The organism is Nostoc sp. (assembly GCF_036917235.1).
Lineage (GTDB): Bacteria > Cyanobacteriota > Cyanobacteriia > Cyanobacteriales > Nostocaceae > Nostoc.
This window is the reverse complement of the sequence record NZ_JBALDU010000099.1, coordinates 172,509-282,053: the sequence shown is the minus strand read 5'-3', so window position 1 is coordinate 282,053 and position 109,545 is coordinate 172,509. Positions and strand designations below refer to the sequence as shown.

80 protein-coding genes, 2 pseudogenes and 1 CRISPR repeat array (1 of these 83 cut by a window edge) are annotated in these 109,545 nt (G+C 42.1%); of the genes and pseudogenes, 40 read left to right on the top strand and 42 right to left on the bottom strand.

What is annotated here, in order from left to right; translation table 11 throughout:
* The first annotated feature begins 1,349 nt into the window (after positions 1-1,349).
* Positions 1,350-3,854, top strand: a complete 2,505-nt coding sequence (gene hetF / locus V7K44_RS28995; RefSeq protein WP_334936852.1) for a cell division protein HetF — start codon at positions 1,350-1,352, stop codon at positions 3,852-3,854.
* 70 nt (positions 3,855-3,924) lie between these two features.
* On the opposite strand, the gene V7K44_RS28990 is transcribed toward hetF, so the two are convergent.
* From V7K44_RS28990 to V7K44_RS28970, 5 genes and pseudogenes are all read right to left on the bottom strand, one after another.
* Positions 3,925-4,491 (bottom strand): antibiotic biosynthesis monooxygenase, encoded by a 567-nt coding sequence (locus V7K44_RS28990; RefSeq protein WP_334936850.1) that lies wholly within the window; start codon positions 4,489-4,491, stop codon positions 3,925-3,927.
* A gap of 289 nt (positions 4,492-4,780) precedes the next feature.
* Positions 4,781-5,698 (bottom strand): SMP-30/gluconolactonase/LRE family protein, encoded by a 918-nt coding sequence (locus V7K44_RS28985; RefSeq protein ID WP_334936848.1) that lies wholly within the window; start codon positions 5,696-5,698, stop codon positions 4,781-4,783.
* A 6-nt stretch (positions 5,699-5,704) separates the two neighbouring features.
* Positions 5,705-6,451: pseudogene (locus V7K44_RS28980) on the bottom strand (SDR family oxidoreductase).
* 174 nt (positions 6,452-6,625) lie between these two features.
* A CRISPR array of direct repeats spans positions 6,626-8,019; the repeat unit is 37 nt; unit sequence GTTTCAATCCCTAATAGGGATTTTGATGAATTGCAAT.
* A 399-nt stretch (positions 8,020-8,418) separates the two neighbouring features.
* Positions 8,419-8,715 carry a hypothetical protein gene (locus tag V7K44_RS28975; RefSeq protein ID WP_334936846.1) on the bottom strand — a complete coding sequence of 99 codons (297 nt, stop codon included), beginning with the start codon at positions 8,713-8,715 and terminating at the stop codon, positions 8,419-8,421.
* Between the two features lie 368 nt (positions 8,716-9,083).
* Complete coding sequence (locus V7K44_RS28970; protein ID WP_334936870.1) at positions 9,084-9,920, bottom strand: prephenate/arogenate dehydrogenase; 837 nt, start codon at positions 9,918-9,920, stop codon at positions 9,084-9,086.
* A gap of 70 nt (positions 9,921-9,990) precedes the next feature.
* Here V7K44_RS28970 and V7K44_RS28965 point away from each other — a divergent pair, with 70 nt between their 5' ends.
* From V7K44_RS28965 to V7K44_RS28955, 3 genes are all read left to right on the top strand, one after another.
* A complete protein-coding gene (locus V7K44_RS28965) occupies positions 9,991-11,562 on the top strand; it encodes a pentapeptide repeat-containing protein (RefSeq protein WP_334936868.1) in 1,572 nt (523 codons plus the stop codon).
* Positions 11,563-11,630: 68 nt separating this feature from the next.
* Positions 11,631-12,224 (top strand): DUF1517 domain-containing protein, encoded by a 594-nt coding sequence (locus V7K44_RS28960; RefSeq protein WP_334936845.1) that lies wholly within the window; start codon positions 11,631-11,633, stop codon positions 12,222-12,224.
* Between the two features lie 69 nt (positions 12,225-12,293).
* Complete coding sequence (locus V7K44_RS28955) at positions 12,294-13,178, top strand: hypothetical protein (protein WP_334936843.1); 885 nt, start codon at positions 12,294-12,296, stop codon at positions 13,176-13,178.
* Between the two features lie 129 nt (positions 13,179-13,307).
* On the opposite strand, the gene V7K44_RS28950 is transcribed toward V7K44_RS28955, so the two are convergent.
* The 3 genes from V7K44_RS28950 to V7K44_RS28940 all read right to left on the bottom strand — a co-directional run bounded on the left by V7K44_RS28950 (position 13,308) and on the right by V7K44_RS28940 (position 15,010).
* Positions 13,308-13,544: a hypothetical protein gene (locus V7K44_RS28950; RefSeq protein WP_334936841.1), complete on the bottom strand. Its 237-nt coding sequence runs from the start codon at positions 13,542-13,544 to the stop codon at positions 13,308-13,310.
* Positions 13,545-13,690: 146 nt separating this feature from the next.
* Positions 13,691-14,047 (bottom strand): hypothetical protein, encoded by a 357-nt coding sequence (locus tag V7K44_RS28945; protein WP_334936839.1) that lies wholly within the window; start codon positions 14,045-14,047, stop codon positions 13,691-13,693.
* Positions 14,048-14,236: 189 nt separating this feature from the next.
* Positions 14,237-15,010 carry a hypothetical protein gene (locus V7K44_RS28940; protein ID WP_334936837.1) on the bottom strand — a complete coding sequence of 258 codons (774 nt, stop codon included), beginning with the start codon at positions 15,008-15,010 and terminating at the stop codon, positions 14,237-14,239.
* Positions 15,011-15,174: 164 nt separating this feature from the next.
* On the opposite strand from V7K44_RS28940, the gene V7K44_RS28935 reads away from it, so the two are divergent.
* Positions 15,175-15,864 carry a hypothetical protein gene (locus V7K44_RS28935; protein ID WP_334936835.1) on the top strand — a complete coding sequence of 230 codons (690 nt, stop codon included), beginning with the start codon at positions 15,175-15,177 and terminating at the stop codon, positions 15,862-15,864.
* A gap of 10 nt (positions 15,865-15,874) precedes the next feature.
* Here the strand turns inward: V7K44_RS28935 and V7K44_RS28930 are convergent, their stop codons facing one another.
* On the bottom strand, positions 15,875-16,282 hold the full coding sequence (locus V7K44_RS28930; protein ID WP_334936866.1) for a hypothetical protein: 408 nt from the start codon (positions 16,280-16,282) through the stop codon (positions 15,875-15,877).
* A gap of 67 nt (positions 16,283-16,349) precedes the next feature.
* Between V7K44_RS28930 and V7K44_RS28925 the strand changes: the two genes are divergently transcribed.
* Complete coding sequence (locus V7K44_RS28925) at positions 16,350-17,015, top strand: class I SAM-dependent methyltransferase (RefSeq protein ID WP_334936833.1); 666 nt, start codon at positions 16,350-16,352, stop codon at positions 17,013-17,015.
* 59 nt (positions 17,016-17,074) lie between these two features.
* Here the strand turns inward: V7K44_RS28925 and V7K44_RS28920 are convergent, their stop codons facing one another.
* The 6 genes from V7K44_RS28920 to V7K44_RS28895 form a co-directional block, all read right to left on the bottom strand.
* Entirely contained in the window at positions 17,075-18,763 is a 1,689-nt protein-coding gene (locus V7K44_RS28920) for a fasciclin domain-containing protein (protein ID WP_334936831.1), read from the bottom strand.
* A gap of 741 nt (positions 18,764-19,504) precedes the next feature.
* Positions 19,505-19,750: a GNAT family N-acetyltransferase gene (locus tag V7K44_RS28915; RefSeq protein WP_334936829.1), complete on the bottom strand. Its 246-nt coding sequence runs from the start codon at positions 19,748-19,750 to the stop codon at positions 19,505-19,507.
* Between the two features lie 19 nt (positions 19,751-19,769).
* Positions 19,770-20,036, bottom strand: a complete 267-nt coding sequence (locus tag V7K44_RS28910; RefSeq protein WP_334936827.1) for a hypothetical protein — start codon at positions 20,034-20,036, stop codon at positions 19,770-19,772.
* 497 nt (positions 20,037-20,533) lie between these two features.
* Positions 20,534-24,391 (bottom strand): CHAT domain-containing protein, encoded by a 3,858-nt coding sequence (locus V7K44_RS28905; RefSeq protein ID WP_334936825.1) that lies wholly within the window; start codon positions 24,389-24,391, stop codon positions 20,534-20,536.
* A 197-nt stretch (positions 24,392-24,588) separates the two neighbouring features.
* On the bottom strand, positions 24,589-25,275 hold the full coding sequence (locus V7K44_RS28900; protein WP_334936823.1) for a hypothetical protein: 687 nt from the start codon (positions 25,273-25,275) through the stop codon (positions 24,589-24,591).
* Positions 25,196-25,366, bottom strand: coding sequence for a hypothetical protein (locus V7K44_RS28895; protein ID WP_334936821.1), 171 nt, complete (start codon positions 25,364-25,366; stop codon positions 25,196-25,198). Before V7K44_RS28895 ends, V7K44_RS28900 begins: the two co-directional genes overlap by 80 nt.
* A gap of 298 nt (positions 25,367-25,664) precedes the next feature.
* Between V7K44_RS28895 and V7K44_RS28890 the strand changes: the two genes are divergently transcribed.
* Complete coding sequence (locus V7K44_RS28890; protein WP_334936819.1) at positions 25,665-27,827, top strand: DNA polymerase III subunit gamma/tau; 2,163 nt, start codon at positions 25,665-25,667, stop codon at positions 27,825-27,827.
* A gap of 65 nt (positions 27,828-27,892) precedes the next feature.
* On the opposite strand, the gene V7K44_RS28885 is transcribed toward V7K44_RS28890, so the two are convergent.
* Positions 27,893-29,299: a glycosyltransferase gene (locus V7K44_RS28885; protein WP_334936817.1), complete on the bottom strand. Its 1,407-nt coding sequence runs from the start codon at positions 29,297-29,299 to the stop codon at positions 27,893-27,895.
* A 184-nt stretch (positions 29,300-29,483) separates the two neighbouring features.
* The gene (locus V7K44_RS28880; protein ID WP_334936815.1) at positions 29,484-29,666 is read right to left on the bottom strand and encodes a hypothetical protein; all 183 of its coding nucleotides are present in this window, start codon (positions 29,664-29,666) and stop codon (positions 29,484-29,486) included.
* A 263-nt stretch (positions 29,667-29,929) separates the two neighbouring features.
* Here V7K44_RS28880 and ebsA point away from each other — a divergent pair, with 263 nt between their 5' ends.
* A complete protein-coding gene (gene ebsA, locus V7K44_RS28875) occupies positions 29,930-30,304 on the top strand; it encodes a type IV pilus biogenesis protein EbsA (RefSeq protein ID WP_289797664.1) in 375 nt (124 codons plus the stop codon).
* A 167-nt stretch (positions 30,305-30,471) separates the two neighbouring features.
* On the opposite strand, the gene V7K44_RS28870 is transcribed toward ebsA, so the two are convergent.
* Together V7K44_RS28870 and V7K44_RS28865 are read right to left on the bottom strand one after the other, a co-directional pair.
* Positions 30,472-31,275, bottom strand: coding sequence for a PEP-CTERM sorting domain-containing protein (locus tag V7K44_RS28870; RefSeq protein ID WP_334936813.1), 804 nt, complete (start codon positions 31,273-31,275; stop codon positions 30,472-30,474).
* 510 nt (positions 31,276-31,785) lie between these two features.
* Positions 31,786-33,201, bottom strand: coding sequence for an AAA-like domain-containing protein (locus V7K44_RS28865; RefSeq protein WP_334936811.1), 1,416 nt, complete (start codon positions 33,199-33,201; stop codon positions 31,786-31,788).
* 488 nt (positions 33,202-33,689) lie between these two features.
* Between V7K44_RS28865 and V7K44_RS28860 the strand changes: the two genes are divergently transcribed.
* Together V7K44_RS28860 and V7K44_RS28855 are read left to right on the top strand one after the other, a co-directional pair.
* Positions 33,690-35,240 (top strand): PAS domain-containing protein, encoded by a 1,551-nt coding sequence (locus V7K44_RS28860; RefSeq protein WP_334936809.1) that lies wholly within the window; start codon positions 33,690-33,692, stop codon positions 35,238-35,240.
* A gap of 59 nt (positions 35,241-35,299) precedes the next feature.
* Positions 35,300-35,521, top strand: coding sequence for a hypothetical protein (locus V7K44_RS28855; protein WP_334936807.1), 222 nt, complete (start codon positions 35,300-35,302; stop codon positions 35,519-35,521).
* Here the strand turns inward: V7K44_RS28855 and V7K44_RS28850 are convergent.
* The gene (locus V7K44_RS28850) at positions 35,518-36,261 is read right to left on the bottom strand and encodes an SIMPL domain-containing protein (RefSeq protein ID WP_334936805.1); all 744 of its coding nucleotides are present in this window, start codon (positions 36,259-36,261) and stop codon (positions 35,518-35,520) included. The genes V7K44_RS28855 and V7K44_RS28850 overlap by 4 nt on opposite strands.
* A gap of 128 nt (positions 36,262-36,389) precedes the next feature.
* Between V7K44_RS28850 and V7K44_RS28845 the strand changes: the two genes are divergently transcribed.
* The 8 genes from V7K44_RS28845 (at position 36,390) to V7K44_RS28810 (ending at position 45,688) form a co-directional block, all read left to right on the top strand.
* Complete coding sequence (locus tag V7K44_RS28845) at positions 36,390-36,986, top strand: cytochrome b/b6 domain-containing protein (RefSeq protein ID WP_334936803.1); 597 nt, start codon at positions 36,390-36,392, stop codon at positions 36,984-36,986.
* A gap of 30 nt (positions 36,987-37,016) precedes the next feature.
* Positions 37,017-38,450: a bifunctional orotidine-5'-phosphate decarboxylase/orotate phosphoribosyltransferase gene (locus V7K44_RS28840; RefSeq protein WP_334936801.1), complete on the top strand. Its 1,434-nt coding sequence runs from the start codon at positions 37,017-37,019 to the stop codon at positions 38,448-38,450.
* A 159-nt stretch (positions 38,451-38,609) separates the two neighbouring features.
* Positions 38,610-39,710, top strand: coding sequence for an AI-2E family transporter (locus tag V7K44_RS28835; RefSeq protein WP_334936799.1), 1,101 nt, complete (start codon positions 38,610-38,612; stop codon positions 39,708-39,710).
* 118 nt (positions 39,711-39,828) lie between these two features.
* Positions 39,829-40,545 (top strand): serine/threonine protein kinase, encoded by a 717-nt coding sequence (locus V7K44_RS28830; protein WP_334936797.1) that lies wholly within the window; start codon positions 39,829-39,831, stop codon positions 40,543-40,545.
* A 51-nt stretch (positions 40,546-40,596) separates the two neighbouring features.
* A complete protein-coding gene (locus V7K44_RS28825) occupies positions 40,597-40,770 on the top strand; it encodes a hypothetical protein (RefSeq protein ID WP_334936795.1) in 174 nt (57 codons plus the stop codon).
* Positions 40,771-40,856: 86 nt separating this feature from the next.
* Positions 40,857-41,675: a DUF4351 domain-containing protein gene (locus tag V7K44_RS28820; RefSeq protein ID WP_334936793.1), complete on the top strand. Its 819-nt coding sequence runs from the start codon at positions 40,857-40,859 to the stop codon at positions 41,673-41,675.
* Between the two features lie 175 nt (positions 41,676-41,850).
* Positions 41,851-43,761, top strand: coding sequence for a GTPase family protein (locus V7K44_RS28815; RefSeq protein ID WP_334936791.1), 1,911 nt, complete (start codon positions 41,851-41,853; stop codon positions 43,759-43,761).
* A 247-nt stretch (positions 43,762-44,008) separates the two neighbouring features.
* Positions 44,009-45,688, top strand: coding sequence for a hybrid sensor histidine kinase/response regulator (locus V7K44_RS28810; RefSeq protein ID WP_334936789.1), 1,680 nt, complete (start codon positions 44,009-44,011; stop codon positions 45,686-45,688).
* 223 nt (positions 45,689-45,911) lie between these two features.
* On the opposite strand, the gene V7K44_RS28805 is transcribed toward V7K44_RS28810, so the two are convergent.
* The gene (locus V7K44_RS28805) at positions 45,912-46,370 is read right to left on the bottom strand and encodes a DUF29 domain-containing protein (RefSeq protein WP_334936787.1); all 459 of its coding nucleotides are present in this window, start codon (positions 46,368-46,370) and stop codon (positions 45,912-45,914) included.
* A 151-nt stretch (positions 46,371-46,521) separates the two neighbouring features.
* Positions 46,522-47,631, bottom strand: a complete 1,110-nt coding sequence (locus V7K44_RS28800; RefSeq protein ID WP_334936785.1) for an S-(hydroxymethyl)glutathione dehydrogenase/class III alcohol dehydrogenase — start codon at positions 47,629-47,631, stop codon at positions 46,522-46,524.
* Positions 47,632-47,980: 349 nt separating this feature from the next.
* On the opposite strand from V7K44_RS28800, the gene V7K44_RS28795 reads away from it, so the two are divergent.
* Together V7K44_RS28795 and rimM are read left to right on the top strand one after the other, a co-directional pair.
* On the top strand, positions 47,981-49,264 hold the full coding sequence (locus V7K44_RS28795; protein WP_334936783.1) for a valine--pyruvate transaminase: 1,284 nt from the start codon (positions 47,981-47,983) through the stop codon (positions 49,262-49,264).
* A 14-nt stretch (positions 49,265-49,278) separates the two neighbouring features.
* Complete coding sequence (rimM, locus tag V7K44_RS28790; protein ID WP_334936781.1) at positions 49,279-49,962, top strand: ribosome maturation factor RimM; 684 nt, start codon at positions 49,279-49,281, stop codon at positions 49,960-49,962.
* 460 nt (positions 49,963-50,422) lie between these two features.
* Here the strand turns inward: rimM and V7K44_RS28785 are convergent, their stop codons facing one another.
* Entirely contained in the window at positions 50,423-51,475 is a 1,053-nt protein-coding gene (locus V7K44_RS28785; RefSeq protein ID WP_334936779.1) for an STAND family AAA ATPase, read from the bottom strand.
* A 419-nt stretch (positions 51,476-51,894) separates the two neighbouring features.
* On the opposite strand from V7K44_RS28785, the gene V7K44_RS28780 reads away from it, so the two are divergent.
* The 5 genes from V7K44_RS28780 to V7K44_RS28760 all read left to right on the top strand — a co-directional run bounded on the left by V7K44_RS28780 (position 51,895) and on the right by V7K44_RS28760 (position 59,199).
* On the top strand, positions 51,895-54,276 hold the full coding sequence (locus tag V7K44_RS28780) for a phosphoketolase family protein (protein WP_334936777.1): 2,382 nt from the start codon (positions 51,895-51,897) through the stop codon (positions 54,274-54,276).
* Positions 54,258-54,410 (top strand): hypothetical protein, encoded by a 153-nt coding sequence (locus V7K44_RS28775; protein ID WP_334936775.1) that lies wholly within the window; start codon positions 54,258-54,260, stop codon positions 54,408-54,410. The genes V7K44_RS28780 and V7K44_RS28775 overlap by 19 nt, the downstream gene beginning before the upstream one ends.
* A gap of 137 nt (positions 54,411-54,547) precedes the next feature.
* Positions 54,548-56,143, top strand: coding sequence for a DUF1565 domain-containing protein (locus V7K44_RS28770; protein ID WP_334936773.1), 1,596 nt, complete (start codon positions 54,548-54,550; stop codon positions 56,141-56,143).
* Positions 56,144-56,532: 389 nt separating this feature from the next.
* Positions 56,533-58,644 carry a bifunctional arginine dihydrolase/ornithine cyclodeaminase gene (gene argZ / locus V7K44_RS28765; protein ID WP_334936771.1) on the top strand — a complete coding sequence of 704 codons (2,112 nt, stop codon included), beginning with the start codon at positions 56,533-56,535 and terminating at the stop codon, positions 58,642-58,644.
* Positions 58,645-58,677: 33 nt separating this feature from the next.
* Entirely contained in the window at positions 58,678-59,199 is a 522-nt protein-coding gene (locus V7K44_RS28760) for a DUF2085 domain-containing protein (RefSeq protein WP_334936769.1), read from the top strand.
* A 285-nt stretch (positions 59,200-59,484) separates the two neighbouring features.
* Here the strand turns inward: V7K44_RS28760 and cysC are convergent, their stop codons facing one another.
* The 4 genes from cysC to V7K44_RS28740 form a co-directional block, all read right to left on the bottom strand.
* Positions 59,485-60,024 (bottom strand): adenylyl-sulfate kinase, encoded by a 540-nt coding sequence (cysC, locus tag V7K44_RS28755; protein WP_334936767.1) that lies wholly within the window; start codon positions 60,022-60,024, stop codon positions 59,485-59,487.
* A 116-nt stretch (positions 60,025-60,140) separates the two neighbouring features.
* The gene (locus tag V7K44_RS28750; RefSeq protein WP_334936765.1) at positions 60,141-60,509 is read right to left on the bottom strand and encodes a hypothetical protein; all 369 of its coding nucleotides are present in this window, start codon (positions 60,507-60,509) and stop codon (positions 60,141-60,143) included.
* 305 nt (positions 60,510-60,814) lie between these two features.
* Positions 60,815-62,764: a calcium-binding protein gene (locus V7K44_RS28745; RefSeq protein ID WP_334936763.1), complete on the bottom strand. Its 1,950-nt coding sequence runs from the start codon at positions 62,762-62,764 to the stop codon at positions 60,815-60,817.
* Positions 62,765-63,099: 335 nt separating this feature from the next.
* Entirely contained in the window at positions 63,100-63,942 is an 843-nt protein-coding gene (locus tag V7K44_RS28740) for a sulfotransferase family protein (RefSeq protein ID WP_334936761.1), read from the bottom strand.
* Between the two features lie 358 nt (positions 63,943-64,300).
* Here V7K44_RS28740 and V7K44_RS28735 point away from each other — a divergent pair, with 358 nt between their 5' ends.
* Entirely contained in the window at positions 64,301-64,462 is a 162-nt protein-coding gene (locus V7K44_RS28735) for a hypothetical protein (protein ID WP_334936759.1), read from the top strand.
* Between the two features lie 10 nt (positions 64,463-64,472).
* Here V7K44_RS28735 and V7K44_RS28730 read toward each other — a convergent pair whose 3' ends face one another.
* From V7K44_RS28730 to V7K44_RS28715, 4 genes are all read right to left on the bottom strand, one after another.
* A complete protein-coding gene (locus V7K44_RS28730) occupies positions 64,473-66,398 on the bottom strand; it encodes an Ig-like domain-containing protein (protein ID WP_334936757.1) in 1,926 nt (641 codons plus the stop codon).
* Between the two features lie 133 nt (positions 66,399-66,531).
* The gene (locus tag V7K44_RS28725; RefSeq protein WP_334936755.1) at positions 66,532-68,382 is read right to left on the bottom strand and encodes an Ig-like domain-containing protein; all 1,851 of its coding nucleotides are present in this window, start codon (positions 68,380-68,382) and stop codon (positions 66,532-66,534) included.
* 389 nt (positions 68,383-68,771) lie between these two features.
* Positions 68,772-69,611 carry a sulfotransferase gene (locus tag V7K44_RS28720; RefSeq protein ID WP_334936753.1) on the bottom strand — a complete coding sequence of 280 codons (840 nt, stop codon included), beginning with the start codon at positions 69,609-69,611 and terminating at the stop codon, positions 68,772-68,774.
* Positions 69,612-70,038: 427 nt separating this feature from the next.
* The gene (locus V7K44_RS28715) at positions 70,039-70,578 is read right to left on the bottom strand and encodes a hypothetical protein (RefSeq protein WP_334936751.1); all 540 of its coding nucleotides are present in this window, start codon (positions 70,576-70,578) and stop codon (positions 70,039-70,041) included.
* Between the two features lie 591 nt (positions 70,579-71,169).
* On the opposite strand from V7K44_RS28715, the gene V7K44_RS28710 reads away from it, so the two are divergent.
* Together V7K44_RS28710 and V7K44_RS28705 are read left to right on the top strand one after the other, a co-directional pair.
* Entirely contained in the window at positions 71,170-72,552 is a 1,383-nt protein-coding gene (locus V7K44_RS28710; protein WP_334936749.1) for a sensor histidine kinase, read from the top strand.
* Between the two features lie 319 nt (positions 72,553-72,871).
* Positions 72,872-73,519: a response regulator transcription factor gene (locus tag V7K44_RS28705; protein WP_334936748.1), complete on the top strand. Its 648-nt coding sequence runs from the start codon at positions 72,872-72,874 to the stop codon at positions 73,517-73,519.
* A gap of 407 nt (positions 73,520-73,926) precedes the next feature.
* Here the strand turns inward: V7K44_RS28705 and V7K44_RS28700 are convergent, their stop codons facing one another.
* The 7 genes from V7K44_RS28700 to V7K44_RS28670 all read right to left on the bottom strand — a co-directional run bounded on the left by V7K44_RS28700 (position 73,927) and on the right by V7K44_RS28670 (position 82,381).
* Positions 73,927-75,204: a glycosyltransferase gene (locus tag V7K44_RS28700; RefSeq protein WP_334936746.1), complete on the bottom strand. Its 1,278-nt coding sequence runs from the start codon at positions 75,202-75,204 to the stop codon at positions 73,927-73,929.
* Positions 75,205-75,587: 383 nt separating this feature from the next.
* On the bottom strand, positions 75,588-76,874 hold the full coding sequence (locus V7K44_RS28695) for a glycosyltransferase (protein ID WP_334936864.1): 1,287 nt from the start codon (positions 76,872-76,874) through the stop codon (positions 75,588-75,590).
* 139 nt (positions 76,875-77,013) lie between these two features.
* Positions 77,014-77,481, bottom strand: coding sequence for a DUF2141 domain-containing protein (locus tag V7K44_RS28690; protein ID WP_334936744.1), 468 nt, complete (start codon positions 77,479-77,481; stop codon positions 77,014-77,016).
* A gap of 10 nt (positions 77,482-77,491) precedes the next feature.
* Positions 77,492-78,499, bottom strand: a complete 1,008-nt coding sequence (locus tag V7K44_RS28685) for a glycosyltransferase family 2 protein (RefSeq protein WP_334936742.1) — start codon at positions 78,497-78,499, stop codon at positions 77,492-77,494.
* 245 nt (positions 78,500-78,744) lie between these two features.
* Positions 78,745-79,749 (bottom strand): NAD-dependent epimerase/dehydratase family protein, encoded by a 1,005-nt coding sequence (locus V7K44_RS28680; RefSeq protein WP_334936740.1) that lies wholly within the window; start codon positions 79,747-79,749, stop codon positions 78,745-78,747.
* A gap of 157 nt (positions 79,750-79,906) precedes the next feature.
* Complete coding sequence (devC, locus tag V7K44_RS28675) at positions 79,907-81,085, bottom strand: ABC transporter permease DevC (RefSeq protein ID WP_334936862.1); 1,179 nt, start codon at positions 81,083-81,085, stop codon at positions 79,907-79,909.
* 87 nt (positions 81,086-81,172) lie between these two features.
* Positions 81,173-82,381 (bottom strand): ABC exporter membrane fusion protein, encoded by a 1,209-nt coding sequence (locus tag V7K44_RS28670; protein ID WP_334936738.1) that lies wholly within the window; start codon positions 82,379-82,381, stop codon positions 81,173-81,175.
* A gap of 1,364 nt (positions 82,382-83,745) precedes the next feature.
* Between V7K44_RS28670 and V7K44_RS28665 the strand changes: the two are divergent.
* The 7 genes and pseudogenes from V7K44_RS28665 to V7K44_RS28635 all read left to right on the top strand — a co-directional run bounded on the left by V7K44_RS28665 (position 83,746) and on the right by V7K44_RS28635 (position 101,276).
* Positions 83,746-84,023, top strand: a pseudogene (locus V7K44_RS28665) (hypothetical protein).
* A 224-nt stretch (positions 84,024-84,247) separates the two neighbouring features.
* Positions 84,248-89,647 carry a beta-ketoacyl synthase N-terminal-like domain-containing protein gene (locus V7K44_RS28660; protein ID WP_334936736.1) on the top strand — a complete coding sequence of 1,800 codons (5,400 nt, stop codon included), beginning with the start codon at positions 84,248-84,250 and terminating at the stop codon, positions 89,645-89,647.
* Between the two features lie 207 nt (positions 89,648-89,854).
* Positions 89,855-91,573, top strand: a complete 1,719-nt coding sequence (locus V7K44_RS28655) for an SDR family NAD(P)-dependent oxidoreductase (RefSeq protein ID WP_334936734.1) — start codon at positions 89,855-89,857, stop codon at positions 91,571-91,573.
* Between the two features lie 188 nt (positions 91,574-91,761).
* Positions 91,762-96,519 carry a PfaB family protein gene (locus V7K44_RS28650; RefSeq protein ID WP_334936732.1) on the top strand — a complete coding sequence of 1,586 codons (4,758 nt, stop codon included), beginning with the start codon at positions 91,762-91,764 and terminating at the stop codon, positions 96,517-96,519.
* A 201-nt stretch (positions 96,520-96,720) separates the two neighbouring features.
* The gene (locus tag V7K44_RS28645) at positions 96,721-98,397 is read left to right on the top strand and encodes a PfaD family polyunsaturated fatty acid/polyketide biosynthesis protein (protein WP_334936730.1); all 1,677 of its coding nucleotides are present in this window, start codon (positions 96,721-96,723) and stop codon (positions 98,395-98,397) included.
* 2 nt (positions 98,398-98,399) lie between these two features.
* Positions 98,400-99,914 carry a thioester reductase domain-containing protein gene (locus V7K44_RS28640; RefSeq protein ID WP_334936728.1) on the top strand — a complete coding sequence of 505 codons (1,515 nt, stop codon included), beginning with the start codon at positions 98,400-98,402 and terminating at the stop codon, positions 99,912-99,914.
* Between the two features lie 558 nt (positions 99,915-100,472).
* Positions 100,473-101,276: an SDR family NAD(P)-dependent oxidoreductase gene (locus V7K44_RS28635; protein WP_334936726.1), complete on the top strand. Its 804-nt coding sequence runs from the start codon at positions 100,473-100,475 to the stop codon at positions 101,274-101,276.
* An 83-nt stretch (positions 101,277-101,359) separates the two neighbouring features.
* On the opposite strand, the gene hetI is transcribed toward V7K44_RS28635, so the two are convergent.
* A complete protein-coding gene (gene hetI / locus V7K44_RS28630) occupies positions 101,360-102,079 on the bottom strand; it encodes a 4'-phosphopantetheinyl transferase HetI (protein WP_334936724.1) in 720 nt (239 codons plus the stop codon).
* Between the two features lie 493 nt (positions 102,080-102,572).
* Here hetI and V7K44_RS28625 point away from each other — a divergent pair, with 493 nt between their 5' ends.
* Positions 102,573-102,740: a hypothetical protein gene (locus V7K44_RS28625; RefSeq protein ID WP_334936722.1), complete on the top strand. Its 168-nt coding sequence runs from the start codon at positions 102,573-102,575 to the stop codon at positions 102,738-102,740.
* Between the two features lie 94 nt (positions 102,741-102,834).
* Here V7K44_RS28625 and V7K44_RS28620 read toward each other — a convergent pair whose 3' ends face one another.
* Positions 102,835-103,899 (bottom strand): YheT family hydrolase, encoded by a 1,065-nt coding sequence (locus V7K44_RS28620; RefSeq protein WP_334936720.1) that lies wholly within the window; start codon positions 103,897-103,899, stop codon positions 102,835-102,837.
* Between the two features lie 157 nt (positions 103,900-104,056).
* On the opposite strand from V7K44_RS28620, the gene V7K44_RS28615 reads away from it, so the two are divergent.
* On the top strand, positions 104,057-104,800 hold the full coding sequence (locus V7K44_RS28615) for a response regulator transcription factor (protein ID WP_334936718.1): 744 nt from the start codon (positions 104,057-104,059) through the stop codon (positions 104,798-104,800).
* Between the two features lie 359 nt (positions 104,801-105,159).
* Here V7K44_RS28615 and V7K44_RS28610 read toward each other — a convergent pair whose 3' ends face one another.
* The gene (locus V7K44_RS28610; RefSeq protein ID WP_334936716.1) at positions 105,160-106,002 is read right to left on the bottom strand and encodes a methyltransferase domain-containing protein; all 843 of its coding nucleotides are present in this window, start codon (positions 106,000-106,002) and stop codon (positions 105,160-105,162) included.
* Between the two features lie 222 nt (positions 106,003-106,224).
* On the opposite strand from V7K44_RS28610, the gene V7K44_RS28605 reads away from it, so the two are divergent.
* From V7K44_RS28605 to V7K44_RS28595, 3 genes are all read left to right on the top strand, one after another.
* Entirely contained in the window at positions 106,225-106,380 is a 156-nt protein-coding gene (locus V7K44_RS28605; RefSeq protein WP_334936714.1) for a hypothetical protein, read from the top strand.
* A gap of 63 nt (positions 106,381-106,443) precedes the next feature.
* Positions 106,444-107,781 carry a TrkH family potassium uptake protein gene (locus V7K44_RS28600; RefSeq protein WP_334936713.1) on the top strand — a complete coding sequence of 446 codons (1,338 nt, stop codon included), beginning with the start codon at positions 106,444-106,446 and terminating at the stop codon, positions 107,779-107,781.
* 149 nt (positions 107,782-107,930) lie between these two features.
* Positions 107,931-108,626 (top strand): potassium channel family protein, encoded by a 696-nt coding sequence (locus V7K44_RS28595; protein ID WP_292726573.1) that lies wholly within the window; start codon positions 107,931-107,933, stop codon positions 108,624-108,626.
* 208 nt (positions 108,627-108,834) lie between these two features.
* On the opposite strand, the gene V7K44_RS28590 is transcribed toward V7K44_RS28595, so the two are convergent.
* A protein-coding gene (locus V7K44_RS28590) for a tetratricopeptide repeat protein (RefSeq protein ID WP_334936711.1) crosses the window boundary here: on the bottom strand, positions 108,835-109,545 show its 3' portion. Its footprint extends 390 nt past the window's final position; 711 of the gene's 1,101 nt are visible here — the last part of the coding sequence; its start codon lies beyond the right edge, outside the window — the gene reads right to left on this strand; it ends in the stop codon at positions 108,835-108,837.

Genomic DNA, 109,545 nt, shown 5'->3' with positions numbered 1-109,545 from the left:
TCAGTTATTTTTTCAATAAAAAAACCCCCAGTGGGTGTTAGCCTACTAGGGGAGTGAGTTATCAGGGTGCATCTACCAATAATCTTTTCTAGGGGCAGCCAGCATCTTCCGGGAAAAATGAATTAAATGAGAGGCGATGTCTACGATGGGCTGTAAAGCTCGTAGTCTTATAGAGAAGCAAGCTACCTATAACGTCTCTGAGAGGAAAAGACTCGCTAACATTTCTCTAGCAGAGGCATTTGCGATCGCTATCGGTGACGCAACTAGTAGAAAAAATTCCCAGTGGGTGTTAACCTATCAGGGGAGTGAGTTATCAAGGTCAGTTATTTTTTCAATAAAAAAACCCCCAGTGGGTGTTAGCCTACTAGGGGAGTGAGTTATCAGGGTGCATCTACCAATAATCTTTTCTAGGGGTAGTCAGCATCTTCCGGGAAAAATGAATTAAATGAGAGGCGATGTCTACGATGGTCTGTAAAGCTCGTAGTCTTATGGAGAAGCAAGCTACCTATAGCGTCTCTGAGAGGAAAAGACTCGCTAACATTTCTTAACTAGACGTATTTGCGATCGCTATCGGTGACGTAACTAGAAAAAACCCCCAGTGGGTATTAACCAACCAGGGGAGTGAGTTATCAGGGTGCATCTACCAATAATCTTTTCTAAAATAAATGGGTCGCTACCGGATAAATTAGCAGAGGTTGAAGTTGTTACTGTTTGTCGATGAAAGAAAAACCTCAGAGGGGTTAGTTATCAGGATAGACCTACCAATTAAACGATCGGTGCGCTGCTTTACAAAATGGGTGTGTCAGGGTTAATCAATAGGACTCAATTTTCATAAAAAAACCCCAAGTGGGCGTTAGCCAACGAGGGGAGCTAGTTATCAGGGTGCATCTACCACTTAAATGTTCTAGGTTTAACCACCATGCTCCGGATAAATTTATGAGAAAATTGATTGTTATCGTGTGTCAAAAAAACCAAAGTGGATATTAACTCAATTAGGAGAGTTAAAGATCGAGGGACATCCATCTATTAATCAAGTATTCTAGGATTAAGCACTATTTTCTGGTAGAGAATATCTGCGTCAGAAGTTGCTGTTGTTTGCCAAAAATAAAAAAAACCCCCAGTGGGTGTTAGCCAACTAGGGGAGTTGAAGATCAAGGTGCATCTACCAATTAAGTGTTCTAGACCCAAGTAATCCGATCCGGATAAAGTTGTAAAGGCAGGAAAAACCAAAACAGCGCGGAATCAGAAACATTCAGGGGCAAGATGCATCTAAATTATCAGAGAGAGCGAAAAATCGACTTGAAACTTTCGCGTTTCAAACCAGATTCAGGAGGCGGACAGGAGAAGTTGTGACCCAGGAATTCCATATTTCCGTAACCCCAGTAGGGCAAAATGACTACTTGGTGCGGACGGAACAAGTCGCGCCTGGGGTACCATTGGCAGAAGAATTGGTGACTTGGCCTATAGCTGATTGGTTGATGGCTGCTGGGCATTTGATGAATGACCCGTTGAATTCGGTGTTGCAAGGAGATCCATTTACCTCTGGCGGGCATGAAAGCGATATCGCCAGAAACTCTGTGAATTTGGTGGCGTTGGGTCAACAATTTTATAACGCCCTATTTCAAGGCACTCTCAGAGATAGTTGGATTACTGCCCAAGGTATTGCCCAGAACCATCAACAAGTGCTGCGCTTACGCTTGGGGCTAAAAGACACTAGATTAGCTCGTTTGCCTTGGGAAGTGATGCACGCAGGCGATCGCCCTCTGGCTACTGGGCCTTATGTGGCTTTTTCTCGCTTCCAAAGTGGAATTTTGGGGGCTTCTCCTTTGCGGTCGCAAAATATGCCCACACCACAAGAACAAGGTGGTGTCAGAGTCTTGATGGTAATTGCTTCTCCCTCAGATCAAGTCCGTCTTGACTTACAGAAACAAGAAGCAATTAAACTGCAAGCAGAACTTCACCGTCAAACGTCACGACTTGGTGAAGGCCGCAATCGTTTCCCCGAAATTGAACTCACTGTATTAGATCAACCAGGACGGGAAGAACTGACGCAAGCTCTAGAACAAGGCAGATACCATGTTCTCCATTACTCTGGTCATAGTAACTTAGGCGCAAATGGCGGAGAAATTTATCTTGTTAGTCGCAGAACTGGCTTGACGGAAATCTTGACTGGGGACGATTTGGCAGGTCTGCTCGTCAACAATAATATCCAAATGGCAGTGTTTAATTCCTGCTTGGGCGCATACACAGCAGCGTCCAATCCCTCTGGAGATACTGGCGAACGAAACTTAGCGGAAAGTCTGGTGAAGCGCGGAATTAGAAGCGTTTTGGCGATGTCAGAACGGATTCCTGATGAAGTGGCGTTGACACTCACACAATTGTTTTACCGCAATTTAAGTCAGGGATATCCAGTAGATTTGTGTGTAAGTCGGGTGCGCCAAGGATTAATTTCCGCTTATGGTTCTCACCAGATGTACTGGGCATTACCGATTTTATATCTTCAGCCAGAATTTGACGGTTTTCTGAGTCAGGAAACTGAGGTATCTGCAAGTAGGGAGTCGCTGAATCAGTATAGTTCGCCTTTAGGGGCAACTTCCACGATGTACCCCGGTATACCTGATGATACCGAGATGCCTTTAGGAATGGAAGACATGATTCCTAGTGGTTTGACGCGGGACTCTTCTGGGTTGGACTGGCTGGGTGAAGATACTTGGGGCGATCTAGTTGATGAAATTGAGTATGATGACCCAAGCTATGAAGAAGATTCTGCGATAGTTTCGGATTTGTTTCGTCAGCTAGATAACCAAAAACCTGCAACTGAACCGGATCGACAAATTCACGAAAATAGTCTTCACCAAAGCCAGATTTCAGAGGAAATGACTTCCTCAGAAGAGTCAGCAGATTTGTGGGGAGAAGTTCCACCACCGCCACCTGCAACTCCTGGAAACCTTGAAGAAAATAGGCAAAATTCTAATTTTTCGCTATCGCAACCACCCCCGCCAAGAAATCGTACCCGTCGCCGCAAGCTGTGGCCGATTGTCGGCGTTGTGGGGATCAGTGCGATCGCCGCTGCGATCGGTTTAAATTGGTGGTGGCAGAATCGCCCCCAAGCACTGCCTAAAATACCAGAAATTCCTACCCAATCTCTACCTGATTCTCGACCGATTCAAAAGCAGCCGAATATCGATTTAGGAATAGAAACGACTGGAATTGTCACCGCTACTGCTACGGAAAAATTGAGCCAGGGTGACTTGCAAGGTGGGTTATTGGCTGTAGAAGAACTACTGAATCGGGGCGCACTGGCTGCGGCTGAAACTTCCTTAAAACTAATTCCTAGTAAACAAGCTGACGATCCCTCTGTGAATTTTTACAAGGGACGATTGGCGTGGCAGTCTATCCAAACTGGAGACAATAACTATAGCGTCGATGATGCCCGTCGTTATTGGGAAACTGCTGCCAAAGCTAAACCCGAATCGCTCTTGTATAATAACGCTTTGGGATTTGCCTACTACACAGAAGGCAATCTGAATCGCGCCAATGATTCTTGGTTCAAGGCTTTGAATTTAGCTCTCAAAGAACAAAACACAAATTCAACATCCAGAAATACAGCAGTTCCTCAAGATGCTTTAACTTCTTATGCTGGTTTAGCTCTTGGATTGTATAAATCTGCACTTAGTCAATCTAGTGGTAAGCAGACGCAATATTTGAATGAAGCGATCAAGTTGCGGCAAACGGTTCTCAAGTCCGATCGAGAAAATTTCCAGGTAGATAAATTAACTAAAAATTGGCTGTGGACGGAAAAGGCGATTGAAGATTGGCGATCGCTCCTTCAGCAAAAAGGCGAAGAACAGTAATATATTGTGATGGCGCGATCGCTGTGATGGTTGTCTTCGGATCTGAAATAGGGTTAGTTCGACTTTATTCCTAAATTTTTCGTGATTTAGGATATAGCCAAAAGCTAAACAAGCGGCTAACTCTCGGCATGAGAACATAAGTTAAGAGCAAAACCATAGTAATCGTTATAATCAACGAAATAATCAAGGGTGGTAAAGCCCGAATTAGGGGTACTAAGAACGTATTCAATAAATTAATCAACACATATACAGCTCCCCAAGTTAGCAAGGCTGTTTTATAGCGCGGCGGAGTTTTTAAGGGTTGACCGGGAAGAGAAAACCAAGCTTCTAATCCACTAATTTTTTGAACATAAGGATCGGATTCAACCAAATGCTTACCTTGATTGAGCAAATGTTCGCGATCGCGTGATGTCATCCACACCTCTAAATTTTCATAATTGTCAAATCGGAAGATAATCACATATTCATTTCGCACCCCAAGTTGGGGACAAATCACATTTGTTCCCATGTGACCCACATAAGTTCTAGAAACCCTGGTAATCTCTTTCAACCAAGCTTCGTAAGCAGTTTCGCATCCTGGTTTGACAAGTTGTGTAATGACCACGGTTACAAATCGATCGTTCTGTTCTATCTCCATTATTTATGCTAATCAATTTTGGATTTTAGATTTTTTCACGTAGCTTGATTTTCGGAGGGCAAATATCGATTTATATCATGTCCGCTTCATTGCTTATTAAACCCGAAGAACCCCACCCCGCCAAAGCTACGCTTTGTCTCCCCTCCCGAAGAGCGGGGAGGGGATTAAGGGGTGGGGTTCTTTTCTTATGGGTAATTTTGCGGACATGATATTACTTGCTGTGAAACATTTATAAATTTGGGATTTTCAATTGAAAATCCCAAATTTAAAATCTAAAATTCGGTCACGCTCAAGCCAAGGGGTATCCAGGTTTTCCAACTTCAAGCCGAACAACATTAGCAGGAACGACACCAGTGGGTGGAGGTAAAAACATTCCACCATTAGTGACAACATAAATTGCGGTGCGATCGCTCTCAGTTTGACCAAAAGCCACGGCTGTGCTGCCAATTACACCTTGCTCGGCTTGAGCAATAACAGTAGTACTGCGATCGCTTGCAATTCGCACCACACTGTTATATATGTGCGTTGCTCCATAAAGATTGCCTTCCACGTCAAAGGCGAAGTCATCAATATTAGTTTGCTCTACAAAAGTTTCCGGCTCACCTGGTCGAACTGCGGTATCAATGGGAATCCGCAACAGCAACATTTTTTCCGTATTTGAAACGTAGAGGAAATCACCAAAACGCTTCAAACCATTTGCAGCCGGAGTGATATTTTCCGAATTGCTACGAGCAAGCATTGGATGTTCTAGCCAAATTGAGACGCGAGGTTGAGCGATATCAATCAGCCAAATTGCACCCCGATAAGAATCTGCTGTTAAATACTGAGTATTAGAAAGGGGAGTGATGCCATTGAGAAATATTGCATCTGGCAGTTTCAGCAAGGTTTCCACTGTCCCATCATTGGCAACTAAAGAAATCACTGGTATAGAATCAGCATTCCAGCCTGTTGCCACTAAACCCCCGTTGGCAGTGAAAGCAAGACCACTCACTTTACCTTCAACAGTGGCATGAATCTGCTGATTGCCATCTGGACTAATGCCAACAATCTCGCCAACTTCGTGATTAGTTACAAATATTGTGCCATCTGGTGCGATTGCTAGATTTTCTAAAAAAGTATTGATGGGGAATGAGGTAACAACTTTAGCTGGTGCTAATTCAATGGTTGTATCTACGTAAATAGGCGGTAAAACTGCGGAATTTGCCATACTAACCTACCACTGTAATTGAATCGGGCCACCAAACTTTCGCATCTCTGCAAAAAATAGTCCTTGCGCTCCTGCATCGGAAAGTGTTGCTAAATAAACAGCTGTTTGCGCTCCTTCTTCTGCTGTGAAAGGAGCATCATCTCCTCCCATATCGGTCTTCATGCAACCTGGAGAATAGGCATTTACCAGAATATTAGTACCTTAAAGTTCTTTCCCTAGAATCGCTGTTAGTCCATTTAGTCCTACTTTTGAGAGTCGATAAGAAGGCGCTAAAGGGTAGTAGTCACTTGAAACTGACGCTAGAGACGCCATTTCCGTTGATATATTGACAATACGACCGTAATTTTGCACCTTCATTAACGGAATTAATGCTTGAGAAATTCTGAGTACCGCTAAAACATTAGTTTCAAAGGTCGATCGCATCGTTTCCAGTTGGACAGTCAGTAAGCTGGACTCTTCAGGCTTGGTTGTGGGATTTACACCTGCATTATTGACCAGAATATCTACTTTACTGTAAGTTTCACGCAACCAGTCGGTAAACTGCTGCACGCTTCCATCATTGGTAACATCCAGCTTGTGATAGTCAACATCAAGCCCTTCACTAGATAACTGCTGCTTGGCAGCAAGACCATCTGTTTCATTACGACTCGTCAGAATTACGCGGTTGCCAATTTGGGATAATTGACGGGAAATTGCATATCCTAGCCCTCGGTTACTTCCTGCGACTACAGCAATCCTTTTTTGAATCGTCATTTTTATGACCTTCAAACTGCTTTTAAGTTTACTGTACTGAGATGTTGTAAATTAAGCAAATTGATTTTAGCAATATATTTTAGGGTTTATGTATTGACAATAAATACCAAATATGAATTAAGTTAAAGATGAATTGCAATGCTGGGACAACAAGTTAATCGCGCTAAACTTGGCGTTTCAATCCCTAATAGGGATTTTGATGAATTGCAATAAGAATCATTCAAAGAATTAATCACTAATGCCTTGTTTCAATCCCTAATAGGGATTTTGATGAATTGCAATAGGTTTAGATAACGACTTGAAGGATCACGAATGACAGTTTCAATCCCTAATAGGGATTTTGATGAATTGCAATGATAGCAGTCAAAACCAAGAGAGAAACTTATTTTCTGTTTCAATCCCTAATAGGGATTTTGATGAATTGCAATTTGGCTAAAGGGCTAGGGATGGGCGAGGTGTGGTTTCAATCCCTAATAGGGATTTTGATGAATTGCAATTTTTTCCTGCTCCTCACACTGATGGTACTTTGTTTCAATCCCTAATAGGGATTTTGATGAATTGCAATTCTATAGGTAAATGCGCTATCCGGTACGTATTCTACGGGTTTCAATCCCTAATAGGGATTTTGATGAATTGCAATGGGTAAGGCTTCCACGCTTTACCCTTTCATTTTTGTTTCAATCCCTAATAGGGATTTTGATGAATTGCAATTTTGGATCTGCACTTACGCCGCTGCCATAGCTGCCACGTTTCAATCCCTAATAGGGATTTTGATGAATTGCAATGAGTTGCGCGAATCATTAAAATTAAACGATACTGTTTCAATCCCTAATAGGGATTTTGATGAATTGCAATTAAATAAAAGTTTTTCTTTTATCCGGCTCTTGTTTAGTTTCAATCCCTAATAGGGATTTTGATGAATTGCAATCTTTTTAAAAGTCTTGGCACTATCAGAATGATTTTGGTTTCAATCCCTAATAGGGATTTTGATGAATTGCAATTCCATGTATTTGCCAATGGCTGCACGTTTCCATCGTTTCAATCCCTAATAGGGATTTTGATGAATTGCAATATGAAAGTGCTTGTGCAGCACGAAATAGGTGTTAGTTTCAATCCCTAATAGGGATTTTGATGAATTGCAATGGTAAGTAATCCACGATTAAGGAGGAATCCAATTAAGTTTCAATCCCTAATAGGGATTTTGATGAATTGCAATTCATGGGAGCGTACTAAATGGTACGCATACCTTTAGTTTCAATCCCTAATAGGGATTTTGATGAATTGCAATTAAAAGGGATTTGAATAATTTAGCTTCAGTAGGTTTCAATCCCTAATAGGGATTTTGATGAATTGCAATCAAGAACAACAGTTACAATTACGTTCTTTTAGGGTTTCAATCCCTAATAGGGATTTTGATGAATTGCAATATTTTCTTTGAAATTGGCGGCAGAATCTCAAAACCTGTTTCAATCCCTAATAGGGATTTTGATGAATTGCAATTTTTACTCAACTCATACCGCCATGTGGCAGTGTTTCAATCCCTAATAGGGATTTTGATGAATTGCAATGGCTGAAGCCCGAAAGCCAAGCTATATTTAGTTTTCAAGGTGCGGTTGCGCGATTCTGGAGCAATCATAGCATTAGATAATTCCTTTGGGAAGAGTGCCGGGAAAGGTTAAAGGCTAACACCCTAGTTTTTGTAAGCATTTCAGAGATTGCGCGGATGATAATTGAGTGATGAGTAGGGTGAAATGCTTGCTGGTATTGAGATAGAAGCACTTTTTTGGGGCTGTGGAATTTGTACACCTATCGATTCGCGCATTTGACATACAAAAACTCTGCGAGATATGCGATCGCTAAAAATAACCTAATGGTGATGGGGGGCGCGATCGCTGCCTTCGGAGCCAGAAATCTCAGTCTTTATATGCTTATAGCCTCCCACATCACACACAACAACACTTGTAATGTTAGTCTTGAGACTCCTCAGAGATAGATTCTGATTCGGTTTCAAGTTCTTCTGTTTGAACTTTGGGGGCTGGAGGTTTAATCGGTTTTGGGCCACGCGCTAGTGCAGGATTCGCCGGTTGTCTGCCTTCATCCCTATATGACGATCCTTTTTTCCCTTTGTCAGACGAGCGTTCGCGGCTCGGTTTTGAGCTTTTGGGGTTGGATTCAATAGGAGTTACAGAATCCGTATTTTCGGAATTGTTGTCAGTGTTTGCTTGAGACTGACGTTCCGATTTCTTAATTGGACGTTCTACCATTGTTGATTTTTGTAAATTTATCTGTATGGTACATCGGTTTGGTGACTGTCAGACTGTTGAGTAGCATTTTTAAAGATTTTATCGAACAGAATTCAGGAGTCAGGAGTCAGAATTCAGAATGAATTTTGTACGACACAACGACCGGCTCAGTGCATCGCTGGCGGATGAATAACCGGTTTTAAGACCGCATCAAATCGTAGATTTAGTGGTCTTCTCCTAAGGGGAGACGCCAAAGGCGAACAATCAGTCGCGGGTCTAAATTCCCGAACGATTGATTCTGACTCCTGAATTCTGAATTCTGTTTATCAATTAACTCACTAAATTAAAAAATGGGTGCGTTATCTATAGCTAAACGCACCTGATAACTATTAAACAAAATCAGGTCGTGCCTGTTGCCTTGATTTGAACTTTTCCTCTAAAACTACCCAATTTTCTTGCTCAATTAAGTTAGTCAACTCATCGAGATTTTGACGATATTGTTGCAGCGATCGCAGCAATGCTTGACGATTATACCGTGCCATCATCACACCCAACTCTGGATTCCCGCCACCCACACGACTAGTATCCCGGAAGCCTGAACTAGCTAACTTTTGGGCTAATTGCAAAACATCGGGGTCAGTTTCGCTCAAACAAGCAGCAATCAACGAGGAACTGACCATCACCGGTAAGTGGGAAATCCAACTCACAGCGCGATCGTGTTGTTCTGGTTGACAATAATAGATATTAGCTCCGAGCGATCGCACAATTTCTTCCACAACTGTAATTGCACTAGTTGGGGTTGTCGTTATCGGTGTTAATACATAAGGTTTATCAACAAACAAATCTCGCTGTGCAGCTTCTATCCCACTGTCTGTTCTGCCCGCCATTGGATGACCACCAATAAAATTATCCCAAAGGGGAGTAATATCCTTAACTATCTGTGCTTTCGCCGAACCCACATCAGTCACAACTGTAGCAGTAGACAAATGAGCGATTAACTGTTCAAATTGGGGCACAATAAGGGCTAGAGGTGTACAAATAAATACAACTTCTGCGGCTGCTAATAGGCTCAGATCGACTGATGCTCGATCAACACTGCCCAGGGTAACTGCCTTTTGACAGGTTGCTTCACGGCGACTAACTCCTAAGATATGATGTCCTTGCGATCGCAAATCAAAACCCAAAGATCCGCCAATCAGTCCCAATCCTAAAATTCCAATATTCATTTTTGATTTTGACATTCCGTTTTTTATGACTTTACCAACTATTAAAGTTGGCATCCAAGGGGTAGCATCGATGACTGTAGAGGAATTACTGGAACAATACGCAGCAGGAGTCTTAAACTTTAGTGGTGTTGACCTCCCAGAAGCCAATCTGAGTGGAGTAAAACTCAGTGGTGTAAATCTGAGCGATGCTAATTTGAGTATAGTCAACCTGAGTGGCGCGAATCTGAGTGAAGCTAACTTGAGCAATGCCAAGCTAAATGTAGCTAGACTCAGTGGCGCGAATCTATGCAGCGCCATCCTCAACAACGCCAGTCTCAACGTCGCTAATTTGATTCGAGCGGATCTAAGTCGCGCTCAACTCAGAGGAGCCTCATTAATCCGCGCCGAGTTAATTCGCGCTGACCTCAGTCGCGCTGATTTATTGGAAGCTGACCTGACCGGTGCTGATTTGCGAGAGGCGACACTCCGCCAAGCGAATCTCCGTCACGCTAACTTAAGTGAGACTGTCTTGAGAGGTGCTTCTTTAACTGGAGCAAACTTTGAGATGGCTAACTTAAACGCCAGCGATCTCAGTCGTTCTGACTTGAGTGGTGCAAATTTGCGCGATACCGAACTCAGACAAGCCAATTTCAGCCATGCTAACTTGAGCGGGGCAGATTTGAGTGGTGCAAATCTTCGATGGGCAGATTTGAGCGGCGCAAATCTCCGATGGGCAGATTTGAGCGGTGCAAAATTGAGCGGGGCTGATTTAATTGGCGCAGATTTAAGCAATGCCAATTTAACGAATACAAGTTTAGTCCACGCCAATTTAACTCAGGCAAAATTAATTAGGGCAGAATGGATTGGTGCTGACTTAACAGGAGCAACCTTAACGGGAGCCAAGCTTTATGCCACTTCCAGATTTGGTTTAAAAACCGAAGGCATGGTTTGTGAATGGGTCGATCTTAGCCCAAATGGCGATCGCTCCATTGTCCAAAACTTCCATTCTGAAGAGTCACGAGATTTTTTTAACGAAACACCGCCAACAATTCGGATTATTGTTGATGCAGCCTTAGAACACGAAGCCAATTTTGCGATCGCTGGCGCTTACTACCAAATTGCTCAAGAATATCGAGGTCTGAAACAACCTCCAAGCATCGAAAGTGGCCGTCGCCGGACTATTTTTACTTTTCATATAGATAGCGACGAAGCATTATTTATCACTGCTTACATTGTCATTCTTCCCTTTCTAGATGCAGCATCTACCCAAAAGAATATTTCCAGTATAGTGGAAATGATTAACAGTGAAGTTGTTGCAAACCAAGACTTAAAACCGCTAAAATCACCTCATATAGTGAAACAATTAAATACTCTTTTAGAACAAGCTATAAATCAGGCTACAAGAATTAAACAGATGAAAAAAAATATCGAAATAGCCGCAAAGTTAAATTTTTGTAAAGCCCCAACCCAAATAGTTTTAACGAATTCTAGCGCCCACACTTTGATTGTTTATGACCATCCCAACTTTGGAAAAAGATTTATTAATCGTTCTGCTCTCAATGCTTCAGCTTATGATATATCCAGTGATTCAACAAAAAATATATTACCTTCATTAGATATAATTATAGATTTTGTCAAAGGATTTCATTATATTAGTCATTAGTCATTGGTCAAAAACTAAGGACAAATGACAAAGGACAAAGGACAAATAAAAAAACTTTGGAGGAAAAAATGCGCGATACCTTTAATAAAATGATTGGTCGAACTCGCTATGTAGTGTTTCGCCTATTTCTGCACATAGGGGGAGGTGAAGTAGCGCCAATTTTGGGAGTATTAAATAGTGCTGGACGGGATGCGATCGATGTCGATGGCGACTTAGAAGTTTTAGGAGAAGGATTGGTAGAAATTAGCCAAACCCTGCTGCAATACGATGAATATTGGCTTTCTGCTGCCAACGAAGGTGACGTATTTTTTAATGAGGGCGAAGCGGGGGATTATGTGAATGAATTATTTACTGACTCTGCCGAAAGATATCTCAGCGAACCAAATTACAGTTCTGACTCTGGATTGAATGAACCTTTATCTATACCTGTAACCCGCAACGTCATTGTGATGATTACAGTAGCTTATGAAGGAGAAGTACCAGAATTAGAAACCGATCTTTCTAACGTTCAGGCGCTCAAGGAAGGATTGAAAGCATTGATAAATTTGCATTATAAACATAGATTAAAGGCAATCCAAGTACATTTCTCACCAGCACAGTTAGGCGATGAACTTACTAGCGATCAACTGTTGCAATATTACCCAGAATTAATTCCTTTGTAATCTGTTGGGTAGTCCGTACTTACTACTCAGATGATAAATTGTTAAGCTCAGAGATAGGACAATAATCCAATGATCATGACCATAGTACGTAAATTTACAGCCGTTTTTTTAGCTCTGAGTTTGTGTATCACAACTGTTGCCTGTGGTGGCGAGAACCAAAGTACTCCTCCAGCTAAGAACGTTAGCCAAACTTCTACTAATACAAAGTTGAGTGATGGCGAGTATCAAATACAACAAGCAACTTATGACGATGCAACTGGTGAGTACAACCTGTTTTTACTAAACAATAAGCCCCCAACCTTTTCAACTGAAAATTTGCAAATGGCGCGGTTAACTGACGATCAAATTAAGGAGGGTAAAAAAACCTATCTGAAGGTAGAAAAAGGACAACCGGTTTTATATCTGACGGAAGACTTTAAACTTGAGTACGTCCACAACGTTACCGAGAATAAAACCAATCCCCAAACAGGACAACAAGAGACAGTTGTAGTCCGTCGAGAAAATAGCTTCTGGGCACCATTTGCTGGGTCTGTGGCTGGTAGCTTGGCGGGACAGGCAATTGGTAGTATGTTGTTTAGACCCCAGTATTATGTACCCCCTGTTTATCAATCAGGACAAGGATTAAGTGGCTTCGGTGGATATGGCGGCAGCTATGGCCAAGCAGTTCAAAACTACCAAACTCGCTATAATACGCCACCAGCAGCCGTAACAAATCGCACTGCGTTCCGCAATACAGGGACAATTAGAAGGTCATATCCTGGAAATTCAAATGTACGCAATACACCGCGTAGTACTACAGGTAATAACCGTCCTTCCGGTTCTGGGTTTGGTGGTAGTACCTTACGACCCTCTGGTAACTCAAGCACTACCAGACGCAATTCTGGCAGTGGTTTTGGTAGTGGGCGTAGTACAGCACCCCGCCGCTCAAGTGGTTTTGGCAGCAGACGCCGTTAATCAATTCCAAGTTGAATAAATAGACTGCCTAACAAGTAAAGGTAGTTGTGCATAAAGAAGCCGGAGGGTAACAAGTCAAACCTCCGGCTTCTCTTTATATCTATGCAATTTGCGAGGAGGAATTATTAATTATTCGGTTAAATAATATGAAATACTAAATACAAATATTGCTAAGAGAACAGGAATTATTTTACTAAAGTCTATTCGCTTTTGTTGAACCATTTCTAAACAAGACATCGGAATCATTAGAGGCCAGAAGATAGTTGTCATCACAAACATCACAACTGATAAAAATTTATCTTCTGGATTGGAAGCAGGATGACGTAGGGAAAATATTAACCAATTAGTTAGAAAATAGAACGTCATTAATAAGTAACCAATAGTTAAAGTCAGTTGTATCTGATTCACCGTGAGTACTCCTGAAGTTATGTGAGCTTCACTATAGCCTTTCCTGTTCTAGTTAGGTACACGATAAGCCTCAATAGTGCATTTTCAACTAGGTAGAAATGAATTTACCACATCTTTAATGCGATATAAATAAGCATCCAATCAAGAAAAATTATATTAGCTATGAGCCATATATTGATTTTATACCCTCTTGACTTATAGGCTAATACAACAGCCCTGTTGATTATTCCCACACTTCCTGATGTATAAATTAAACGAGTCATAAGTACTGCCCAGGCGTAGACAAAACCATTTCCTCGTCGCTCGCTTGGCGTTGTCAAGTGTTCGTAATGTATAAAAAGAACAAAAAATCCAAAACAAATAGCATAACCTATTAGCCATTTGCTGTTTGGCATAATCTGAGCAAGAAAAAAAGGGATAATCATGCCTAATATAAAAACTAAGATAAGAGAATCAAACATTTATAATTTTTTCCTTTTTTCTAAAAAAAAATAAACATTGTATGCCCCAATATACAATGTTTATAAAATTTACTTTTCTGTTTGTAGAGTCTCATTAACCTTCTTTGAAGAAAGTTTTTAAATTTTGGATGATAGATATTCACTACCACGATCCCAAATTTAAAATTCAGATAGCTATGAGAATAATAATTAAGCGGTCTTAAAAAATCGAATAATTTCGCGGACATGATCGAGAAATTGCCCGTCAGTGGAAAGTTGCGCGATCGCAGTTCGTGCTTCTCTTGCCAAACGTTCATGTTCAGTTTGATTTGTCGCCCGTAATTCCTCAAAATTAGCCGCAATCCGGGCTAAATCTCTACGAGTTTCTTCGGCAAAACGTTGTTGAGTTGCAGATAAAGAATAAGGTTGTTCGGGGTTGAGTTGATCTTCCAACGACTGGATTTTTTGTTCCAATATCGAGAAGCGATCGCGCAGTTCAAAAATATCTTCGCGCGGATACTTCCATTCTTGGCGAATCATCGCTAGCCGCGCATATAAATATTCATAAGCGCGAATCGCGGGACGCAGAATTGTTAATAACAAAGCTGCACCAGAACTTATATATCCCACAGTACTAATACCAGTGGCAGCAAGAGTATAAAGACCAACGGCTGAAAATAAGTGTAAAGCAATGGCAACCCAGAGCGATCGCTTTGCCAAAAGTGTGACATACTTTACTTGTTTCTCATCAACTGGAATTCCTTTCTCAGTTGATTGTGCTGCTTCTGCTAAGACTTCTTTAGCTTGAAAATGCACATTCCACGGGACGGTAACAATTACCAACAGCCACCAAAAACTAGCACCACCAATCACCCAATCAAGAAAGTTACCAGCAGGGATGTGCAACCATTGCAGTAAGCCAAAAGCCACCAGCACCACAACCACTATTCCTGCAATGGAACTGACGAAAAAGTTAATATACATCTTGCCCTGTCTCCGGTAAAACTATACCTCGATCATTACTATGCCTCACCAGTTATACGGAAATGATTGTGATGGTTTTTCTAGTAGCACATATCATCCTGTGCAGAATTCAGACTTTAAAAATTTTTCTGATTTCAGTAATTAACAATTTGTAGGAAATCATTATGTCAGCCTTTTTAAAAAATCAAAAAATTCCTAAATTATTCACCAAGTTATCAGTTGCAACTGTTAGAACCGCCTTCAGCTTAGTAGTATTATTCAAAATTGATTCTGCTCAAGCTTTGGTAGCCAAATTCAATATTGACCCCAGTGCAAGTTTTATTTCCTCATATACATTTAGTCCTGACAGCGTACCTTTTTCTCTAACAAACTTGGGAATTAATTCAGGGGACACAATTAAACTAGAACGGTTTGGCAGTTTTTCACCCTTTGGTGATCCCACTAACGAATACTTTGGTGCAATGTGGGCTACTTTCAGCACTGACAATAGATTGCTACCAAGTAGCGGAACGTATTATGGCGCAACGACTGATAGAGTTCCTGGTGCTATTAATGCAACTCTTTCCAACGGTTGTCTTCCACTTCAGTGTTTAGATAATAGTATTTTTTACATATCACGTGTAGATTTTAATGGTGCTATTGTGCAAGTTCCTATTGATGCAAAATTTATATTTATTGGTGCTGCCGACAGTTCATTTGCTGATAATGTAGACTTAAATCAAGACTTTGCTGTTGGTATCAATTCTGTATCTACTGCTAGTGTTCCTGAACCCAGTTTTATGTCAGGTTTACTGGCATTTAGTGTTTACGCTACTGGTTTGCAATTCTTACGCAACCGGAAAAAACCACTTTGAGGACACAGTTTTACTCAACTAAATAACTGCGCCAAACTGCTTGATTATTTTTACTACCTTTTTCTGGAATTAGCGATCGCCAAGTTTTACCTTCTTGCTGAATTTGCAAATAAACGTCAAAGGGTTGTTTTGGTTGCGTCAAGCGCCGTTTTGGTAGCTTAAGAATCAAGTCGTAGGTTCCCCGAACGTGGAAAGCTGGTAAATTTTCAATCGTTAGGGGTTGTTCTTGGGTAATTGATAGCCGTTTGATTTCAAATCCTTGAAAATCTAGATCCAACTGTTGGCTAAGTTTTTGTTGAGTTTGTTCTAGCCCAAGTGCGATCGCTTTTTGCACTAAATCGCTAGTTGGTAGCAGCCCAATACTGCCACAAGCTGTCACTAGCACCAGCAATATTGCTGTCAAAACTAACCGCACCATGTTATTCCTGAGATTCCACTTATCAGCGATAGTATAACTGTAGTTTCTCTCAATTCTCTGATCTACCATGCCAAAACAGTCTATAGGTCTTGATAATCAACTTTACAATTATCTTTTATCCGTTTCGCTGCGAGAACCAGAAATTCTTGAAAAGTTGCGCCAAGAAACCGCCAATCATCCCCGGAGTAGAATGCAGATTTCACCAGAACAAGGGCAGTTTATGAGCCTTCTGGTGCAATTAATTGGAGCGAAGAAAACCCTAGAAGTTGGAGTGTTTACGGGTTATAGCTCACTTTCTGTAGCTTTGGCACTACCGCCTGATGGCAAAATTATCGCTTGTGATGTGAGTGAAGAATTTACTGCGATCGCTCGGCGGTATTGGCAAGAAGCTGGGGTTGCTGATAAAATCGATCTCCGATTGGCACCAGCTTTGGAAACTTTAGATCAATTATTGGCAACTGGGCAAGCCGAGACTTTTGATTTTGCCTTTATTGATGCTGATAAAGAAAATTATGATGGATATTATGAGCGATCGCTGCAATTAGTTCGTCCAGGTGGATTGATTGCGATCGATAATGTTTTATGGTCTGGACAAGTAGCTGATGAGCAAAATCAAGATGAAAGCACTCAAGCAATCCGGGCACTGAACGAAAAGTTACATCATGACGAACGCATTACTCTCTCCCTTGTCCCCATCGCCGATGGACTTACTTTAGCAATCAAGCGACCTTAATACAGCAAGAGCGCACAACTAAACTGTGCGCCCTTATTGCGTGTTCTGCTTCTATTTACTTAGAAGTTATAGCCAATTCCTAATTGTAGTCCTACATCAGTATCATCCAAAAAAGCAGCATTTACACCACCTGTTAGCGTAAGTTTAGAACCGATAGGAAGGTCTACACCACCTGTTAACAGTAATCCAATATCAGTATCAGTATTAGCTTCAATTGCTACGCCAGCACCTATGTATGGAGATATAGCAAAGCTTCTTTCACCCACCGAACCTGCTCTGCGGGGAGAAAAATCTAAAGTCACAGGAACTAGAAATATTGTATCGTCCCCAAAGATCACCGATGGTCGCACTGATATATTGTTTGTCAGACCAAGTTTGCTGATCACTGAAAAGTTAGTGTCGCTCAGAGCTGTATCGTCGCCGCTCAAACCAATGTTACCACCAACTCCGATATAGCTTCTGCCACCACGAGTACTTCTACCTACGTTAACATCGGGCGTTGTACTTCCTGTTGGTGGCTGATTTAACTGACTGATGTTAACATCAGGCGGAATCAGGACTTGGTTAATTGCATGGATAATACCATTGCTAGCTTTCACGTCCGCCTGGAGAACTCTGGCATTATTCACCGAGACTTGACTGTTAGCGGAATCGATTTTAATATTTACAGGTCTTCCTTCATCGGTCGTCAATTCCCCTGCCGAGAGTTGACTAGCAGTTACCGCACCGGGAACCACATGATATCTCAAAATCTTAACTAATGCTTCTTTGTTTTCTGGTTGCTCTAACTGCTGTAAGGTAGCAGCAGGCAAAGCAGCAAATGCATCATTGGTAGGAGCGAAGACTGTATAAGGGCCTGGCTGTTGAAGAATATCTGTTAGACCGGCTGTCTTTAATAAAGAAGTCAGAGTTGTAAAAGAACTACTGGATGCCGCCAGAGAAACAATATCAGTACTTGTAGGAGTTCCAGCGACAACGTACTGACTAGCTGGAAGATTACTAGCAATGGGTTGCACTCGTCCTTGTTTAGCTAAAGCTTGATATAAAAGTGCTGCTGCTTCAGCACGAGTCAAAGACTGTTGCGGATTGAGTTGTTTTACATCCGGGTAGTTGACAACAAGATTACTTACTGTCGCTGCTGCCACGCTGCCAACAGCATATTCTGGGATAGCTGAGGCATCGTTGTAGTAAGTAGTGAGAGTACTTGTATCGCCACCAGTTAAACCTAAGCCACTACTTAAAGCAACGATCCCCTGCACTCTAGGAATTTCTTGATTTGGTCTAAACACGTTCCCAGGATAGCCTGCCAAAAATCCAGTTTCGTAGGCGCTTTGAATTGCAGCAGCTGCCCAGTAGTTAGCAGGAACATCACTAAATCCACCTGCACTTAATTGCCGGACTCGGTTTTGGGTACTGAAAGCTTTTTGAATCAAGGCAGCAAATTCAGCACGAGTCACAGGCTGATTTGGTCTATAAGTACCATCAGGAAAGCCACTAATCACGTTATTCTCAGCTAGGGCTTGAATGAAGGGACGCGCCCAATAATCTGAGGAAACATCAGATAGGTTAACTGTTGAAGTAGGCGATGGTGTTGCAGGTGATGGTGTCTCAGGTGATGGTGTTGCAGATGGAACAGGAGTTTGAGATGAAGCTGGGGCAGAAATTACGATGGGAGTTATTGTAGCAGCTATCATTCCCAGAACTAGCAAAGCAACCTTTGTTGATGACCAACGAGACAAACTAGACATGGAAATATCCTCTTTTCAGTTTCTTGGGTTGACTATTGGAAAATACTGGATGCAAGGTTAAGTGAATATAGATATCCAGATGATTATTTGGTTAGCCTTGATATGGAAACCAGAAATGAAACCCGTTAACTCTGGAAAATTCAAATGTGGGACATTATGAGTAGCTGCTTTGATATCTCATAACATTTATCCAAATGTTTACCACATGTAGTATCGGATTCCTATTTGTTTTTTAAAGAACCGCAGATCCCACTAAAGAGAAGCAGGCATACTGTGGTCATCTCTTCTGTTGCAACAATAAAGATTATTAATGCAGGTAGGCGATTTTATTCAGTTCTAAAATTGCAGTCAAGCAGTAAAATAATTGGCCTTTAATAGCCGTCTCTTTATAATTGCCGACGATGGTTCATGCCGTCAAACTTAATGTATCACGATCTTTAGCAAGATTTAAGAAATAAAATGCCTCTTCGCGATATCATATATTATTAATCTTTGATCGAAATTATACAACTAACTCAGGGCTAGATTTTGAGGAAAAACTTTCACTCTTTAGATAGTTGTCCTTGATGGTAAATTTTCAAATACTAGACTGAAAATTAGCGATCGCAATCAAAAATTTCGAGCTTGATTGTAGCAAGTTTTTTGGCTAGGAATTATTTTTTTCCAAAAGACAACTTTATGAAAATGAACCCAAAGATAAACTAGGATTTTTGGAAGCTGGCTAATCTGTATCAATTTTGCTCACAACTCCTCTGGAGGTAGGGCAACAAATCCGGTTTTTACTCCACGCTTGAACCCTACATTTTCATAGAAGTGCAACGTCTCCTCACGTTTTGAGCCACTCAGAAGCATCACTTTATAGCAACGTTGCTGCCATGCTAAAGCTAAGGCATAATGTAGCACCTGCCTACCCAATCCCTGTTGTCGATAATCGGGATGGGTGACAACATTTTCGATAATACCGTATGGACGTGCGCCACGCGTCAAGTTGGGAACAATGCTTAAGTTACATACACGTTGCTACTAGCTGGTTATCAACATCAGCCACGATGTAATACAAACGGGGATCGTGTAAAATACCATCCCAGATAGATTGTAAAACATCATCAGCAGGTAAAGGTGCATCGACAGGATTTAGGTGGTTATATAAAACCAAAAGTTGGGGAAGTTCGTCGCGTCTAATTAGGCGAATGGTAATTATCGGTTTAGACAAAGCTGTATTAGGGTAATTATCCCAGGAAGTATGTTTGTTGAAGAAGAATTCAGAAGTCATAATTCAAGAGTTCAGAATCAAGACGCTCGTTCGCGTAGCGTGTCGCAGACAATACTCGTTTTCCGCGTCGCTTACAGTCGGGGATTCAAACCCGCGATTTTCTTGTGGATCACCAAATTTGCTTGTTTTGTGGGGGTGCAAAAACGGCGATTATTCAGACGCTCTCTACGTTCCCTGCGGGACGCTTACGCGAACGCGCAGCGTGTCGTTCGCGGTAGCGTTGCGTAGCAAAGACAGACGCTAAAAGCGTAGCTTGCAACTATTACAGAGTACGAGTACTCGCTTGTCGTCGGCGCTATCCGTCAGCGATGCACTGAATCGGTCGTTGTGTCATACAGAATACCCAACTGAATTCTGACTTCTGACTCCTGAATTCTGTTAGATAATTTCAAAGTATATAATTAGACTATTTTACTGAGGTTATTGAACTTTTAGAGAGATGAAGCTAAAAACAAGTATCTAGCTAATTTTATGGCTGGAATAGAAGTTTCAAAGGATTAATTAGGTTTACCCATAATCGTAAAAGCTGCCCAGTAGTAGGGATGGTTATAAAGAATTTTATCTGATGCCATTTTACTATTTCTATATAGTTGCGTCGCTAAATAAGTTTGAATTCTTACTTCCTCTGGATGCAGATTATTTAAGATGTCTTCATACCATTTTGTCAGTTCTCCAGCAGTTAGTTCTTTCAGCCATCGTGTTGCTTCGGCTAAAGCAGTAATGGCTGATTTATTCGGCTGTAATCGTCGGTAAAACTCGATCATCACCAAGGCACTAGCGGAAGATTCTACACTCCAGAGAGTACTCACTATATGAGGTATGCCCTGAGTTACAAAACCACTGACTAAACTCACATATTCGCTGCTGATAGTGTAACTGTTAGTACTTAAATTCTCATACGCAGAGAGGGTAATAAGGTTGTAACTATCTAGATTTTGTTGGCAGATTTCATCTAGAGTAAGCCTTTCTTCACCTGCTAATACTAACTCTGATTTTTTAGGTTCAGCTAAATTATTAGTGACATAACCCGTAAAATGCAAGATGTTATAACTATCGGATAAGGCATTTTCGACAGTATTTTTTGTAGCCTCTGCCCCCTGAATTCGCTGGTTATTATTGAACATCTGACTAACAATTTCAGACTCCAGTTTGGCAAATTTAAGTGTGGGATAACCTGTACTTTCTGGATGTTCAACACTAAGCAAGAACTTATTTTGCCACTGCCAAATATCCTCAGTTCTGATTGATAAACCTATTTGGGCACTAGGTAGATAGGTGACGCTGAAATTTGATTCCACATTGGGTAACTCTTCCGAAGATGGGGAAGAAAGATGGAAAAGTGTATGAATGGGCAATCTGTACAAGTCACGGTGAGGAATTAAGACAAGTTGGGTGATGCCTTCAAGTTCCTGTGCAATTGTGGAAATATTCAGGATTTCATACAGTTGCAACAGTTTCTCTTCCATCTCAACTCGCCAAGAATGGTGACTTTTACTTTCTTTGTCTTGGGCTGTGCTGCGATATTCTTGGTATTGTTGATGCCAATCTTCTAGCCAAGTTTCAAATTCAATTAGGCGCTGCACTGCTTCGGGTAAAGGCAATTCATTGAGACGAATAGCGTCTTCTCCTAAAGGTATTACCCCAGTATCTTGCATGGGTGTAAACAGGAGAATTGGTGATGGCGCTTGGTCTTTGAGAATGAAAGTATGTATGGCAACTGGACTAATATGCCAGTAAATAATTGCTGTTGTGGGATTGAATAGTTGTTGAATTGCGCCATAATAAGGCGAGTATATATTATCATTCCAACCAGAAAGCAGCCAGTTTAAACAAGCATTTTTACCTTGTTCGGCAATTTCCCAAGCTTCTACTAAATCACCAGACTCTACAGCTAAGTCAACTGCCAATTGATCGAAGCCGACAAATTTTAGAGCTAGCTGTTTTTTACTTTCATCTGAGCGAGTTTCTTCACTCAGTAATTGTCGCAATAAATCTGTCCCACGTTGCAGCAATTCTTGAACTTGTGTGGTTTGTCCCAAACCCATCAACACTTTGCTTAGAGATTGTAAAACCTCTAAATGCAACTGGGGAAAATACTCTAATGTCAGGGTTAAGAGCGCCTGATGGTACTCAGATGCAGCTTTGCGCCAATAATCCCGCGTATTGGTATGTTTTTTACCTTGTTCGTAGTAAGTATTAGCGATCGCAAAATGCAATCTACCCCAACCTTCTGGATGGGTATCTGTTCGCAGATGCTTTAACCCTTCCTCATAGCTGGCTAATTTTCCTTCGTAGCCACCCTGTTGTAAGGCGGGATTTGCCGCGATGATACTACTCGACAAATTGAGTAATTCGTCAGAATCTCCTAAATGACCGATCGCAGTTCCCCGACCAATCCAAGCTTCCCAATAATCTTGTTTAATTTGCAAAGCGTTGTCATAACAGACGATCGCTTCGGCAAATTGTTCTAAATTAAACAGTGCTATTGCCTGATTATACCAAGCTAAATGGAAGTCGGGTTTAATGGCGATCGCTTGCCGATAGGAGGCGATCGCTTCTTCTCTCCGTCCTAAGTTGTCTAAAGCTATACCCCGGTTGTACCAAGCTAAGTAGAAATCAGCTTGAACTGAAAGGGCTTTATCCCAAGAGGCGATCGCTTCTGACCATCTTCCTAAATTAAACAGCACTACACCCCGGTCTATCCAAACTTCATGGTACTCTGGGTTAATTTCTATCGCTCTGTCGTAAGATATAATCGCCTCAGCAAATTGTTCGCTGACGGCTAAGGCTATGCCTCGGTGATACCAGTTTTCCTGGTCTTCTGGTTCGAGTTGCAGCGCTTGATCATAACTAGCAATAGCTTCTGGTAGCCAACCTAATTTAAGCAGTGCCAAACCCTTGCTAGACCACGCTTCTTGATAGTCTGGCTTGATTTCTATAGCTTTGTCAAAAGAAGCGATCGCTTCTTCAAAGTATCCTAATTCTCCCAGAGTTCCACCCCGGTTGTACCAAGCTTTGTAGAAGTCTGGCTTCAATTCTATGGCTGTTTCATAAGATGCGATCGCTTCATCAAAACGTTCTAAATGGAACAGCGTTAAGCCGCGATTAAACCAATATTCTGAGAATTCGGGTTGCATTTCAATAGCTTGGTCATAAGATGCGATCGCGCCTAGCAAATCGCCTGTTTTCGCTTGCTGAAGACCTTGGTAAAACCACCCTTGAGCGTGGGTAATCGGATTATCGCTATGTCGCTCAATAATACCAGGGGAATTACTGCTTTGAACTGCCAAATCCGAAGCAAGTTGCTGGACTAAATTGGTACTTTGATCCAACCTCACCCACAACTCATCTAAAGTATTTGCCACATTCGGCTCTAAATTCGTCAAAGTGTTATCCCAAGTTTCCACCGAGGGAGACGTTGCTAATTCAGTCCTTTGTCTAGTGGAAAGGAGATTTACTGGTGTTGTAATTTGAACAACTTCTTCTTCGTCGAACCGAAGTTGGGTTAACAAGCTGATTGAATCTTCCGCTGCCGGGAGAGGGATATTTTCTGGTATTGTGGTTTGGGCGTCTTCCTTTTCATATTCCCATACCACTTCCTCGAAGTTTTCGGGCGATATCTCCTCAAAAGAGTCATTTTGGGTTGTTAACGTTATTGGTTCAACATCTGGTGCATCATATTCCCATAATTGTTCGCCAAAGCTAAGGATTAGCTCTTCTCCAGGAGAAGTGGGGAGAATTTCTTCATCCGTTGTAGTTTCTACCACATCTGGCTCATCATACTCCCATAACTGCTCGCCCAAATCGCGGATCAGTTCTTGTCCAGGAGTAGTTTCTATTACATCTGGCTCATCATGCTCCCATAACTGTTCGCCCAAATCGCGGATCAGTTCTTGCCCAGGAGTGATTTCTAGATCATCTTGTGCCTGATTGTCAGGGTAATCTTCTATTTCTGTAGGTAAGTTTTGCATTAGCCGAATGCCAATGTCATAAGCAACTTCTCCAATTCTGCCAACACCAAGTTCCCCCAATTGCACCATCTGTGTTGCTAAAAGAGGATTTGGTGTAGGTGAAGCTAGCAAGCTTTCACCAAACATCACCAACCAGTCTATCCAACGTTCAGCCGGAACGCGATTTTCGATCCGTTGCAGATACCTCAATGCCCACTGTCGTCCTCGTGCTTGATGCACGCCTTCTAACAATTGAATGAACAATTGTTCCAGATCCGCATTGGTTAGTTCTGGTAGTACCCCCACCAGATTGCGTCCTCTCGCACCCTTGAGAGAACTATTCTGTTTACTTGCAATGAGGCGCTTTAAAAACCTTTTAAGCGACTGCGATATCCGCCTGAGCATCTGCCACACTCTTGGATTTTATTTTTCTAGATTGTAGCCATCGTTGTGTTAAAAAAATCATCAATTACGTAAAAATCCATTAGATTCTGACAGCGCTTCCGTAGCAGGTTAGCAAAAAATATACAAACCTTCAAGAGCATAGCATTACAACGTTACAATTCCCAGGTTTAACTCTTGAATTTGACTCTGGCAAGCAGTTAATTTTCAGTTTGCTCTGTAGTCGATTGACCGTCAGGATATAACTGACTAATTAATGCCTGGACAAGCACTTGTGGATCGTCTGTTTCAACGGCAAGCTGTTGAGCAATCTGCTGACGTAAATTTTCATCCTCCTGTAACATCACAAACAACTGTTCTAGGGTGACAGTTTGGTATTCTCCCTCTGGGAGGTTCTCTGGCGCATCTGCTGACTCTAATACTGGGGCAACTACCTCAGAGGACAAAGAAGTGCTAAAAGCATCTGGCCCTTCGTATTCCCAAACTGGTTCGCCTTCATTGCGTGTCAACAACTGCATCCCGATATTATAGGCAACATCTCCAATTTCGCCGACGTTCAACTCACCCAATTGCACCAACCGCGCAGCCATTTCATTATTGGGTGTCGGAGATGCGAGCAATCTGTCGCCAAAGCGCCCTAACCACTCAACCCACTCTTGAGTTGTGATGCGATGTTCGATATTATGCAGCCACTTCTGTGCCCATGCTTCTCCTCGTGCTTGATGTACCCCTTGCAACAGTTCGTTGAAGAGAAATTCCAGATCCGTATCGCTCAACAGGGGTGCTGGTTCTTTTTCCACATTTCCCCTAGATTTTGAGGTAGTCTGTTTTCCACCAAACAAGCTCTGAAAAAGCTTTTTGAGCCATTGAAATAGCCGCTTGAGCATCTGCTGCACCATCGAGTTTTGCTTTATCTATAAAATTGTAGCGATCGCACTGGACTATGGCGTTAGTTAAGTCAATAAAACGTATAGTCATTTGTTATTTGTCATTGGTCATTTGTCAAGAGTTATTCTCCTCTGCTTACCAGTCTTCTTTAATAGAACAAATGTACTAAATGATATGCTATAATTCCCATACATTGATGTTGAAATCATAGTAGAGGATAAGCTCTGGTTGCTTGCTTTTGTGAGTGCCAAAATATACGGCATTATTTGAGTCTGGCGCTATGGCAACATCGATCAACAAAGCAGGTACGAGAGTTTAAAATAATTGAATCCTAAACTCGACTCGGTGCTACTAATTCACGTTGAAAGGCATTGAAGTCTATTTTTCCATGTCTTACGAACCCCTGCACCACAAATATCGCCCCAAGAGTTTTGCTGAACTGGTGGGCCAAGAGGCGATCGCCACCACCCTGACGAACGCGATCGGCACATCGAAAATTGCCCCTGCCTATTTATTCACTGGCCCAAGAGGTACGGGGAAAACTTCTAGTGCCCGGATTTTGGCTAAATCCCTCAATTGTCTCAAAGATGATAAGCCCACGGCTGAACCCTGCGGCGTATGTGAGGTTTGTCAGGGGATCGCGAAGGGTTACGCCTTAGACGTAATTGAAATCGATGCCGCTAGTAACACTGGTGTCGATAATATCCGCGAGTTGATTGAAAAAGCCCAGTTTGCTCCTGTGCAGTGTCGCTACAAGGTTTATGTTATTGATGAATGCCATATGCTCAGTACCCAGGCATTCAACGCGCTACTAAAGACATTAGAAGAACCACCTAGGCACGTAGTTTTTGTATTAGCGACAACAGACCCGCAAAGAGTGTTACCAACAATTATTTCGCGTTGTCAAAGGTTTGATTTTAGACGCATTCAGTTAGAGGCGATGGTGAAGCATTTAAGTGCGATCGCTTCTTTTGAAAACATTCATATTTCACATGATGCTGTCACCCTGGTAGCCCAACTTTCTCAGGGGGGATTACGGGATGCCGAAAGTCTACTCGATCAATTGGGTTTGTTGGCGGGTGAAGTGACACCAGAGCGAGTTTGGGATTTAGTGGGTACGGTAAGCGAACAGGATTTGCTAGCGCTTTTAAATGCGATCGCTCAAGATAAACCGGAAGCAGTTCTAGACTGTACTCACTACATTCTAGATCGTGGTCGAGAACCCCTAACTCTTCTGCAAAATCTCGCTGCTTTTTACCGCGATTTACTAATTGCCAAGACAGCACCCAACCGCCACGATTTGGTTGCTTGTACTCAGCAAACTTGGACAGCGCTAGTTGAGTTTGCTCAATACTTCGATATGAGCGCGATCTTAGCAGGACAGAAACACCTGCGAGAAGCTGAAGTCCAAATTAAAAATACCACTCAGCCGCGTTTGTGGTTGGAGGTAACATTACTAGGATTGTTACCGAGTGCGACGACGAATATTCAGCCACAAGCCTCAAGTTTCGCGCCACGAGTTAATAATACACCTGCTGTATCTCCAAGCTATCCTCCAGTAGTTGCCCAAAATCACCCAGTCTCTTCTTTACCTGTAGCTGAACCGAAAACAAATCATAATTCTTCAAACCATCATCAAGCGGCTGCCCAAAATCACCCAGTCTCTTCTTTACCTGTAACTGAACCGCAAACAAATCATAATTCTCTAAACCATCATCAAGCGGCTGCCCAAAATCAGCCCGTCATTTCATCTCCCCCAGTTGAACAGCAAACAAATCACAATTCTGGTGCTAACTCAGTTTCACCGCCAACTCCAGAACCTGTTGCTGTTCCTGTGCCATCGGTGAATGTTGAACCAGTAACTTCAGAAGTTGTTGGCGAAGCAGAATATGACTTAACTCAGATTTGGCAACAAGTGCTTGCCAACCTCCAGCCAAAATCAAGGCAAGAAATGCTACGTCAAATGAGCCAACTCATCGAGTTTGACGGTGTTGTGGCTCGAATTGCGATTAAACAAGCATGGTATGACAAAGGAAAATCTTATCTACCGATGATTACGGCAGCTTTCCAGCAGACTTTCCAGCGTGAAATCCAGATAAATGTAGAAAAAGGAATTTCTTCAAACTTTACCTCAGCCAAAAAAAATCCTCCGCCAAAAGACTCTACTCGCGTTCAGCAACCACCAACTCCCAGTTACAACCAGCAAATTTCGCCTCCAGCGTCAGCACCACAGCCAACTAATCCACCACCAGCACCGACAGCAGCAAAAAATGGAAATGGTGTAAATGGAAATGGGGCAAATGGAAACGGTGTAAATGGAAATGGCGTAAATAGAACTGGGGTAAATGGAAATGGGGCGCAAACTTTGCCTCCAGCCCCAAAACAAACACCCGCACCTGATTGGGAACCTGACGAAGTAGCGATCGCAGCTCAACGTATAGCAACATTCTTCAACGGACAAATTATCCGTTTTGCAGATGATTTCCCAGAATTCTCCGATTCCATAACTACACCAGAATGGGTAGAAGAAGCAGACGTGGATGATGAATAAAAAAATGCAAAATTATTTTTAGTAATTTTGCATTTTTAATTTTTAATTTTTAATTCCCAAAGGGGCTATTCCCCATTCCCCGTATGCAAGGTTTTCACCCATTTCAGGCGCTTTGGTCTTACCGACATCCGAGCAGTAGTGCTGCTCATAACGACTAACCAGTGCAACATATATAAACTGCCACGCAGGGTTTGCACCAGCATCGTAAGATATGTAGAAAGTGGGAATTTTTGATCTTGACGTACCCGCTTCAAACCTGTAAACATCCCTACCATCGACATAGAAATGGATAAACCAGTGATGGGACTTAACATTGGTGGACGATGACGAGCGATCGCCATTAATAAATCTGGGACTGCTGCTGTCGGTAAGATATACATAATCAGCATAAAAATCAGCAAATCCCAGCTTTTACGCCATCCCATGCGGTTTTTGAGAATTAAATCCCAATAATCCAAATAGCGCTGATAACCGCCTTCTGCCCAACGGTTGCGCTGATGCCAGAGTGAAACTGCATTTGTCACTCCTTCTTCTTGCACTGCTGGATGGAAAACACACTCAATATCCCATTTATCCAAATGTAAGCGGATTGTCAAATCCAAATCATCGGTAATGGTTTCTTCATTCCAGCCACCGCAGCTTTCCAAGGCTGAACGCCGGACAAATTGACCATTACCTCGCAGTTCGCCAATGCCACCAAGGGCAGTCCGCTGTTGCTGAAACCAGGTATCAAGTGCCATTTCAGCCATTTGACCCTTAGTCCAAAAGTTTGCTTTAGCGTTGGCGATCGCTTTTCGCACCTGCACCGCCCCCACATTTTCTCTTTGAAATAAAGGTACTACCTGTTGCAGCAAGTCTGGTGTTACTTGGGCATCAGCATCAAATACTGCGATGATGTCGCCCTTTGTCAGCGGCAATACCTGATTCAACGCCCCCGATTTGCCACCAGTAGCTTCTGCTGAACGCCTCAGTACTTTCAGTTGGTCGTGTTTCTGTTCGAGTTCCGCTAATAAATGTGGCGTGCTATCACTGCTGCGATCGTCAATAATCCAAATTTCGTATTGCCCACCTGGATATTCCAGATTACAAAGATTTTTGACTAATTTAGCAATTACCGCTTCCTCATTTTTTGCAGCCACCAGCACAGAAACAGAAGGCAAATCTCCCTGTATTTCTTTTGGATAGCGACGGGATTTAGTAAACACTACCACCAAAGCATGAAATCCTAGAATGGTGGTCAGTCCTAGAATAAAAATGGAAGCCCAAGAAACTAAATGTAGAGCGATCGTGCCACTCCAGACGATAGTCAAGACTAGAGCTGCTTTGCCTCTACGACCTTGAAACCGGGATGGTAGAGACATAGAATCTGTCTCTAACACCGACTCCTCATCTACTGATAGGTCAGACAACAAGGAGTTGAGCGGATCGAGCTCTTGATAAGAATCTTCTTCGGGCCAGGAATTCGCTGGCATAGGTTAGGTTGCTTGATTCAAAAACCACTATTTGTCTACAGTTAGTAATTTTACGGACAAATATCCCTAAGCTACTTTTCCCGATATTAATCGGAATGGGCAAACTGCAATACCCGCTATCCCTAAGCCAAAAGCCGCTGGGACTACCTTTGTTGTCACCGCCACTGTGCGTAATTACCTCATATTAACCGCGTTTACTACTCTTAGACAGAAGCTTGATTCCTTTGATAGCCACTTCGGCAGGAAGCTTGTAGAGTCGGACTTTCTCTAATGAGAACTCCGGTTTGGGTAAAGTAATAGCAAGGTAGCAGTAGCTTTTTGTTGGGAAAAACTGCACTAACGGCATACACCACTTTACAGTAGACATTTTTAGTGTTATCGTTCCCAGATTCGATAACAGTTAATGCAGCATTATTGTAACCGAAATTTTAATATTTCTTAGTAGTAACTTCATTTATTGGGCATAGGGCATTGGTATTGGGATTAGAAAGAGGTGACAGGTGATAGGGAATAATCTGTACCCTATTCCCTTCTTCACTAACCACTATGTGCTTTAGACACATCTTTGGGGAATACTACTAACATCCACTAATATCCCTAATTGCTAACTAACTTGAGGAATATTTAACTATGTCTATTGAGCAACTCCAGCCTGCAACTCAACAACAAGCCAGTGTTTACTTACCTTATGTTCAGGGCGCTAGGCGTAATTTCTTACCCTATGCCATCAGTCTTTATCAAAAAGGGGTCTTGGAAGGACATCGGAAAATCGAAGCCAGCGAACATGTTCCCTTTGTCGCCTCCTGGAATGTTGCTACTTTACCCTCAGACTTAACCCGTTGCCGAATTCAGTTTGATGGCAATGCTGACCTGAGTTATGAACTGATGATGGCTAGTTTCGAGTTTATTAATTTTTTAATTGAACTGATGGACAACTATAAACGTTATCGTATAACCGATTTTTCACAACCGTTTTACCGCAAGCTACTGCGTATAGATGATTGATTAAACTCAGCCGGATTTGCAAAAGTCCGGCTTATTTTAAATTGATAGATAAATAAGTTCGTAGTAAGGACTTTAGTCCTTATTGTCTAAGATTATTTGCTCACAAGGCACTGATTTTTACAATTCAGCTTAAGCCTTGTGAGCTTTTTTACAACAACCTTTCAGTTTTAAAACGTCTTCCTAAGTCCGCTGTCTTTTCTTCTTTTCAGAACGACACCAAAACTCGCTACCATCAGAGTTCCGAAAAGGCTAGCGGGTTCTGGAATAGAAGTTTCATTTATAGGTACTATGATTCTTAGATTTGCCAAACTAGCATTAGTGATGGTCAAGGATGTTACGCCTGGTAAACCTGGGATATCGGATTGGAAATCAAAGACTGTGGGAGTTAAATCCCCATTGGGATTACTATATCGCTCTCCATATCCACTCACTTCAAAAGTACCTTGATACTTCTTTCCGGTGTCTGGGTCGGTGACAGTACCAGTGTAGAAAGCTTTTGTGAGATTAAATTCATCTTGAACTACTCCTTGAAATGTGGTTCCTGGCAATTGCCCCTGGTAGAGAAAGGTAGTCAACTGACCACCAGAAAGCACCGGCGATGTCAGAACACCATTAAACGAGACAATCGGAATACCTTTAAAGTCAACAAAGTAATGCAGACTTCCATCAGAGCGTGTTTCTACCTTTAAATAGTCTGACTGGTATACAGGAACATAATTAGGATTATTATTAGTGCCTAAGTTCCGGTAATAAGTTCCAGTATCATCCGTATCAATACGAGTAATACTGTTATTGAAATTGGGATTATTTCTGGGAAGTTCGATAGTTCCTGATAATGTGCCGGTGCTTTCAATTGTGATGAATTGAGCAGCAATTGCACTTGCTCCACTCATAGCGATCGCTACTGCCGCAAGACAACTGCTGCTAACAGCTGCAAAACCTAGCTTAATCCCTGATGAAGTTACTTTCATTAACAAACTGTTCCTTTAATTGCCGATAGTAAACACACCTAATTTGCTGAGATTTATTACAAATATTTCTCAAGCATGATTTATTATTCCCAAGCTGGTGATGGAAGTTTCATCGACAAAAAAAAGTCTTGTTAATTGCTATTTTTATCGAAATAGAATAAAGGCCTCAGTCGTTATAAAAAAGACATGAATTTTGTGCGACTGGTGGATGAATTGAGGGGTTTAAGCCCTAGACTAAATATGCAGATTTAGTGGTAAACAAGACAGTGGGGGGTCTGAATTTCCCACTGATAGCGGCGGCGGCAAGCGAGTTTGCGTACTCTTTCTGAGAAGCAAGCTACGCTTTTAGCGTCTGTCTGCGACACGCTACGCGAACGTAGAGAGTGTCTTTATTTTGACTCCTGAATTCTTCTTCATATCGCACAAAATCAGTGATATTGGAGTGTTTTGACGAGCAAAATTTTGCCACTCAATTTGCAGGTAGCTTTCAAAGTAGCAGTGATTAACTAATTAAGTTAGTTCATCTAAACTAGAGAGGACGGACAACTGTTGATTTTCTTGTTTCAATCGTTCAACATGAGTATTATTGAAATGCTCACTTTTTTTGAGATATTGTTGGAAATATAACCGATATAATTCACACGCAGGAGTACTGCGATCGCCTTCTAAATTAATTAGCCCTATAGTTTGTAATTTATATGCCAATCTTGGCTCTAATTTTACATAATTTGTAGTATCAATCACTTCATAAAAAGCATCTTCCAATTCTGGCTCTTCTCGAAGTGCTAGTAAATACTGCCTTAGACACTGGTTATAGATTCCGGCTTCTGTGGGTGCTTGTTGCAATAATTGCCCTAAATCCCCTTTTAATCCGCCTTTACCCACAAGGTGATACAATGCCAATCGCACCAAATAAGGATTTCCTCCCACCATTGCCATCAAACTATCGGCATCTTTACCATCTGTCCAATCCAAGCCGTGACGTTGTGCTAAATCCTGCACTTGCTCTTTTGTAAAGAGGGGTAAATTAATTGTCAAACCAATATTAAATGGCAATTGAGTCAGTTTTAGAGGAACAAGAATTTCCGTAGAATAAACCAGAACCAGACGCAATTTTTGCAAAATTTCTACCCTTTTGGCTTGTTCATGCCACGATCGCACTAATGGTAGCAATTCTCCAGTAATTTCCTGATACTCAAATACCCAATCCACCTCATTTAATACTAAAACCAGGGGACTTGAGAGCGCAGACAGTAAATATTTTTGGAAATAGATAGAGCAGCTGACTTTGCTACCCATATCTTCATCCCAATAATCATTGAGTTTTGGTTCTAGCTGTAACTCCCGACTAACATTGGCACAGAACCAGCGCAAAAATTTATCCAAACTCGCAAATACTGCTTTGTCTGCTTGCTGAAAGTCCAAAGTTACGGTGCGAAAGCCTTGTTTGTTAGCGTGTGCAAGCAACCGGAGAATCAAAGAGCTTTTCCCCATCTTTTTGGGCGCTTTAATGCAAATTACACTCCCAGGTTCAGCCATTTCTGCGTAAGCGAGTTCTTCAATTGGCGGGCGAGGAATGTAAAATCTGGAATTAAGAGATACTGGGCCACTAGGGAATTCTAAGGATATCGCTGTGGCGGCTCGGTTGAATTCCTTAATTAACTGCTGATGTGCTTCGCTAAAAGGGTGATTTCCTAGAGTCTGGCGAAAGTTGGATTTATGTATTGGTTCTTTGCAAAAATTACTCAGTACTTGCCATAAATGAGCAGCGGTTTTCTTGACACGTTCCTCGCCGTAGTGCGCTTCACTAGCTATATTAGTGTAAGTTTTTCCTTCCCACGAAGAACGCAATATGAATTCTTGAAGCGTCGTTAAACCGGTTGCTTGACTGGCTTTTAGTAGCAATACTAGTTCATCTATTGTCATTACTCATTGACTCTAATTCAGTATGATATTCTTTCACACCATTAAGCTTTGGAAGTCAATGTCGGCTGCCTTGTATGCATAGCAGCCAGCCCTGACTAAAAAAGCTACAAAAAAGCCTTGACAATTTTTTGCATCCTTAAATTATTTGGCGTGATTTAATCATAGAATTTTTTTTACAAATTTTTCGGGGATTTTAGGTAATTATATGTGACTTGAACTACTTTTTTTAGACATATCTTAGAATGTAGATGCACACAATGTAGCGATTGTTTTCTAAAAAATTGCTATTGCGATCGCAACAGAGGTTATACTCGTCCGTTTACTTTTTTCTAAATTCCATCCCAATTTATGATATGGGCTGATATATTCCTGACCTAAGCTACAGCTTTATAAACCAACTAGGCAATTTGTCCATAACTGAATCGTCAGGGTGCTAAAACAGCGTAGAGAGAGAGCTACAGAATATCTTCCTCATCGTACCAGCAGCTATGCATATCCAAAAACCCGCTACCCATGAATCGGAAACTCCACTTTCAGTACAAGATTCTCAAATTTTCCCAGAAGCAAAAGACTTATCTCCAGAAAATTTAGCTACTTGCCAATGCTCACAAGCCGCCTTACAAATGGCATTAATCGCTAGTGGCTTGGGGTTGTGGGATTGGAATCTGGTAACTGACAAAACCTATTACGATCCCCAGTGGAAAAGCATCCTGGGATATAAAGTAGACGAAATCGACGACGATTATAAATCCTTTGAACAACTTGTACATCCACAGGATTTACCAAGAATTCGTCAGGTATTGCATGATTATCTCCAAGGATGCATACCTGTATTTGAAGTCGAATTGCGAATGTTGACTAAATCCGGGGAGTGGAAGTGGATTTTGACTTGTGGCAAAGTATTTCAGTGGGATAAATTCGGTAAACCAGTGCGGATGGTGGGAACGCACAAGGATATTAATCAGGATAAGGCGATGTCTACGACGGGCTGCGCCTACGCTACCCAACAATACCAACTATTTGAACAACTCCAAACAGAAATTGCTCAACGCCAGTCTACCGAAGACCAAGCTAGGGAAAAATCAGAGCAGCTAGAAACTACCGTCGAAGAACTCAAATATACTCAAAAGCAGTTATTGCAGAACCAGAAAATGGCTAATCTCGGTCAACTGGTGGCGGATATGGCTAACGAAATTAACAACCCCGTTAGCTTTATCTCCGGCAATCTCCATCCGGCTAGTCAATATGCTGAAGATTTAATCAGAATCATTGAACTTTACCAACATCACTATCCCACACCAACACCAGTCATAGCTTTACATTTGCAACGCCTCGACCTTGGTTTCGTGAAGACAGAATTTTTAAAATTACTGTGGTCAATGCGAGCCGGTTCTGAACGCGTCAAAGATATTGTTTTCGCTTTGCGGAATTTTTCCACCTCTGACGAAAGTCAAATGAAAAAGGTTGACCTACATGAAGGATTTGATAGTGTTCTCAGGATTTTGCAGCATCGTCTTAAAGAAAAACCTGATAGAGCAGAGATTAAAGTAATTAAAACCTTTGGTGAATTACCCTTAATCGAGTGTTACCCTGGTGAACTCAATCAGGTATTCATGAACATCTTAACTAATGCCATTGATGCTTTAGAAGATAGGATGAAGCATGATTATTCTTTTACTCCAAAAATTTTGATTCATACAGAAGTTGTTAGCAGTCATTTATCATTGGTCAATAATAATGAACCTTGGGTAAATGACAAACTACTAGGAAAAAAACACAAAGTTATCATTCGCATTTTTGACAATGGCAAAGGTATACTTCCCCATATCCAAAAACATATATTTGAACCGTTTTTTACAACCAAGCCAGTAAGCAAAAGTCAAGGACTAGGGTTATCAATTAGTCGGCAAATTATAGTTGAAAAACATCAAGGTAAACTTAAGTGTAATTCTCAATTAGGTCAAGGGACAGAGTTGGTGATTGAGATGAATACAACAGCAAGACACTATGCCGCGATTAGAAAACACGCCAACTTTTAGGTAGATTAAGGCAAGAGACACGATGAATCGCCGTCAAGACAAAACGACTGATTATTGTCTTGACGGCAATTTATCGCGTCTTTGTGATGATTTATCGTATCTTTGCGATCTATAATTTTCATCAAAAAACCTTAACCGAACCGTATTGGCTCACATTTTATTTGGTGTTGTTCCAAGGAATCCGAAAGGAAAAAGTCAACACCTACACCACCGATGAGAATGGCACGTGGCGCGGTGTAGTCGCGCCACGTGCTTGTGAAGCTTGCATAAGTCCTGATTAAGCATATTGCTGCAATCCATTAAGAGGTAGATCGAGAATCACTCCTGAATTTGGAGAATAACCGATATCTAAAGAAACACTAGCTTTTATCGTCTGAGAACCACCAATTATAGGAGTTGTAGAAACCCTATCTGTTATTAGATTAGACACGAAGGGAGATAGTGTAGGATTGTCATTTGAGTTAATATCAATGTCAATAATCTGTCCGGGGGTTAACTGTAAGGTACTAAAAACAGCCTGAGCCTGAGCTTTAGCATCTTTAACAGCTTCGCTCAGAACTTGCAGGCGTGCCTGCTGCAATACTTCGTCTGAGGCAGTGAAGCTAATATTCTGTATGACATTTGCGCCTGCTTGGATAGCTTTGTCAATTGCTGCCCCAGATTGAACCGTTGGTAACTCAAACTGAAGTGTGTTGAGGCCTTCAAAGCCGGTTAGGGTTTGAGTACCATTTTCAAAGCTATAGACAGGATTTAGTTGAATAGATGTAGTTTGAAGTTCTTTCGCCCCAAGCTTTTGCAGTACATCAACTACCGCTGTTGAACGTTGAGTAACTTGTTCTTGAACTTCGGTTGCAGTTTTTGCCTGTACTTTAATCCCCAATTGCACCTCAGTTAAAGTAGTGGCAACGCTGACCTCTCCTTTACCAGTAACTTCCAATATCTGAGCAGTGCTACCAATGAGGGGATCGGCGATCGCAAGACCAGAATTTCTCACACCTGTGAGATTATCTGTGTTAGCCATCTTATTCTCCTTGCTTAAATGATGTTTGATACCTGTTGATGTTTTAATCTTAAAGGATGTCTGAAAAGTAAACCGCGTTTATCACCAATACATACTGGATAAACAGCAAATTTTATCAGTCAAAATTTATGACTTCCAACGTTCCCTCTCCAACTCGAAAGCGACCCACTCAAGCAATAGGAGCCAAAATTTTCCACTGGTGTAACATCATTAGTCTATTTATCATGCTCACCAGTGGACTACAAATTTACAACGCCAACCCTGTTTTTGGTGGACGCGCAGGTTTGCACATTCCGCCGATATTTACTTTAGGAGGTTGGCTTGCAGGAGGCAGACACTGGCATTTTGCAGCAATGTGGCTATTCTCGCTGAATCTGTTGTGGTATGGAATTTACATTTTAATTACCCAACGCTGGCGACATCGCTTTGTCAGTGCTAATGACTTTAAAGCATTACAAAAAACTCAAAATTCCCAACGCCTAATTTATGCTTGGCATCGGATTGCTTATACAGCAATTGTTCCTATTTTGCTACTAGCATTATTTACAGGGATAGGAATGTATAAACCTGCTCAATTTCCCTGGATTGTGGATTGCTTTGGCGATTGGCAAGCATTGCGAATTGTTCACTTTGCCTCAGTGCCGATGGTTATCTTCTTTGTAGTAATTCACTATCAATTAGGGCGTAAGGCTGGTGGTACTGAATTAACAGAATCAATGTTTTGATCGACGATCTTTCTTTTTTAAACAAAAAAAATGAACTTTTTTGATAAATTGAATGGAAATATCTTACAAAATAAAAGCTTACTATTTGTAGGACTCGATCCCAATCCAGAGATGATGCCTGGGCGTTATGAATCTGAAGAACTCATCGCTGGTTTGGAGAAGTGGTTACAATTCATTATTGCGGAAACTTCTAATTACGTTTGTGCTTATAAACCGACACTTGGCTTTTACGAAGCTTTAGGTATTCCTGGTTTAGAACTGCTGTACAAAACTTTAGCAGCTATTCCAGCCCATATCCCAGTGATTTTAGATGCCAAACACAGTGACTTAAATACTAGTACCATCTTTGCCCAGACTGTGTTTACACAATGGCAGGTGGACGCAATCACTCTCAGTCCCTATACAGGACAAGATCACGTAGCACCTTTTTTGGTCTATCCTGATAAAGCGGTGTTTATTTTATGCTGTACTTCTAATCCAGGTGCAGAAGCTCTACAGCAATATCCTACAAAAGAATCACCCCTTTATTTACAGGTAGTAAAAGAATCAAAAACCTGGGGAACTCCAGAACAATTGGGTTTGGAAGTAGGAACTACAAATCCTGAAGTTTTAGCATTTATTCGAGCAGTTGCACCTGAACGAATTATTATGGCGCGTAGCATCTGGGCGGAGGGTAAAAACCTGAAACAAATTTTAGAAGCTGGCTTGAATAGTAATGGTGATGGTTTACTGATTCCTGTTCCTCAAGATATGTTGGGAAATACCCAATTATCAGAAGAAGTCCAGTCTCTACGTGCAGAAATTAATCAAATCAAAACTGAAATTATTCACGAAAATTCTACTTGTTCTGTGTGGTTTCCTGATGTTTGTTTTCTCAATCAGCACCCCCACCAAGATTTGATTTTACAACTCTATGATATTGACTGCATTATGTTTGGCAGCTTTGTCCAAGCATCAGGAGCGATATTTCCTTATTACATCGACTTACGCAAAATTATTTCCAACCCCCAAGTTTTTAATCAAGTTCTCACAGCTTATGAGGATATTTTGAAGAACCTCAATTTTGATAGATTAGCAGGTATTCCTTATGGTTCATTACCTACTGCGACTGGTTTAGCTTTGCGCCTTCACTGTCCGATGATTTTCCCGCGTAAAGAGGTGAAAGCACACGGAACTCGGAGAGTAATTGAGGGTAACTTTCATGCTGGTGAAACAGTTGTGGTGGTTGACGATATTCTGATTAGCGGCAAAAGTGTCATGGAAGGGGCAGGAAAGTTGGAATCAGCTGGATTAAAGGTTAATGATATTGTGGTATTTATCGACCATGAACAGGGGGTGAAAGATAGGTTACAGCAAAATGGTTATCGTAGCTATGCGGTTTTAACTATTTCGGAAATTACTAATACTCTGTATCAAGCAGGGCGAATAAATGAAGAACAATTTTCAGCTTTTGCTGAAAGTTAGTAATTGGAATAATGGAGAGTAGAGAATGGGAAATTGGGAGAGATACGATTAATCGCGTCTGTACCTGGAGGAAGATTTTTATTGTCTACTTCTTCTTGAGCAGATTTAATTACTCGGTTCAATCTAGTAACTAGAATAATTTTCGCTTTGAAATTAATTATGAATTTTTCACTGAATCAACTACTTAGATGGTTAATTTTTACGTTGTTATTTCCTCTAGTATTTCTCAATGGTTGGCTAGCATTTTTGCTGGTTAAAAACTTCCAACCTGTCGTTACAATTCTTGTCTTGGCTACTTTGCTTGCATTCGTTTTAAACTATCCTGTTTCGATTCTCCAACAGCGGAGAGTTAAACGCAGCTATGCAGTAGCATTAGTTTTTATATTAGCATTGGTAATTTTTGTGGCTCTGGGTATCACTTTAGTACCCATTGTTTTAGAGCAATTTAATGAGATGGTTAAAGTCTTTCCTCAATGGATTGATTCTAGCGAAGAAAAACTTCAAATTGTAAATAATTGGTTTTTGAAACATAAATTAAATGTGAACTTAAGTCAGCTGTTAGCACAAATTACTGACCAATTACCGAATGAATTAGAGTTTGTTTCAGATAAACTTTTAAGTATTATTATAGATACAATTGATAGTATTTCTGAGGCATTAATCACAGTAGTGCTAACTTTTTACTTGTTGTTAGATGGCCCAAGAATTTGGGAGGCGATATTTAAGAAGTTACCTGGAAATCTTGCCCAGCAGATAAGCCAGTCTATTCAGCAAAACTTCCAAAATTACTTAATTGGCCAGGGTACTTTGGCTTTGCTGATGGGTGTTTCAATAACATTATTGTTTTTAGCTTTTCAAGTCCAGTTTGCTTTACTCTTTGGCTTGGGAGTTGGACTTTTGAGCTTAATTCCCTTTGGTGATGTCGTCAGTCTTGTTTTAATAACTTTAATAATAGCCTCACATGACTTTTGGCTAGCAGCTAAGGTGTTTGCGGTAGCTGTTGTTATCGATCAGTTAATCGATCAGGCGATCGCACCACGTCTTTTAGGCAAAATTACTGGCATTAGACCAATATGGGTATTAATTGCTCTGCTTGTAGGAACCAATGTTGGCGGAGTCTTGGGTTTACTAGTTGCGGTACCTGTAGCTGGTTTTATCAAAGATGTAGCAGACGGTTTTTCTAAATCTGTTAATTCTGATAACCTGGGTAAGGGTGAAACAGAATCAGAATTGTTGATAGAAGAATCAATATCGCAATGAGTTTTGGATAAAAATTGCCATCTCTAGCGTTAAAAGTAAGTAGCAACGGTGTCATTTAGGTCGTATTCAGTCAAGTCAACCTTATTCCCAAGCTTCGTAAATTGGCTAAGGAATTGATATGGACAAATTGCTTCCAAAACAGTTAGTCAAACACATTTATCAGGAACTATTGCCTAGATTACAGATTGAAAGTGTCAATCCCTGTAATCCAATTAAGGTCAGCTATCTTCCACAACCTTGGCAGCTGCTTGGTAAAGGAAATTACGCCGCAGTAGTTTATCACCCTAATTATCCTGACTATGTAGTTAAGATTTATGCCCCAGGACGAACAGGCTTTGAAGAGGAAGTAGAAGTTTACCATCGTCTAGGTTCTCATCCAGCCTTTTCTGAGTGTTTGTACGCCAAGGATGGGTTTTTAGTCTTGAAACGGCTTTATGGAACAACCCTCTACGATTGTATGCACTTTGGTTTACTAATTCCCAAGCAGGTAATAAAAGACATCGATGAAGCTCTTGACTATGCTCGAAGTTGTAGACTCCACCCTCATGATGTCCACGGGCGTAATGTCATGATGTACCAAGGCAGAGGATTAGTTGTAGACATATCAGATTTCCTGCATCAAGAAGCTTGCTCAAAGTGGAATAACCTAAAAAAGGCTTACTACTGGTTATATCTGCCCGTGTTTTACCCACTTCGACTGCGCTTACCATACTTTGCCTTAGATATCGTCCGCAAATGTTATCGCTTGGGAACTTCTGTTAAAACTTTTTGTTGCCAACTACCCCTAAGATTAAGTAATATTAAATATTTAAATAAGTATTTAAAACGTGATTAGAATTAAGTGATTTTATTTAGACTGAAAACTCTTCTCTGTACCAGGAAGAATTTGAAATTTCAGCTATCATTAATAATTACCAGTCTAGCATTAATCCAAGAATACCAAACATCGCCTCTACACGATTATGAATATTCAGAAGGTGTAGGCGTAGCCCTTCTCCTGTCGGAGACGCTGTGCGAACGGCTGCGCTCAGGAAACACCCGTCGTAGACATCGCCTGTAGTAAAGTATTAGATGCGATACAAAAATCATTTATTTTTGTACTACTTTTGTATTAATGTATAGTGTGTAAATTTTAAATAAATATCCTTGCCATACGACAGCATTTGCCGATTTTTGACATCTGAGTATCCATTACCTTTTGTACAATGGTTGCTTAACTCTAGTGAAACAAATATTCAGGTTTTACCCACAGAATTAAGCGTAGAACCAATTCGTTCTGATGCTTTATTCCAACTACCAGAATTAGGCAGCATCCTTCATTTGGAGTTCCAAACAGTTCCTAAATCAAAACCATCTCTCCCTGTGAGAATGCTGGATTACTGGTTGAGAATATATCGAAAATACGAATGTCCCATCGAACAAATAGTCATTTTTCTCAAAGAAACAAATTCCTCTGCTGTTTACATCAATGAGCTTGCAGTTGGGAAGACAAGGCATGAATATAAAATTATCCGTTTGTGGGAGCAAGATTCAAAACCGCTTCTGGCTAACCCTGCACTACTACCTTTAGCAGTTTTGGCTTACACAGATGCACCAGCAGGTTTGCTAGAACAAGTTGCTTTAGAAATAGATAAAATCGAAGAACCAGAACAACAGCAAAATATTACAGCTTGCGTAGAAGTGTTAGCTGCTTTGAAGTTTGATAAACAACTAATTCGCCAGTATTTTAGAGAGGAACTAATGGAAGAGTCACCAATTTATCAAGAAATACTAGAAAAAGGTGCTAAGAAAGGAAAGCTACAAACCTTAACTCGCCTAATTTCACGGCGATTTGGTACAATTTCTGCTGAGTTACAGCAACAGCTTCAAGCACTGTCGATTAACGAGCTAGATGATTTAAGCGATGCGCTGTTTGACTTTTCGGAGATGTCTGATTTGGCAGTTTGGTTGCAACACCAGCAGTAACTTGAATTAATAGTACTATAAAATACTAAGTAATTATATAAGAAAATTGAGAAGCGATCGCTAACAGAAAACCGGGACTGAAACATCCTGCCTAGATTGAAGACGATAGACTTTTTATAAGAGTAATTTTTACAAAAACTCGAATTTTCTAACATTTCAAAGCAGGTATGGGGCAATGGTGCGATTAAAACTGTGGCAGTGGGTAGTTTTAGCAATCCCGATCGCGTTTATCATCATTTTCTTACTGGTGTCCGCCGGTTCACAAATTCATGCGTGGGGCATTAATTGGATTTGGGGTGTATTCACCGTTTTATTTGTTGGTTGGCGTTGGCTGCTAGTCAAATGGACTCAACCAGCTGTTAACGAGGTGGAAGCTGTATTAACTCAAGTCCGTGAAGAACTGGAATCGACAGCAGAGGATACAGTAAGGCTACCTGTGGGAAGTGACACCACAAAACTTGCAGAAACCGCCCTTCAAGAAATTCTGCAAGCAGCACAAAGCGATCGCCCGATTTGGGAAGACTGGCAAACTTTTTGGACGCGATGTCAGGATTTAGTTGTGGCGATCGCTCATATCTACAATCCTCAGATTCAATATCCCCTGCTGAACATTTACGTCCCCCAAGCTTACGGGCTGATTAGGGGAACGGTAGATGATATGGATCAGTGGATGCAAAAGTTATCCCCGATCCTCAATCAGGTAACGGTTGGACAAGCATACCAAGGATATGAGGTCTACCGGAAGTTGGAACCATCGGCTCGGAAATTCTGGAAAGTTTGGAACTGGGCACAATGGATCTTAAATCCGGTGGCGGCGGTGGCAAAACAAGCCAGTCAGGGTTCTAGTAACCAAGCAACTCAGCAATTATTGGGGAATTTGAGCCAGTTATTTCGGGAAGCTGCCCTGAGAAACTTATGCCGACAAGCGATCGCACTTTACGGACGTAGCACCTTACCAGTTCCAGCAACCGTAGTTTCCCCACCAACTTTACCCAAGGCAAAAACCCAAACACTCCGAGAAATCCTGACTCAAGCTCAACCAGCCGAGGCGGTTGAGCAAAAACCCGTGAACATTTTGCTGGTAGGACGCACAGGTTCAGGAAAAAGTAGCTTGATTAACACGCTATTTCAGGCGGATCTCGCAGCCGTTGATGTTTTACCCAGTACCGATCGCATTCAGAATTATCAATGGCAGACTGAAAGTGGGGAAACCCTGACGCTTTTGGACACACCTGGTTACGAACAAGTCAACCGTGCCGAACTCCGAAATTTGGTGCTTGATTATGCCATCAATTCCGATTTGCTGCTGTTAGCTACTCCTGCCCTCGATCCTGCCCTGCAAATGGATATGGACTTTTTGCAAGACATCAAAGCAGAAGTTGCAGATTTACCTGCGATCGCGATTGTCACTCAAGTAGATCGTCTGCGTCCAATCCGAGAATGGCAACCACCTTATGATTGGGAATGGGGCGATCGCACCAAAGAAATTGCCATTCGCGAAGCCACTGAATATCGCGCTAAACTGCTAGGAAACTTTTGTAATCTAGTTTTACCCGTGGTTACAAGTGACAGCAAAACGGGTCGAGTTGCCTGGGGAGTAGAAGCGCTATCGTTGGGATTAGTGGATGCGATCGCACCGACCAAGCAACTCCGTCTCGCCCGCTTTTTGCGTAATCTAGAAGTCCGCATTGTCGCCGCCGCCAAAATCATTGACCACTACACCTTCCAGATGACGACAACACAAGGATTAACGACATTGCTCAAAAGTCCCGTCCTTCAGTTTGTTTCTACGCTCTCAACCGGATCTCCGGCTTTAGCATATATGTTGGCGGAGCAAATTCCCGTGGAACAGTTGCCAATTGTGATTGGCAAACTGCAAATGGGATATGACCTTTTCTCACTCTTGAAACCCAACGCGCTCAACTTTGAATTGCTATCCCTTTGGCCGCTACTACTAGAAAACACCGCTGCACCCGATCGCAATGCCTGGGCATTTGGTCATGCCTTAGTGGAGTACTGGATTCAAAATCTAACAATTGAACAACTCCGAGAGCGATTTGAGTATTATTTGGCGATCGCTAAATAACGAGTTTACTAACTACGTAACCGCAGTAGATTAAACATCACAAGTTGTATTAGAAGACATCAGCAACTTACGAATATTAACTTACAAAATTTACAAGGTATTTATACCATGAGTCAAGAAAAAAGGCGTTAACAGATTGCACTTTCAATATCTAAAGTTAAGATTACGATTAAGAGTAGGTGTCTGCTGAAACCTACCCGCTTTACCTGAGTTTTTATACAGACATCCCTTTCCTTCGGAGTCTTTTATGAAAAATATATTACAAACGTCCATCTCTCAAGCACAGAATTCAGATCAAAGCTATAGTATTTCGTCTTACAACAGGCTGCTTTCGGTCGTTAAGGATTTGGCTTGTGTGCGGACTATTGAGGAAATTATTGAGATTGTGCGTTTGGCTGCTCGCGATCTCACAAATGCTGATGGAGTAACTTTTGTATTGCGGGATGGTGAATGTTGCCACTATGTCGATGAAAACGCCATTGGGCCACTTTGGAAAGGTATGCGTTTTCCGCTCAAGTCTTGCATCTCCGGTTGGGCAATGCTGAATAAAAAAGCAGCCATAATTGAGGATATTTACCAGGATGCACGAATTCCGATTGAGGCGTACAAGGTAACTTTTGTCAAAAGTTTAGTGATGGTTCCGATTCGGGTTTCAGATCCACTGGGTGCGATTGGAGCCTACTGGAGTACACGCCACCTAGCCACGCCCGAAGAGATCGGACTCCTTGAGATTTTGACAGATACTACAGCAGTTGCGATCGCAAACGTGCAACTTTTCCAGAAATTGACGAACCAAAATGCCCTGAAAGACAAATTTATTGCCATGCTGGCTCACGAACTGAGGAATCCCGTTGCCCCCATCTCCAACGGCGTTCAACTACTCAAGCTAAAGCTAGGACAGACTGGCGCAGTTGGGGAAACAGTTTTAATGATGCAACACCAGATTAAGCACCTCTCGAAATTGATCGATGAGTTACTTGACGTATCGTCCATCACTTATGGGAAGATTTCATTAAATCTTGAGAAGGTTAATCTGGTGGAATTGGTTCGCCAGAGTCTCAATGACCATGCACAAGCAATCAAGAGATGGAATCTTAACGTAGTACAAGACTTGCCAAACACACCCGTGTGGGCTTATGTTGATACCACTCGCTTCTTCCAAATCTTTGGGAACCTTATTGATAACGCCTTAAAGTTTTCCCAGCCAGATGGGACGATTTGGGTAGATTTCTCAGTTATTCCAGGTGAGAATGGCTCAGGTAGTGTAGCGGCCTTATCTGTAAGAGATACAGGCATAGGGATAGACCCGACAATATTACCAGAACTTTTCGAGCCGTTTACCCAGGCAGATCGCAGTTTAGACCGTTCCAGGGGCGGGCTAGGTTTGGGACTTTCGGTAGTAAAAAGTCTGGTAGAACTTCATGGTGGTAATGTTGAAGCCTCAAGTAGAGGGATAAATTTGGGAGCAGAATTCAAAGTCACTCTCCCTATATGCGAAGAGATTACAGCCTCGGACAACGAACTAGAGATTACAGAGGCGGCGAAAAAGTCGTTGAAGATTTTAGTCATCGAAGATCATGAGGATTCAGCCTTATCATTACAAGCAGTACTTGAGCATTTTGGGCATGAAGTTTCCATTGCCGAGAATGGAATTTTAGGGGTAGAAACTGCAAAGAAGCTTGAGCCTCATGTAATTATTTGTGACATCGGACTTCCTGAAATGGATGGATTCGCCGTTGCACAGGAACTAAGTAAAGACTCCAAATTTACTCGTTCAATTCTGATTGCGCTTACCGGCTACGGTAGCCAAGAGGATCGGCAGCTTGCCCTGAAGGCTGGTTTCAAATGCCACTTGACCAAGCCTGTAGACTTTGAAATACTGATAGCAGAAATCGATCGATATTTTGATGAAGTATTATCAAGTTGAGAAATTTTGCTACTTGTGAATTTTGACTGAGGAGTGTCACTCGATTTTGGATTTTGGATTTTGGATTTGCAATTTTGGATTAACCTCTCCTTATAAAGAAGAGGCTTAAATATTGAAAATTTTATTTTTCATCTCCGTAAACGGAGAGGCTTGAAACCTTTTTTAGATTCTAGATTGAGATTTTAATCTAAAATCCAAAATCTAAAATCTAAAATTATCTCGGTCAATCCATTAAATCATCTGTGGTAGACTCACCGGGATAAAAGCGATCGCTCAGAATTTCCTCAAAAAGATATAAACATTGGTTGGGAAAAGTTGAAAGTGGCAGATTTGTTTCTCCTGATGCTAAATCCCTACCATTCTGATATGATTCCTGGAGTGCTTCTTCAATGTAAGGTTTCAGACTAGGATTTTCGTTCAGCAACTTGAGAATTTCCCGTCGTTGTACTCTAATTGTTGCTAACCAACTACGGCTGCGTTGCTTTGGTTGATATTCCCATTTGAGTAAATGTCCAATTAACACACTAAAACGATTTCTCAATTCTTGGCGTTCCTTTCTTCCCAAAGATTCAATTTCCTCAATTAAATTGGGTAGGTCAAGCTGGTTCCATTGATGATGACGCAAAAGGTTAGCCTGTTGTTGAGTCCAACTGTAGAAGTCTGCTTCATAGAAGTTTGACATCAGCTTTTTTGTTGTTTTTCAGCTTTGTAGGGTCTACATAATTTTAAAATGCATAATTCATAATTATGTTTCAGATAGAGATTTAAACCTTATCTGAAACAGGACTCTCTGCATAAGCATCAAGCACAAATTACGAATTACGAATTACGAATTAGAAAGTCACCACACTGCGAATTGATTCACCTTTATGCATCAACTCAAAAGCATCATTAATTTGCTCAATGGGCATCACATGGGTAATTAAATCATCAATATTTATCTTACCTTCCATATACCAATCAACAATTTTTGGCACATCTGTACGCCCTCTAGCGCCACCGAAAGCTGAACCTTTCCAAACGCGCCCAGTGACTAGTTGAAAAGGACGAGTACTGATTTCCTGTCCAGCACCAGCAACACCAATAATCACGCTCACACCCCAACCTTTGTGGCAGCATTCTAATGCTTGACGCATCAATTTTACATTCCCAATACATTCAAAGCTGTAATCAGCACCGCCTTTTGTTAAATCAACCAGATAGGGAACTAAATCACCCTCTACTTCTTGGGGATTAACAAAGTGCGTCATGCCAAACTTTTCCGCCAAGGCGCGTTTATTGGGATTAATATCCACCCCGACAATCATATTTGCCCCTACCATCCGCGCCCCTTGGATGACATTTAAGCCAATACCACCCAAACCAAAAACCACAACATTTGCTCCAGGTTCCACCTTGGCAGTATTGATGACTGCACCAATACCAGTAGTCACACCGCAGCCAATGTAACAAACCTTATCAAACGGGGCATCTTCCCGAATTTTTGCCAAGGCGATTTCCGGCAGCACCGTATAGTTGGCAAAAGTGGATGTACCCATATAATGATGAATCATTTGCCCGTCGATACTAAAGCGACTAGTGCCATCGGGCATAACACCGCGTCCTTGAGTTAGGCGAATGGCTTGGCAGAGATTAGTTTTGAAACTTAGACAATATTCGCACTGACGACATTCGGGAGTGTAAAGGGGAATTACACGATCCCCTGGTTTGAGAGTGGTGACACCAGCGCCTACTTCCACTACCACGCCAGCACCTTCATGTCCCAAAATCGCTGGAAACAAACCTTCGGGATCGTCACCAGATAGAGTAAAGGCGTCGGTATGACAAACCCCGCTTGCTTTCACCTCAACTAACACTTCGCCGACTTGTGGCCCCGATAGTTGAACGGTTTCAATCGTTAACGGCTTACCTGCGCTGTAAGCTACTGCTGCTTTAACTTGCAATGTCAGCGCTCCTATATAATTTTGTCATATTTGAGTTTATATCGGGGAGTGCTTTTAAGGATATGGGACATTGGGGCATTGGGCATGGGTTATTCTTGTCTTCCAGTCCCCAGTCCCCACTTCCCTCATAAATATTGAACGTATGATAAACTTTTGTATTACTTCATCGTATTTACTAAGCACGATCGCGGCTATAACGATAAATATTATTACCTTTGTTAAAATGTCATTCTCTAGCTAGATTGGTTAAAGGCGGCAACAGCTGTTTTGGCAACGATGTAAACTGGATGTCAGCAGCAAACCTCAAATAATTTGTCCACCCCTAAATTAATATATTTTGTCACAGCTTATGAACCCTGCCCTAACTCAAATTGGCGCTCAAATGTCCAACCTGACTGGCGTCAGAGCAATCATGAAGGATATTATCGAGACATTACGAGCGGGTGCAGGGAAGCAGTTTATTAATTTGAGTGCTGGCAATCCGTTGATTTTGCCAGAGGTAGAGCAATTATGGCGGGATTGTACTGCACAGCTTTTGGCTAGCCCAGAATATGGTGAGGTAGTTTGTCGCTACGGTTCAAGTCAGGGCTATGCACCATTAGTTGAAGCGATCGCCAACGATTTTAACAAACGTTACGGGTTAAACTTAAGCGATCGCAATATCCTCATTACACCCGGTAGTCAAACCCTCTACTTCTACGCTGTGAATAGCTACGGTGGCTATACCCCTAGCGGCGAGTTAAAACAAATCGTTTTGCCCCTCAGCCCTGATTACACAGGTTACGGCGGCCTCTCCTTAGTTCCAAAAGCTTTAACTGCTTACAAACCAACTCTCGATATTGATGAAGCCGCCCACCGATTTAAATATCGCCCCGACTTCAGCCAACTGTCGATTTCAGAAAATACGGGTTGTATCCTCTTCTCTCGCCCTTGCAATCCTACTGGTAATGTCCTCACTGAGGATGAGGTGAAAAAGATTGCTGCCTTGGCTGCGCCTTACAATCTGCCCGTATTAATTGACTCAGCTTATGCGCCTCCCTTCCCGGCATTGAACTTTACCGAAATGACACCAGTGTTTGGTGATAATATCCTCCACTGTATGAGTTTATCGAAAGCGGGATTACCAGGAGAAAGGGTTGGTATTGCCATTGGGGATGAAAAGTGGATTGAAGTGCTGGAGTGTTTCCAAGCAAATATTGGTCTCCATTCTTCACGTTACGGCCAAGCGATCGCAGCTCTTGCAATCAACTCTGGCGCTTTAGTGGAAATTTCTCACACTGTTATCCGTCCCTTTTACCAAAATAAGTTTACCGTTTTAGAAACCAGCTTAGAACAAGCGATGCCCAAAGATTTACCTTGGTTCCTCCATCGCGGTGAAGGGGCAATTTTTGCTTGGTTGTGGTTAAAGGATTTACCCATGAGTGACTGGGAATTTTACCAGCTAGTTAAGCAAGTAGGTGTGATTATTGTCCCAGGAAATAGCTTCTTCCCCGGTTTAAAGGAAGAGTGGGCGCACAAGCATCAATGCTTCCGCATCAGCCTTACCGGCAGCGATGAGGAGATTGCCACTGCTATGCAACGTTTAGCAAAAGTAGCTGAAGAAACTTATAAAAGTGCGGTGGTGACTGCCTAATAGGGAAAATAGAAATGAAACACGAAGAAGCTAACAAAGAGATCGGGAGTAGAGGTGGAGAGGCGCAGAAGAGCAGAGGAGGAAGAAAATCAAAAAAGTCCAATCCCAAATCCCCAATTCCCAATCCCAAATCCCCAGCCCCCAATCTTGATGATTGGTTAGAAATTGGTAAGATTGTTGCCCCGCAAGGATTGTCTGGAGAATTACGGGTTTATCCTATATCGGACTTTCCTGAAAGATTTGAAGTGCCAGGAAAACGTTGGTTGTTGTGTTCAGGTGATATAGAACCGCAACCAATCGAATTATTGACAGGACGTTATATCAGTAACAAAAACTTGTATGTAATCAAATTAGCTGGCGTGGAAAATTGCGATCGGGCGGAGGCGTTGCGCGGTTGTAAGTTAATGGTGCCAGCTAGCGATCGCCCCCAACTAAGCGAAGATGAATATCATGTCCTCGATTTGATTGGCTTGGAAGTCTTCATGCAAGCATCTGGCGAACTAGTTGGTACAGTGGTAGACATCATCCCGGCTGGAAATGATTTGTTAGAAGTAAAGTTGCATGAATCATTTGCTGCTGATAAAAAACAAAAGACTGTTTTAATTCCATTTGTGGAAGCGATCGCACCTGTAGTAGACTTGAAATCTAATCGCATTGAAATCACACCACCGCCTGGGTTGTTGGAAATTAATAATTAGGTTATTCCTCGATCTGCCTCTAGCTAGTTTCCTTGTACTGCATACTTCAACAGGATTTCAGCATTTCATTTTTGTGTGGGCAAAAAACTAATCTTGAGTTGTCTTTGACGCGATCAAAATTGAACGCTGTACCTTAATTGGAATATTAAGTATGTTCGCTAGTTTTTGACGATGCTTAAATCCTATATCGTGCATATAACAGTGGCGCAAAATAATCTGTTTCAATAAGCGATCACAAACAGGATTTTTCAAGAACTCAGAGTGCAATTTATCAATTTTGTCGGTATCTAACTTTTTTTCAAACTGCAATTCAATAATTTGTTGAATCAAGCAGAATGAAGGTTTATTCTTGGTTTCGGTTACTTTGATATATATAGCGTTTCCTAATCACATGAGGTACATCTTAGCCTCCCTCCTCGCTTGCGGGGAGGGGGTTGGGGGTGGGGTTCTTGTACCTCACTCAACCGAGAATTGCTATATCACGACCTTTAGGAGAACCTAGAGAAAACGAAATTTTGTAAAGCATCGCTAAAATAAATGTGTAATTAATACCTAAGTAAAAAGACTCAACTTCCCGAATAATTTTAGAGTCGGGAAGATTTGGATTTTGTTCTAATATCTTTTTAATTTTTCTGATTGATTCTTCTTGCACGTATTCCGAAAATCTTAGAAAAACCCTAAGGAATCTTAGTGAAACCAAAACTGATTCTTCATAGATTAACTCTAAAGAGTGTCGTTCTAGGGAACCAAGTCTATTTCTTAAAATTTGTCCACAGACTTCAATTGCTCTGAATACTTTGTTCACCTTTACCATTAATTCTTCTACGTCCTTGTCGTCATCTACAAGGCTATTCTGCTCTTCATGTTGTTCAATTAAATCTTTATGTTTATCAGCTTCTAATCGTTCTTGCCTTGCGTCACGATTCTCTAAAATAAGGTCAGGTATTTCTTTAACAAAATCTTGAAGAAAATATAAAGAACTTGCTTCTAATGTTACTTCTTTTTCATCAGAAAAAATATCCATAACAGAAAGTAGAATCTCGTCAAGAATCCACGGATTTTTGGAATGGTACGTAAGAAACAGAACTATGTTTGATGCCTTCTCAAGATGAATCGTATTTACTAGATGTTTTATTCTCTTTTTAGCTTCTTCGCCTTGATGAAGAGAGTCTGCCAATTTTTTTGCTGCAAAGAAGTAAAACAGATAACGGTAACGAAACTTTAGACCAGCCTCTGATCGTTGCAGAATAAATGAACTGACCAAATCTCTAATTACTTTGTCTTGATCAACTGTTGTAATAAAATTCTCCGAGTACTTTTTAAAAAATACCTTTAAGCCAGAGTCATCAAGACTTTCGGAGGGAGACTCTAAAATTGCTCCCCCAAGTTCTGATAAAACATTGAGATATGTATCAATCTCATTTTGTTTTACATGAACACGCTCTAGGGCTTGGTAGATCAAATATTGATAACAGTGTCCGTAAGCAGTAATTTCAAGTCTCTGCGTGGTCATTGTCTCGAAAGACTGAAGAAGCATCAAAATGTGGAATGGTTTTGCTGGAACTATATTCTTGCGTACAAGCGAGTCTACATGGAGACGCAGTTCATCTATCTTTGCCCAAATCTGCTGATCGTCTGTTTCTTCAGTTAAGTCTAGTGCAACCCATTTCTCAATTAGTTTTGCACGATGGACATTATCAAAAGGTAGAATTTCTAATTTTTTATAATCATCAAGATCAGGAAAATAGGATTAATCAATAGCGTAGGTGTCGCCCATAGTAGACATCACTTTCCATCCTCTGCCTAAAACCAAGGAATTTAGTCACAAAGGCTAAGAAAGTTCATCATAGGTTAGATGGCCATAATTTTGAAAATCAGTAAAATTGCATACTGATGAATCCGTCAAAATCCTTTTCTAATGGAGTGTCGATAATGACATTAGCAACGACTCCACAAACAAAGCCTTTAACTGATGAAGAATTACAAAAGATAAACGCCTACTGGCGTGCAGCTAACTATCTTTCCGTTGGGCAGATATATCTACTCGACAATCCGCTACTAAGAGAACCCCTAAAGCTAGAACACGTCAAACCCAGACTATTGGGGCACTGGGGAACAACGCCAGGGCTGAACTTAATCTATGTTCACCTGAATCGGGTCATCAAAAAATATGACCTCAACACAATCTACATTGCTGGCCCCGGTCATGGTGGCCCTGGACTAGTAGCCAATACTTACTTAGAAGGCACTTACACTGAGTATTATCACAACATCTCCCAAGATACTGAAGGAATTCAGAAACTCTTCAAACAGTTTTCTTTCCCCGGTGGTATTCCCAGTCACGTAGCACCGGAAACCCCTGGTTCGATCCACGAAGGCGGGGAATTAGGTTATGCCCTCGTTCACGCTTTCGGTGCTGCCTTTGATAATCCTGACTTAATTGTTGCTGCTGTTGTCGGTGACGGTGAGGCCGAAACAGGTGCTTTAGCAACTAGCTGGCATTCCAACAAGTTTCTTAATCCTGTACGTGATGGTGCTGTGCTTCCCATTTTGCACCTGAATGGGTATAAAATTGCTAACCCAACAGTACTCGCACGCATCAGCCATGAGGAATTAGAAAGCTTATTTGTAGGCTACGGCTACAAGCCCTACTTTGTTGAAGGTGACGATCCCGCAGATGTCCACCAGCAGATGGCGGCGACTCTAGAAACAGCGATCGCAGAAATTCAAAGTATCCAAAGGGAAGCCCGCGTACATGGTTTCACTGAACGTCCCCAGTGGCCGATGATTGTCATGCGAACCCCCAAGGGTTGGACAGGACCCAAGGAAGTGGATGGTAAAAAAACCGAAGATTATTGGCGATCGCATCAAGTTCCCTTTGGCGAAATAGCAAGCAAACCAGAACACCTAAGACTTCTAGAAGATTGGATGAAGAGTTACAAACCAGAAGAACTCTTCGACGCTAACGGTAAACTGATTCCCGAACTAGCAGAACTAGCCCCCAAAAAGCATCGACGCATGGGTGACAATCCCCACGCTAACGGCGGTATTTTGCTGCATGACCTGAAAATGCCCGACTTTCAAGACTATGCTGTAGATGTTCTTGAACCAGGAAAGGCGATCGCAGAAGCGACCAAAGTAACTGGCAAATTCCTGCGAGATATCATGCGACTTAACCAAGAAAGTCGCAATTTCCGCATCTTCGCCCCTGACGAATTAGCATCGAATCGTTTAGATCCTGTACTGGAAGTTACTGACAGAGTTTCCGTAGCTGAGATTTACCCCGAAGATGACCACCTTTCCCCCGATGGTCGGGTAATGGAAGTTCTCAGCGAAACTTCTTGCCAAGGATGGTTAGAAGGCTACCTCCTCACAGGGCGTCACGGGTTCTTCACTTGCTACGAGGCATTCATCCATATCATCGATTCGATGTTCAACCAACACGCCAAATGGTTGAAAACCACCAAACATATTCCCTGGCGTAAACCGATCGCTTCCCTCAATTACCTACTCACCTCTCACGTTTGGCGACAAGACCATAACGGCTTTTCCCATCAAGACCCTGGTTTTATCGACCATGTACTTAACAAAAAAGCCGAGATTGTTCGCGTGTATTTGCCCCCCGATGCCAACACTCTGCTGTCGGTAACTGACCATTGTCTCAAAAGCCGCAACTATGTTAATGTCATCATTGCTGGAAAACAGCCGGCATTGCAATATCTCAACATAGATGCCGCTATCAAGCACTGCACCAAAGGCATCGGCATTTGGGAATGGGCAAGCAGCGACCAAGGCGGCGAACCAGATGTAGTGCTGGCTTGTGCTGGGGATGTTCCCACCTTAGAAACCTTGGCGGCTGTAGACATCTTGCGTCAGCATTTCGCAGATTTAAAAGTGCGGGTAGTGAACGTAGTCGATTTGATGACACTCCAGCCAAAAACCGAACATCCCCACGGTTTGAGTGAAAAAGATTTTGACACAATTTTCACCACCGACAAACCCGTTATCTTTGCCTTTCATGGCTATCCCTGGCTAATTCATCGCCTAACCTACCGCCACACTAATCATAAAAACATCCATGTACGTGGTTACAAGGAAGAGGGAACTACCACTACTCCCTTTGATATGGTTGTTCTCAACGATTTAGATCGCTTCCATTTAGTAATTGATGTAATCGATCGCGTACCAAAACTAGGATCTAAGGCAGCTTATGTCAAACAGCAGATGCAAGATAAGCTGATTGAACACAAGCATTACATTCAGAAGTACGGCGATGATATGCCGGAAATTCGTGATTGGAAGTGGCCTTATTAATAGGGAATGAGGATAGAGAGGCAGAGGGGAAACTCTTCTCCCTGCTTCTCTATTTTTTAAAAGACTTAAAAGCCATTAAAGAAGCTATACGCATCAATGGTACTGTGTCTTGGGATGAAATTCAAATTAGCTAGTACTAGTGAAATCCAAAAGCATCTGCATAATTTTTTAACTTTGCAGTGAGAAGTACTTAAAGTTACTTAATGCATCAAACACTACTTACTTTCATAGTTAGCGCTAGGATAGCTATGTATTTTATGAAAGTATAAATATGGCTCAAACTTTTTACGTAAATCCAGTATCAGGCAGCAATACCAACCCAGGTACTCAACAAGCCCCCTTCAAAACTATTACGCAAGCCCTCAAGGTAGCAACTATTGATACCTTGATTCAACTAGCAGATGGTAATTACAATGCTGCTAGCGGTGAAGTCTTTCCGTTAACCATTCCATCGGGCGTAACAGTAGTGGGTAATGAAGCCAATAAAGGCAATGGTATTTTAATTGAAGGAAGTGGTAGTTACCTGAGCCGTACTTTTGCTGGTCAGAATGTCACATTTGTGCTGCTGGATAAAGCGCAACTCAGAGGAGTGACTGTAACAAATTTAGCTAGTCGTGGTAGTGGTGTCTGGATCGAATCAACTGCCCCTACTGTTGCCAATAGCACCTTCATCAACAATAAGCGGGAGGGAGTATTTGCTACAGGCGATGCTAACCCAGTGATTATAGGTAATGCGTTCAGTGAGAATGCAGCTAATGGAATTGCGATCGCTAAAAATTCTAAAGGTCAAATTGAAAATAATACCTACTTTAAAACAGGTTTCGGCATTGCCATTAGTGATACTGCATCACCCATCCTTCGAGATAACAGAATTTATGAAAACCGTTCTGGGATTGTCATCTCTGGTAGTGCCCGTCCCGTATTACGTAATAATGTGAGTGAAAATAATACTGATGATGGGATCACAGTAATTGGAACTGCTCTACCGGATATCGGCAGTATCAATAGTCCAGGGGGCAATACTCTACGCAATAACGGTAAATTTGATTTGCAAAATGTCAGTTCCAATAAGCTGATTTCTCTAGGAAATAAAATAGATGTGTCTAAAGTCGCCGGAAACATAGAGTTTGCAGATAGTTCGGTTCCGACACCGACGCCAACTCCAACGCCAACTCCAACTCCAACGCCAACTCCAACGCCAACTCCAACGCCAACTCCAACTCCAACGCCAACGCCAACGCCAACTCCAACGCCAACGCCAACGCCAACTCCAACTCCAACTCCAACTATTGAATTAACCGATATTGCGAATCATTGGGCAGGTGGGTTTATTCGGGAATTAGTCAAATTGGGGATAGTTAATGGTTTTCCCGATCGCACATTTAAACCCGATGCGACGATGACACGGGCACAATACGCGGCAATACTGGTAAAAGCTTTCAACCCACAACCAAACCGTGCAGCAATCAAATTCAAAGATGTACCAACAGACTTCTGGGCATCCAAGGTAATTCAGCAGGCATATCAAGGTTCATTTCTCTCTGGTTTTCCTGACAATACCTTTAGTCCCAATAAAAATATTCAGCGCGTGCAAGTGATTGTCTCTCTGGTAAATGGACTGGGTTTATCTACTGATGGTACGGCAACTATCAAAGTTTTCGATGACCAAGCCAAGATTCCTGAATATGCTAAGGATGAGGTAGTAAAAGCTATAGATAAGGAAATTATTGTCAATTACCCAAACCTGAAACAACTCAATCCTACCCGCGATGCTACACGCGCTGAGGTAGCGGCGATCGTGTATCAAGCTTTGGTAGATGCTGGGCGTGTAGCAGCGATCAATTCGTCTTATATAGTGACTGCTTGATTGGCAATTGTGGGGTGGGCATCTTGCCCGCCTTAGGCTATGGGCTATCGTGTCGCCCACCCCACAAGAAATAGTTGAGTATTTTTTTATTTGGAAGTCTCTAACCTAAGTGTATTGAACGATCGCTACCAATATTTACTATTGACTGCTTTTAACGGTGTTTTCACCTGCCTCACTTTCGTGGAAACCCAAATTAAATCAGGCTTTCTGAATTTGGAACTTTGAATTGGTATTATTACCATGTTCCAGTAATAGAATTGATAACGAAGGCTTGGTAAAGTCTTCAACTCTCAAAAGATAGAAGCTTTAGTAGCAGATTTTACCTGTAAAAAAACAAAAATCTGTATTCAAAGTAAGCTTGTAGCATATAAAACGCTTGTAAGATTTTTATGACTTCCCGGATTCGCTTTTTAATGTGCCCTCCTGACCACTACGATGTGGACTATGTGATTAATCCTTGGATGGAAGGGAATATTCACAAGTCATCGCGCGATCGCGCCGTGGAACAGTGGCAGGGACTACACCAAATCCTTAAACAACACGCCATTGTAGATTTAGTACCACCTGAAAAAGGCTGGCCTGATTTGGTTTTTACCGCCAACGCGGGCTTAGTTCTGGGCGATAATGTCGTCCTCAGTCGCTTTTTACACAAAGAACGTCAGGGAGAGGAGCCTTTCTTCAAACAATGGTTTGAGGCAAATGGTTATACAGTCAATGAACTTCCCAAAGATTTGCCATTTGAGGGAGCAGGAGACGCACTGCTGGATCGGGAAGGACGCTGGTTATGGGCGGGATACGGTTTCCGATCGGAATTAGATTCTCACCCTTATCTGGCTAAATGGCTGGATATTGAGGTGCTATCCTTGCGCTTAATAGACGAACGTTTCTATCACCTGGATACTTGCTTTTGTCCTTTAACAAATGGCTATTTGCTTTACTATCCCGGTGCTTTTGATTCTTACTCCAACCGCTTAATTGAAATGCGAGTCGCGCCAGAAAAGCGGATCGCAATTGAAGAAGCTGATGCACTGAACTTCGCTTGTAATACGGTGAATGTGGATAGCATCGTCATCATGAACAAAGCGAGTGATGCTTTGAAAACCCGCCTTGCAGATGTAGGTTTCCAAGTGCTGGAAACACCTCTGACAGAATTTCTCAAAGCTGGTGGTGCGGCTAAATGCTTAACTCTGCGGGTTACAGAACCAGTTAGAGATGAAATTCATGCCAATGTCTCGGTAGAAAGCCGCGTCATTCGGATGGAAGGACATTTGCTAGATGCTGGCTTAATTAACCGCGCTTTGGATTTGATTATAGATGCCGGAGGAAGTTTCCAAGTTCTAAATTTCAACTTGGGAGAACAGCGCCAAAGTACCTCAGCCGCAGAGGTGAAGGTATCAGCACCATCTCATGAGGTGATGGAAGAAATCATCTCAATGTTGATTGATTTGGGTGCAGTAAATTTACCCCATGATGAGCGAGATGCCAAGCTGGAGCCGGTAATCCAAGATGGTGTAGCGCCTGATGATTTCTACGTCAGTACCATTTATCCCACAGAAGTGCGGATTAATGGTCACTGGGTGAAGGTAGAAAATCAGCGAATGGATGGAGCGATCGCCATTACTCAAACTCCCACAGGTTTAGTTGCTCGGTGTAAAATACTACGCGATTTAGAAGTTGGCGAACAGGTAATTGTAGACGTTTTAGGTATCCGCACCATCCGTAAAACTGAATCGCGGGAAGTCCGCAGCACCCAAGAATTCAGCTTTATGTCGGCGGGAGTTTCTAGCGAACGGCGCGTGGAATTAGTCGTTGAGCAAGTGGCTTGGGAATTACGTAAAATCCGCGATGCTGGTGGTAAAGTAGTTGTCACAGCTGGACCAGTGGTGATTCACACTGGTGGCGGCGAACACTTGGCGCAACTGGTTCGGGAAGGATATGTACAGGCGTTGCTGGGTGGGAATGCGATCGCAGTTCACGACATCGAGCAAAATATCATGGGCACTTCCTTGGGTGTGGATATGAAGCGGGGTGTCGCCGTTCGTGGCGGACACCGCCATCACCTGAAGGTAATTAATAGTATCCGCCGTTATGGCAGCATTCCGAAAGCTGTGGAGGCAGGAGCAATTAAAAGTGGCGTAATGTATGAATGTGTCCACAATAATATACCTTTTGTCCTTGCGGGATCGATTCGGGATGACGGACCTTTACCTGATACCCAAATGGATTTGATTCAAGCACAGGAGCAATATGCCAAACACCTAGAAGGTGCAGAGATGATTTTGATGTTGTCATCAATGCTGCACTCAATTGGGGTGGGAAATATGACTCCGGCAGGGGTGAAGATGGTGTGTGTGGATATTAATCCAGCTGTGGTAACTAAGTTAAGCGATCGCGGTTCTGTAGAATCGGTGGGTGTGGTGACGGATGTGGGATTATTCTTGAGTCTGTTGATTCAGCAGTTGGATAAGTTGACAAGTCCTTATGTTAATAAGGTAGGTTAAGAGAACGAACCGCAGAGGCGCAGAGAAAGGGAGATGACAAGAGTAGCTTTCAGTGAATTGCAGGTTAATTGGGTCAGTTTTATAGCTGATTTCTTGTTGGTAGGGATGGTTTTTGGCCCGCCTATCGCTCCCTTTTTGGCTGCGTCTGGGGTGTCTTTGCTTCCTGGGATTGCGGACATCATTTATTTCATGGGTAATCATGTCTGTCCGCAACCAGATATGGGGTTAGATTTAGCACCACCGTTTATTATGGCTGTGTGTATGCGCTGCTACGGCACTGTCACGGGTTTGCTGATTACTCGTCTGTTGTATGCGGTAAGTGGTGGTAAAGGATTTTATTGGTTGAGTCAGTATGGCTGGAGTGGTGTGGCTTTAGCTAGTGTGCTGATGATGGCTTATCCTTTGGAATTGGCAGCACAAGTTTTCGGTTGGTGGAGTTTTAATAACTATCTGGTTACGCCTTTTGGATTAATTACAGGTTTGGCGTGGGGATTGTTTGCTATGCCGATCTTACATGGGTGGCGGGTTGCTAAAGCTAACTTGCATGAATTGTAGAATTAGAAACTGCACACCAGTCGCTTCTCCTACTTGACATAGAAACGCTAAAGAAGGCAGAAGGTTTGCAATACAGTATAGGCTTCTCTTCTCTACGAGAGGCTGCGCCAACGAGACGCTCCGCGAACAGACCTACACTGATTGCAGGACACCAAATCAGAGATTTTGGAGTGGGGCTTCAACCCTTACGGACTTCGGTCGTGGCAGAGGGCAGGAATCAGAATTCCCTTCTGCCAACTGAGCCTCCTGCCCTCTGCCTTTCTTGCTAACATTTGTTTAAGATAACTAGCAGTTATGTCTAATGTAGCCTTGGTAGTCTAAGTAGGTAACTACTTGGTAAACACATTGCTCAATAGTAAATTGATCGGTAAAACAAATAACGTCTGGATTTAAAGGTTCTTCGTAAGGGTCAGATATACCAGTAAAATGCTTGACTTGTCCCGTCTTAGCTTTGGCGTAAAGTCCCTTCACATCACGGGATTCACAAACTGCTAATGGTGCTTGAATATAAACTTCCACAAAGTTGGTGGTTGTTTGTCTCAATTCATCTCGAATTTCTCGATAGGGGCTGATTGCAGCAACGATCGCCACTACCCCATTCCGACTGAGTAAATTTGCAACAAACCCTATGCGGCGTACATTTGTATCCCGGTCTTGTTTGCTAAACCCCAACCCCTGAGATAAATGGGTGCGAATAAGATCGCCATCAAGTAATTCTACTAGGCAACCCCGTTTTTGTAGTTCTTGGGCAACACCATTGGCGATCGTTGTTTTACCCGCCCCACTTAACCCCGTCAGCCAGAGGATTGTACCTTGATGGTTCATAATAGCTTTTTCTTTCATCTGTGGAAGAGTGCGATGTCTACGACGGGCTACGCCTACGCACTTTACATTACCCGTGGGAGCGATCGCACATCTAAAATGTGTTAATTTTTCCTAGCTCATGATGCGACTAACTTTTTGCGGCTGGGACGCTTGTACTCTGATTTTTTCTTTAATCCAACCGCTTGAGCTTGATCGCTATCTAATCCATATTGTCCGCGCACAACTTCTTTCATCCCTAATACCGCATTGTGAAATTCCCATTCTGCTAATCGCGCAGCATCAGCAGCAGCACGGTATAAAGCTAGTTTCTCATTTTCAGCTTGTTGATGGGACAACATAACCTGATAAGCTTGCTGTAATTTGTCAGCAGAGGCATCAGCGCGGGTTGTGTTATATGTGCTGATGGTTTGCAAACCGTGCCATGAACTAACATCTTCACTAATTAATTGAGGACGCAAACGGCGTGTTGTATCTTGGGTAGGCATATTAGCATACTGATGTAATGTACATATTTAATGTACCCATTGGAACTCTAAATATATCAGTAAGCTGAAGTTTTTAGATAAAACAAGGTTAGGAAAAGGGTAAGCTCATTTTTGCAACTTAGAAACAACAAAGGTGCAGGTCGATGCATTAAAGTTGCAAGCCAATGCAACAAACTTGCAGGTCGGTACATTAAAGATGCAAGTTTATGCAACTTAGTTACAAATCGATGTATCTAAGTTGCAAGTCGATGTATCTAAGTTGCACATTCATGCAACTAAAGTAGGCGTTGCATGAATCGAGATGATTAAAGCGTGACGAAATTAGCGGCAGTCAGCGTCGTAGTATTAATGCCAGTCAGCGTCGCCAAAATTTCATTAGTGGAAGTCACTTTGATATTGTTACCAGAGAAACTCAGTTGTCCAAAGCTTAAACCACCATACAATCCAATTAAATCATTACCCTTAGTGAAATCAGTAATGGTGTCAGTACCTTCAAGAGCAGCAAAGGCAAATGTATCGTTACCATTGCCACCTGTGAGGATATCGCTGCCAGCACCACCATAAAAGAGATCGTTGCCATTACCACCAGAGAGGTAATCAATACCACCGCCACCATAGAGGGTATCGTTGCCATTACCACCGTTGAGGGTATCGTTACCCGCACCGCCATCCATGAGTCCATCACCATACAAGATGTCGTTGCCATTACCACCGTCGAGGCTATCGTTACCCGCGCCGCCGTAGATGGTATCGTTGCCATTGCCGCCGTTGATGATGTCGTTACCAATGGTGCCAATTATGTTATCCGCTTGATTTGTGCCATTATTCTTAAGACCAACAGCCACAGTCACCGTTGCAGTATCAGTGAGGCTACCATCGCTGAGGGTGTAATTAAAGCTGGCATTACCAGAGAACAGAAGATTTGGGGTAAAGGAAACAAAATCATCTGCGGTGTTGCTGGGTGTGCCGTTATTGTTCAGGACAGCAGTACCGTTAGTAGCACCGCTGACACCAGTAATGCTCAAGGAGTTGCCATCGATATCGGTATCATTTGACAGTAGGCTAGTAACTGCGATGTTGACAGGAGTACCAAAGAATGTGGAAACATTGTCATCAATAGCAACAGGGGCATTGTTGGTGGCGGGTTTTTGTGTGCCGTAAACATCATCGTTATTGGTAGCAGTTCCCGCGTCGTTAGCTGCACTGTTGCCAGTAAAGGTAGAGGAACCCGTGAAACTGACAGTGCCAAGGGTAGTGGGCATTCCCTGGTTGTTGCCGTTAGTATTCGTGGTGGACTGCATGATGAAGATTGCCCCACCTAAACCTTGACCTGGGTTACCACCTGTGCCGCCTGTAGCCGTGTTGCTGGTAAAGCTGGTGTTATTGAGGGTTAAAGAGCCACTGCGGACGAAGATGCCACCCCCTAATCCAGCACCGCCGCCGCCGGAGCCGAAGCCGGAGCCGTCACCGCCGCCAAAACCGCCACTGCCGAAGCTACCGCCGAAGCCGCCGCCGCCGCAACCGCCGTAGCCGCCGGCGGCGCCGCCGCCAAAATCGCTAATGTAGCCGCCGCCGCCGCCAAAACCGCCATTGCCGCCGCTACTATAGCCGCTGCCGCCGCCGCCGCCAAAACCGCCACTGCCGCCATTCCTGCCGTAGCTGCCGCCACCGCCGAAGCCGCCGCCGCCATTGCCGCCGTAATTACCATTGCCGCCATAGCCGCCGTCGGGGCCACCACTGTTACCGAATAGACCGCCGCCGCCGCCGCCACCACTGTTACCGAACATCCCGCCGCCGCCCCTACCCGCTCCAGAAAAAATACCACTGCCGCCTTGTGCTGCGTTATTACTAAAAGCGACATTGCTCAAAGACACATTGCCATCATAGATGAACAAGCCGCCGCCCATTCCCGCACCGCCACCGCCTGATTTACTATCTCCCCCTTTAGCCCGTCCGTTGGTGATGGTCAGGTCAGAAATAGCGACGGTTCCCGACAAAATGAATAAGGGGCGCAAGTCGCCATTATCGTTGATGCCGTTGTTATTAGCATCACCGCTAATGCTGTGGTTATTACCCGCAATGGTGATGTTGCTGTTCACCAGGGTTTTCATAACCCCAGTAATGCGAACATCGTTATTAATGGTTATGGTGTCATTCCCCGCGAGTTGGTTCGCTTGGAGAATGGCATAACTGAGTGTACCTGCGGTGCTACCGCTACCATCATCAGTGGTTTGGTTAACGATGAAATTTGCCATTTGATTTTTTTCCTTTATTTGAGGTGTAAAGTTGGATTTAGACTCCGACTTATCAAAATGAGAGTAGCGTAGGCGTAAGCCTTGTCGTAGACATCGCCTCTACTCTCTGAAGACTGAGCCAGGTTAATTTTTGCAACTTTATTGCATTCAAGTTGCAAGTCGATGCAACAAAGGTGCAAGTCAATGCAATCAAGGTGCAGGTTGATGCAACTAAGGTGCAGGTTGATGCAACCAAGGTGTAGGTCGATGCAACTAAAGTGCTTTTTGATGCAACAAAGGTGCAGGTCGATGCAACAAAGGTGCAGCCTTGTAGGGAAGGGGTCAGATTGAAAACTTTATTTACTCACCGCTTCTACTGGCTGGGCGACAATCACATTAGCTAGACTGTTGCTGGGGTTTTTCCAAAAAGACAACCCATCATATTGAGTAAATAAATCCGGTGGTAAAATTGTCAGTCGTGGTTGAAACTCGACTTTGCGACGCACCTGATGTAATCCTTTGGTATTGAGGCGATTATCAAATTCTTCAGCTTCGTATTCCACATTGGCAAAATCATGCTTAAAGGGTTCTTTTTGTATAAATTGATAAATCAGCGATATGGTTTTATCAGGTGCTTGGGTTAATAAGTCATAGTCCACCAAAAGCAAAGAGGCACTGTGTTCGCTATAAAATGCTTCTTTGAGGGCGTTATAAGCAAACCCTACTAACCGTCCCCCTTGACTCAAGGCTTCGGTGCGGGTGTAAACTGTAGAGCGTTCACCGGCATTATTAAACATCCGCGATACATCAAAAGCGTTTTTTCTAATCAGCCGTTCGATGCTATCCATAATCCAAGAGACATTCCGCACGCAGCAAATTACCTTTGAGCCAGGAAATAGCTCTTGAATTAAGGACAATTTGCTACACCACAAGCGATTAGTATCGAAGATGACTTCTTTTTGTGCTTCCGGTTCGTAGAATGTTGAAAATATAGTTAAGGTTAATGCCCGTTTTTGCTCTGGGGTGATAAAGACTGAATACTCGTTGTCTTCGCTCATCGCTTCAAGCATCCGGTTCACCAGACTACCAACGGGGCTAGTCATGCTGGCATGAAACCGGGGATTTTGCCGAAGTAACGCTCCGAGTAAGGTGGAACCGGAACGAGGTAAGCCGGAGATAAAGTGGATTTTTGGAGTCATTACGGTTAATTGGCTTTGATTTCTCCCCCTTCCCTAGTAGGGAAGGGGGCTGGGGGGTTAGGTCTGGCGTTATCTTTTTCACATAACGTGAAAAGTCAGAGAAGCTTTTGCACTTATGGGTTGTGATTCCACAGGCTAGGCAGTTGTGACAATTTTGTTGTGGTGAAGTGGATTATAGAGCGATCGCCTCAACGACCGCATCGGACAAAGATCCAAGTTTTGACTAGGATCTTTGTCCTATATAATTGATACTTATGTAGATCGTGAGAGTGGCGTAGGCGTAAGCCTTGTCGTAGACATCGCCTCCACTCTCTGAAGACCGACCCAAGTTAATTTTTGCAACTTTCATGCAACAAAGGTGCAAGCCAATGCAACAAAGGTGCAAGCCAATGCAACAAAGGTGCAAGCCAATGCAACAAAGGTGCAAGCCAATGCAACAAAGGTGCAAGTCAATGCATCAAAAGTGCAAGTCGATGCATCAAAGGTGCAAGCTGATGCAACTAAAGTAGGCGTTGCATGAATCGAGATGATTAAAGCGTGACGAAATTAGCGGCAGTCAGCGTCGTAGTATTAATGCCAGTCAGCGTCGCCAAAATTTCATTAGTAGAAGTCACTTTGATATTGTTACCAGAGAAACTCAGTTGTCCATAGGTCAAACCACCATACAATCCAATCAAATCATTACCCTTAGTGAAATCAGTAATGGTGTCAGTACCTTCAAGAGCAGCAAAGGCAAATGTATCGTTACCACTGCCACCTGTGAGGATATCACTGCCAAGACCACCAAAGATGATATCGTTGCCATTACCACCGTAAAGGCGATCGCTACCGCCACCACCGTAGAGAGTATCATCGCCATTACCACCGTTGAGGGTATCGTTACCCGCGCCGCCATCCATCAGCCCATCACCATACAAGATGTCGTTGCCATTTTCGCCGTTGAGGCTATCGTTACCTGCGCCGCCGTAAATGGTATCGTTGCCATTGCCGCCGTTGATGATGTCGTTACCGATGGTGCCAACCAGGCTATCAGCACCATTACCGCCTACAATGTTGTTACCAACAGCCACGGTAACGGTAGCAGTATCAGTGAGGCTACCATCGCTGAGGGTGTAATTAAAGCTGGCATTGCCAGAGAACAGAAGATTTGGCGTAAAGGAAACGAAATCATCTGCGGTGTTGCTGGCTGTGCCGTTATTGTTTAGGACAGCAGTACCGTTAGTAGCACTGCTAACACCAGTGATGCTCAACGGGTTGCCATCGATATCGGTATCATTTGCTAGTAGGGTGCTAACTGCGATGTTGACGGGAGTACCAAAGAATGTGGAAACACTGTCATCAACAGCAACAGGGGCATTGTTGGTTACAGAAATGTTGATGGTGCCGTAGATATTATCGTTATTAGTGGGTGTCCCCGCATCATTAGCTGCATTGTTGCCACTGAAAGTAGGATTACCTACAGAATTGACAGTAGGCAGAACGGTAGGCATTCCCTGGTTGTTGCCGTTGGTATTGGTGGTGGACTGCATGATAAAAATCCCCCCACCCAAACCTTGACCATTCTGATTCCCTGTGCCTCCTGTAGCCGTGTTGTTGGTAAAGCTGGTGTTGTTGAGGGTTAAAGAGCCATTGCGGACAAAGATACCACCTCCCAGTCCAGCACCGCCACCGCCGTTGCCGCTGTTGTCGCCTCTGCCGGAGCCGAAGCCGCCGCTGTTGTCGCCTCTGCCGGAGCCGCCGCCGCCGCCATAGCCGCCCTTGCCGCCGTAGTAGCCGGAGCCGCCGCCGCCGCAGAAGCCACCCTTGCCGCCGTTGTAGCCGTAGCCGCCGCCGCCGCCGAAGCCGCCGAAGCCGTCGAAGTTGCCGCCGCCGCCGAAGCCGCCGTTGCCGCCGCCGCCATAATTGCCGTTACCTCCATAACCACCATTGTTGCTAGTGCTATCGGCAAACAGTCCGCCGCCGCCGTAGCCGCCAGCATTGCCAAACAGTCCGCCACCGCCGGTCAAACGCAATCCACTGACACTGCTGCCGCCTTGGGCTGCATTATTACTAAAGGCAACATTGGTTAAAGAGACATTGCCATCATAGATAAATAAGCCGCCGCCTAGTCCGGCACCGCCGCCACCGCTGAGACTATCTCCACCTTTAGCTCGTCCGTTAGTGATAGTCAGGTCAAAAATACCGACGGTTCCCGACAAGATGAACAAGGGGCGCACATCGCCATTGTCGTTGATGCCGTTGTTATTAGCATCACCGCTAATGCTGTGGTTATTGCCCACAATGGTAATGTTGCTGTTCACTAGCGTCTTTACTACCCCAGTCACCCGCACATCGTTATTGATGGTAATGGTGTCATCCCCTGCTAGTTGATTAGCTTGGAGAATTGCATAACTGAGGGTGCCAGCAGTAGTCCCGCTGCCATCATCAGTAGTTTGGTTAACGGTGAAGTTTGTCATTTGATTTTTTCCTTTGTTGAGTTGTTGTTTTAAACGCGTTTGATTAAATAGGCTTTATGGACGAAAGGGCGATCGCATTTTCTTTTGATCTCAAATGCGATCGCATCACTAATCAGCCAAAAAGACTACAAGCCTAGACTGTTACGAAATCAGCAGCAGTCAGCGTCGTCGTATTAATACCAGTCAGCGTCGCCAAAATTTCATTCGTGGAAGTCACTTTGATATTGCTACCTGAAAAACTTAATTGCCCAAAGCTTAAACCACCATACAGTCCAATCAAATCATTACCGTCAGAGAAATCAGTAATGGTATCAGTCCCTTCTCCAGCAGCAAAGGCAAATGTATCTTTACCGTTGTTACCCGTGAGGATATCGCTGCCAAGACCACCAAAGATGATATCGTTGCCATTACCACCAGAGAGGTAATCAGTACCGCCACCACCGTAGAGAGTATCATCGCCATTACCACCGTTGAGGGTATCGTTACCCGCGCCGCCATCCATTAGTCCATCGCCATACAAAATGTCGTTACCATTACCGCCAGAGAGGCTATCGTTACCTGCGCCGCCGTAAATGGTATCGTTGCCATTGCCGCCGTTGATGATGTCGTTACCGATGGTGCCAACTAGATTATCGGCAAGATTTGTACCATTATTGTTAAGACCGACAGCCACAGTCACCGTCGCAGTATCAGTGAGGCTACCATCGCTGAGGGTGTAATTAAAGCTGGCATTGCCAGAGAACAGAAGATTCGGGCTAAAGGACACGAAATCATCTGCGGTGTTGCTGGCTGTGCCGTTATTGTTTAGGACAGCAGTACCGTTAGTAGCACTGCTAACACCAGTGATGCTCAACGGGTTGCCATCGATATCGGTATCATTTGCTAGTAGGGTGCTAACTGCGATGTTGACGGGAGTACCAAAGAATGTGGAAACACTGTCATCAACAGCAACAGGGGCATTGTTGGTTACAGAAATGTTGATGGTGCCGTAGATATTATCGTTATTAGTGGGTGTCCCCGCATCATTAGCTGCATTGTTGCCACTGAAAGTAGGATTACCTACAGAATTGACGGTAGGCAGAACGGTAGGCATTCCCTGGTTATTACCGTTGGTATTGGTGAGGGACTGCATGATGAAGATTGCCCCACCCAAGCCTTGACCTGAGTTCAACCCCGTCCCACCTGTAGCCGTGTTGTTGGTAAAGCTGGTGTTGTTGAGGGTTAAAGAACCACTGCGGACAAAGATACCACCGCCCAATCCAGCACCGCCGCCACCGCCGCCGTTGCCACCATTGCCGCCGCCGAAGCCGCCGAAGCCGCTGCTGCCGCCGTAGCCGTTGCCGCCGTAGCCGCCGCCGCCGCCGCCGTAGCCACCATTGCCGCCTTTGCCTCTAACACCGCCGTAGCCGCTACCGCCGCTGCCACCATTGCCGCCGCCGCCGCCGAAGCCGCCATCACCACCATCACCACCAGCACTACCACCACCACCAGTACTGCCGCCAGCACCGCCGAAGCCGCCAGCACTGCCATCACCACCAGCACTACCAGAACTGCCGAAGCCGCCTTGGGCTGTGTTATTACTAAAAGCGACATTGGTTAAGGAGACACTGCCATCATAGATAAACAAGCCACCGCCCATTCCAGCGCCGCCGCCGCCACCACCATTGCCGCCTTGCGCCCGTCCGTTGATGATGGTCAAGCCAGAAATGCCAACGGTTCCCGACTGGATGAATAAGGGGCGCACGTCGCCATCGTCGTTGATGCCGTTGTTATTGGCATCGCCGCTGATGCTGTGGCTGTTGCCCACAATAGTGATGTTGCTATTAATTTGGGTTTGCACTACCCCAGTCACCCGCACATCGTTATTGATGGTAATGGTGTCATCCCCTGCTAGTTGATTAGCTTGCAGGATTGCATAACTGAGGGTGCCTGTGGTTAAGCCAGTGCCGTCATCAGTAGTTTGGTTAACGGTGAAGTTTGTCATTTGATTTTTTCCTTGGTTTTAAGTCGTAGATAAGCAGTTATTTGTAAGGCGCGTTATGCTTCTGGCTAATGCACTGTGACAGATGAGATCGAGATGGTGTTGTATCTCCATAACGCACCCTACAAATTCAGATGTTTAGAGGGTTTGTAGTAAGCACTTTAGTGCTTAAAAAATAAACACTAAAGTCCTCACTACAAACTTGCTTGTTGCAGGTAGATGCATCAAAGTTGTAAATAAATGCAACTAAGTTACAAGTCGATGCATCAAAGGTGCAGGTCGATACAACAAAGTTGCAGGTCAATGCATCAAAGGTGCAGGGCGATGCATCAAAGGTGCAAGCCGATGCATCTAAGTTGCAGCCTAGTAGAGAAGGGGAAAAATTCAAAGCTTTATTTCCTCACTGCTTCTATTGGCTGGGCGACAATTACATTCGCCAGACTATTGCTAGGATTTTTCCAAAAAGACAACCCATCATACTGAGTAAATAAATCTGGCGGTAAAATTGTCAGTCGCGGTTGAAACTCGACTTTGCGACGCACCTGATGTAGTCCCTTAGTATTGAGCCGATTATCAAATTCCTCAGCTTCGTATTCCACATTGGCAAAATCATGCTCAAAGGGTTCTTCTTGTAAAAATTGATAAATCAGCGATATGGTTTTATCAGGTGCTTGAGTTAATAAGTCATAGTCCACTAAAAGCAAAGAGGCGCTGTATTCGCTATAGAATGCTTCTTTGAGAGCGTTATAAGCAAAGCCCACTAACCGTCCCCCTTGACTCAAGGCTTCGGTGCGGGTGTAAACTGTCGAGCGTTCGCTGGCATTAAACATCCGCAACACATCAAAAGCGTTTTTTCTAATCAGCCGTTCGATGCTATCCATAATCCAAGAGACATTCCGCACGCAGCAAATTACTTTTGAGCCAGGAAATAGCTCTTGAATTAAGGACAATTTGCTACACCACAGCCGATTAGTATCAAAGATGACTTCTTTTTCGGCTTGCGGTTGGTAAAATGTGGAAAAAATAGTTAAAGTTAATGCCCGTTTTTGCTCTGGGGTGATAAAGACAGAATATTCATTCTCTTCGCTCATCGCTTCTAGCATTCGGTTCACCAGACTACCAACAGGGCTAGTCATGCTGGCATGAAACCGGGGATTTTGCCGAAGTAACGCTCCGAGTAAGGTGGAACCGGAACGAGGTAAGCCGGAGATAAAGTGGATTTTGGCAGTCATTACGGTTAATTATTTTTGATTTATTACCTTGATATAAAAGCTTTTGCACCTATGGGTTGTGATTCCACAGGCTAGGCAGTTGTGACAATTTTGTTGTGGTGAAGTGGATTATATAGCGATCGCCTCAATGACCGCATCGAACAAAGATCCAAGTTTAGACTAGGATCTTTGTCCTATATAATTGATACTTATGTGAAACGTGAGAGTGGCGTAGGCGTAAGCCTTGTCGTAGACATCGCTTCAGTGTTTTTCAAGCGACTTCCGAGGAAAAAATATTCCTTTGTAGAGGCGCACAGCTAGCTGTGCGCCTCTACAGCGTATTGCATCCAAACAAGAATGCTATAACTAAGTGGCTCAATACCATTTTGGCAAAGGAAATAATTTATCCTTAAACCTTCTACTTTCTCTGCCTTTCTTCGTTCAACAATTAATTAGGTTTGATTTGTTGCCCTGAGAAGTTGAATGTTCCTACAGGCGAGACATTATCTAACAACGGATTAGCATTAAGGTTGAAAAGGCGCAGTGTGATAGTCCCTTGTACTGTCTGCGTTTGGGGATTAAAGCTGGCTTGGTAGTCGGCGCGGCCAATGCTACCGGCTCCTGCACTTCCAGGAAAAGCAAAGGTGATAGACCTAGCACTTACTCCAGTTTTGCCATCACACTTCCAAGCACCTTGTCCACTAGTAAAGGGATTGAAAACGTTAGTAACGCCACCTTGATTGGAGTCAGTGACAAAAAAGTTACCATCTCCGTCGAGTGTAATAACCCCACGAGAGCTAATGCTGTTATCTGCGTTAAAGATTGTTGTCAAATAAGAACCAGTGGCGTTAAGGCGACAAGATGCTGTAGTTGCTGGAGTTTCGGCTACGGTGAAGTCGTTACTCCTAGCAACGTTAGGACTAGCAAGTAAGGTACTTGCTAAAACTGAACTAAACAATAAACTATTGCCAAACCAGATTTTATTCATTGTCAGGTTGGGTAATGACCTAAATTTTGCTATAGCGAAATGGATTATATAGCGATCGCTTCAGTGACCGCATCGAACAAAGATCCAAGTTTTGACTAGGATCTTTGTCCTATATAATTAATACTTATAGTTATTGGCAGTGTTAAACTTTTGCTGGCGTATCAGCAAAATCATTTTCTTTACGCATGACAAGTGATAGAGAGTTTTGCAGGGTTCTCATCTATGCAAGAAAGCGATCGCACAACTAATGTCAAGTGCGATCGCTCTGTTAAAATGCGTTAATTTTACTTAGCTCATGATGTGACTACTCCTTAATAACTGAGTCACGCTCATTTGTACAACTTTAATGCAACAAGGGTATATCCTAATACAATCAAGTTGCAAGTCAATGCTACTAAGTTGCTAGCCAATGCAACAAAGGTGCAGGATAATGCTACTAAGTTGCTAGCCAATGCAACAAAGGTACAGGTTAATGCAAAGGATATCAGCATCAAGGAATCATCCAAGTAGATGCGATCGCTCTTTGTGCATGAGGAGCGATCGCCTCAATAAACGCGTATGATACTTGTATATATTTGATACAACTAACTAATGACTCTTGTTCCAACCCTTCTGAGTATAGTTGCTGGCATTTGTTTATATGTTGGTCTGTTTCACCTGCTGATTGCCTGTGGAAGATTACAAACCACGCTTCATTTGTGCTTTGGGTTAGTTTGCTTAGGATGTGTTAGCTATATCCTGGCTTTAATGCTGAGATATCAAGCTGCTAACGTAGAAGACTACATCGCTGCCCAAAAATTGGTATGTTTTGTAGGATATATTTATGCTGTGAGTATTGTATGGTTTATCGCTGTTTTTACTAAAATAAAGCCAGTGCGTTTAATTTTGGTACTGAATAGCCTGTACGCCATCAGCCTGTTAATCAACCAAATTTCCCCGACAGGGATTATCTACTCTGATGTCAGTAGCCTATCAAGCGTTTCTTTGCCTTGGGGCGAATCTATTTATTACCCAGAAGGTACACTCAATCCCTTATTCAGTTTTCAATTATTAGCTTTAAACAGTAATACTGTTTTCGCTGTTTGTACTTGTTACCTTCAATATCGGCGCGGTGAGAAGCAAGCAGCACTTAGTTTAGCCCTGAGTTTAGCGATTCTGATAGTAGCTGCACAACACGATCGCCTAGTAGATTTAGGGAAGATGCAATTTATCTACCTGGCTGAATTTGGATATCTGTCCTTCATAGTAATTATGAGTCTACGCTTATCCAAAGACTTGATCCAAGCAGTGAAACTACGCGAACAATTGCTAGAAAGCGAACGGCTACGAAAAATTGCGGTGGAAGTCGAGCGAAATCGCCTCGCCCGTGACTTACACGATTCAGTATCGCAGACATTGTTCACTGTGGCGACAACTGCCGAAGCTTTACCTAGAGTTTGGAAACGCAACCCAGAAATAGCCCAACAAGGATTAGAGGAACTTGCCCAACTCACACAAGGGGCGTTAGCAGAAATGCGAAATTTACTAATCGAGTTACGTCCTAGCGGTTTAGCAGAGAAGCCATTAAGCGAATTGCTACAGCAGTTAACCAAGGGGATTCAAGGACGAGCAAGTTTACAGGTAACAACAATAGTAGAAGGCGATTTTCCTTTATCTAATGAAGTAAAGCTTGTCTTCTACCGGATTACTCAAGAAGCACTGAATAATATTATTAAACATGCCCAAGCTACGCAAGTAGCAATTAGCCTTGAGTACCATCCACAAAAGGTGGTCTTGAGTATCAGCGATAATGGCTGTGGTTTTGACTTCAACGAGATCCCATCTGGTCATCTGGGGATAGCAATTATGAAAGAACGGGCTGAGTCCATTGGCGCTACTTTCCTTCTTGAAAGCTATCTAGGGAAGGGGACTGAGATTGTCTTGAATTGGCCAAGCGTTGTTTTGAACATAGGAATGGGTAGAGACAAGGGTTAATCGCGTCTGTACTAGGGAATGGGGTATTGGGCATTAGATATTAGGCACAAATAAAGTTAACTATTAGGATTATCATTTGTTATTTTTGATTGTTTACTGGTAAGGGCTTTAAGGATATTTGTTTTTTGTAACATAGTTATGTTTATTTCTATTAACTTATTGATAAAAGACAGATGTTTATAGATTATGGGATTTTTCCGCGATCGGCTAGTGAAAAATAAAAAATTAAACATTAAGAATTTCAGGTATAAATAGTAAAAATATAAGAATAATGTAATGTAAATGTATTAAAAATAGTTTTAATGCCCCGGATTTATATATGGAAAAAGATAAGTCAGTTAAACCAATTCGGGTGATTACTGTTGACGATCATGAAATCCTGCGGGGAGGTATTAAATTTCTCTTACTGGCATTTGATGACATTGAATTAGTAGGTGAAGCACGTAATGGAGATGAAGCAGTATATCTGTGCGAACAGTTGCAACCAGATGTAGTGCTGATGGATTTGATGATGGTGGGGATGAATGGGGCAGAAACAACAAGAGCTATCCGCAAAAAATCCCCAGAAATTCAGGTTTTAATTTTGACGAGTTTTTTAGAGAATGACTTGGTAAAGCAAGCAATGCAAGCCGGAGCTATTGGCTACCTACTCAAGGGTATCTCGATTGATGAGTTAGCGGATGCCATACGAGCCGCAGCGATCGGTCGTTCGATGTTGACACAAGAGGTTATTCAGGCGTTGCTGCAACCAAGCAAACCTTCATCCCAAAGTGTCTATGAATTGAGCAAACGCCAGGGAGAAGTTTTAGCACTGCTGGCTTTAGGATTAAGTAATGATGCGATCGCTCAACAGATGAAACTCAGTCCTTCCACCATCAGGCATCATGTCAGCCAAGTACTAAATAAGTTAGGAGTAACGAACCGCACTGAAGCTGCAACCACGGCAGTGCGAGTCGAATGTGTTTAATCATGGTGAATCAACTTAGTTACTTTTAAATATTTTATATTGCAAAGTTTTAAGATAATTGATTTTGACAAGAGTAGTAGCGATACCTACAGTGGGCTACGCCAACGCTACTACTCTTGTCACGCCAGTAAGGTGTTTAATTTTTGCAGATCGATGCAACTTAGTTGCAAGTCAATGCAACTAAATTGCAGGTCGATGCAACTAAATTGCAGGTCGATGCAACTTAGTTGCAGCCTGATAGGGAAGGGAAAAATTCAAAGTTTCATTAGCTCACAGCTTCTACTAGCTGCAACTAGGAGAATGTAAGTCGAATGTGTTTAATCATTCTAAAACTCGTTGGTGCAAAAAGTTGCAATGTTAGCGATCGCTACTATTTATGGTAATAGCGATCGCCATGTTTCTTATCGCTATCGTCTGATACTGCCTGTACCTACCTCCACCTTCTGTTTTCCTTCAATGATTTGGTAAAGTTTGTGTTCAAATTTCTGCATACACGCTGACCAATCAAAGTCAAGTATGGAAGGGCGAGCGTGTCTAGTCATATCTGCTTTCAAACCGGGATTTTCCAGAATCGCAATTACCTTTTGGGCGAAGTCTGTAGGATTGTTAGGTTGGGCAAGGAAGCCGTTACGGCCAGGAAATACCTGTTCTGAGGTTGACGGCGCAACAACAGCAACCAGAGGAGTTCCAGACGCTAATGCTTCGTTATTTGTCGTGCAGAAGTTTTCGGTGACGGAGGGGTTAACAAAAACATCCGCTCTGGCAAACCAACCTAGAAGTTCTGTACCGTGAGACTCGCCCCATACAGTAATACCCGATCCAAACTTTTTAGCACGTTCGCGGATCTCTTCATCTAGCGGGCCACTACCAACAATTACCAGATGAACATCAGGAATTTTGGCAGCTATGATTGGAAAGATATCAAGCAATTGATTGACATTCTTTTCGGGTGTGATGCGTCCGACAAACAACAGAGTTGGTCGGTTATCGTTGGGAATTGGGTCGTAACAAATGTTTCGCGGGTGAAATTTTTCGCAATCGATACCTTGATAAGCGACGTATTCAGCGCGTTGGCATTTCAGTTCTTCGTATTTAGTCAGTTGCTCTTTAGAAGAGAAGTAATTGAAGTCATAAGACTCACTAAATTGCTTAACTAAAACGGGAACGATGGGACGAACTAAATTGAAGAACCTGTCTCCAAAGTAATATTTGATATACGCAACGATATCTGTATGGAAGAGTGATATTATTGGCGTGCCTGTTCGTTTTGCGTATTGAGTGCCGATAGGGCGACCATAACCTTGCAAGAAAAATGAGTATAAACCTCTCATTTGTGCGGCTTCTTCAACCACGATAATATCGGGTTTAAATTTCTCCAGCAACTTGGTATCACTCCAATGCCGATAGTTCAACGGTTGAGGAAGAGACTTATAGAATAGCAGCGGTTCTGTAGCGAATGCGTAAGCAGAGAAATTGGGGAAAGACTGAATTTCCTCTAAACCTGGCATGGGGCGATCGCCGACATTTTTGGGGTAGCGATCGTTGATTTGCGGATGGATTAGAAAAACCTCATGTCCCTGCTCTAGCAACCAACGAACTCGTTGGTGAACTGCAACGGAAACACCAGTTAAGAAAGGAGCATACAACCCTGTAAACAGTGCAATGCGAAGTTTTTGCTTAGTCATAATAAAGGGGAATATTTCACAAAATTGCTGGTTTTTAACTTAGGATTTACGCAGCAAATGTTTCATGAACATCCTGATTATTTGGCTCAGAAATTCCCAGTAATACAGTTAGACTAAGGATTTACGCATTGTCAAATAGCTGAAATTTTCGATGTTGAAGTGGATGTTTATAAAATTAACTTGAAACTATCAAAACATCCAAAATACTAAGTCAAAATTCCCCTTAATATATTTGTCTAAACCCTTGCTAAAAATGTAAAAACGTATTTTTTCAAGGGTTATAGCTAATATAGTTCTACTAAATATAAGATAATATAATTTGAAGACTAGGGAATGTTTAGTGTAATAACTTTCATGCCCTAGTTGATATTTAGCAATTTAATTCAAAGAGAAACCTTGCTATTAATAGGCTGATCCAACCATTGATAAGGGCGATATTCCACTAAGCGGATATTCCAAGGCCCTTTAACGCGATAGCTGACACCGCGCCAGGTAACTGTTGATGTCCACAGGGATGATAACATCGCTAACCCATAAACCCACTGTGTCAACGGAATCCCAATCAACATTTTAATGATTGTAGCAGCTGATAATTTGGCGTAGACGTGTAACGGCTTGCCGGTAGGCATCGCCTGGTCATTAGAGCGAACCACTCGCTGTATCTCTAATTCCAACACCAGCATTATTAAGAGTAATCCGACAGTGTAAACTCCATAGCAGACTAACAACACAGCCGCAGCTTCCCATTTTGCCTCTAACAGCGACTCTAAAACTAACACGCTCAGTAAAGTCGGAAACAAAATGCTAGAAACAGCTTCGCTAACAAGAGCCAACCAACGGGGATGATACAGTCGAGAAAAAAGGATAAGGCGCTTGAGATAGTCTATTAAGTTGAATAAATCAGTCTCTTCACGATTGACTATTAGCAGCGAAGGCACAAACTTTACCTGAAAACCATGTTTTTTCAGGATGTCGTGCATCATAAAATCTTCGCCTAAAGCTTGTCCCCACTTATCTAGCAGTTCTGTTTGGCGAAGCACTTCTGTTTTCACAGCCAAAGTTCCACCCCAAGGAATCTGGAAGATAAACATTTGTACTACTGTGGACACATTGCCGACGTACCGTACTAAAGAACCCCAATAGCTACCTGTTGGTACGTACCAACGATTGCCGGTTGTTGCTCCCACTTTAGCATCGCCTAGAGGACTGACTAATTCTCTAAGCCAATTCAGATGAACTATAGTATCAGCATCTACTAAAGCAACCACCTTATAGGAGTCGTCCAACTCTCGGACAGCTTGGATTAAAGAACTGCATTTGAGACTACAATTGTTGCGTACTATTCTCAAAGGGCTGATTTGAACGTTGGTCGCTTCTTGCTCACTGATGGTTTCACTAGCAATTTTCCAAGCAGGATCTTCGTGACTATCAACGATCAACTTTAAATCATACTGTGGATAGTTTTGATTTAGGAGCGATCGCAAACATCTAGGCAAAAACGGATCGGCTCCGCGTAAGCAAAGAATTACTGCTGTTTTGGGTAGCTGATCGTCTGGTAATAAGTTTTTTTTAGACGAGCGCAGATACCATATAAAGACAAGCGTAAAACATACCTGAATAACCAGCCAACCCATCAAAGACTTAGACAGAAATATTGCCAAATCTTCCATTAAATTTTTAATCTCCGACAGAATAATGGATTGGGGATTAGGGATTGGGCATTGGGGATTGGGCATGGGGCACAAGAGGCAAAGGGGAAAAACTTACTGCAACTTCTCCTCTGCTCCCCTGCCTCTTTCCCCATTCCCTTTACGAATCCAGTGAATATTTCATGATGATGGTCACTGTTGTATTTTTGTTTACAACAAAACTGGCATCACGAAACTTTGGTGTACCTGTTTGTATAGACACAGTTGGATTTTTGGAAATCCCAAAACCTTCTTTGGGAATACCGAAAAAGTCTTTATTGAGTTTGCGATCGCCATTTTGATCGTCAACCACAGCGACAGCATAAGTTCCAGGTTTCAAACCGGAGAATTGTTTTTTTACAGAAGTGCCATTAATCTTAGCGCAGCCACTTTGAGCTTCACTAGTACTACTCATCGGAAATCCTTTTTCACTTGCGTAAACTCTGAAGCAAATCTCACCTTTTTGGTGATGTATTCCATTGACCACAACACTTAGTGTTTCAGTTGGCTCTGCGTTCACTGTTTTAGCAAAGCTGATGCTCACTAAAGTAGCAAGCAAAATATGAGATAGTTGAGATAGTTTCAGCATAGTTTTGTAGTCAAAATAGGTGATTTTGATTCGTTAAAAGTGTGGCTTGTTGTTTTTTTATTGATGCTTTTCGCCAACCTTTCCAAAGTACTTGCAGCACACTTAGCAAGTCTTTCAGCAAAAGATATTCTGTCCCTTTTAACTGCTGGTGTAGACTTCTATGACAGTACAGCCGCTCATTCAAACTCAAAGGACTACGCCATATAGAGAGTATATACTCCCAGATTATTCTCCAATGTGGGAATAAAATGTGTCCTTTCTTTGCTGAATCAAACCACACTGTATACCCATAAAAATCAGGCAGCATACTCAAGAATGATTTTTGATTTGCATTTGTTAACAACAAATAATTGGGGAAAAACATACTCATTGATTGTTGCGGATGACTTCTGAAGAAAAACAGGTATTCAGGGATTTCATAAAACCTACCGAGAATACCAAGTCTTAACAAGAGAATTCCATCTGCATTACCGTAACCACCCATAGGTGGTATCTTTTTCAAAACACTAGTGCGAATTACCCCGTAACATTGATTGCATAAATGCTTGGTCAGCAATTCGTGAAAGCGCTCCTGTGGCTTTAGTGCATCGGCCTTGACTTTGATATCGTAATTTTGGATAAAATTCCCCTGTTCATCAATGAAATATGCCTGGGAATGACACAAGATTATAGTAGGATCTTGGTCAAGCACCTCGACACACTTCTTGATAAAATCTGGAGAATGTAGATCGTCATGGGCTGCCCATTTAAAATACTCACCCGAAGACAGTTTCAAGACGCGATTAAAGTTACCAGCACAACCGATATTCGTGTCATTGCGGTAGTAACAAATACGTTGGTCTTGCTCGGTATAAGCTCTACAAATTTCCTCAGTTTTATCTGTCGATGCGTTATCTGAAATAATAAGTTCAAAATCTTCAAAGGTCTGAGCCAAGAGTGAATCTATGGCTTCTTTGATAAATTTTTCACCATTGTATACAGGTAATCCGATGCTCAATCGTGGCTGATTGCTACTCATAGAAAATAAGTATTCGGAAAATCTGTGAATTAGTTTACGCTTAATCGTAGTTAGGTAGATGCAACGTAATAATTCCGAATTCAGAATACAGTAGTCAGAATTAAGGATACTTTGATAGCAAGCTGAATCATTTCAAGTAAATCAAGAGTCTTCTAGCTTCTTCATTTTGCAATCATTCTGTTAGCGGATAGCTAAGGTTTAGCCCATTCTGACTCCCGACTCCTGAGTTCTAAAAAATCTGTAAACTATTTCATCAAGCTTTGAATATCTGTTTTTTGCAGCCATTCATGTGTTCGCTGCATTCCTTCTTCGAGGTCAATTCCTGGTTTGTAATTTAACAGATTTTGGGCTTTGGCAATGGAACAAGCGTAAGGACGAGTCATAAAATCTATGGACTCTGGTAAGATATCAACTTTTTTCCGAAAAAGTTTTTGTCCTTGAACGCGTAGCTTTAGAAACAACTTAATTTCATCTTTTGATAATGAAAGGGGTGCTTGTAAATCTTCCATTGCTGCTAAACGCATAAAATACTCTTTCCACGAAGTTTCTTGTCCATCGGTGATATTAAATATTTCACCGTAGATTTCTTTTTCTATCGCGAGAAAGATGCCATCAATCAGGTTATCTATATATACATGATTGATTACTCCTTTAGCATCATTGGCACAAGCAAATAATTTTTGACGCATCATCAGAATTGGTCTGACTATCCAGGGAATACTTCCTGGGCCGTAAACATCTCCGGCTCGAATAATGATGATCCCAAAATCTGAGGGATTATTAAGTTCTAATACTGCTGTTTCGGCTTCTATTTTCGTTTGACAGTAGGGATTATTGTCGCCAGAAAGTGGCCCGGATTCTGTAACACCATCAGGATAGTTAAAACCGTAAACCATCACACTAGATAGATGCACAAATGTTTTGACACTAGCTTGTTTAGCGGCTTTAGCCATGTTGACAGTACCGCCAACATTCACATCACGAAAATGCTTAATTGCACCAGCTTCTTCGGCAAGTTGCTCTGTATGTAAAACGATATCTACTCCCTGACAAGCCTTTTGAGCAATAGTAGAATCGGTAATACTACCAATAATTACCTCTACACCTAAATTCTGTAATTTTTTGTTCTGTTCTGTAGAACTTTGTAGTCCCCGAACTTTCATCCCTTGCGCTATGGCTAACTCGGCTGTACGCAAACCGACAAATTCATTAATCCCAGTAATTAGGAGGGTTTTGTTGTTGAGGTTCATATAGTAAGGGTTATACCAATTTTTGGTTTTTGATTAAAAGAAAAGTGCTAGTTTTGATAGTTTTTAGTAAGGACTTTAGTGCTTAGAAAATAAGGACTAAAGTCCTTACTACGAACTTGCTTATCTTTAACAAGTCGTTCTGAGCAAGTTATCTTGGTTAGAAAATATCTCCCGGATCTGCGGAGCGAAGTTTGTTAATCGCAAGCGCTCCTGATGTTATACACATTAAAACTGTTGAAGTTAAGACAATCACCGCATTATTAATGGTCATCATTATTGGTAGTTTAGTTGATTCTGCTGCAAAACTATATAGCAAAACAGAAGTAATAAATCCTGGGATATAACCTAAGATTGCTAAAATTAAAGCTTGCTGAAATACCACATTTAACAAATAGCTATTGGCATAACCGATGGCTTTTAAAGTGGCGTAAGCAACGAACTGCGTAGCAATATTGCTGTAAAGAATTTGATAAACTATAACTACGCCAACAACCGCAGCCATTGTCAACATCAAGTTAAGAATAAAACCAATAGGTGTTCTAACAGCCCAATAGTTTTTTTCAAAATCAATGAAGCCTTGGCGGGTAAAAACTTGGACATCATTAGGCAAACTTGCTTGCAAATTTTTCAGTACTTTTTCGGCATTAGCACCAGGTTTGAGTGAAATCAAACCGATATCTATCATATCCGCCGGACGAGTATTGGGATTTATCCTCAAAAAAGTTGAGTCACTAACAAGCAAATTTCCATCTACCCCAAAGGAAGGGCCTAATGTGAATAAACCACCAATTCTCACTCTATAGCCAATTAATGAACTGTAGGGAAATATTTCAATTGTTTGTGCAGTCTCTCCCGCATTAAATTTTTCAGCTATTGGGCCAAATTCTGGGCGAGAACCTCGGTCAAAAAGCACGACATCGGGAATTTTGAGTTTATCTAAATTTTTCTCCACTTCTGGGAGATTCATTACCGGTCTACCTGGATCGAAACCAATAACATATATTGAATATTTCTCACTAGTTGCCGGATTTTTCAGTTTGGCAAATTGCAAATACATGGGGCTAACTGACTCAACGCCATCAAACCCCAAAGATTGGTACAAACGAGTCCGTGAAAAACTTTGATTTGAGGTCAAAGATTTATATTGCGAACTCACTAAAAATAAATCTCCTTTGAGATTCTGATGCACAGCAGTTGCACTGGAATAAAGAGCATCTTGAAAACCAAGTTGCACAAACATTAGCAGCACAATGAAACCAATCCCGGCTACAGCTACTAGTAAACGAACTTTTTGCTGCGCTAGTTGTAGCCATCCTAAAGGAATTTTAAAATTCATGGATTTATTTTCATTTGTCATTTGTCATTTGTCATTTGTCATTTGTCATTTGTGAATGACCAATGCCCTATGCCCTATGCCCTATGACTAAATATGAATGGCGACATCCACTTGTAAGTTAGTTAAACGAGCGACCTTTTCACTATCTGCGGTATTATCGATGGAAATTTTAACTTCAACTATTCGGCGGTCTGTATCGGAACCAGGGTTGATGCTGAAGATGTTTTGCTTGTCAACTTGCCAACCAATCTCTTTTACAGTTCCTTTTATTGTTCCAGTAAATGCGGTGCTGTTAATTGTGGCTTTTTGTCCTACACGCACTTTTTGAACATCGGTTTGATACACCTCTGCAATCACATACATTTGAGATGTTTTACCGATTTCAGCAAATCCTTTGTTGGTGCTGATTACTTCTCCGGTTTTGGCGTGGATTTTTAAAATTTTGCCATTTATGGGAGATTTAATGTAACTTAAATCCAAGTCGGCTTTTGCTTGTTGAACAGAAGTTGTCGCACTGTTGACTTCGGTTTGTGCAACTTGAACGTCTACGCTACGCACTTCGCTAATACTGGTGAGTTGTGCTTGTGCTTGCTTGCGTTGTTCTTGGTATGTATCTTGAGTGCGCTTGAGGGTGGCTTGAGCTTCTGTTAGCTGCTGTTGCGTAGTCTTTAGTTGCAAAGCTTTGGTATCTGCTACAGAAGCCGCGATCGCACCTTGTTTATATAATTGCTGATAGCGGTTATTCTCAGCTTGAGCATTGTCTACTTCAGCCTGAATGCGGTCGATTGTCGCCTGTTGTGTCGCAACATCCCCTTTATATTGTGGTTCTAACCGGGCAATTACAGCCTTTTGAGCATCAACATCTCCCGTTTTACCTCCAGATTTCACCTGCGCTAATTTCGCTTTGGCAACTTGGAGTTGGTCTAAAGCCTGTTGCAATGCGGTTTTAGAACGACCATAATTTTCTAAATAAGCCAGTAATTGCCCTGTTTTAACAGTCTCTCCTTCTTTCACTAACAGTCTATCTACTCGTACCCCATTATTAGAAGTGGGAGCAGTCAAAGTAGTAACTTCCCCTTCTGGTTCCAAACGTCCCAAGGCAGTTACAGCAACTTTTGCAGGAGTTACAGCTTTTGGAGGATTTGCTGCTGGTGTCACAACTTTAGGTTTAGACCAAAACGGTACTAAACTATAAAAAGCTATTAATCCGGCTGCTAAAGTTAGAGAAGCTGCTAAAATTACTTGCGATCTACCTACGGGTTTTGTGAATAATCGGCTTTCTTTATTTACTGCCATCTTTTCATTCCAATTCTGCTTTTTTAGGGGATAGCCTGGTTATATTTAGTCCATTAGATATAGACTCATCCGCAAATTACCAAGAGGGCTTTTCCTCTAGGGTTTCTATCTTAATCAAGTGGATGGTTCTAAATTGGTTTTATATGAATTGTTGTACGCTTTTGCCGCCCAAAATCACTATTGTGGCGTGAAAATTAATGGTGGTGTTACTTCAAAGCTTCCTAAGTTATATCCTAATTTGACATCTAATCCAGTAGCGTAAAATACAATAACACTAACCAGAAAACTTAACTCTCAAGAACAACGAAGCGCTAATAAAAATGCAATCAAAACTTGGATAAACTTGTCATTTAGTATGATACAAAAATTGACTTTTGTCAATCGATTTAGTTTGCATAAGTCTTGATTTTCTCACCAAAAGATTTGGTTAAAGTAAGATTAAATGCTTAAAAAATGTATTCATCACTAATCTAGTGTCTGAAAATTGAATACCAACAAATAGTTAGTTATTAAGTAGATTTGATATTACTAACAGATTATTTTTGGCAAGGTTGTGTAGTATAAGACATTATTATTGCTTTTGCTCATAATAATTAACCAATAGTAAGAAACTGCGTTTACGCGAGGCTTTGCCTATCTCCGTGGGTTTCAAATACCTAATTTGTCTAAGTCCGTGGAGGCGGACTTTATTTGTGTAGCCACGGATTCTATCCGCCCCAGCTTTATAACTACCTCTTAACTGATGCAATCATGATTATGTTTATCAAGCAACATACTAAAAATTAACATTTGCTTTATAAATAACCGCTTTGCTTCTTAACTTGACTTATATTGAAAAATAACCCAAACCTTTGACTCAATTATGATGTTTCTCTGAAAAAACATACTTATGGTTATTCATTTTATCTATGTATTCATCAAATTGTTACTTACTAGACAACAGATTTACATTGTTAACTCAATTCAGCACAAATTTATGGTTAATGCGTAGACAACAAAATATCTGGCACATTTATAGAGTTATAAATTATACTTTTTTGCTTAATTTTATTCAAATTAACATCAGTAATTGGGGATATTTCTTTATAAAATTACTTTAAAGAAATGATTTAGTTTCTGTAAAGTATGTTAGTATTTTTATTAATTCAATGCTTTAAAGTGGTTAAACAAACTAGTTATTTAATTAAAATTTTGAAATTAAAAATAACTAAAGATAACTGCTTTTTCATTGCCGTCTGCTCGTTTAATTACTTTTTCAACTTGCATAAATTCGGATTAAAGGTGGTGTCTTTTGTGTAACGAACTTGTCAACTTTGCTGGTTCAAATAGCATAAAATACATTATCCCGGACGTTGAAATTGGCTATGACATTAATTGAGATACAGAACGTTGCCATTAACAACAGCTATGTTGCTGTGGTTAGGCTAGATAATCAAAAGCTTTCGGGTGAAAAAACGTTTCTGTTCTCTTAGCTACTCCTCAGTTTTCATCGCTACAGTAGGATACCATTACTCAAAATCTTTACCATTTCAAATGGATTAAATTTACTGGTCAAGCAGCTATTACACTCCAAGACTATTTTACCAGTTTTAACAACGTCTTTGACCTCTTGCCACAATTTAAAGAGTCTAGCGTTGGATAACATTTTTTTGCGATGTCTACGACGGGCTACGCCTACGCAGTGTGCCAAAGTCACCTGAAAACATCAGGTTTTTCCCTGGCAGTATGTGTCGTTTGGTGTCGATTTGGAAAGAAGCATTTAGCGGAGATAGGATAGCTAACTGCTTACAAAACCAGAGTTTTTCATTATTTAGTAGGCAACAGAAATTACTGTAGCTACACAATTCACAGTACTAACTATGCCCTATGTCTGCTTATTCAATTGATACTGCCTTAGCGGAGTTAGAAAGCCTTGTCAATAATTGTGAACAGGCTGTGATTAAGTCTATCGAGGGAAAAAAAATGAAATCGGATAAATCAGTGTCAATCAACAGAATTAACAGACAATTACAACACAATCCTATCGCCATTGTTGGGATGGCTTCTCTATTACCTCAAGCTAGAAACTTGCGGGAATATTGGCATAATATTGTAAACAAAATTGACTGTATTACTGATGTTCCTTCCACTCACTGGAGTGTTGAAGATTATTACGATCCAAATCCCAGAACTACTGAAGATAAAACCTACTGTAAAAGAGGCGGGTTTCTTCCAGAAGTAGATTTTAACCCGATGGAATTCGGTATACCACCTAGCATTTTGGAAGTTACAGATGTATCGCAACTATTAAGTTTAGTAGTTGCAAAAGAGGCGATGGAAGATGCAGGTTATGGTGAAAAACGCGAGTTTAACCGCGAGATGGTTGGGGTAATCTTAGGCGTGGCTATGGCCAAGCAATTAGGAATGCCACTTTCTGCCAGGTTGGAATATCCGATTTGGGAAAAAGCACTCAAAAGCAGTGGTTTATCTGACGAAGATACCAAAAAAATCGTTGATAAAATCAAAAGCGCTTATGTGAAGTGGGATGAGAACGCTTTCCCTGGAATGTTAGCGAACGTAGCCGCGGGTAGAATTGCCAATCGCCTCAATTTTGGCGGGATGAATTGTGTAGTTGATGCCGCTTGCGCTAGTTCCTTTGGTGCTTTAAAAATGGCAATCAGCGAACTAGTTGAACATCGTTCTGACATGATGTTGACTGGTGGCGTTGATACCGACAACACCATCATGGCTTACATCTCGTTCAGCAAAACACCGGCTGTTTCTCCTAGCGAAAATGTCAAACCTTTCGATGCAAAATCTGATGGGATGATGTTGGGTGAAGGTATTGGGATGATTGTTCTCAAACGGTTAGAAGATGCTGAACGAGACAACGATAAAATCTATGCCGTAATTAAAGGTATTGGTACTTCCAGCGATGGGCGTTACAAGAGCATTTATGCTCCCCGCAAAGAAGGTCAAGTTAAAGCCTTGGAACGTGCTTATGAAGATGCCGGCTTCTCTCCCGCTACTGTTGGTTTGATGGAAGCACATGGCACTGGTACAATGGCTGGAGATCCGACAGAGTTCGGTTCTTTAAAAGACTTCTTTGATGTGCATGATGACAAAAAGCAGCATATCGCTTTGGGTAGTGTGAAATCACAAATCGGACACACAAAAGCGGCTGCGGGTGCGGCGAGTTTGATTAAAACTGCTTTGGCTTTACATCACAAAGTATTACCGCCGACAATTAACATCACTGAGCCGAACCCCAAACTCAACATTAAAACTTCATCCTTTTATTTGAATACCGAAACTAGACCTTGGATTCGTCCAGAAGGGGAAGCACCAAGACGCGCAGGTGTGAGTTCCTTTGGCTTTGGCGGCACTAACTATCACGTTGTTTTGGAAGAATATGAAGCCGAGCAAAACGCCGCTTACCGCTTACACAGTGGTGCTAGTGAAGTGTTGTTATTTGCTCCTACAGTAGACCAATTGTTGAGCAAATCGGAAGAGATTTTGGGTAAGTTGCGTTCACGAAGTGACTCCGCAGGAGTATCGCCTGAAGCAAAAACACATTACGCCCAATTAGTCAATGAGTGCAAATCACAACAGATTCCCCTCTCTGCTGCGAGATTTGGATTTGTAGCTGAGAATCTCGAAGAAGCTTGCAAGTTGCTGCAAACTAGCATTGAGTGGCTGAAACACAAAGGAACAGCAGCATCTTGGGAGCATCCCCAAGGGATTTATTATCGTTCCTCTGGTATGGAGTTGGGCGGAAAAGTTGTCTCTCTATTTTCTGGACAAGGTTCGCAATACCTGGAGATGGGACGCGAACTGGTGATGAATTTTCCTTTGATGCGCCGTCTTCATGGTTATATGGATAGCCTGTTGCTCAAAGATAATTTGCAGCCGTTGTCAGAAATCGTTTTCCCTCATCCTGTGTTTGGAGAGGCAGAAAAGAATGTCCAAATAGCTGCCTTGCAACGCACAGAATACGCTCAACCAGCTATCGGGGTGTTGAGTGCAGGGATGTACAGCATACTGCAACAAGCTGGATTTAAGTCAGATTTCGTGGCGGGACATAGCTTTGGTGAACTAACAGCACTATGGGCTGCGGGAGTTTTGAGTACTGAAGATTACTTGTTCCTGGTGAAAGCTAGGGGTCAAGCAATGGCTGCACCCGAAGACCCAGATCATGATGCGGGAAGTATGTTGGCTGTTAAAGAAGATATCAGCAAAGTAGAAGCAGTGCTGAAGCATTTTCCGCAAGTTGCGATCGCTAATCAAAATTCTCCCACTCAATTTGTCTTGGCTGGGCCTACCGCAGAAATAGCGAGAATCAAAGAGGCTTTACACGAGAAAGGATATACAGCTGTATTGCTACCTGTATCAGCAGCTTTCCATACACCGCTAATCGCCTTTGCTCAGAAATCATTTGCGATCGCCACCAAGTCTGTCAAGTTCCAAAGTCCCAAAATCCCTGTTTACAGCAACGTTACCAGTAAGCAGTATCCTAAAGAAGCCCAAGGTATTCAAAAAATCCTCGAAAGCCATCTCTCCAACTCAGTGCTGTTTAAGCAGGAAATTGAAAATATCTATGCGGCGGGTGGTACTTGCTTTGTGGAATTTGGGCCGAGAAGAATTCTCACCAACTTAGTAAAAGATATCCTTGGCGATCGCCCACACATCACCGTATCTTTGAACCCTAGCGTTCAGAAGAATAGCGATCGCTCTTTGCGGGAAGCAGTTGTGCAGTTGCGAGTAATTGGTCTGGCTTTGAATAACCTCGATCCTTACCAACTTCCCCAAACTATTCCCCCAATTGAGACGAAGAAGACATTAAATGTCCGTTTAAACGGCATAAACTACAGATCCGAAAAAACGAAAAATGCCTTCGCTCTAGCTTTGCAGGATGGGCATAAAGTCACATTACCCACTCCCGAATATCCTGATGCGGCTCCTTTATTTAGCAGCCCAGGTGTAACCCCACCTGTAGCAGTGATAGAGACTAACGGACATAAAAAATCTGCCCCAGTAATGAACGGTGTGACTGCTAGTATCATCACCCAGCCAGAGCAACAGATGAATCCTGTTACCCTGTCACAACCAGCCCAGGAATCTAAGATGCAACCAACACCAGAAAAACTGACAAATTACGAACAACTTTTAACAAGTTTAGAATACCTCCTGACACAGTTCCAGGAAAATCAAGCTGAGAATTTACAAGTTCACGGTACTTATCTCAACCATCAAATGGAATACGCCAAAGCGTTTTTCCAACTGATGCAGCAGCAGAATTCCTTGTTGAGCGAAAGTAAATCAACAGCCGAAACTGCCAAAATGAAGCTAGTTGTCATGGAAAGCTTAGAGCGCAGCATGATGCAGTTTCACTCCCAACAAGGTGAAACTCTACGCATCCATGAGCAATATCTCCAAGAGCAGTTGGAATATACTAAGAGCTTTTTCCAACTCATCCAACAAGAGTATTCTCAAATCATCTCTGGTGAAGGAGCAACTCAACTAACAGAGAAATTAAGCAATTTCACTCCGTTCACCGCAGAAACAACTATTACTAATGCACCAACCAAGATAGTAGAAAATCAACCTTTGCCTGTAGCCGAGCCTGTAGTCAAAAATGACTTAAATGTTATCCAAGAGCCTCTTCTGGTTGCTGTAGAGCCAATACAGACGCAATCAATCGCATCTCTACTTCCGACTCCCCACTTCGCCACCGTCGAGACAGTAGTCGCGCCACCTATCCCAGTAGTAGAACCTCAAGCCGAGGTTGTAGTCAAAATTAGCGCACCTCCAGTCGAGGAAGTTGTTGCATTCACCCCAGAACCCGCACCTACAACTGCTGCACCTGTATCTGGCGCAACCATCGATATTGTTGACTTGGATAAAAACCTGTTAGCCATCACCAGCGATAAAACTGGCTACCCAGTCGAGATGCTGGAAATGGACATGGACATGGAGGCTGATTTAGGAATTGATTCTATCAAACGGGTGGAAATCTTAGGGGCGCTACAAGAAATGTACCCCAATCTACCCAAGCCTAATTTAGAAGAACTATCAGAAAAACGCACCATTGGTCAAGTTGTCGAGTATCTGCAATCTCACGCTTCCAAAAGTATTACTGTGGAAATTGCAGTTCATGAAGTACAACCAGCAACCGAGATTGCAGGTGCACCAGTAGTTGAGGTAGTTGTTGCACCGGAACCAAGCGTAGTTGTCGCATTCACCCCAGAACCAGAACCCGCTACAAGTGATGAATTTGCAAACTTAGGTGAAACCCTGTTAGCCATCACCAGCGATAAAACCGGTTATCCAGTGGAGATGCTGGAACTGGACATGGACATGGAAGCCGACTTAGGGATTGACTCGATTAAACGGGTAGAAATCTTAGGGGCGATGCAAGAAACGTACCCCAACTTACCCAAACCAAATATCGAAGAACTCGGCGATCTCCGCACCATCGGTCAAATAGTCGATTACCTACAGCAGTTGGCTGGAGGTGAAAAAAAAAAGTCTGAACCTGAGTTTGTCCAACAACCACCGGAATTAGAGCATACTATCCAGCGCCATCCGGTCAAACTCAGAAGCCTAGCACAGCCCGATTATTTGGATTTTACGTTACCAGAGGGACACATCGGTTTAATCACCGATGATGGTTCCCTCACCACTTATAAATTAGCTGAATCCCTAATCGAGAAAGGCTGGAAAGTAGTAGTTATCAGCTTCCCCCAATCGCTCATCGCCCAACAAGCGCCTTTACCCACAGGAGTAACCCGCGTCACCTTAGCAAACTTGAGTGAAGAACATCTTCAACAACAATTACAAGCGATCGCGTCTCACTGCGGAGCGATTGGGGCTTTCATCCATCTACACCCAATGTTTGTAGGAAATCACACCGGGAGTATTTCTTATAACGAATCAGAAAAGGCGATCGTCAAGCACGTATTTTTGATGGCGAAACACCTCAAACCCTCTCTAAACAAAGCCGCAAAGCATGGACGTAGTTGTTTCTGCACAGTTGCTCACCTTGATGGAGCCTTCGGTTTAGAATACAAAGTCAACTTCGGTGCGATCGGCGCTGGTTTATTTGGATTAAGCAAAACCCTGAGATGGGAATGGCCAAAAGTATTTACTCGTGCGATCGACCTAAGCCCCAGACTTGATGCTAAACAATCAGTACAAAACATCATCGCCGAGCTTCACGACCCCAATCTTTATATCAGTGAGGTTGGGTATGGTTCACAGGGACGAGTTACCATTATTGCCGATTAAAAGGGTGATGTAGCAGTCCTATTTGAGTTGTGAAAAATACTGTTTTAACGAACCGCCAAGGACGCCAAGAGCGCCAAGAAAAGAAATAAACAGAGAATTTCACAAATCTTTTAGGGCTGCTATTAGTATTTTATTTCTCTTCCTTTGCGTCCTTGGCGCTCTTGGCGGTTCGTATATCAAAAAATATGCAGGTATTCACGAGGATTTATGATACAAACAGCCCCATCATCTGTCTTTGTCGTGAGCGGCGGTGCAAAAGGGATTACGGCTGAGTGTACTATCAGATTAGCCCAACAGCAACCCTGCAAATTCATCCTCCTCGGTCGCTCCGAACTATTAGAAACCGAGCCAGATTATGCTCAAAATTCTGATGAATCAGCATTGAAAAAATGCATCATGGAAAATCTTCTTTCACAAGGAGAGAAGCCTACACCCATGAATGTGCAAAAAATATATAACAAAATTACTTCTAGCCGTGAAATTAAAAAGACTCTAGCAGCAATTGAAAAAACCGGAGCTAAAGCCGAATATATCAGCGTCGATGTTACAGATACGCCAGCTTTACAAGAAAAACTTGCCACTGCTGTGCAACATCTCGGCCCAATTACCGGAATCATCCACGGCGCTGGAAACTTAGCTGATAAGTTAATTGAAAAGAAAACGGAAGAGGATTTTGAAAAAGTTTACACCGCCAAAGTTCAAGGTTTAGAAAACCTACTGGCTTGCGTTAACCCTAGTCAACTTCAGCATTTAGTTTTGTTTTCTTCCGTAACAGGCTTTTACGGAAATCCTGGACAATCTGATTATGCGATCGCAAATGAAATTCTGAACAAATCAGCCCATATATTTAAGCAAACTTATCCCTCATGTCATGTAGTCGCTATCAACTGGGGCGCTTGGGACAGTGGAATGGTGACAGCAGAATTAAAGAAGATTTTTCAAGAGCGAAAAATCGATATAATTCCCATTGCAGTTGGGGCACAAATGCTCGTTAAAGAAATGGATAATTCCAATCATGCAACCGCACAAGTTGTTATTGGTAGCCCATTAGTTCCCCTGGCGGCGGAGTTAGATTCCGAACTACGAACTTATCGTATTCGTCGCCAAATGACATTGGAGGCTAATCCATTTTTACACGATCACACTATTGCTGGTTCTCCAGTTCTACCAGCAACTTGTGCAATGACCTGGATTATCAATGCTTCTGAACAATTATATCCCGGTTATAGATTGTCCAATTACCAAGATTTCAAAGTTTTGAAGGGAATTACTTTCAATGAGACATTAGCGAAGGAACATATTTTAGAAATTGAAGAAATTTCCAAAGTTAATCTTGAAAGAATCGAGCTTAAAGCCAAAATTTCGAGTAAAAACCCAGAAGGCAGAATCCATTTTCATTTTAGCGCTCAACTCAATCTCCAGCGAGAAATCCCAGATGCACCCATCTATGAATCTCTCAATCTTGAAGAAGATAATATCATCACCGCTACAGGAAAAGCTTTTTACCAAAATGGTGGGGCGACATTATTTCACGGCCCCGGTTTTCAAGAAGTCAAGAGAGTTTTAAACATCAGTCCTGAAAAAATCACAACAGAATGTCTGTGGCCAGAACTCAGCCCACAGGAACAAGGACAATTCCCAGTCCAATGGGTAAATCCTTACACCACTGACTTGAGTATGCACGCCTTATGGATTTGGACACAACACTTTCATGAAGAAGGTTGTTTACCTGGAAAAGTAGAAAAATTTGAACAGTTTGAAGCTATACCACATAACGAAACATTTTACGTTTCTTGTGAAGTACTAGCTAAGACACCAAGTAGTGCGATCGCAAACTTTATCATACACGATCGCCAAGGAAAAATCTATTCACGAATGCTCGGCGCTCATGCCATTATTTGGTCAATGAAAATGCTTAGAAGCTAGGAATATTTCAAGTTTAAAGTTTGTAGTAAGGACTTTAGTCCTTCTTAATATAAGCACTAAAGTCCTTACTACAAACTATCAAAATCTTCAGCTTGCTATAACTTGCCTCGTTTAAAGTTTGGGGAACAGCGTAAATCCTGCCTGTTAAATATCTCTTGCTAAATACCCAAACTCGGAGCATATAAATCGTGGAAAAAATAGCCATCATCGCATTATCATGCCTATTCCCCGATGCAAAGAATCCTGAAGAATACTGGCAAAACATCGTTAATCAAAAAGATTCGACATCCTCTGCAACCGTCGAAGAAATCGGAGTAGATCCGACAATATTTCACAATTCAGTTAAAGGTACACCAGACAAAACCTATTCTCTCAAAGGCGGATACATCCGCAACTTCAAGTTTAATCCATCTGAATACAATTTACCATCAGAATTTGTTACTGGTTTAGATAACACCTTCAAATGGTCATTGTATGCCGCTAAACAAGCAATCGAACAAAGTGGTTATTGGGGTAATCAAACTGTTCTTGCAAAATGTGGCGTAATCTTAGGTAATTTGTCATTCCCGACAAAATTATCTAATCAATTATTCTCTCCAATTTACCAGCAAGCTATTAACCCTGCCGTCAGAGAACTTTTGCAGTATGAAGACTTTGATTTAGCTGTACCAAGTGCAACTAAAGCATCTTTATACAATGCGATGATATCTGGTTTACCAGCATCTATCGTAGCTCAAGCTTTATCTCTATCTCAGATTAATTTATGTCTAGATGCTGCTTGTTCATCATCATTTTATGCGATTAAACTAGCATCTCATTACTTATGGTCACACAAAGCTGATGTCATGTTAGCTGGAGCCATCAGTTGTGCGGATTCCCTATTCGTGCGGATGTTATTTTCCGGTGTTCAAGGGTATGCAGAAAACGGCATCAGCCGCCCCTTAGATAAATCCTCTAGAGGGCTAATTCCCGCCGATGGTGTTGGAATGGTGATGCTGAAAAGATATTCTGATGCCGTTAGAGATGGCGATAATATTCTCGCTACCATCTGCGGTAATGGACTCTCGAATGATGGCAAAGGTAAACATTTATTGAGCCCAAATCCTAAAGGACAAGTTTTAGCTTTTGAACGAGCCTATAATGAGGCGAATTTTAGTCCCAAAAGCATCGATTATCTAGAGTGTCATGCCACCGGCACATTGCTAGGAGATACAACCGAATTCAATTCCATCGAAACATTCTTTGGTCAAAATCAAGCTGCGCCTCTGGTGGGTTCTGCTAAAGCAAATACTGGTCATTTGTTAACTGCTGCTGGCATGGTTGGCTTGACTAAGGTGATTTTGAGTATGTCTCATGGGGTAATTCCAGCAACCATGAATGTTTCGGAACCTTTAACGTCAGAAAAAGGTACAATCTCTGCCGATAAAATTGTTAGAACAGCTACAGCATGGCCGAATAATAACGCACCAATTAAACGGGCAGCTATTAGTGCTTTTGGTTTTGGTGGCACTAATTCTCATCTGATTTTAGAACAAGGAAATACAACAGAATCAGTTGAATCAACTCCACCTGTTCCACCTGCTAAAATTGCCATTGTCGGTATGGATGCCTTTTTTGGTAACTGTAATGGCTTAGATGCTTTTGAACGCAGCATTTATGATGGAACACAGCATTTTACTTCCCTACCACCTCAAAGATGGCATGGGATAGAAAATCAAGAAAGTGTCCTGAAAAAGTACGGTTTAACAGACGGCAAAGCACCACTAGGGGCATATATCAAAGACTTTGAAATCGATACTTTATCGTGCAAAATCCCACCGAATGAAATAGAGAAGTTAAACCCACAACAATTATTGCTTTTGAAGGTTAGCGATCGCGCCGTAAAAGATGCGAAACTACAGGAAGGCAGCAATGTGGCCGTTATTGTCGCCGCCGAGACAGAATTCTCTGTGCATCAGCTACAGCAAAGATGGAATCTATCTTGGCAAGTTAAGGACGGCTTACTCAACCAAGGAATTTCTCTACCTGCTGAACAACTGGCGCAACTGGAAACCATTGTCAAAGATAGCATTCACCAACCAGTAGAAATCGGCGAATATGTGAGTCACATCGCCAACATCATGGCGAGTCGAATTTCTGCTTTATGGAATTTCACTGGCCCCGCATTCACCATCAGCGCGGGCGAAAATTCTGCCCTCAAAGCGTTGGAAGTTGCCCAAATGCTACTCGCTACTGGGGAAGTTGATGCAGTCGTTGTGGGTGCGGTAGATTTGGCAGGTGGTGTAGAAAATGTTTTATTCCGCAACCAATTTGCACCAATTAATACGGGTGTCAATACCTTGGGTTTTGACCAACAAGCTAATGGCTGGACAGTTGGCGAAGGTGCGGGTGCTGTCGTCCTCAAGTGCTACGAAGCAGCTAAACAAGACAATGAACGCATCTATGCAGTAATTGATGCCATGAGTTTCGCACAAGGTAATTCTACTTTGAGTAACTCTCTGGTAAAACCTGATGCTTCAGCTATCAGTGATGTCTGCAAACAAGCTTTCCAGATAGCTGAGATTCAACCCACAGAAGTTAACTATGTGGAAGTCTTTGGTAGTGGCATTCCCCAGGAGGATGAAGCCGAAATCACAGGTTTATTGCAAGCTTATCCGAAAGTGGGCAATGGTTTGCATTGTGCATTAGGTAGCGTTAAATCCAATATCGGACACACCTATACAGCATCGGGAATTGCTAGCTTAATCAAAACCGCTCTCTGTCTTTATTACAGGTATATTCCCGCCACACCCAAATGGTCTGGTGTCAAAACACCGCAAGTATGGGAAGGTAGCCCTTTCTATGTGGCAATGGAATCAAGACCTTGGTTTGTCGATAAAGGCGGCACACGCAGAATAGCAGCAATTAATAGCATGGGTATAGATGGCAGTTACGCGCATTTAATCTTATCGGAGGAACCCAGCCAAGAGGAGCGCGACAACAGATATTTGCAACAAATGCCTTTTCATCTGTTCCCTATCGCAGTTAGCGATCGCACCACCATCTCCGATCTTCTCAACAATCTCCAACATACCATAGAAGCGAGTTCTTCTTTATCAGCTACCGCCAGCGAGACATTTGCTACCTTTCAACAGCAATCTGATGCAAAATATGTCTTATCAATTGCAGGACGTAACACAAAAGAACTACTCAAAGAAATTGAATCTGCCCGTAAAGGTGTAAATAATGCCTTTGAGAAAGGGACAGATTGGCAAACACCAATAGGTAGTTATTTCACTGCGAAACCATTAGGTAAAACTGGGGCAGTTGCTTATGTTTACCCCGCAGCAGTCAATTCTTATATAGGCATTGGTCGGACTGTTTTCCGTTTATTTCCGAAAGTTTTCGAGGATTTAAAAAGTAACAATCTCTACAATCGGGCAGCCGATGTTGAAAAGTTAGTTTATCCCAGAAGCTTACCTAAATTAACAACCAGACAACTAGAAACTCTCGAAAAGCAGTTGTTAGATGATTCACTAGCAATGTTTGAAAGTGAAATCGCCTTTGCTAGATACATGACAGCAATTTTCCGAGATGATTTTAAAGTCAAGCCGCAATCTGTATTTGGGTATAGCTTGGGTGAAACTAGCATGATGGTTGCCCAAGGAGTTTGGAGTGATTTTGAGGGCGGAAGTAATACTTTAAACTCATCACCTCTATTTGGTGATAAGTTATCTGGGCCAAAAAATGCAGTACGTGAACATTGGGGATTAACAGATTCACCAAACAACAATTTTTGGAATACTTATGTTCTCATGGCTACTCCATCTCAAGTTAGAGAATGCCTGAAACATGAAAATCATGTCTACTTAACTCAAATCAATACACCAGAAGAAGTATTAATTGCTGGTGACGATGCAGCCTGTAAGCGAGTGATTACAACTCTAGGTTGCAATTCTTTCCCCGCTCCCTTCGACCATGTGATACATTGTGAAGCGATGCGATCGCAGTTCGAGGAAATCAAGAAGGTAAACAGCTTACCATCACAAAATCTTCCTGGTATTGTGTTTTATTCTGCCGCCGATTATCAACCAGTTGCACTTGAAAGAGATACCATTGCTCACAACATCGCCAAAGGATTGTGCCAAGAACTTGATTTTCCGCAATTAGTTAATCGTGTCTACGGCGATGGGGTAAAAATATTTTTAGAAGCCGGCGCTGGTAGTGTTTGTTCCCGATGGATTGATAAAATTCTCGGCAACAAAGAACACATTACAGTGTCTCTGAATCGTAGAGGGATGGATGACCATGCTTCGATGGTCAAAGCATTAGCAAAACTACTCAGTCATCAGGTGAATGTAGATTTATCACCCTTGTACAAAAAAGCTCAAGAAAGCGCTAATTCAAGTAAAGCAACATTGAGAACAGTTACCTTGGGTGGGAAAGCGATTGCTGCTACAATTTTAAGCGAAAAAAGTCGCAAGCTTGTTGAAGATTTTGCTGGGGATCTTAGGAGCTATCTCATCAAAAAACAGCATCCAAATATACCTAACATCCAAGAATCTGAAATCATAGATTCTCTTAATACTTCCAACCAAATAATCCAAGAAGAAAGTTATTCCCCTAGCATCTTGCCATCACCGACTCAGCCAGAAGAACTCAAAGCGAAAAATATCATTGATAACGTTTTTGAACCGAGAGAACAATTACAATCTTCTGAGTCAAACGCAATTCAACAGCCAATTCCTGTTTTTTCCCCACCTGTCAGAACTAAAAAAATTAGTAGCATCATCAGCATGTTCGATTTAAATAAGACCCAGTATCAAAAGCTCAATGCTAATAATTCAAAGATAACTAAAGCACACACAGCCTTTTTACAAGCTAGACAAGATTACAGTCAGCAAATGAGCGAAATAATTCAATTGCAACTAGCTTGCGCTCAAAACTTGCTTAACGAAGAATCTTAATATCACATACCAATTCTCTCTCAACTTGCACCAATTAATTCTTAACTCACCTCTTCCTTTGTGCCCTTTGCGTCCTTTGCGGTTCGTTTAAAAATTATACGTGCATCTCCTAGAGAATTGGTATGAAAATCTAGACTCCTATAAAAAGTCTACACTCTTCAACTTTACCATCCATTGCTTGTAATCCGAGGCATAACTACCGTGACAACCGTAGATACGGTACTAAGTAAACACGATAATGGCTTGAACTTCTCCGCTTGGTCTTATAACAAAAACCAAGTTTGGAAAGGTTCTTTAGAAACAGTATCTTTCGAGAAACAAACCATCAAAGATAAATTGATGGTATTAAATAAACCCTGCTACATCGTGAAAGTTGCCGGAAAAATCGGTGTCACCAATGAGGGGTATTTATCCCCTGGTGATAATGGCACAACAGCACAAGTAGAACTCTTAACATTCGCAGCTCCAATCCGCATTCAACAATTTGGAGATCCCACTTTTCTCTCCTCTTATGGAGTCAAATATGCCTACGTTACCGGCGCAATGGCTGGCGGAATTGCTTCCGAAGAAATGGTCATTGCACTCGGAAAAGAACAAATTTTGAGTTCCTTTGGTGCTGGTGGTTTAACTCCAGAACGTTTGGAAGCAGCCATAAATCGCATTCAACAAGCTTTACCTCAAGGGCCTTATGCTTTTAACTTAATTCACAGTCCCAATGAACCAGCGATTGAACGCCGGGCTGTGGATTTATACCTCAAATATCAAGTGAGAACAGTAGAAGCCTCTGCATTTCTCGACTTGACACCCAACATTGTTTATTACCGTGTTGCTGGATTGAGCTTAAATAGCAGCAATCAAATTGAAATCAAAAATAAAATCATTGCCAAAATTTCTCGCCGAGAAGTTGCTACTAAATTTCTGCAACCAGCACCAGCCAGAATCCTCAAAGAACTTCTTCAACAAGGATTAATTACTGAGTTACAAGCAACCCTTGCAGCTAAAGTTCCGATGGCTGATGATATTACCGTAGAGGCTGATTCTGGAGGTCATACAGATAACCGTCCCTTGGTTTGTGTGTTACCTTCTATCATTGCCTTGCGAGATGAAATTCAAGCCCAATATCATTACCAAACACCCATTAGAATCGGCGTTGCTGGGGGAATTGGTACACCACAATCAGCATTAGCAGCTTTCATGATGGGTGCTGCTTATGTAATGACTGGCTCAATTAATCAGTCATGCGTTGAATCTGGGGCTTGTGAGCATACTAAAAAGTTATTAGCCCAAGCAGAAATGGCTGATATGATAATGGCTCCGGCAGCAGATATGTTTGAAATGGGAGTCAAATTGCAAGTTCTCAAACGGGGTACAATGTTCCCCATGCGAGCGCAGAAATTATTTGAACTCTACCGCGCTTATGATTCCATTGAAGAGATTCCTTTGGCAGAAAGAGAAAAATTAGAAAAACAAGTTTTTCGCAAAACTATTGCCGAAGTATGGGAAGGAACCGCGGCTTATTTATCCCAAAAGAATCCTGAAAAACTTGGGAAAGCAGTCAATAATCCTAAACTAAAAATGGCGTTGATTTTCCGTTGGTATTTAGGATTATCTTCCCGTTGGTCTAGTTCTGGTGAAAAAGGTAGAGAAGTAGATTATCAAATTTGGTGTGGCCCGGCAATGGGCGGTTTCAATGACTGGGTACGCGGTTCTTATTTGTCTGAACCAAATAATCGTCGTGTAGTTGATGTTGCTAATCAAATTATGACTGGTGCAGCCTTTTTGTATCGCGTCCAAAATTTGAAAATTCAAGGACTGCAAACTTCAGATTATTACAGTCAGTATCACCCTGTTCTTTCTACATCATTGTTGGAGATTTAAAAATGACTATAAAACCGTCTTTCACAGCAAACGATATTCAAATATTTTTGGTATCTAACTTAGCTAAGTTGCTAGGAGTAGCAACTGATGAAATAGATGTCAAAGAACATTTAGAAAACTATGGTTTGGATTCAGCCCAAGCAATGATTCTAGTCAGTAACTTAGAAAAATTGCTCGGATTTCAACCATCTCCATTGCTGCTGTGGCATTACCCAAATATTGAAGCTCTTTCACAGCGTTTAGCTGAAGAAGTGCAAGAAGGTTCACCAGTTCAAGATACAAAGGTAGTAGCCTCTAATGCCAATGCTGCACCCTCTGTTCTAGATTTAGGTGCTGAGGCTGTTCTTGACCCTACCATCCATCCCGGTGCTGCATCTAATGTAGTTATGGGTGAACCCAAGAACATCTTTATAACTGGAGGAACAGGCTTTTTAGGAGCTTTCATCATCCGGGAATTGCTACAGGAAACCAATGCGGATATCTATTGTTTAGTGCGTGGTGCTAATGCTGAAGAAGGCAAAAGCAAACTGCAAAAAAATCTGGAACAGTATGCAATTTGGCAGGAAGAATTTAAATCCAGAATTATTCCGATTGTCGGCGATTTATCTCAGCCATTGTTAGGTATTGGTTCGGAACAGTTTCAAATTTTAGCTGCTAATATTGATACTATTTATCATAGTGCTGCTTTATTGAATTATGTTTTCCCATACTCAGCACTGAAGGCGGCCAATGTTTTAGGCACTCAAGAAGTTTTGAGATTGGCTTGTCAAATTAAAGTCAAACCTGTACATTACGTTTCTAGTGTGGCTGTTTTTGAATCCACTGCTTATGCTGGCAAGGTTGTTAAAGAGCAGGATGAATTCAATCATTGGGAAGGTATCTATCTTGGTTACTCGCAAACTAAATGGGTAGCTGAAAAGTTAGTCAAAATTGCTCGTGACCGTGGACTGCCTGTAACTATTCACAGACCACCACTGATTTCTGGTGATAGCAAGACAGGTATTTGTAACACACATGACTTTATCAATCTGATGACAAAGGGCTGTCTACAAATGGGATATTTCCCTGATGTAGATTATATGTTGGATATGTCACCTGTGGACTATGTAAGTAAAGCGATCGTTTATCTATCACGGCAGAAAGAATCCATAGGTAAAGCTTTCAATTTACAACATCCCCAACCTGCTGCTTTGAAAATGCTAGTTGAGTGGATACGCTCATTTGGTTATTCAGTTGAAATGATTCCCTATGAAAAATGGCAATCTGAGTTAATCAATAATGTAACTTCTGCTGACAATCCTTTATACACTCTGCGGCCATTTTTACTGGAACGGTGGTCTGATGAACAACTGACTATTCCTGATTTGTATTTACAAGCTAGAAGACCTCATATTAGCTGCCAAGATACTCTTCATGCATTGGCAGGTAGTTCTATTGCTTGTCCTCCAATTGATTCTCAATTGTTTATGACTTATACCGCCTACTTAATTCAAAGTGGTTTCTTGAATCTCGCTTAGGAATTCACAAATTGCGTAGGATGTGTTAGGGGAGTAACGCAGTATCCCGGATACTTTCGATGCGTTACGGAAGCCGTAACACATCCTACAAAATATTTTTTAGTTCATGTTTTTTACAACACAGTATTACTGAATAGCCAATATTCCAGATGCCAGCAACAACTCATACCTGAACAGTGGCAATATAATTGCCCTGTTTTTTTATGCTCAATCATGTAAATTTTTAGTATTCACCCCTTGACAGAACCAATTGAGGATAGAATGGTTAGTGTCGGGCATAAAAGTTTTATTTTAACTGCTGGTTTTTGTGAGTAATCAAAACCCTGCGTTAGCAGTCTGAAATAAGGTAACTTCTTTAATGCTCAACTTATTAGATGCATAAATCCTAAATTTGCGTTTGGATTGCTACATTTATCCAATGCATCACACAAGCATTTGAAAGGGTAATAACTTAAGACGTTTATCGTTGGTTCAGATATTACGCGTACTTAATTGTAGAACGAGAACCACTGTAAATGCAACGCAGCTTCATCAAGTTGAATTCACCAATATTCTTACATGAACAAAACACATCAAGGTCAGAGCAAAAAAACTGCTCTTATTACTGGGGCAGCCGGTGGAATTGGCTACGAATTAGCCTGTATTTTTGCTGCTCATGATTATAATCTAGTCTTAGTAGACAGAAACGGAATAAAGCTAGTAGAGATTGCAGCTAAATTCCAAAAAAAATTCGGAAATCTTGTCAAAACTCTTGTTAAGGATTTATCTATTTCAACAGTTCCTGAAGAAATTTTTACGGAGTTGCAACTCGCCAATATTAATGTTGATGTGCTGGTAAATAATGCTGGATTTGGTATCTATGGATTATTTCACGAAACAGACTTAGCGACTGAGCTAGAAATGCTACAGGTAAATTTGGTGTGTCTCACCCATTTAACTAAGCTATTCCTGAAGCACATGGTAAAGCAAGGTGAAGGTAAAATCTTAAACGTCGCTTCGGCTGCTGCTTTTCAACCTGGGCCTTTGATGGCAGTTTATTTTGCTACTAAAGCTTATATTTTATCTTTTTCTGAAGCGATCGCTAATGAATTAGAAGGTACAGGTGTTACTGTGACAGTTCTTTGCCCAGGTTCAACCGAATCTGGTTTTCATGAAAGAACCGGGATGGCTGACTCTAAGTTGCTCAAGGGTAAGCGGATGATGGATGCACGAACAGTAGCCGAAATTGGTTTTCACGGCTTAATGAAGGGCAAAACTATTGTCATTCCTGGTTTTATGAATAAACTACTGGCAAAAAGCGTCAGATTTGTACCCAGAAAGCTGGTGACAAAAATTGTGAGAAATATGCAGGAAGATAAGTAAGCTGATTGTCATTTGTCATTGGTCATTGGTTATTTGTCCGCAATATCTCTCTTGTTTCAGCCAAGAGATGAGCTTAATCAACATCAATACTGCCAACACTTTAAATTCCAGCCAAAATTCTCTACAGCAACAGCAGCAACATAATTGTTAGCAGGTACTAGTTCAAAAAGACTCCAGTCTTCAGTTATCTGTAACTTGGCTGGTTCTGTGGGAGTGAGCGACACTTCAATTTCCTCTAACTGGGATAGTCCGTCTCCAGTTGCTTTTAAATAAGCTTCCTTACAAGTCCAGTAACGGAAAAATACTTCTTGCTGTTGGTTGAGAGATAGCGATCGCAACATATCATATTCTCTTGGTAAAAAGAACCGTTTGGCAAGAGCTTCAATATCAGACATTGGGCGAATATATTCTAGGTCTACACCTATTGGGCGGGTACAATTCACAGCACACAAACCCAACCCTTGGGAATGAGACAAGTTAAACGCCAGTCCACTATCAGCAAATGTATCTGCTAATACTGGTTTGCCACGCTGTTGATAATTAAACTGAACTTGTCGGGGCTGGATACCCAAATAGCTACCTAATATAGTTCGCAGGATACCGCGACCAGCAATGAAACGCTGCCGATGTTCCTGAAAATAGAACCGTTCAGCACGAGCCGTTTCGTCAGTGGAAAGAGTTGCTGCTAAACTTTGCAGTTTTGTTTCTGGTTGGTCAAGGTTTATACGCCAGACATGAATCTCATCCGGTAGCAAAGTTAAATCCGTGGGTGCAGGTAGCCAAATATGATTAGAAGCGGTCATTGAGTCAAAAAGTCAAGGGAGTTGTAATTTAATAGTTTGTTTAATTACGAAGATATTATGGGTGGATCTGGTTTGACGCTTTAGCATTACTATATACAACTGCGCGTGTTTTTCCTAGAATCTGCCATAGGTGTTGTTAGATATTAAGTCTAGCTGTAAACCTAAATACAGGTAGCCGCGATCGTTTTTGCCAGCTAAATATTATAATTTATTACTCTAAATATACGCTCCTCAACTCCACGTTAAATCCCCTGAGAGAGAATACTTTAAAACTCTTGATAGAGAATCGCAAACTTTATTTTGGCTACAACATTAGCTATTACAGTTTTACTCAAAGCAACTAATACCAATGTCTGCAAGTGTTCTGACGTAGATATATCTTCACTGGTAAATAGGTTTTCTCCAAAAGTGTTAAATCTGGAACAAAAAACCCTTGCCAAAGCTTGTTAAAAACTTATTACAACTACTTTTTTGTAGAACATAGTGAGGATGAATGATTCTTAATTTGGAGTACTTTGCCTTTTTTATACTGCTACTAGCAGCGCTGCTATTAGCAATTAGGCAAATGAGCGTTGCTTTGGATGAGTTAGATATTGCCCGTTTTACTCTCTGGACAGGTATTGCTTCTGTTCTTGCTGGTTTACCAATGATATTGTGGTAGCTTCTGGGTCAATGCCATCTTCTCTATTTTGGGCTTTTAAGCAATACGACTCCATCTTTCGAGCATCTTAGCAACTAGAATATCGTCTCGCCTATTACTCTGTTCGTTGTTGCTCCAACCATTGTAAAACCCGATTCCATGCCCACCAAGGATCAGAATCGTTTACTTGACGCTGGCACTCTTTGCTACTCAAATAGCCAACATGACCGCCGTATTGAGTGAGTAACAAATCTATTGCGGAATTGCGATCGCACGCTTCTTCTAATTCCGGTATGATACTTGGGTCAAAAAGTGGGTCATCGGCAGCATATAGAATCAAAGTCGGTTTCGAGATTTGCGGCAATATTTGTAAAGCACTACTAGCTTGGTAATATGCTTCCACGGAAGGAAAACCAAGTCGCTTAATTACCAATTCATTGTCAAAACCCCAAATGCTATTCGCCCGTTCAATCGCTTCTGGGTCAAGGCTTCCAGGATGAGCATCATGAATCCGCCATGCCAGTTTTTTTAAATTTTGGGCAATCCCTGCTTCCAAATATCTGCCAAAGGGCTTTGTAACCAGATAAGATAGCGATCGCTCCGAATCTAAACTCGGACAAATCACCATACCACCGCCAATATCGCTATCTTCTAGCCCTAAATCTCCATACTCCCTAATCACCTCACCAACCACCTTCAGCGCCCATAGCGCCAATTGCCCCCCTAAAGAAAACCCTGTAAACCAAAATTTCCCCGGACATCCCATTGCCTTCGCAGCGGCGGCAATGCGAACAAAATCTTCCCCCTCATACAAACCATCAGAGGTGAGAGTCGGGGATAATTCGGCAGTTTTCCCGTGGGCACGCCAATCAAATAACACCACAGCATACCCTTGAGCATAGGCTTTACGTCCTAGCACTCTCAAAAACCATTCTGTTTTTAATTCTCCGGTAATGCCATAAGTGCCGATAATCGTGCTATGAGCATTTTCCGGGATGGCAACCAAGCCAAAAATTGGCACACCTTGACCACCAATGAAGATTTTCTCGTGATAAGACGGTTCTGGGTCTTTAGTAGTACTTTGCCAGTTACGTTTTCCCCACAAAGCGGTGTATACAGTCATCATCACACCGTTTTGTAAAAACCAAGACGGATTGTAGGGGGGAGTATAACACATCATAGACTATAAGATTTCGTGTAATTGAGTCTTGATTTCACAGTCATTTAATCTTAATATTTATGTAAGATTTAAAAACTTTTTCATCATTGATTCAAAAATCTTTGTATCTATCAAAGGTTGTTAATTATCCTTAATAAGTAGTAATAATTTTTTAAGAATGCCGAGGATTCTTGTCATAGACGATGACCCAGCGATTTCAGAACTAGTTGCCGTCAACTTGGAAATGGCTGGCTACGATGTTAGTCAAGCTGAAGATGGCATCAAAGGTCAAGCGCTGGCTCTCCAGCTACAACCAGACTTGATCATGCTCGATTTAATGTTGCCCAGAGTAGATGGGTTCACCGTTTGCCAACGCCTACGCCGCGACGATCGCACCTCTGAGATTCCCGTGTTAATGTTGACGGCTTTGAGCCAAACTCAGGACAAGGTGGAAGGCTTTAATGCTGGCGCAGATGACTACCTCACCAAACCTTTTGAAGTTGAAGAACTGCTGGCGCGGGTGCGGGCACTTTTGCGGCGGACTGATCGGATTCCCCAAGCCGCAAAGCACAGTGAGATTCTCAACTATGGCTCATTGACCCTCGTTCCCGAAAGATTTGAGGCAATATGGTTCAATGAGACGGTGAAATTGACTCACTTGGAATTTGAGCTACTTCACTGCTTGCTGCAACGCCACGGTCAAACAGTTTCTCCCAGCGAAATCCTCAGAGAAGTTTGGGGCTACGATCCTGATGATGACATAGAAACGATTCGAGTGCATATTCGCCACTTGAGAACCAAGCTAGAACCAGATCCTCGCCATCCCCGCTATATCAAGACAGTGTATGGTGCTGGATACTGTCTTGAATTACCCGGTGTACCTCCATCAATTGAAGGGGCTTCGGTAACAGTTGTTGAATAAAATCACGCTAAATTCCCTTATCTAAGCTATCACCTAGGCAAGAACTCTCTGTAACTCTTATTCCTTACCGCTTAGTTAAGGTTATTAGTGGAATTTACTAGTATGTAGAGATGTTGCAATACAACGTCTCTACAGGTGCATTCGTGACTTTTTAAGAAAAAGCGTCTTTTGTCAATAAGTTGATGGGAATAGCGAAACAGGTACACTTTTTAGCTGTTCGCTCGAAGCTGGTGGCATTATAGGCAATTTCACAGCAAAGTAAGGTTTCTGAAGGTAGACATTAGCCGTCATTGAATTTTTTAAATTGTAGTGCGATTGCGCTGTAATGAAACAGCGCGGTCTTCTCCCAAATAACTTTTCTACTTATTCCCGCATAACAACCCAAACCGAACTAACCCGCGCTCATAACCGCGACGCATCAACCCCAGCGATAACGCCCCTTGAATGGTAGTCCAACCGGCATTGAGTAAGCCCCAAAGTGCTTGGGGAGTGAACGCCGAATCAATGACTACATTCCAAAAGGGAGCGACGGCGGTTGACCAATCGGCGGTGCGAATATTGTTTAATGGAAGTTGACGTGCGATCGCTTCATATTCTGGTAAAGAAATCACATAAGGCAAACAATACACCCGATAAATATCCTGCAAGTGCTTTTCTTCATCCGCCGTCAGTGGTAACTTATCAGTCGGTCGATGACACCAAGTCACCATAATTAACTTCCCACCAGGTTTCAATACCCGATAGCACTCCTGGAGAAACTTCGTTTTATCTGGCATATGTTCGCCGCTTTCTAGCGACCAAACCAAATCAAAAGAATTGTCAGCAAAGGGCATTGCTTGAGCATTGGCGACTTGAAACTGAGTTTTCAGACTCAAATTTGCTTCCGTTGCACGTTCCGTTGCTCTGGCAGCTTGCACAGGACTCAAAGTAATTCCTGTAGCCTTAGCATTAAACTTTTCTGCTAGGTATAAAGAACTACCACCTATACCACAACCCACATCGAGGATATTTTCTGCTGCTTGTACCCCTGCCCAATTGAGCAGTTCTTCGATTAAATCAATTTGAGCTTGACGGCGGTCTTTTTTCTGACTGCCATCAGCACCGTAATAGCCGTGGTGCATGTGTTCGCCCCAAATCTGTTCCCACAGACCAGAGGAAGCATCGTAGAACTGCTGAATTTGCTGGTAAAGTGTTGCACTCATGAAAAAAGTAGTATTGAGACGAAGTAGAATTCAAAAAAACATACTGGTAGGCTACCATGTATGTTTTTAATTAAATAAGGGTATTTTTACTTCCAGAGAAGGTAAGCCGAGATTTATCCTTCTGGGAAAAATTTCTCAGTTTTACCTTAATAAACTTTACTGAGTCGAATTTATGTCAATTCTCCCAAATAAGTAAGCAGACGCAATTAAATAAAATATAAGATGTCATTGCGAGCGGAACGAAGTGAAGCGTGGCAATCTCAGTCTCTGCGATTGCAACTCTTAGAGACGCTCCGCGAACACTTCGTACCCCTGCGGGAAGGCTTACGCCAACGCAATGACGAACTATCTTATATTTATTTAGATCCACCTACTTAGGGCTACAGCTTCAAGCATCTGGCAACCCATTTTAAATCTGACTTTTTGAATTTTGAATTAATTATGACTGTCGCTCGCACAATTTGTTTGGGGTTTCTGGCTGTCATTGCTGTTGGTACTATCCTGTTGATGATGCCTTTCTCAACTAGCGATGGTACATGGAATAACCTCATTGTGGCACTATTTACCTCCACATCCGCAGTTTGTGTCACAGGTTTATCAGTAGTCGATCCTGGTACTTATTTTTCCTTTTGGGGTCAGTTATTTATTGCCCTATTAGCTCAGATTGGTGGGTTGGGCTACATGACAACCACCACATTTCTGATTTTGCTTATTGGTCGTAAGTTTGATATGCGGCAAAAAATCGCCATTCAACAAGCTTTAGACCGGCCAGGGATGAGTGGTAGCTCCCAAGTTATCCGTTCAATTATTGCCACAACTTTAATTTTTGAAATTACCGGAGTTTTCTTACTTCTACCAGCTTTTGTTCCAGAGTATGGGTGGAGTCAAGGACTTTGGCTGGCGATTTTTCATAGCATCAATGCTTGGAATAATGCTGGTTTTAGTTTATTTAAAGATAACTTAATTGGCTATCAGTCATCCTTCTTAGTAACCTTCACTATCTCTATGTTGATCATTTTTGGGGGAATTGGCTATCAGGTAATATTGGAAATGTATCTTTGGTTGCGCGATCGCGTTTTCAAAAAATATCTAAAAAAGCAATTGTTATCACTCGATTTTAAAGTTGCAACCAGCACAACCATTATATTATTAGCAATAGGGACAATAGCCTTTTTCTGTATAGAAATTAGAAACCCTGAAACATTTGGCTCTCTAAATTTACGCGACCAAATATTAGTAGCTTGGTTTCAATCAGTTACTCCCAGAACTGCGGGCTTTAACACCATCGATATTAGCAAAATGACTACTGCTGGTCTATTTATTACGATTGCACTAATGTTTATTGGTGCAAGTCCAGGTGGTACAGGAGGAGGGATGAAAACAACAACTTTGAGAGTTTTAACCAGTTGTACGAAAACGATTCTCCGGGGAAAAGAAGAAGTTTTGTTGTACGATCGCAAGATAGCAATAACTTTAATTTTGAAAGCTGTAGGTGTGTTAGTAGGCTCGGTAGCGACCGTGATTTTAGCCACCATTTTAATTAGCCTCACAGATCCAACATTAGATTTTATTCAAATTTTGTTTGAAGTAGTATCAGCCTTCGCTACCGTGGGGCTTTCTACAGGCATTACAGGAACTATCTCTACAGCAGCAAAGCTGATCTTAATCGTCACTATGTACGTTGGAAGAGTAGGTGTTTTACTGTTCATGTCTGCTGTACTAGGAGATCCCCGCCCTACCAGAATTCACTATCCTGAAGAAAATTTACTCGTGGGATAGTTAGGGAGAGGGAATAGGAATAGGGATAAAGAATAACTAATACCCAAACTGATAAAATATACATTAGAAGGCAAAAATAAAATTTTTAATTCAAGCGGTATAACCGTTTTTTGCCCTAAATACAGGGAGCCATCATAAGGATAAAAAGGGTGAATCTGTCATCATTAAGTTTTTTTCGCAGTTTACGTAAAGATAACCAACAATTTGCTGTAATTGGGTTAGGTCGTTTTGGAAGGTCTGTCTGTTCCACGCTGCACAATTTTGGCTATCAAGTGCTGGCAACAGATATTGATGAAAAACGAGTTTCAGAAGCATTAACTGAGGGAATAGTTGGTCATGCTTTGCAACTAGACTCTACAGAACCAGCCGCACTCAAAGAAGCTGGAATTTTTGAATTTGATACTGTAATTGTCGCGATTGGCAACTACGTTCAAGAAAGTATCATAACCACCCTAAATGTGAAAGAAGCTGGTGTCCCTCACGTAGTTGCTAAAGCTTCTAGTGAAGTTCATCGTAAACTGTTGCGGCGAGTAGGAGCAGATCATGTTGTTTTTCCTGAGTATGAAGCGGGTTGTGCCCTAGCGCGTACTCTTACCAAACCAGCAATTCTAGATCGGTTTGATCTCGACCCAGATAACAGTATTGTAGAGTTGATTGTGCCTGATGAATTTCACGGCAAAACCATCACTGAACTGCAACTTCGTAACCGCTACGGTTTAAATTTGCTAGCAGTAAGCCAGGATGGAAAATTTCAAATTAATCCTGATGCTACCAAGCGTTTAGAGCGTGGTTCAGCAATGGTTGTTATTGGTTGCAATAAAGATATTAATCGTTTGCCGATTTAAAAAAGTTAGGAGTTAGGAGTTATGCCGTGTGCAACTTTTACTCAAACCTAACCTCCAGTAGAGAATAGACTTATTGCATGAATCCCTTGCCCTCACCCTAAATCCCTCTCCCAAGCTTGGGAGAGGGACTTTGAAATTGGCTCCTGTTCTCCCAAAATTGGGAGAAGGGATTGGGGGATGAGGGCAAATTACCTTAACTCTGAGTTTTTTATTGTCCGGGACTTGTTGAAGTGGATTGTGGTTCAACTGAGACAGGTACATCGCCAGGGTTCGCGGGTATTTCTGGTTGATTTGGCGTCTGTGGCTCAGGTGTTTGTACTGTAGAATCTGAATTCTGAGAAGGAGTAGCTGTTTGACTGGCTTGAGGTTGCTGTTGCCCAGTTTTCTGAGCAATTTGCTGCATTAACTGCTCAATTTTCTGGGCTTGTTCAATGTTGCCTTGCTCGCGATATTCATTGTGAGCGCGTTTCAAGACTCCACTGGCTTTTTTGAACTCGCCCTGATTATATAAAGTTACTCCCAAGTTATAGTAAGCTGAGGCACTTTTTGGATTTAGACGAATCGCTTGCCGATAAACAGAAATAGCCTCAGGAGCTTGACCATGCATTGCTAGCAAATTTGCCATGTTGCTGTAGGCTGCGGCATTTTTAGGATCTAGCTTCAAAGCTTGGCGATAATTAGCGATCGCAGGCTCGATTTGACCTTGTTGTTGCAAGGCGATCGCTAAGTTAAGATAAGCATTGGCATTGCTGCCATCTAGATTAATTGCTTTTTGGTATGCAGCGATCGCTTCCTCTAACTTTCCTTGTTCATATAGCAACAAACCCAGATTATACAGCGCTGCCACCCTTGTAGAATCTATCACCAAGCTCTGGCGATAAGCCGTAATTGCTGCATCTTTTTCTCCTTGTCGGTGCAA

What these genes read in the sequence shown, in the direction of transcription:
- V7K44_RS28990 (WP_334936850.1), bottom strand. Translation starts at nt 4,491, where the DNA reads ATGGAGATAGAACAGAACGATCGATTTGTAACCGTGGTCATTACACAA.
- V7K44_RS28985 (WP_334936848.1), bottom strand. Translation starts at nt 5,698, where the DNA reads ATGGCAAATTCCGCAGTTTTACCGCCTATTTACGTAGATACAACCATT.
- V7K44_RS28975 (WP_334936846.1), bottom strand. Translation starts at nt 8,715, where the DNA reads ATGGTAGAACGTCCAATTAAGAAATCGGAACGTCAGTCTCAAGCAAAC.
- V7K44_RS28970 (WP_334936870.1), bottom strand. Translation starts at nt 9,920, where the DNA reads ATGAATATTGGAATTTTAGGATTGGGACTGATTGGCGGATCTTTGGGT.
- V7K44_RS28965 (WP_334936868.1), top strand. Translation starts at nt 9,991, where the DNA reads ATGACTGTAGAGGAATTACTGGAACAATACGCAGCAGGAGTCTTAAAC.
- V7K44_RS28960 (WP_334936845.1), top strand. Translation starts at nt 11,631, where the DNA reads ATGCGCGATACCTTTAATAAAATGATTGGTCGAACTCGCTATGTAGTG.
- V7K44_RS28955 (WP_334936843.1), top strand. Translation starts at nt 12,294, where the DNA reads ATGATCATGACCATAGTACGTAAATTTACAGCCGTTTTTTTAGCTCTG.
- V7K44_RS28950 (WP_334936841.1), bottom strand. Translation starts at nt 13,544, where the DNA reads ATGACGTTCTATTTTCTAACTAATTGGTTAATATTTTCCCTACGTCAT.
- V7K44_RS28945 (WP_334936839.1), bottom strand. Translation starts at nt 14,047, where the DNA reads ATGTTTGATTCTCTTATCTTAGTTTTTATATTAGGCATGATTATCCCT.
- V7K44_RS28940 (WP_334936837.1), bottom strand. Translation starts at nt 15,010, where the DNA reads ATGTATATTAACTTTTTCGTCAGTTCCATTGCAGGAATAGTGGTTGTG.
- V7K44_RS28935 (WP_334936835.1), top strand. Translation starts at nt 15,175, where the DNA reads ATGTCAGCCTTTTTAAAAAATCAAAAAATTCCTAAATTATTCACCAAG.
- V7K44_RS28930 (WP_334936866.1), bottom strand. Translation starts at nt 16,282, where the DNA reads ATGGTGCGGTTAGTTTTGACAGCAATATTGCTGGTGCTAGTGACAGCT.
- V7K44_RS28925 (WP_334936833.1), top strand. Translation starts at nt 16,350, where the DNA reads ATGCCAAAACAGTCTATAGGTCTTGATAATCAACTTTACAATTATCTT.
- V7K44_RS28920 (WP_334936831.1), bottom strand. Translation starts at nt 18,763, where the DNA reads ATGTCTAGTTTGTCTCGTTGGTCATCAACAAAGGTTGCTTTGCTAGTT.
- V7K44_RS28910 (WP_334936827.1), bottom strand. Translation starts at nt 20,036, where the DNA reads ATGACTTCTGAATTCTTCTTCAACAAACATACTTCCTGGGATAATTAC.
- V7K44_RS28905 (WP_334936825.1), bottom strand. Translation starts at nt 24,391, where the DNA reads ATGCTCAGGCGGATATCGCAGTCGCTTAAAAGGTTTTTAAAGCGCCTC.
- V7K44_RS28900 (WP_334936823.1), bottom strand. Translation starts at nt 25,275, where the DNA reads ATGCTCAAGCGGCTATTTCAATGGCTCAAAAAGCTTTTTCAGAGCTTG.
- V7K44_RS28895 (WP_334936821.1), bottom strand. Translation starts at nt 25,366, where the DNA reads ATGACTATACGTTTTATTGACTTAACTAACGCCATAGTCCAGTGCGAT.
- V7K44_RS28890 (WP_334936819.1), top strand. Translation starts at nt 25,665, where the DNA reads ATGTCTTACGAACCCCTGCACCACAAATATCGCCCCAAGAGTTTTGCT.
- V7K44_RS28885 (WP_334936817.1), bottom strand. Translation starts at nt 29,299, where the DNA reads ATGCCAGCGAATTCCTGGCCCGAAGAAGATTCTTATCAAGAGCTCGAT.
- V7K44_RS28880 (WP_334936815.1), bottom strand. Translation starts at nt 29,666, where the DNA reads ATGTCTACTGTAAAGTGGTGTATGCCGTTAGTGCAGTTTTTCCCAACA.
- ebsA (WP_289797664.1), top strand. Translation starts at nt 29,930, where the DNA reads ATGTCTATTGAGCAACTCCAGCCTGCAACTCAACAACAAGCCAGTGTT.
- V7K44_RS28870 (WP_334936813.1), bottom strand. Translation starts at nt 31,275, where the DNA reads ATGAAAGTAACTTCATCAGGGATTAAGCTAGGTTTTGCAGCTGTTAGC.
- V7K44_RS28865 (WP_334936811.1), bottom strand. Translation starts at nt 33,201, where the DNA reads ATGACAATAGATGAACTAGTATTGCTACTAAAAGCCAGTCAAGCAACC.
- V7K44_RS28860 (WP_334936809.1), top strand. Translation starts at nt 33,690, where the DNA reads ATGCATATCCAAAAACCCGCTACCCATGAATCGGAAACTCCACTTTCA.
- V7K44_RS28850 (WP_334936805.1), bottom strand. Translation starts at nt 36,261, where the DNA reads ATGGCTAACACAGATAATCTCACAGGTGTGAGAAATTCTGGTCTTGCG.
- V7K44_RS28845 (WP_334936803.1), top strand. Translation starts at nt 36,390, where the DNA reads ATGACTTCCAACGTTCCCTCTCCAACTCGAAAGCGACCCACTCAAGCA.
- V7K44_RS28840 (WP_334936801.1), top strand. Translation starts at nt 37,017, where the DNA reads ATGAACTTTTTTGATAAATTGAATGGAAATATCTTACAAAATAAAAGC.
- V7K44_RS28835 (WP_334936799.1), top strand. Translation starts at nt 38,610, where the DNA reads ATGAATTTTTCACTGAATCAACTACTTAGATGGTTAATTTTTACGTTG.
- V7K44_RS28830 (WP_334936797.1), top strand. Translation starts at nt 39,829, where the DNA reads ATGGACAAATTGCTTCCAAAACAGTTAGTCAAACACATTTATCAGGAA.
- V7K44_RS28815 (WP_334936791.1), top strand. Translation starts at nt 41,851, where the DNA reads ATGGTGCGATTAAAACTGTGGCAGTGGGTAGTTTTAGCAATCCCGATC.
- V7K44_RS28810 (WP_334936789.1), top strand. Translation starts at nt 44,009, where the DNA reads ATGAAAAATATATTACAAACGTCCATCTCTCAAGCACAGAATTCAGAT.
- V7K44_RS28805 (WP_334936787.1), bottom strand. Translation starts at nt 46,370, where the DNA reads ATGTCAAACTTCTATGAAGCAGACTTCTACAGTTGGACTCAACAACAG.
- V7K44_RS28795 (WP_334936783.1), top strand. Translation starts at nt 47,981, where the DNA reads ATGAACCCTGCCCTAACTCAAATTGGCGCTCAAATGTCCAACCTGACT.
- rimM (WP_334936781.1), top strand. Translation starts at nt 49,279, where the DNA reads ATGAAACACGAAGAAGCTAACAAAGAGATCGGGAGTAGAGGTGGAGAG.
- V7K44_RS28785 (WP_334936779.1), bottom strand. Translation starts at nt 51,475, where the DNA reads ATGACCACGCAGAGACTTGAAATTACTGCTTACGGACACTGTTATCAA.
- V7K44_RS28780 (WP_334936777.1), top strand. Translation starts at nt 51,895, where the DNA reads ATGACATTAGCAACGACTCCACAAACAAAGCCTTTAACTGATGAAGAA.
- V7K44_RS28770 (WP_334936773.1), top strand. Translation starts at nt 54,548, where the DNA reads ATGGCTCAAACTTTTTACGTAAATCCAGTATCAGGCAGCAATACCAAC.
- argZ (WP_334936771.1), top strand. Translation starts at nt 56,533, where the DNA reads ATGACTTCCCGGATTCGCTTTTTAATGTGCCCTCCTGACCACTACGAT.
- V7K44_RS28760 (WP_334936769.1), top strand. Translation starts at nt 58,678, where the DNA reads ATGACAAGAGTAGCTTTCAGTGAATTGCAGGTTAATTGGGTCAGTTTT.
- cysC (WP_334936767.1), bottom strand. Translation starts at nt 60,024, where the DNA reads ATGAACCATCAAGGTACAATCCTCTGGCTGACGGGGTTAAGTGGGGCG.
- V7K44_RS28750 (WP_334936765.1), bottom strand. Translation starts at nt 60,509, where the DNA reads ATGCCTACCCAAGATACAACACGCCGTTTGCGTCCTCAATTAATTAGT.
- V7K44_RS28745 (WP_334936763.1), bottom strand. Translation starts at nt 62,764, where the DNA reads ATGGCAAATTTCATCGTTAACCAAACCACTGATGATGGTAGCGGTAGC.
- V7K44_RS28740 (WP_334936761.1), bottom strand. Translation starts at nt 63,942, where the DNA reads ATGACTCCAAAAATCCACTTTATCTCCGGCTTACCTCGTTCCGGTTCC.
- V7K44_RS28730 (WP_334936757.1), bottom strand. Translation starts at nt 66,398, where the DNA reads ATGACAAACTTCACCGTTAACCAAACTACTGATGATGGCAGCGGGACT.
- V7K44_RS28725 (WP_334936755.1), bottom strand. Translation starts at nt 68,382, where the DNA reads ATGACAAACTTCACCGTTAACCAAACTACTGATGACGGCACTGGCTTA.
- V7K44_RS28720 (WP_334936753.1), bottom strand. Translation starts at nt 69,611, where the DNA reads ATGACTGCCAAAATCCACTTTATCTCCGGCTTACCTCGTTCCGGTTCC.
- V7K44_RS28715 (WP_334936751.1), bottom strand. Translation starts at nt 70,578, where the DNA reads ATGAATAAAATCTGGTTTGGCAATAGTTTATTGTTTAGTTCAGTTTTA.
- V7K44_RS28710 (WP_334936749.1), top strand. Translation starts at nt 71,170, where the DNA reads ATGACTCTTGTTCCAACCCTTCTGAGTATAGTTGCTGGCATTTGTTTA.
- V7K44_RS28705 (WP_334936748.1), top strand. Translation starts at nt 72,872, where the DNA reads ATGGAAAAAGATAAGTCAGTTAAACCAATTCGGGTGATTACTGTTGAC.
- V7K44_RS28700 (WP_334936746.1), bottom strand. Translation starts at nt 75,204, where the DNA reads ATGACTAAGCAAAAACTTCGCATTGCACTGTTTACAGGGTTGTATGCT.
- V7K44_RS28695 (WP_334936864.1), bottom strand. Translation starts at nt 76,874, where the DNA reads ATGGAAGATTTGGCAATATTTCTGTCTAAGTCTTTGATGGGTTGGCTG.
- V7K44_RS28690 (WP_334936744.1), bottom strand. Translation starts at nt 77,481, where the DNA reads ATGCTGAAACTATCTCAACTATCTCATATTTTGCTTGCTACTTTAGTG.
- V7K44_RS28685 (WP_334936742.1), bottom strand. Translation starts at nt 78,499, where the DNA reads ATGAGTAGCAATCAGCCACGATTGAGCATCGGATTACCTGTATACAAT.
- V7K44_RS28680 (WP_334936740.1), bottom strand. Translation starts at nt 79,749, where the DNA reads ATGAACCTCAACAACAAAACCCTCCTAATTACTGGGATTAATGAATTT.
- devC (WP_334936862.1), bottom strand. Translation starts at nt 81,085, where the DNA reads ATGAATTTTAAAATTCCTTTAGGATGGCTACAACTAGCGCAGCAAAAA.
- V7K44_RS28670 (WP_334936738.1), bottom strand. Translation starts at nt 82,381, where the DNA reads ATGGCAGTAAATAAAGAAAGCCGATTATTCACAAAACCCGTAGGTAGA.
- V7K44_RS28660 (WP_334936736.1), top strand. Translation starts at nt 84,248, where the DNA reads ATGTCTGCTTATTCAATTGATACTGCCTTAGCGGAGTTAGAAAGCCTT.
- V7K44_RS28655 (WP_334936734.1), top strand. Translation starts at nt 89,855, where the DNA reads ATGATACAAACAGCCCCATCATCTGTCTTTGTCGTGAGCGGCGGTGCA.
- V7K44_RS28640 (WP_334936728.1), top strand. Translation starts at nt 98,400, where the DNA reads ATGACTATAAAACCGTCTTTCACAGCAAACGATATTCAAATATTTTTG.
- V7K44_RS28635 (WP_334936726.1), top strand. Translation starts at nt 100,473, where the DNA reads ATGAACAAAACACATCAAGGTCAGAGCAAAAAAACTGCTCTTATTACT.
- hetI (WP_334936724.1), bottom strand. Translation starts at nt 102,079, where the DNA reads ATGACCGCTTCTAATCATATTTGGCTACCTGCACCCACGGATTTAACT.
- V7K44_RS28625 (WP_334936722.1), top strand. Translation starts at nt 102,573, where the DNA reads ATGATTCTTAATTTGGAGTACTTTGCCTTTTTTATACTGCTACTAGCA.
- V7K44_RS28620 (WP_334936720.1), bottom strand. Translation starts at nt 103,899, where the DNA reads ATGATGTGTTATACTCCCCCCTACAATCCGTCTTGGTTTTTACAAAAC.
- V7K44_RS28615 (WP_334936718.1), top strand. Translation starts at nt 104,057, where the DNA reads ATGCCGAGGATTCTTGTCATAGACGATGACCCAGCGATTTCAGAACTA.
- V7K44_RS28610 (WP_334936716.1), bottom strand. Translation starts at nt 106,002, where the DNA reads ATGAGTGCAACACTTTACCAGCAAATTCAGCAGTTCTACGATGCTTCC.
- V7K44_RS28605 (WP_334936714.1), top strand. Translation starts at nt 106,225, where the DNA reads ATGTCATTGCGAGCGGAACGAAGTGAAGCGTGGCAATCTCAGTCTCTG.
- V7K44_RS28600 (WP_334936713.1), top strand. Translation starts at nt 106,444, where the DNA reads ATGACTGTCGCTCGCACAATTTGTTTGGGGTTTCTGGCTGTCATTGCT.